A 115343-nucleotide genomic window follows, 5' to 3' on the forward strand; every position below is an offset into this window, starting at 1 on the left:
GCGGTATTCCACTCGCGCCGATGGATATGACCGTTGCCAATGTGATCGCCCACGAATTGATTGGTGAACCGTTTGCAAATGAGTTGGATCAGGCGGTGTTATTTTCCGCCGAACTCCTGTTAAACGAGCACGATTTTGAAGGCGCCAATATCAACCGCTATGTCAATTTGCACCGCGATAAAGGCTGGACTGAAGAACTGGAACGCTGGCCCTGTTTGGTAGAAGACCTTTCGATTCGAGTCGAGTTTGAAACTGATTCTGAAACGCGTCACTGATAATTACTTACTAGACTTAATCATTAAAAAAGGCGAATTGCGCTGCGCAATTCGCCTTTTTGTTGGCTACAAACCGCCGGTCACGTCACACCGGATCAACTTCGGCATTTAAGCTCATATCGTCAAACCGGGATTTATCCAGCATGTTTTCGCTCTTGGCGACTATGGTCGATACCGTGGCATCACCGGTGATATTCACCGCCGTGCGCACCATGTCCAACAGGCGATCCACACCGATAATCAGCGCAATGCCCTCCACCGGCAAACCGACCGATTGCAATACCATCGCCAACATGACCAAACCTACACTGGGCACACCGGCGGTGCCGATTGAGGCGAGGGTGGCGGTGAGAATCACCATTAAATAACCAGACGCAGGTATGTCGATGTTGTAAACCTGAGCGATAAAAATGGTGGCCACACCCTGCATAATTGCGGTGCCGTCCATATTAATGGTGGCGCCCAACGGCACCGAGAAGCTGGCGACTTTATTGTCCACCCCCAAGTCGTGCTCCACGGTGCGCATAGTGACGGGCAGGGTGGCATTGCTTGAAGCGGTACTAAAACCAAATACCGCTACTTTCCACATTTTGCGGAAAAAGATAATCGGGTTTAAGCCGGTCAGGATTTTTAATAGCGAGCCGTACACCACCAAGCCGTGTAGCAGCAATACAAACAGCACGGTGAAAAAGTACTTGGCCAGATCGGCAATGGCAGCAAAACCAATCGTGGCAAATAACTTGGCCAGCAGGCAAAACACGCCATAGGGCGCCAACTGCATCAACAACATCATCATTTTCAGCACCACTTCGTTGAGGTGCTCAAACAAGGTTTTCATGCTGCTGCCAACTTCACCGCCGGTGCGCGAGATGGCGATGCCAAGCAAAATCGAGAACACAATCACCTGCAACATGTTCCCTTCTGCCATGGCCTGCACTGGGTTGCTGGGGAAGATATTAATAAACGTTTCTTTGATGGATGGCGCTGGTGGTGCCGCGTAAGTGCTAGAGACAGCCATATCCACCCCGGCACCTGGCTGTATAAAAATCGCCACTCCCATCGCCAGTGAAATCGCAATTGCAGTCGTCAACAAATAGAGCGCCACAGTTTTAGTTGCCAGTGCACCCATACGGTTGTGGCCGCCGAGCGAAGCAGCGCCGCACACCAGCGATACAAACACCAGGGGCACTACCAACAATTTCAGCGAGGCTACAAACACTTGGCCAACAGCATCAAAAATGCCATTGATCACCACATTCTGAATCCACTGGCCATAGACGGTAGTCGCCGTCGTTTGCGTTTCATCCAGCCCCAGTAGCAGATTAAAAATCACCCCGAGCAGCAGGCCAAGCAACATGCCCAGCAAAATTTTATTAGTCAGTGACATGTAGCCTCGCAGAATTATTGTGACTTGTTAAATGAGGAGGACGGGGGAAGTTGGTGTTGGCGGCTATGGGTGCCGCCAACAGAGCCGTTTGGCGCAGCGATTATTCGTTGACCGCGTCTTTTAGCGCTTTACCCGGTTTAAAGGTTACGGTTTTGCTGGCGGCGATTTGAATCGTTGCGCCAGTTTGTGGATTGCGCCCTTCACGTGCAGCGCGCGCGCTCACATTAAAGGTGCCAAAACCCAGTAAGGCGACTGATTCGCCGCGGCTCAAGGCATTAGTGACCTGCTCAATAAAAGCAGAAACCACTAGGTCGGCCTTGTTTACACCCAAATCTGTATTGTTCGCCAGCGCGACAACTATATCGGTCTTATGCATGATGCTCTCCTTGGTAGTAACTATCGATAGGCTTAGGAGTTTACCCGCATTAATTTGTTTACGGCAGACTTGATCTGGCTTTTTCCGCCTCCCGCGCCATGCCCAAGCGAACACAAGCTGATAAACTGCGGAGCGTTTTTACCCCTTTACACCTCATGGCAGCATCAAAACAGGAGCCACATTTTGCCCAAGGCTGCGTGTTATTTACCCTCTTCATTGTTATGGCAGCCACTGCAACGCATTGCCCGGCACCAACATCCATCTGCAGCGATGCAAGATTGGCTGAGCGACAGCAGCTCCTTGACTGCGCGGCTCATCGCCAAGAGCCAAGGCCAATTCAAGGTGCAGGTGGTGCGCCAAATAATCGGGGTGCCACGGCTAAACGAGCGCCAGGTGCTGGGAATGCGGCGGCCCACCCTGGCGTTGATTCGCGAAGTTATTCTGCAAGGCAAGGGCGAACCCTGGGTATTTGCCCGCAGCCTCTTGCCACTGTCCAGCCTGACCGGATCACTGCGCCACCTGCGCAAACAGGGCAACCGCCCCTTGGGGGCGTTTTTGTTCAGTCAGCCACAGTTGCAGCGCAGCGCCATTGCAGTGGCGCGAATTAGCCGCGATCATGCTTATGTTCCCGCTGATCTGGTTGGCAAACAGCCACTCTGGGGGCGGCGCTCAGTATTTTATCTGCAGCAGAAACCCCTGCTGGTGAGCGAAGTATTTTTACCGGCCTTTGCCGACCAACTCGCGCTGCCACCGACTCGATAACCCTAATAAAACGGCGTTTGGCTATGACAACCCCAAAAGATGTAAAACCCGGCGATTCAGCGCCCGCAGCCAAACAGGCAGCGGCAAAAAACATGGCGGCACCCAAGACCAAATCAGCCGCGACAACCAAACCTGAACGCAGCAAACAGAAAGCAAAAACCATTGTTAATCCTGTGGCGAAAAATAGCTTAAAAAGCAGCTTTGTCGCCAAACTACGGCAAAAAGCCCCACTTTACTGGCGTTTGATGCGTATGGATCGCCCGATTGGCACCCTGCTGCTCCTGTGGCCCACGCTCTGGAGCTTATGGATTGCGGCCAAGGGCGTGCCCAGCCTCAAGAATCTGGTGATTTTTGTGCTGGGGGTGATAGTGATGCGCGCCGCTGGCTGTGTGATCAATGACTTTGCCGACCGCAAAATCGATGGCAGGGTGGAGCGCACCCAACATCGCCCACTCGCCACCGGCGCCCTCACCAGCCGCGAGGCCATCGGCCTGTTTATCACTCTATGTTTGATCGCCTTTGGGCTGGTGCTATTCACCGATCCCTTCACCATCAAATTGTCAGTTGGCGGCCTGATCCTCGCGTTTTGCTATCCCTTTATGAAACGCCACACCCATTTGCCGCAAGTGGTACTGGGCGCGGCATTCGCCTGGGGCATACCTATGGCTTACGCCGCCGAAGCGGGGGAACTCACCCAAGGTATTTGGCTGATCTATCTGGCAGTGGTGCTCTGGACAGTGGTCTACGATACGTTTTATGCGATGGTGGATAGGGATGACGATCTGAAAATCGGCGTCAAATCCACCGCGATATTGTTTGGTGAGCAGGATCGCGTCATCACCGGCGCACTCCAAGCCATGACAATTTACGCTTTGATACTGGTCGGCAATCGCTTTGAGTTGGGCAGTTTTTACTATCTGGGGCTGGCAGTTGCCGCCGGTTTATTTATCTATCAACAATGGCTGATTCGCTTTCGCGCCCGCGCCGCCTGTTTTAAGGCATTCCTCAATAACAACTGGGTCGGTGTCGCGGTATTTGTCGGGATCGTTATGGATTATCAATTTCACTAGCGGCTAATTTTTCACCCTGTCATAAATGTGTAACACTGAGCTTATTTAATACACTGCAACAATAGCTTCACAAACCTGTGAGGCAAACCGTGGTTTTTTCAGGCAGAACACTTATGACTGGTCGCAAAATTCTAATCGTTGACGATGAATCCGCAATCCGCGATATGCTGCGGGTAGCGCTGGAAATGGCTGAATACAACGTGTTGGAAGCGAGCAATGCACAGGATGCACACGGCATTATTATCGATGAAAAGCCCGACCTGATCCTGCTCGATTGGATGATGCCCGGCACCAGCGGCATCGAATTAGCGCGCCGTTTGAAGCGCGATGAAGTCACCGCCAACACCCCCATCATCATGCTCACCGCCAAAGGCGAAGAAGACAATAAGATTCAGGGGCTGGAAGTGGGCGCCGATGATTACATCACCAAACCTTTTTCACCGCGTGAATTGGTTGCTCGCTTGAAAGCCGTATTGCGCCGCGCCGATCCGCAAATCAACTCAGCACCCATTACGGTACAAGGTCTGTGCCTCGATCCCGCCAGCCACCGCGTTACCATCCACGATCAATCGGTTGATATGGGCCCGACTGAATATCGCCTGCTGGAGTTTTTCCTCACCCATCAGGAAAGAGCTTATACTCGCAGCCAATTGCTGGATCACGTTTGGGGCGGCAATGTGTATGTGGAAGAGCGCACCGTGGATGTTCATATCCGCCGCTTGCGCAAAGCCCTCACCGTTGATGGCCACGAAGATTTGATCCAAACAGTGCGCGGTACGGGCTATAGATTTTCTACTCGTATTGAAGCCTGATAATAATCAGCTGTAGCAGCCGGAAGCGATGCGTGCTGCAAGACCGTCTGAGACATGGATGTCGAAGATGAGCCTCCAGGGATGGATTTACGGCGTGTCTTGCAGTGCTCATCGGTTGCGGCTGCGGATTTAAACCGGAGAGGCTCCCCCCTTGTTAAAAGGTTTTAGCGCTGAGCTCCAGCGCATTCTCATTATTCTCGCCTTGTGCAGCCTGATTGGTTTTTTTAGCGGCCTGTACGCCGTTTGGATGCTAATTGGCTGCGCCGCTTACATTATCTGGATGCTCTGGCAAATGCGCCGCCTCAACCAGTGGCTGCTGTGCCAGGAAACGGAAGAAGCACCCGAAGCCACTGGCATCTGGGGTCAGGTGTTTGACAACATCTACCAGTTACAGCGCAGCCAACGAGTTGAAAAAGAAAATCTGCAGGCAGTGATTAAGCGTATTCAGGAAATCAGCTCGGCACTGAAAGACGGTTTGATCATTCTCGATGCCCGCGGCCACTTGGATTTTTGGAACCCCGCCGCGCACCGGATGCTGGCGCTTAACACCAAAGACCAAGGCCAATCGGTTATCAACTTTATCCGTCACCCCAAATTTGTCAGCTATTTTGAAGAGGGCAAATACGAAGAGCCACTGGAGCTACCCTCACCGCGCTTTCAATCCAAACAACTGCAATTTCAAATCACCCCGTTTGGCAAAAGCGAACGTTTGATCGTGGTGCGCGACATCACCCAGCTGCACAATTTGGAAAAAATGCGGCAGGACTTTGTCGCCAACGTCTCCCATGAACTGCGCACCCCACTGACCGTTATCAACGGTTATGTAGAAACACTGGCAGATAACAACAGCACCCCCAGCTGGGATAAGCCCTTACAGCAAATGCTGCAGCAGGCAAAACGCATGTCGCTGTTGATTAACGATCTGCTGGTGCTCTCCAAACTGGAAACCACAGAGGCAGGGCACAACCACAAACCGATCAATATTGAGCAGCTCCTAACCATTGTGAAAAGTGAAGCAGAGGTGTTGAGCAAAGAGAAACGTCAGCACCTGACGCTCATTTGTAACAATACGACCAAACCACTGCTGGTCTCCGGCAATGAAAAGGAACTGCACAGCGCGTTTTCCAATCTGGTCACCAATGCGATCAAATACACCCCCAATGACGGCAGGGTGAGCGTGCTGCTCTGGCAGGATCAAAAACACTTTTATGTATCCGTAAGCGATAACGGCCCCGGCATTGAAGCGCAACATATCCCGCGTTTGACCGAGCGTTTTTACCGCGTTGATGCCAGCCGCAACAGCGGCACCGGCGGCACAGGTCTGGGCTTGGCGATTGTAAAACACGTCTTGATGCGCCATGAAGCAGAGCTAAAAATCACCAGTGAAGTGGGCAAAGGCAGTATGTTTATCTGTGTATTTCCACTCAGTTAAGCAGCAACCAAGCAACGTTGTCTTTTCAAAAAGAACGATTAGCCCCAGCAAAATCGGGCAATAATCGGCTTCTGTATTGCTTTTCCATCTGAAAAATTCCGAAAATCAAACTTCCTTCGCAAAATACTACCCCTAAACCCTAAACTCGTACTCGCAATGTACAACGTTGTCATTTTAAACTCCACGGCAATGGAACCGATTGTCGCTCACATGAGATCGGCTTGATGTATGGAGAACAAACATCATTCCAGATCGGCGCACTGAACTGCTCAGTCCCGATCTTGTTAGTTAATAAACTAAAAAATCCCTTGGAGATGAAAAGTGAAAAAGACAATAAAAGCCTGCGGAATTTCCGCTGTAGTACTAGGTTCGCTCTTGCTTACCAGCCAGGCATTTTCCCACGGTTATGTATCTTCACCGAAAAGCCGCGCTTTTTTCTGTACCACCTCACAAGGCGGTGGCAGCTCAGCCGCGTGTATCGCTGCGTCTGCTGGCGGCAATGCCAGCCAATATGAACCACAATCAATTGGTATTGGTGGCGCGAACGACAATCACCAAGCGCTGATTCCCGATGGCAAACTGTGTAGCGCTAACATGGCCAGCAACAATGGTCTTAATTTGGCTCGCAACGACTGGAAGGCAACCACTGTTACTGCTGGCCCTCTGGCGTTCACCTGGACTAACACTGCACCACACAAAACGTCTTACTTCCGTTACTACATTACCAAAGAAGGTTTTAACCCAGGTGCAGCTCCACTGAAGTGGTCTGATCTGGAACAGATCGCCCAGACAGCACCTGAAGGCCAAGAAGCAGTGTCTACTCACATGGTTAACCTGCCACCCCGTACTGGTCGCCACATTGTTTACAGTATTTGGCAACGTGACCCGCTGAGAGATGCGCCAGAAGGCTTCTATCAATGTATTGACGTTGTTTACGGCAATCCATCAAGCAGCTCCTCTTCCGCTGCACCATCTTCTGTATCCTCATCGTCGGTGAAATCGAGCGTATCTTCAGTTTCGACTTCTTCAAGCGTTTCCGACAATACCTGTGCTGGTCTGCCAGCCTGGAATGCCAGCACTGTGTACCAAGCTCCGCAACAGGTAGAGCGCAACAACAGACGCTACTCTGCCAACTACTGGACTCAAGGCAATGATCCAGCACTGGTATCAGGTCAATACAGCCATTGGCTTGACTTGGGTGCTTGTACTTCTGGCGGCGCATCATCAACTCCATCAAGCGTAGCGCCTAGCTCATCCAGCAAATCAAGTGTTGCTGTGGTTAGCAGCTCAAGCGCACCCTCGTCTGTTGCAAGCGGTAACTGCACCTCACCTGCCTACGTAAATGGTGCAGCTTATGCTGCGGGCGCAGTAGTTAACAATGCAGGCAGTGAGTACCGTTGTACTGTGGCGGGTTGGTGTTCACAAGGTGGCGCATACGCACCTGGCACTGGCTGGGCTTGGACTAACGCCTGGTCTTTGGTTCGCGCGTGTAACTAATTCAACAGATTTGCGTCTGGCTCTACCTGCAAGTTAGCCAGATGTAAAAATGGTTGAAACATAAAAAACGGCAGTCCCCAGGGACTGCCGTTTTTTATTGGCCGCAACTTTTTATTTATCGGAGTTGGATTTCTATTTCGGTCGCCTTATCGACAATGACTTTTGCTTCATCAAATGACGGGGGGCCATAGCTACCTGCGAACAAATTCATCATTTGGCGATGACAATTGTCCATCGTACACATTCACAGTGACGGCATGACTTATGTCCTATTTAGCCTGTTGGAGTTAAACCGTACTATGATCGGATCGATGTAGCGCGGCAGTTCACTCCCAAAATGAACAAACACCATGAATAAAGATAATTATCTACTGACACTGGCTGGATTTATCACCTGGAGCGGAGTGGCCTATGTTGAGTTTGGGCGGCTCGCTGGCTCCTCATTTTTGTGGCCGAGCGTACTGGGCTACGGTGTCTTTTTACTCCTGTTTTTAATGGTTGGCAGCGGTTATGCCATTAATATTTCGTTGCGCAAAACCCGGATCATTTTATTGGTGCAACTGTGCATTGCGCTCTTATTAATGCTGGTCCACGTAGGGCAAATATCACCGGTATTATTAGTGGTCTGGGCGGCGCAATTACCGGATTATTTTTCGCGCCGCGCAGCAGTTCTACAAGTGCTCATTAGCAATCTGCTGTTCTATTACATTCAAATAGATTTCTGGCACTTTGACAACGCGATAATTACTGCGCTTATTTATCTTGGTTTTCAGCTATTCGCCCTATCCACTTCTTTTGCCCGCGTTAGCGAGCGACGTGCCCGTGAACAACTTGAACAGGTAAACCAGCAATTGCTCACCACGCGGATTATTTTGGCGCAATCGAGCAAACAAGATGAACGTTTGCGCATTGCGCGCGACTTGCACGACATACTCGGTCATCAACTCACCGCCCTGAATTTACAATTGGAGATTTTGCAGCACAAGGTTGCACCTGAGTTGCAAATATCCCTCGCCGACACTAAAAATCTCGCCAAACAATTACTCGACAATATTCGCGCTGTAGTGCGCAACCAGCGCACACCATTAACTGTCGATATACGCCAAGCGGTGCAAGCGCTTGCACTGCGTTTACCGCAACTACAATTGACGCTGGAAGGGGAGCTACAACTGGAATCCGCAGAGTGTGCAGAGCAACTGTTGCTTTGCATTCAAGAGGGAATTAGCAACGCGTTGCGCCATGGCCGCGCGACAAAAATACATATTTTGCTACAACAGCAACAACATAAAATATGCATTTTCGTCGACGATAACGGTCGCGGTTGCCCAAACACAATCAACCCCGGCAGCGGCCTGCTCGGCATCAATGAACGCTTACAACTATTTAACGGTAGCAGTCGTTTAACGCCACTGGCGCAAGGCGCGCGCCTGCAGATTTCACTGGAGCAACAGCATGCTTAAAATTGGCTTGGTAGATGATCAGGAATTAGTGCGCAAAGGTATCGCGGGTTTACTCGCACTCTCAGGCAAAACAGTGATTAGCTGGGAGGCGAATAATGGCGTAAACGCGCTCGCCGCACTGCTGAATAACCCAGTTGATGTGATACTCGCTGATATTCGCATGCCAGTGATGGATGGCATTGAACTGGTTAAAAAATTGCGCGCCGAAAACAACCTGACACCGGTATTAATGTTAACTACCTTCGGTGACAGTGAATTATTTGTGCAGAGCATAAAGGCCGGAGCCAATGGTTTTTTATTAAAAGATGTATCACTGGAAAAGTTAGTCAGCAGCCTTGAAACCCTCGCGCAAGGCGCTGGCTTTCTCGCAGAAGGCAATATGTTACAAGAATTATCAGGGCTGAAAAAAACAGAACAAAAAATCGACTTATCAGAACGCGAGCTGCAAATTTTACGGTTATTGGCAGGCGGTTTTTCCAATAAAGAAATTGCGCGCGCAATTTTTCTCGCCGAAGGCACAGTGCGCAATCATGTTTCCAATTTGCTATCTAAATTAGATTGCCGCGACCGCACCCAAGCCGTGTTAAAAGCTATCAATTTAGGCATAGTTTGAATAGTTCGCAGGCTTCATTTTTGGCTTGCCATCGATTTAACAAGAACAATAAATTCAATTTTCATTCCTGCTGGAATGAAAAAACGGCGCGTATTTTGCGCCGTTTTCCAATCTATATTACGAATCAAACGCTCAGTAGTGTGTTAGGCAACCCAGCCCAAGCCAGCGAAATATTGTTTGAACGTGCCTATCTTCATTGCAAAAACACCATCGGTATTTAATGGCATCTGCGCAGAGTAAACATTAGTACTGCTCCAGTTGCCAGGCAGTACATCCAATGTCGCCTCATGGGTTCCCCATGGATTACGCAACACTATGTAGTAGGTATTGTTGCTCCAAGCCCACCCCAGAATAGAGTAAGCATGATTACCTACCACACGGGCTGAACCATAATCCGTACCTGCAGGTGATTCACCGTGAGTCCAAGCCACCATCGGATTAAATGTGCGGCCGCCGAGAGAATTAGCGCGCACAGATTGAATCAATGCATCGGCAGAATGTTCGCTGTTGTTACGGTAGTTCTGCGCCCCGCGTACAATTTCAGCGCAAGCTAAAACTGCGTTGCCATAAGCCATAGGGCCATAGTCAGGAAAATCCGTTGTGTTGCCCGTCTTCCATTTAGCAAAGGCCTTTTCCAATATTGCCGGCCAGGTCTCGCCCACGTCACGGGAACGCGCATAGCGCCAACTGTTGCTACCCTGAACTACCGGCACTCGCTCACCCACCTCTACTGACTCACCGCTACCTGTACCATTTTTAAAAAAAGTTACGCGGTGAATAGGGCTTTCATCATCACCCCAGGCAGATGGTCGCACTACATTTGCAATAGCATAGGGGCGCGACCAAGCGACCGAACTCATCGCAGCAATAAAATAACAGTTAGCAATACTGCCTTGGATCGGATCATTAATTTCACCTAAGTCTTCAAAGAAATCCCCTTTATCAACCCATGCTGTATTAGCCGGTTGCCAAGGAGTATTGGCGGCGCCAACCACTGGTTGAATCAAGGAATCAGCCAAAACTTTAGTGCGGCTCTCTGTCAGCGCAGTCAAGTTAGTACGTCGGATCGCAGGTTGGGTAAGAAGATTGCTACTTAAAAATGTAGCTAGACGATTATTCGCTTCAGCAAGCGATAAAACCTTCATTTTGCCCTGTGCGTCTGTCACAACACCGGGTCTTAACAGTGGGCTATCTTTAGCAAATATTTTTGCTTCAGGAATTTGTAGAATCGATGACAACTCCGCCACCGGATTTGCAAACGTACTCCAGCGTATTTGTTTTCCTGCAACCTGTTCAGCAATAGCATAGGGATTGGTAACACCAATATTCAGTTCCATTTCTTACTCCTTAAGTGGATTTTTTTGCAGGCAATAGATGCACTGCTAATGTAAAAGCCAATTAAGATGAGCAATTCCTATCAAACACCATACAACATTGCTCATCCCTGACTTTCGTATCCAGTCTAGCTTGAGCTATCGCACAGACAGAATTACAAAATCACACTGCCTATGTGATTTATTCACCTCCTACAAGAACAAAATAATTTGTCTGCGCAGTAGGCTAGCAAACCTGCTTAGTTATCCAATTGAAATTGCAAGCGCGCCAGTTGCTGATACAAATCACTGTTCGCCAATAATTCTGTATGCGTGCCGCTCGCCACAATCTTGCCCTGCTGCAATACCAGAATGCGATCTGCATTGACCACCGTTGAGAGACGATGCGCAATCATAATGGTGGTGCGGTTTTTCATCAGTACTTCTAACGCCTGTTGCACCGCTTGTTCGCTATTCGAATCGAGCGCGCTGGTGGCTTCATCCAACAATAAAATTGGGCGATCAGCGAGAATTGCCCGCGCAATCGCAATACGCTGTTTTTGCCCGCCCGATAAACGCACCCCGCGTTCACCGAGATAGGCATCCAAGCCTTCCGGCAATTGCTCGATAAATTCCATGGCAAACGCCGCAGTGCAGGCAGCGATCACCTCAGCATCAGTTGCATTGGGGCGCGCATAGCGCACATTGTCGCGCACACTCGCGGCAAAAATGACCGGATCTTGCGGCACCAGTGCGATGCGCTCGCGCACCTGTCGAATATCGGCGTGGGTTAAATCGACACCATCCAATAGAATTTCACCCGCGAGCGGATCGTAAAACCGTTGCAGCAATTGAAACAGCGTAGTTTTACCCGCACCCGATGGACCTACCAACGCCACTTTTTCGCCGGGATTTACCCGTAGATCAAACCCATCAAACACCGGTGCATCCAACCGTGTGGGATAGGCAAACTTTACTGTGCGCATCTCCACTAAACCCTGTGCTGGTACCGGCAATAATTCCGGCTCCTCGCGCATAGGCAAGGCCGAGGGGGTCGCCAGTAGTTCAACTAATCGCTCAGTGGCACCGGCGGCGCGCTGCAATTCCCCGATGACTTCCGATATAGTTCCCATCGCACTAGCGACTATCACGGCGTAAAAAATAAATGCCGACAACTCACCGCCAGTGATATTGCCCGCTAACACATCGTGGCCGCCGACCCATAAAATCATCGCCACTGCGCTAAATACCAAGGTGATCACCGCTGCAACCAAGAGTGCACGCTGACGCACGCGCTTGATACCAGCACCAAAGGTCATCTCCACCCGCTGATTAAACTCGCTGGCCGCTGCTGGCTCGTGGCCGTATGCCTGCACGGTGCGAATTTCATGGATCACTTCATCGGTGTATGCACCCACATCGGCCACACTGTCCTGACTTGCGCGCGCCAGTTTGCGCAGGCGGCGGCCGAACACAATAATCGGCACCAAGACAAAAGGAATCGCCACCAATACCAGTGCCATCAACTTCACACTGGTGACCGCCAACATCACTAAACCGCCCAGCAATAACAAGGCATTGCGCAATGCCATAGAAACACTGGAGCCAATTACCGTTTCCAGTTGGGTGGTATCGTTAGTTAAACGGGAAAGCACATCGCCGGTGCGATTTTGCTCAAAGAATACCGGCGAGAGCGTTAGCAGATGAGAAAATACCCGGCGGCGCAAATCTGCGGTAATGCGCTCGCCCAGCCATGAGACAAGATAAAACCGGCTGTACGTTGCCACTGACGTCACCAGAATAACGCCCAGTAATCCCAACAGCGCATAGTTGAGCAGCTCCGGGCTACCGGCCACAAATCCTTTATCGATCACCTGTTTCAAACCTTGGCCGATTAATAAGACGCAGGCAGCGGCGACGACCAAAGCAACCAGCGCCAGTAGTATGCGCAAACGATAAGGGCGCAGCAGATCCAGCAAAATTTGGCGGCGCGATAGGGATTCGGCTATAGGAGAGGAGCGTGATAAAGACATAATAGTTCCGCAGGAGTCGATAAGCTCAGGGAACAATTGGGGAGCAGTGATCAAATGCAAGGCTGCGGTGGATGGTTGATGACCTTTGTCAGGCTTCAGCGGCAAAATCACCCAATTTCAAGCAATAAAAAAGGCGAAACCCGAAGATTTCGCCTTTTTAGCTGTAACATCAGCGACCTTGGTCGCTGATAAGCATCTAATAATTAGATAGCTTGAATGTTTTCAGCTTGTGGGCCTTTTTGGCCTTGAGTAACGGTGAAGCTAACTTTTTGGCCTTCAGCCAAAGTTTTGAAGCCTGAACCAGAGATAGCGCTGAAGTGAGCGAAAACGTCTGGACCAGATTCTTGCTCGATGAAACCGAAACCTTTAGCTTCGTTGAACCATTTAACAGTGCCAGTAGTAGTTTTAGACATAGTATTACCTATTAATACAAAAGTAAGTTTACCCCGAAGGGCGCTTGTGCTGGAAATGTGGGAATTACTTATGTAAACAGGACGAAATACTATGGAACTTCGAAATGTGGTGCATAAATATTAGACGTACTTTCAAGCTGAGGCTCAGTTTACACGCCTTTAGATCAATGTCAATCAATTGGGTTTGCTAAAGCGCCAGAGCCTGCAAGTATAATTACTCCCTCACCTTATCCCAGTGGAAATCATTCATGCGATTCATGCGCCAAAGCCGGTTAATCCTCAGTTTATTGTTATTACATCTCGCAGTGAATTGCGCTGCACAAACCGGCAGTTTTAATTTAGAAGACTGGCCGCAAACACAAGCTGCGCTCAAGCCCATGTATGTCAAAGCCATCATGGAACAAGCCGGCGTGCACAGTGTGAGCTTTACCCGAACGGCAGAATTTTATGCTGCGGAATTGGATAGGTTTGCCGAATTCGCCCGCGCAAACAGTTACCTTCCTTATTTAAAAACATCCGTCGCGCAAAATTTGGCAACAATTGCTGTGGTGAACTGCGATTGGAATAACGGTATTCCACATTGGGAGTTCGCTCAAAATTATTTGGGTGAAAAACAATTAGCTCTGTTACAACCTGTTTATGGTGATGCCATAAATAAACTCAAAAATAATTGCGCGGCAACAAGCACTGCTGCGCAATGATCGAATTTTTAGTGCAATTACTGATGCACTATCCCATCGTTTAATTATCAGCAGAGGCGTAGCATAAACGCTTCTCTGATATGCGATCTGGTTATGACCAAACAATCCCACCCTTTTTTAATTGTTCTGCTCGCTGCCGTAATTGCCACCACCCCGCTGGCAGTGGATATGTATTTGCCGGCGATGCCAGTTATCGCCCAAGATTTAAATACCCACATCAGTAGTGTGCAGCAATCGCTCAGCATTTTTCTCGCTGCCTACGGGGTAGGCATGTTGCTGTTTGGCCCACTGGCGGATTTACTCGGGCGCAGGCCTCTGGCGATTTTTGGCCTCACGGGTTTTACTCTCTGCAGTATCGCCCTCGCGCTGGTCGATAATGTGCAGCAGTTTTTATTTTTGCGCGCACTGCAAGCATTTTGTGGCGCCGCAGCAACAGTAGTTGTACCGGGATTAGTGCGGCATATGTATCAAGAGCATACCGCTAAAGGTATGTCTTATATGTCCATGATTATGATGCTGGCACCACTGCTTGCACCTGGCATCGGCAGCGCCATTTTATGGATAAGTGATTGGCGCAGTATTTTTTATATATTGGCACTCTATGGTGTACTGATCTTTTCCTTGGTGTGGAAGTGGTTGCCTGAAATCAGTAAACCCATTAACACTCGTAGCGGGATTGCCGGAAATTTTTTTAGCGGTTACAAAATCGTATTTTCCAATACACAGGCGCGCCCACTCATCATGAGCATGATGTTTGGTGCATTTTCCTTTTTTTGTTTTATCACCGCCGTCTCGTTTATCTATATCAATTATTTTGGTGTCAACGAACAAGCGTTCAGCATGTTGTTTGGTGCAAATGTGCTGTGTTTGATATTGGCCAACTTTGTAAATAGTCGCCTGGTGACTCGCCTCGGTTCAGTGCGAATGTTGCGTGCAGGTGTGGTGTTAGCGTTAGTGAGTGCACTTTTACTCTGTGTGTTTAACCTGTTTAAATTAAACCTCTGGTTTACCGTCTTTAGTATTGCGCCGCTTATGGCTGGCCTCACCTTGGTCTCAACCAATACCGACGCGCTGGTATTGATGCAATTCCCCCACAACTCAGGCACTGCAACCGCCGTAATGGGCACGCTGCGTTTTAGCACTGGTGCTTTGGCCGGGCCACTGCTCGCCTTTTTTTACACCGGCAGCGCCATGCCTTTTTCGCTGCTGATGCTAATGGGCGTGTTAGGTGTGACTGTTTGCCAACTTTGGTTCGCCTATAACAGCAAACAAGTTGCAACATAAAAATAGTGTAGAATAACGGCTTCTTTTTCTGTGAGAAAAAACATGACCGAGCAAAAAAATAATCCACTGCACGGCCTGACATTGGAAACCATAGTGACGCGGCTGGCCGAACACTATGGCTGGCAAGAGTTGGGCAGCTTGATCAGTATTCGCTGTTTTCAAGCCGACCCCAGTGTGAAATCCAGTTTGAAATTTTTACGCAAAACACCATGGGCGCGTGAAAAAGTCGAACAACTTTATTTGAGTACCCATTTCACTCGCTGAGCAGCGATCAGGCTACTGCTCCAAACAAATCACTACCGCTGCGTGATAGGCCTTCCAGTAAACGGGAATAACATAGGAGCGCATCTGTGCCGGTAAATGAATATGATTGGGTGCACCTTCAATCATCACTGGTACTGAAATCATAAATTCGTGCCCAAAACGGCTACGTGCATTGCCAGAAATGGTATTGGCAACCTCTCCCACCAAATCAAAAATATGTTCGTTGCTAGTATCCGACTCGCCAATACTCAACAATAAATGTTTGAGCAAAATACGCGGCGCGGTGAAATAGACACAGCCGCGATAAGGACCAGAGATTCCGATTATGCCAGTTACATCATAAGCCGCTGGTTTATTATTTTCGACTAAATAAGGTGTACCCACTTTTACATTCTTGTCATTGGTGTGATGAAAATAGCGCACCACGCCATCGATAAATACTTGCAAGGTTTCTTGTGACATTCGCCAGGTCCTAATCTTCAGTTAGCTCGGTAAGCGCTTCCAGCAGTTGATCATCCGTAAAGGGTTTGCATAAAAATCCACGCGCACCTTTTTTTAGTGCAGAGATGCCAGTGGCTTTATCCGATAGCGCAGAAATCACTAAAATGCGCAGCTTTGAATCCAACGCCATCAGTTGCTCAATGCAGGCAATGCCATCCATTTCCGGCATAGTTAAATCCATGGTGACCACTTGCGGGCGGGTCTGTTTAAATAATTCAAGCGCCTCTATTCCATTGGCAGCTGCCGCAACTACGCGAAACCTATCTGAATCATTACAGCGTTCAATTTTACGGCGGATAATATTCGAGTCATCCACAATCATCAGTGACAGCATATTATTTTCCTTTCAAATTCAGGCTGCTATTTCTTCGCCGCTGGTGGCGTGAGCGATTGGCAAGGTGATCACAAAGCGGCAATGGCGACCGGTACGACTGGAAACACTAATTTTGCCGCGCTGGGTTAACACATGGTTCATCACTGCCTCCATACCCACGCCGCGACCTGCATCTTTATTAATGTCTTTTGCGGTGCTAAAGCCCTCATGAAAAATTAATCCGAGCAATTGTTTATTTGTCCAGGTTTCAATTTCTGCTTCCGGCCATTTACCGGATTTAAACGCTTTAGTGCGAATGGCTTCGTAATCCAGGCCCTGGCCATCGTCCATTACCGTCAATTCCATTTCAGTGTCAGATATTTTTGCGAGCCGTAAATCAATACGGCCAGTGATAGGTTTTTCACTCAACTCTCTATCCCGTGGCGATTCAATGCCATGCACTACCGCATTGCGCAAGAGTTGAATACAAATTTCTTTTAATTGCTGTTGCGCAGCAGTTGCCAAATTAATTTCGCTTAAACCACTGGCAACTAACTTGACCTGCTTGCCATTGCGCAGTGCAATATTTTGTACAAAGTCATGCAGATGATCCCAACCATCACTGCGGCGACTACCGGCACTATAGTGATTAGTCGCGGGGCGCTGAATATGATTGCTCACCACCGCAAACTGCCCCAGCTTTTCGGTGAGATGCTCAATCTGCTGCGTGTAACTAATCAGGTTTTCCAATTGCACGGTAAGACCAAGGTAATCATTGCCGCTCAAGTCGCGCTTTTCGCACAAAAGCGCCAAAGTATCTTCCATTTTATGGGCTGCATTTTCAAAAAACTCCAACTTAAGTGATGCCGCCTCACCTTTGAAATTATGGATTTCCCGAAAAATGCTAGTAGCTTTGTCGCGCACGGCCTGAGTGGTTTTAGCCGGTTGGCGTAAAATATTGTTGACGCGATTAAAACAATTAAAACTATTGGCGATAAATTCTCTCAGTAACCCCGGATGGGTATGCAGCAGTCCGGTCAACATTTCCAGTTGCGATTCATTGTGCTTGCGGCTCTCATTGAGCGCACGCTCCAATTTGACCTGCGCAGTGATATCCAACACCGTCACTAATACATGGGAAATAATTTGTACATCGTCATCATTTTTTTGATAGGCGCGCGCAAAACTAAATTGCAAATGTTTGGTAAGAAACCCGCCATTGTCCTGCGCTATATTAACCTCAACCAAATTTAGCGGATTTAAATCGCCAATTAATTTTTCTTTTACATTGGCGTCAAATAACAATTCGATAAAACCACGGGCGGTTTCTGCATCTTTTGCACTGACAATATTTTCCAATAATACCTGCAAGGATTTACCCGCGAATCCCTGCTGACCGAGCACCTCAAGCAGCCGCGCAGAGTGCTGTTCGCCGATAATTAAATCCTTATCAATCAGAAACAGACCTTCGTTTACTGTTTCAAGAATTTCCGTGGTTTCACGCCGGGCTTTTTCAATCACCTTATCGCTATCGCGCAATTGCCGCACAAAGTGCAGCATAATAAAAAGGAAGTTGATAATTGCGAGGCTAATGCCAACCGTTTGAATAATGCGGAGACGGGTGGCCTTGGAAGCGGCGACTTGCTCCAAGCTGAGCGTTAGATCGTTCATGGAGGTAAGGATCGGCAAATTGTGTAACCTTGCCATAGCAACTGCAGTGGCAAGAGAGCCGTCAAACGCAGTATTTTGTTCTACATCATTAGAAAAGTTTTCTATCGCATTTTTATAGGGCTGCCACAGCGCTAGGGTGTTAAGCAGTGAATCGCGCCCCAAACGATTAGTGACAGGTTCCAGTGTTACTACTTCCTTCCCTGCACCGCGTACTACACCACCAGTGTTAAATGCAGCGAGTGTTTCATCAAATAAATGCTTACTGAGCTGCAACTCATCAAATGCGGTTTTGAACCCCTGCGGGTCATCGCGCGATGCATCTAATACAAAAAGGGTTTTTGCCATGCGTTGCGACAGCATACGCTGACGCCCGGCAAGGTTGACCCCAACCGCATCGTCGGCAATTTCAAACGATACGTAAAAATTAAACAGTAACACAGAGGCATCTAGCAATAGAAATAGGGCAATGGAAATAATAATGCCGCGATATTTTCCGTAATCAAACTGCCATCTGGATTCGGTATGGGTAGTTCCTGACATGCTAAGCACCTGACATCAATCAATAGTTGCAGTTATCTGTCACTGCCGGGCGATCCAAGTCTGCCCTTTAATAACTCCTCAACCACATTCGTTTTACGTATTGGTGTTGGTGCATTAGCGAAAGCTATGCCAAGTTAAAAAATTGGCGCGTATGTCAATTATTGGGGCGCATTACAAATGTTTTTTTGCAATAAAACCCGCTATGCACCGTTTTGTTTGCAGCACTCAAGTCTAAAAAGATGCATGAAATTTTTACTTCGCACCTGTTTGGTTCTTCGGCGTAAAGATTTTTATCCTTTTATGATTGCACTCATAGGTATAGACTGCCCGCAGCGGTCATTGCGACTGCATCGCAGCTTTGTATTGGCCGCATCTACCACCTCAATACCACCATAAGGATCGAACGATGAAACCAATTCATACCCTTGCCACTCTCTTAATTTCCGCCGGTTTGCTCACTGCTTGCGCAAAAGAAGAGCCAAAAACCACTACTGAACAAGTAAAAGAAGCGGTTACTGAAACTATGGAAGCCGCGGGCGATTCAATGAAGGAAGCGGCTGATGATATGGCCGATGCGGCCGCAGAAATGAAAGACGACGCCGCTGAAGCGATGGAAGAAACCGGTGAAGCGATCAGCGAAGGCGCAGCCGATGCCGCTGACGCAATGAAAGATGCAGCGGAAGAAACCAAAGAAGCCGCAAAAGAAATGGCTAACTAATTCAGCCTATTGGCTGACTAGAGAGTAATTGGAAGTGAGCGGGTCAAGCGATTGACCCGCCCATTTTTTATTCGCGTTCCTGCAATTGCATCGCCCACATTTGCGCATATTTTCCTTGCCGGGCTAATAATTCAACGTGTGTGCCTTGTTCAATAACCGCCCCCGCATCCAAGACGATAATCTGATCCGCATCCACCACAGTTGATAAACGGTGTGCAATCACCAGCGTGGTATGGCCACTGGCCACTTCCTGCATGGCCGCGAGAATCGCCGCTTCGGAATTGGAATCCAGCGCACTGGTGGCCTCGTCGAAAATTAGAATTGGCGAGCCTTTTAATAAAACTCGTGCAATGGCGATGCGCTGTTTTTCGCCGCCCGATACTTTTAAACCGCGCTCGCCAACCAGGGTTTTATCGCCCTGCGGCAGGCTATTAATAAATTGTTCAAGATGCGCCATCTTAATCGCGCGGTCGATTTGTTCATCGCTCGCCTGGGGATTACCGTAAGCAATGTTCTCGCGAATGCTGGTATTAAATAACACCGTATCCTGCGGCACTATGGCGATAGCGCGGCGTAAACTATCCAGCGTAACCCTGCGAATATCCTGCCCATCAATTTCAATGCTGCCGGACTGAATATCGTAAAAGCGGTAGAGCAAACGCGAGAGAGTGCTTTTACCCGCACCGGAGGAGCCGACAATCGCCACCTTGGTACCTGCCGGAATCTGCAAATTAAATTGTTTCAGAATAGGGCGCTCAGGGTGGTAACCAAAATCCACTTGCTGCAAATGGATTGCGCCTTTGTCGACTTGCAGCGGTTGTGCATCGGCGCTGTCACAAATTGCGGGGCTGCGCTTTAGTAGCGCGAGCATATTTTCCAGATCGGTTAGCGAGCGACGTATTTCGCGGTAGACAAAACCGAGAAAGTTGAGCGGAATAAATAATTGAATCATGTAAGCGTTGATCATCGCCAAATCGCCCAATGTCATTTCCTTATCAATCACACTTTGCGCCGCCATCCACATCATCGCGGTCATTGCCACGGCAATAATCAATGCTTGCCCTGAGTTGAGCGCAAGCAGAGACATACGGTTTTTTAATTTAGCCTGCTCCCAATTGGCGAGAAATTTATCGTAGGTTTCGGCTTCGTAGCTTTCGTTATTAAAATATTTTACGGTTTCATAATTGAGCAGCGAATCAATCGCACGGGTGCTGGTGGATGAGTCGGCCTGATTCGCCTCGCGTACAAATTTATTGCGCCACTCAGTGGTGTAAATAGTAAACACCACATAGATTGCCACCGCGACCAAAGTGATTACCGCGTACCAAATAGAAAACGCAGCGGCAAAAATAATCGCCACCATTAGAATTTCAAACAGGGTGGGAACAATATTGAACATTAAAAAACGCATCAAAAAACTGATGCCATTGGTGCCGCGCTCTATATCGCGGCTAATACCGCCGGTCGCGCGATCAAGGTGAAATGCCATCTCCAATGAATGCAAATGTTGGAATACTCGCAAACCAATTTTGCGCATCGCATGTTCGGTTACACGGCTAAACAATGCATCGCGTACTTCGCCAAAAAACACACTGCCAAAACGCAAGGCGCCATAGAACAAAATAAAAAAGGCAGGCAATGCCAATTCTGGTGCGATATTACGATCCACACCATCAATGATATGTTTGAGTGCCCAAGGCATCACTAGCGTCGCACCTTTAGCGGCAAGCAACGCCACCACCGCCAACATCACCCTGCCCTTAAAATCCCACAAATAAGGCAGCAAATAGGCCATGCTCTGGCGCAAATTTACCTTGGCCGTGTTAGTTCGTGTTTCATTGTTAGGGTGAACCGATAACCCCGATGAATGCATGCCGCGCATAGATGCTCGCTATAAACTCAATAGGTCGTTAAATAGATGCAGGCTAACACAAAGTTGACGCCTGATTTGCACTTGTGGATACTTTGCACAGCAGTGATCCATGCTTGAAATAGGAACCTGGATAAGGGCGATTAGCTCATGGAACCGGAAGATCAGGAATGAGACTGCGGTATCTACCCACAAAACTAAGGACAACAACATGTTTCGGCTCGCTTTAGCTCACCGCCAGGTGGCAACTCTTTTACTACTGGTTTTGACCTGTGCAGTCCAATCTCTCAGCGCTACTGAATCCGCTAAAAAACACACTCAACTACCACTGGAAGTTTTTTATAAGGGTGAATTGGTAGAAGACATCGAGCTCTCGCCCGATGGTACACATTTACTCGCACTTAAAAATGTTGGTGGCGATACAGTATTGATGGTATTGGAAATCGCAACCGGCAAGGTTTTTTACCCGACCAAAACCGATAACAAACAATTTAAATTCAATTGGGTAGCCTGGGCAAACAATGACCGCATCCTGATGAGCTTGCGCTTTGATAGCCGCTTGCGAAACGGCGTGAAATATATGCAAACACGCCTGCTTGCAACCGATGCTAAAAAACCGGGCAAAATGATTACGTTAGTAAAACCGGATGATGATGCAAATGGCTGGGTAAGCCAATTTCAGGACAATATCATCAGTTATTTACCCGATGATCCCGATCATATTTTATTGAGTGTGGATCGCGAAATGCCGCTACATCAAACGGTATATAAAGCGAATGTGTATACCGGAAAATTAAAAAAAATAAAAAAACATTCCAGTACAGTACGCTCATGGTATGCAGACCGCGCGGGCAATGTGCGCGTTGGCCAACACTATGACGATAAAAAACGCAAAGTCAGTTACAAAGTTTTAGACAGCGCCACTAATAAATGGGTAGTGGCTTGGGAATATATTGTATTTGATGAGCCAGAAATCAACATCGCTGGTTTTGGTCACAACCCCAATGAATTGTATATTTTTGCTGACCATGAAGGCCGCCAAGCGCTGTTTAAAACCGATTTGTCCAAACCGGGATACCCCAGAGAATTAGTATTAAGCAGCCCAGACTATGATGTCAGTGGCCGCTTGATTTACTCCAGCGCACTGAAAGAGGTAGTCGGGTTGTATTACAACGACGGCTCGTCCAAAAGTGTATTTTGGAATCAGGAATTTAAAGCGTTTCAAGCGGGATTGGATAAAGCCTTACCCGACACCCGCAACTACATCAGCAGCATGAGTAGCGATGGTCGCAAGTACATCTTATTCACCACCAATAACACCAATCCCGGCAATTATTTATTCGGCGATCGCGACGAAAAATCTATTTCTCATGTCGCAACTAGCTATCCGGATTTGACCGAAGATGTGTTAGTCGAAAAACAATCACGCACTTACAAAGCGCGCGATGGTTTGGAGCTGGAAGGATTTTTATCTCTCCCCAAAACATTCTCCAACAAGCCTACTGCCACTATTATCCTGCCCCATGGCGGCCCTATGAGTGAAGACGGAAAAAGTTTCGATCTGTTTTCCACCTTTATGGCTAATCGCGGCTATGTCGTTTTTCAACCCAACTTTCGTGGTTCATCAGGCTATGGCCATGATTTTATGATGCAAGCAGTAGGCGGTTATGGTTTGGAAATGCAGGATGATCTGGAAGATGCGGTGAAATATTTGGTTGACGAAAAAATCGCTGACCCCAAAAAAGTATGTATTGTCGGCGCCAGTTATGGTGGCTACGCTGCACTCATGGGCGCGACCAAGACACCGGATTTATTTCAATGTGCGATCAGTTTTGCCGGCATGTCGGATTTGATCAAGATGCGTGACAGTTTCCGCAATTTCACCAACAAAAATACCGCACGCAAACAATTCGGAGAGGATAAAACACAGCTTAAAGAGACCTCACCAGTGCGCATGGCTGAACGCGTGAAAATTCCTATCCTGTTAATTCACGGAAAAGACGACACCACTGTACCCGTTGTGCAAAGCCGCATCATGGCCGACGAATTAAAAGACCACGGCAAGGTGTACGAATATGTAGAACTGGAAAATGGTACCCACTACCTGGATTATTATCCTGATCGCAAACAAACTTTTGAGGCGATGGAAAACTTTCTGAAGAAATACTTACCCATTTAATCCGTAACATAATCCCTTTATAACAGCGCATCCTGAACCGATGCGCTGTTTTTTTATCCTGCAGGTTCAGGCAATCGTTTTTCCGGTAACAAGTTCAGGGTGTTATTATGCGGGGGAATATCCTTTAGACCCCGAACAGCTGAACCCCAATATCAATGAAAATACCCAATCGCTTAGCGGCTCTGGTCAATGATGGCCTGATTGACGAAGTCTATTACCCCCTCATGAGCGGCAAAGAAGCGCAGGTTTTTGTAGTGCGCGCCAATAATGAAGTCCGCTGTGCCAAAGTCTATAAAGAAGCCAAAAAACGCAGCTTTAAACAAGCTGTGCAATACCAAGAGGGGCGCACTGTGCGCAACTCGCGCCGCGCTCGCGCTATGGCAAAGGGCACTCGCTACGGCCAAAAAGAGGCGGAAGAGGCTTGGCTCAACGCCGAAGTAGAGGCGCTGTATCGCCTCGCCGAAGCCGGTGTGCGTGTACCTACACCCTATTGGTTTGTGGATGGTGTATTGGTGATGGAGCTGGTGGTCGATGAAGAGGGCGACCCGGCACCACGCTTGGATGACGTCGCCTTTGACCCGGAAACCGCACGCGCCTATCACGCCCAAATGATTACCGAAATTGTGCGCATGCTCTGTGCAGGTCTCGTGCATGGCGATTTATCTGAATTTAACGTATTGGTCGATCACTCCGGCCCGGTGGTCATCGATTTACCCCAAGCGGTCAATGCCGCCGGTAACAACAGCGCGAAAATGATGCTGACCCGCGATGTAAATAATATGCGCGATTATTTTGGCCAGTACGCACCCGATTTGTTAGTCACGCACTATGCCGATGAAATGTGGGATTTGTTTGAACACGGCAATTTGCACCCGAACAGCAAACTCACCGGCGAATTTGCGCAGAGCAATGTGGAGGCTGATCTGGCCACCATGATGCGCATTATTGAAGACGCTAAAGCAGAAGAGGAAGACCGCAAAGAACGCGAACGCATGGCGCGGGATGGAGAGTTTTAGAAGAAGGGAAACCAAAATATCAATGCAAAAATGACTACCTGTTGCGCGGATTTTTTTAGAACTCAGTTCAAGCGCAACATCAATGTCAGTGGATGAATCGGCGAAACACCAAATCCATAATATTCATAAAATGCTTTCGCTTGTTCATGCAATGCATGTACGACCAAGGCTCTAACACCGGCATTTTGCGCAACCGATCCCGCGCGATTAACCGCATCGCGCAATAAGCCAGCACCCAGTTTTATTCCCTGCGCGCGCAGGTCAACCGCCAAACGTGCGAGTACCAAAACGGGGATAGGATCAGGCATATTGCGTTTAACCGATCCCGTCGCCAATTGGTGTGCAACCGCACCGGCAGCTAATGCGTAATAACCACACACACGGTTATCCTGATCAGCAACAACAAACGTCCTGCTGGCGCCACTGGCTTGATTAACCAGAGCCCGGCGTTTGAGCCAGTCGTTCAGGCTCACCTCACCACAATCAAAATCACCAATAATGTGGGACTCCAACAAAGGTTGCGGCGCAGATAAACGCAAACTCATACCTTGCTCTCATCCCACGGAGCTTTCACCGCCATTAATCGTTCCAAACCTTGGTTCGCAGACAAAGGAGCATCCAGTAACGCCACAAAATGCTGGAATTTGCTAGCATCAAGGCTGAAAAACACCTGATCCAACAACACCGCTTGAGCGCGCTCACAGGCAGCCTCCAACATAAAGTCAGACCTATTTTTGCCCAGCAAACTGGCAGCCTGATCAATCAGATCACGCTGCTCAGGTAAAGCGCGTAAATTAATCGCAGCAGCACGCATAACAACCCCTCCTGTATGGACAATAGATATACAGTCTATTCTTTGTGTATCTATTGTCAATACAGTACTTTTCTCCAAGTCACGGCTGCCACCGGTGACCAGTGCAATTTTCTCCAATGTCAGGTACTCACACAGGCCTCGTTTATCCCGGTTAATTGATAGATCAAGTTGATAAGCAGTACCGACCGGCGCGTGAATCTGGTACAAGGAAGATTTATCCCTGCACCAATTGATTCACTATGTTCCAACACTCGGTGAAAAATCGGCCGATTTTGAATATATCCAAGACGATGAAGTGAATTTTTTTGTTACTAGAAAGAGAGGTAAGTATGAAGCTGGATTTTTTCGACGAAATATTTAAAGGTTTTGGTATGGCCGACACCAGTTGGGGCGGCAGTATAAAAATATTTTCGTTGGTCTTACTCACCTTTATCGTCAGTTTTGTTGTGGGGAAAATATTTAAACAACTGCAAAAACATTTTGATAAAACCAACAACCTGTGGGATGACACTATTCTGTGGGCGGCGCGCAAACCGATTAGCACCATGATCTGGATTGTCGGTTTATCGCTCTCTGCGGCCATGGCCGATCACGTCGCCGGCACTACATTTTACGCGTTTGCCGAACCGGTTGCGCGGCTCGGTTTAATTGCGATGATCGCCTGGTTTATTGTGCGTCTAATCAGTGGCGCAGAGCGCATCGTGGTATCGCCGGAAAAAATGGCCGACCCGATGGACCCAACCACTGTATCAGCAATGAGTAAATTGCTGCGCGGCTCGGTCATCATCACTGCGGTATTGGTGATTTTACAATCCATGGGCTACAGCATTTCCGGTGTGTTAGCCTTTGGTGGTATTGGCGGTATTGCGATTGGTTTTGCCGCAAAAGATTTGCTCGCGAATTTTTTTGGCGGCTTGATGATTTATATGGACCGCCCGTTTAGTGTTGGCGATTGGGTGCGTTCACCCGATCAGGACATTGAAGGCACAGTAGAAAAAATCGGCTGGCGCCTTACTACTATTCGCACCTTTGATAAACGCCCGCTCTATGTACCCAATGGTACCTTTGCCACTATTTCGTTAGAAAATCCATCGCGCATGAGCCATCGCCGTATTCACGAAGTGATTGGCATTCGCTATGACGATGCACACCTGATGAGCAAGATTGTTGCAGACGTTAAACAAATGTTAATTGATGACGATGAAATCGATACCAGCCAAACTACCATCGTCAATTTCAATCAGTTTAATGCGTCATCGTTAGATTTTTTTATTTACTGTTTTACCAAAACGATTAATTGGATTCACTACCACGAAGTGAAACAAAATGTATTGCTAAAGATCCACGAGATCATCAGCAAACACGGCGCCGAGATTGCCTTCCCAACCCAAACCCTGCATCACGCATCTATTTCGCCAGTAGAATTGCGCGCAGCAGAAGTGGCAGCGCCAGAAACAAAATAAAAAGATCAACTTAAATAAGACGCAATATGACAACTATCTGCCCCAAATGTCGCTATCAACGGCAAGCGATTGATCAGACTATCCATGCAGATATCTGCCCTAATTGCGGCATTGTGTACAGCAAGTTTATTGCAAAACAAACACAGGCAGATTTACCGCAAGCAACCGAACCCGACGCACAAATTAAAATTGAATCCACTCCAACGAGGCGCCAGCAATTAGTTGCCGCCTTTTTTTATGTGCCGGAGCGGGTCGATGAAGGTGCATTCTGGGCGCGAGTCGCCTGCCTTGTCGCCTTTGTAGTTTGGGGTGGTTATTTTATTACGGCGGGAGTCAATTGGGAAAAAATTGGCAGCTCATTCATGCACAACATCAATCTGCCTTTTCATGAATTTGGCCATATTTTCTTTATGCCGTTTGGCGATTTTATGATGATACTCGGCGGCAGTTTATTTCAGGTGTTATTACCCTTAGCGTTAATGTGCGTCTTTGTGTTTAAACAGCGCGACACCTTTGCTGGCAGCATTATGCTCTGGTGGTGTGGACAAAGTTTTATCGATGTTTCACCTTACATAGCCGATGCTGAATATCGCGCGCTGCCATTAATCGGTGGCGGCGGCGAAGAGTCACACGACTGGGGAAATTTATTGACCATGATGAATGCGCTGGATAGCACCCAAGCGATTGCCAATTGCAGTTTTGGCATTGGCGCGCTGCTGATTATCGCAGCGCTGTTATGGGGCGGATTGATTCTTAAAACACAACAGAAAAATTTACTGATGCGCATCGATTAATACAGGGCGCATTTTTATTCCCCGTATTCTGCTGCGCGAATCACCGCTAAAAAATCATCGCCAAAACGTTTTAATTTACTTTCACCCACACCGGTAATACTGCGCAACTGCTCGGTAGTGAGTGGGCGGAACTCCAACATTTCGCGCAATGTTGCATCGTGAAAAATAACGTAGGGCGGTACACCTTGTTCTTCTGCCAAACGTTTGCGGCAGCTGCGCAGTGCATTCCACAGACCCTGATCTTCCGCTTCAATATTCTGGCCGAGGTTGGCGCGGCGCGGTGAACTGGTCACCATTTTAATATCGCGGCGCAGGGCAATTTTTTCTTCGCCGCGTAAATAGGGTCGACAGCTTTCATTTAAGATCAAACCACCAAAACCATCGGCATTTACATCGAGCAAACCGCGCGCGACTAGCTGGCGAAACACCGCTTTCCATTCATCCGCACTTAGGTGTTTACCAATGCCGTAAGTAGTTAATTTGTGATGATCAAACGACAGAATTTTTTCATTGTTGCTGCCGCGCAACACATCGATCACATGGCCTGCACCAAAACGCTGGCCGGTGCGATAGACACAGGAGAGCGCCATTTGCACCGCTTCGGTTGCATCCCAGGTTTGCGGCGGCGTAATGCAGCAATCGCAATTGCCGCAGGGCTGCGCGAGCGTATCGCCGAAATAACGCAGTAAACTTTGGCGGCGACAACTGGTAATTTCACACAAGCCCAACATTGCATTTAAACGCTGTTGTTCATTGCGTTTGAATTCTTCACTGCCTTCGCTCTGCGCCATCATCTGCCGCAGCTTCACTACATCTTCCAAACCGTAGAGCAATAAAGTGGTAGCCGGTTCACCATCGCGCCCGGCGCGACCCGTTTCCTGATAATAGGCTTCAATACTTTTGGGCAGATCCAAATGCGCGACAAACCGCACATCGGGTTTATCTATACCCATGCCGAAGGCGATAGTCGCCACCATAATGATGTTGTCTTCGCGTAAAAATCGCTCCTGATTTTTTTGCCGCACATTGGCCGGCAAACCTGCGTGATAGGGCAGCGCAGTAAAATTTTCACTGCTTAGCCAGGCGGCAATTTGCTCGACTTTATTGCGCGACAAACAATAGATAATGCCCGAGTTGCCCGCTTGTTCCTCCCGCAAAAAACGCATCAGCTGAATTTTGGGATTATTTTTTTGCGCGATGCGATATTGAATATTCGGGCGATCAAATCCGTTGATAAATTGCTGCGCATTCTCCAATTGCAAGCGCGCGATAATTTCATCGCGAGTTCGCACATCCGCCGTTGCCGTTAATGCGATACGCGGCACCTGCGGGAATTCGCGGTGCAGCAATTCCAGTTTTAAATAATCCGAGCGGAAATCGTGCCCCCATTGGGATACGCAGTGCGCTTCATCAATCGCAAACAGGGAAATTTTTATCTGGTGAAATAATTCCAGCGTGCGCGGCTGAATCAAACGCTCAGGCGCGACATAAAGCATATCCAATTCGCCACGCTGCAAGGCCAACTCGGTGGCACGCATTTCCTGCGCACTGAGCGATGAATTTAAAAACCCGGCGCGCACACCTAATTCGCGCAGTGCACTGACCTGATCTTGCATCAGAGCAATCAGCGGTGAAATCACCACGCCCACACCCTCGCGCACCAGCGCAGGAATTTGGTAACACAGGGATTTACCACCGCCGGTCGGCATCAGCACCAGAACATCGTCACCGGCCACCAAGGCATCAATCACCGCCGCCTGCGGGCCGCGAAATTCGTGATAACCAAAAGTGGAATTTAAAATAGCAAGCGGAGTATTAATCACAGGGGGATTACAAACCTTTAAGCAAATGATGTGTAGATTCATCAAAAGCACAATTTTTAAGTAAATTGATGAATATAGCCATCATTTTATGCGAAAGATCCCCCTAATACGCAGGGCCTAGTTTTCTAAGGTCTTGTTGAGGAATTTGATAATGTCGCCCACCGGCCAGAGCGCGTCTCGTTCAAAGCAGCTGCCCGCCCAATTACAGCCGTTATCCAAATAGGCATGATTTTTATTGGGGTAGACCTTGTACTCCACCGGTTGTCTGGCCGCTTTTAGTAAATCAACATAACGTTGCGCCGCTGCGGGTGGCGTGGCGGTATCCAGACTGCCCACGTGTACAAATTGCGGGGGCAATTTGTATTCACTCGCCTTGGGTACAAAATAAATCGGCGATACCGCTCTGTAGTAATCGCCATTGTCTTTCACATTAATATGATTGCCGAACAAACCGCGCGCCTCGGCGTTGGCAAACTTCCAAAAGCTATTTTTATCTGTCTCAAAATTACCTAAAGCCGCACGTGTATAAAGATCAAACCCCGCGTAACTCAGCACTGCCGCCTGTACCTTTAAACCGTCCTCTTGTGCCACCTGCTCGGCGGTTTTGCCTGCCGGCAAATAACTCGGATTAAATCCTAAACTATCACCCGCAAAACCATCGCTCTCTAACTGGCGCCCGCGCAACAGAATCATCGCCGTAAGGTGCCCACCGGCACTATCACCCGTTATGGCGACACGCGCTGGATCGCCACCGTATTGCGCGATATGGTCTTTCACCCACAGCAGACCGCCGAATGCATCCTCCACAATTTGATTCATAGTGACGCTATTATTTTGATCAACCAGCAGCCGGTAATTCATGTTCGCCACCACCATATCGCCATCGCGCGCGATTTTGGTCGCAAAATCATTCATGATCGAATTGTTATTAATTAACCAGCCGCCGCCGTGGTAAACCACCAGTACTGGATAGGTTTTTTTACCGGTCTTCGGCACATAAATATCCAGTGTGAGCGGGAAATTGTCGGGCTTGGCAAACTGGATTGCCTTGTAGACTGTGACTTCTGCATCCGCATCATCAGCCTGCGCGGACAACGCGCATAAACCAAATAGCAGGGCGATGAATAAGTTGATGGGGCAACGCATAAAAACCTCTCTTTCGCTGTGGATTACTGTCACTGTGTTTTTTGTGGTGTAGACAAGCATAGAAGGAGCAGCTACAGGGGGAAAGTGATAATCGTCAACTTGATGTGCATTAGCAAACAGCATCTTCACTAGGCTCCATTTAAGTAATCTGCCATTTTCCTGGAAGGCTTATCCCCCCACCGAACACAGTTTTCTTTATATGCCCTTTATGCACAGCGAATCCGCCGCAATCCACCAGATTGCGGTGACTTTATTTAGCGCACCGGGCATGGAAAATAATCTCGATTTTGAACTAAAGCACCAAGCCATCATCACCCGCTTTGGCCGCTATCCGCATCGCAATGAAATTCTTGGCAGGAATTCCACGCCTGAGGAGATTGAGTTTTTGAAGGAACCGGGGTCGGGGTTTTAGACTGGCAAAAGCCTGACTGGTTTAACTTTTGTTGGATTTGTATAGGCAAACTATACAAATCAATATATTTGTAAACTTGCCATAGGTTTAAAAACAAGCTAATTTGTATAGCATGACTATACAAATTAGCAATAAATTAAACTCGCTCACACACCAGCTCCCAGAGGGCTTGCTAGTAGATGCTGCTTGGTTGGAAAAAGAGGGCTATTCACGTGCATTGCGTCATCAATACGTAGCAGCGAATTGGCTTGAGCAGCCTGCGCGCAGCGTATTTCGTCGTCCACGTGGTCAATTAAGTTGGGAACAGGTAGTCATCTCGCTCCAAATGCTTCTTAAATATCCCATTTCAGTTGGCGGTCGCACTGCACTTGAACTCGGTGGATACGCTCACTATTTGCAGCAAACCCAACAACACATCCATCTTTATTCAGATAACAAATGTCCCACATGGCTGCTCAAACTGCCTTTAGCAGAAACCTTCGTAATCCATAACCGCACTCACTTTCTGCCTCAATCAAAAATTGCATTAGAGTCACTCTCCATAGATGATTCAATATCTCTTGAAAAAGCGGTGATGCCTGCCGGTTTAATGGTGATGCCGTCCAGTCATTGGAATTTACCACTAATAATTTCTACACCCGAGCGGGCGTATCTGGAATTACTGGACGAATTACCGCAACATGAAAGTTTTCATATGGCCGATATGGTCATGGAGGGTTTAACAAATTTAAGCCCACTCCGGCTGCAATCATTATTGGAAGCAACCAACAGCATCAAAGTAAAACGCTTGTTTTTTGTCTTCGCTGAGCGACACAACCATGCATGGCTTAAACGTCTTGATATAAACAAAATCGATTTAGGCAAAGGCAAGCGCACGTTGGTAAAGGGCGGAAAATTTCACACCAAATATCAAATCACTATTCCCAAGGAATTTGCAGCGGAGTCTGTTAATGGCATTTACTGATATATATCGCAAACAAGTGGAATTGCTTGTGCGTACCATTCCTAATGTTGCAGAAGAAAAATGTTTTGCGTTGAAAGGTGGAACGGCAATTAATTTGTTTATCCGCAATATGCCGCGCCTTTCGGTGGATATTGACCTCACCTAATTACCCGTTAATAACCGGACACAAGCGCTGCAAGAAATAGATGCCGCCTTAAAACGTATCGCGCAACGCATTCGCGGCAGACAACCCGATGTTCACATCGCAGAATCCGCACCGGCAACCCAAAAAGAAATTACCAAGCTCGTTATTCGTACACGCGAGCGAGTCCAAATAAAAATTGAGGTCACTCCTGTACTACGCGGATGTGTCTATGAACCCGTTTTGATGCCCGTCTGTGCAACTGTGGAAGAGCAGTTCGGGTTTGCCGAAATTAATGTTCTTTCCTTTGCCGATTTATATGCAGGAAAAATAATGGCCGCGCTGGATCGCCAACACCCGCGCGATTTATTTGATGTGCATCATCTGTTGGAAAATGAGGGCATTAGCGATGAACTGCGCAACGCCATCATCGTCTATCTGATTAGCCATGATCACTCGCCACATTCACTGCTAAACCCGGTACTACAGGATATAACCCAGGACTTTGAGCAGAATTTTATGGGGATGACTGACGCCCCCATGGAGTTATCAACTTTGCTTAACGCACGAGAAAAACTGATTACCAACATCACCAGCCAAATGCCGGAACACCATAAACAATTCCTGCGCTCATTCTACAGTCGCAATCCTGAGTGGGATTTGCTGGGTATAGCAGGAGTGCAACACCTGCCAGCAGTTCGCTGGCGGGAGATGAGCTTGGATAGGTCGGGGGAAGGAACTAAGGAAGCGCTGCTTGAGAAGCTTGGACAGGTGATCGGGAGTTAGCCACCTGTAGTGACCATCTTCGTGAGGTCACGAAAATGGTCGACAATCGCTTACAAAACCCGAGGATGTAATGCGATGTATTTCACATCTGACCCGATTTGGTACAGAATCCGCATCAGGGAATAGCTATGGAATACAGCGATGAACAATAAATACAGCAGCACCAGCCACCGAGGGTTAGCGCGTGGCGAATAACTGGCAAGAAGACGAACTGTTGCTAACGCTGCACCTTTACTGCCGCACGCCGTTTGGCAAATTGCATCAGACCAATCCCGGACGTAACCAACCTATATCCAAATAGTTTCTTGATTTCAAATTAGAGGATTACATGCCATACCTTAATTTTATTGATGATGAAAACTTAATCGGTGCTGTTAAACATGTGCTCGATATAGCTCGAAAGGCAAAGAGTTCTGCGGCAACTAAATTTCATTCAAATGTGATTGATCCATTTGGTGCATTTTTTGAGGCTGGGGGGTTTAAGCTCTCGCACGAGGCATGGAGGAATAACGAAGAGGCGCGACAAGCGCAAAAAACTGTACAAAATCACGTAGGAGCATTCCATCAAAAGATACTTGGAAGTGTCAAAGGATGGGAAGATTTATCTGTAGGTGGAAATGTCGATTTGAGATGTGAAAATCGAAAAATAATTGCTGAAATTAAAAATAAATACTCCACCGTTACTGGCGCAAAACTTGTGAACGAATACCTGTCGTTAGAAAGATTAATTATGCCGAAAGCAAGTATTTATTGGGGTTACACTGCTTATTTCGTAAACATAATTCCAAACAAACCTACACGTGTGGATAAGGAATTTACGCCTTCAGATAAAGATAAAGGTACTAAATGCGCAGCCAATGAAAAAATTAGAGTTATCGATGGAGCCAGTTTCTATGACTTAGTCACAAATCAAAAAGACTCACTAAAAGCTCTTTACAATGTATTGCCACAAGTAATTGAGGATACGTACAAAACATATTATCCAGAAGAGAGCTTTACACTTGAAGGAAAGGAATTATTTAGCAAGTACTTTGCCATGGCTTATGGTGATAACCATGACTAAGGTTTGACAAAATATATGTATGCGTATACAGTTGTAACCATGTCCAATGTTACAAGGTGTACGCCATGGTTCCTGAATATTATTCGATCGCCCAAGTAGCAGATATCCTCTCACTTTCTAAAGAAACTCTTCGTCGCTGGGATGCCAACGGTACGTTGGTACCCCAGCGCCATCCAGATAACAACTACCGTGTTTACCACCGATCTCAGCTCGAAACCTTTGAGCAAGCTCAAGTTCTATTTAAAAGTACTTGGGCAAAAGAAATGAAAACTAAGCCTTTGCGCCCATATAAATTATTAGAGTTGTTTGCTGGTGCTGGTGGGTTAGCAATTGGAATGGAAAAGGCGGGTTTTGAATCAGTTTTGCTTAATGAAATTGATAAACACGCTTGCAACACACTCAAATTAAATCGCCCGCATTGGAATGTCGTTGAAGGCGATGTGTCAAAAGTTGATTTCACTGATTACAAAAATAAAATTGATATTTTATCTGGTGGATTCCCCTGTCAGGCGTTTTCTTACGCGGGTAAAAAGCTTGGGTTTAACGATACACGTGGGACACTCTTTTATGAATTTGCACGTGCAGTAAAGGAAACGAATCCAAAAGTAATTATTGCAGAAAATGTACGTGGTCTTCTTAAGCATGAGGATGGCGCAACGCTTCAAGCAATTACTGATGTAATAGATGACATTGGTTATGAACTTGTTGATCCGCGTGTTCTAAAAGCAGTGTTTTACCAGGTTCCGCAAAAACGTGAGCGATTATTTTTAATTGGTATTCGTAAAGACCTCGCGCCTTTAGTGGATTTTAGTTGGCCGTCACCCTATAACCGTATAATGACTATGCGTGACGCATTGAAAGCGGGAGAGCTTTATCCTACTGATGTTCCCGAGTCTGAAGGACAAAAATATCCCAAGAGAAAGGCAGAAATATTGGCAAAAGTGCCGCAAGGAGGATATTGGCGTGACCTTCCAGATAAATTGCAACGCGAATATATGAAAGCAAGCTATTTTTTAGGTGGCGGAAAAACAGGCATGGCGAGACGTTTGTCTTGGGAAGAGCCTAGCCTCACATTAACTTGTGCCCCGGCGCAAAAACAAACTGAAAGATGTCATCCAGAAGAAAATAGACCTCTTACTGTGCGCGAGTATGCGCGAATCCAAACATTTCCCGACAGCTGGGAATTTTCTGGGCCGCTCACAGCGCAATATAAACAAATAGGTAATGCGGTTCCCGTTAACCTTGCCTATGCAGTTGGCCGCTCATTAGTCGCGTTACTAAATGATATTGAAATGTTGAATGCAACATCAAAAAAATCATCCATAGTAAAACCAAAGTCAAAAATTCCTGTAAAACAATTAAAGATCGCAGTCTAAAACTTTTCTATATGTAACTTAAAGTCTATAGACCAATCCCATGCAGAATCCGATAATAATTAAATATCATTCAAGGATTCCGCAATGAAAAATTACCGCATCGAACGCAATATTCAAGCTTGTATCGCGATGGATTGGAAGGTATTAGTGATTTGGGGATGCGCATTAAAAGGCAAAATTCGCCCCAATCTTAATGAGGTAATTCACACCGCTGCGAATTGGATTATGTATGATTCGCAATCTGCAGAAATCCAAGGCAAGCTGTAACTTCCCAATCATCAAGTTCGGAGAACATTCATGAAACGCAGCAATTACAAATGGACTTTACCCAGCGAAATTACTGCTCGTTTGGGTAGCGAAAGCTGGGGGGCGCAGCGGGCGATTTTTGAGGCGGATCATTTGTTGTTGGTTTTGCATGCGCCGCCGAAGGCGGATAGCAATGAGCGGGAGCATGAGATTTTTTTACGCTTGCCGCAAGGCAAGTGGTTGCACAAGGGGATTGATCATGGCGACCATGCGCTGGCCAAGTTTATGGAAGACTATCGCTTGCTGTACAACGAACTTGAAGATCGGTTTGAAAAAGTGAGCAGTATTGATTCACTGTTTGCCATTATCGATAGATTGATTCCGCTTGCGCGTTCTTCAAACAATATGAAACAGGCACTGCAAACCGCGCGTGAAGCGCTTGGCAATGATGCGTTTATTATCGACATGCGCGACCGCAGTGTGGATATTGCGCGCGGCTTTGAATTGCTATTGGCCGATGCGCGTTTGTCGCTGGAATTTCGTCTGGCGCGCAGCGCTGAGGCACAGGCGCGCGCGGCTGAAGTTGGCAACCGCGCGCAACACAAACTCAATATTCTTGCCGCTATCGCATTTCCATTGATGAGTGTGTCTGCGGTATTTGGTATGAACTTGCCAAGTGGATTGGAAAACAAACCGCTATTTTTATTTTGGTTGGTATTTCTGGGTGGTTTGGGCTTGGGGTTGTTTGTCAAAGGTTGGGTTTCATCAGCCGCTGCGCCGGAGAAGAAACGGTAGCCCGCTTGAAGTGTAACGGAATGCGGGCTTATTAAAAGCCAATACCCTGCTTTACTTACCAAATAATGGACACTATAGTTACCACATTGGTTTAATTTGGTAACTATTATGTCCAAAGAAGGCGCAGACCGCTCACATACTGCCATTGTTTTTCCCCGCAACCAGAAGGTCTTGGCCCAGCTTGGGGAGAACATCAAGCTTGCGCGCAAGCGGCGCAACTACACCCAGGTACTGATTTCCGAGCGTACCGGGTTAAGCCGTTTAACTATTCGCAAAATCGAAAACGGGGATTCAACTGTTTCCCTCGGTCACTATGTGGCGGTGCTGGGTGTGCTCGGTTTGGTGGATGATTTGCTCAAAGTGGCGAGTGATGATGTGCTTGGGCGAAAATTGCAGGATATAAAACTCATTGGAAAATCAAAATGAATACGGAAGTTTATGTATTTGCCGATTGGGATGAATTTGCCGAGCCGACTTTAGTCGGCAGCTTGCGTTCGAGTGTAAATAAAAACAAAGAGCATTTCAGTTTTACTTATGATGAGGCTTGGCTGCGCTCCGCATTCGCGCAAAAAATTGATCCTGATTTGCATCTTTATGCGGGTGAACAACACAGCGCTGACTCCAATAATTTCAGAATTTTTTTAGATTCATGCCCAGATCGCTGGGGTCGGTTGCTGATGAAGCGGCGCGAAAATTATATCGCCCGACAAGAAGCCCGCCGCCCGCAGGTGCTCAATGAAATAGATTATCTGCTTGGCGTGCATGATCTCTATCGTCAGGGCGCTTTGCGTTTCAAGCTCGAATTAACCGGCGAATTTCTTGATAGCGACCAACGTTTGGCGGCGCCGCCCATGTCTTCCCTTAAAGAACTCGAATTTGCTGCGCAGCAAGTGGAGGACAGCAATAGTGAAGACCCTGATTATTTGAAATGGCTGTACATGTTGATGTCCCCCGGCTCATCCCTTGGCGGCGCGAGACCCAAGGCCTCGGTTGTTGATAGCGCAAAACATTTATGGATAGCAAAATTTCCCAGCCGTTATGATGACTACGACATAGGTGCCTGGGAATATCTCGCTCATCAACTCGCACTGAATGCTGGCATTCACATGGCTCCCTGTCGCATAGAAAAATTTAATAACCATCACCATACATTTTTAACAAAGCGTTTTGATCGCACAGAAAAGAGCCGTTTGCATTTCACCTCCGCCATGACCCAACTTGGTTATTACGATGGAGAATACAATGCAAGTTATTTGGAATTGGCCCAGTTCCTCACCGAGCAAGGCTCCAATACCAAACCAGATTTGGAGCAATTGTGGCGCCGCATTATTTTTAATATCGCCATTTCAAACACCGATGATCATTTGCGCAACCATGGGTTTATTTATCACCAAGGTGGCTGGATTCTCTCACCGGCATATGATGTAAACCCAACAACTCCCGCTAACGGATTACATTTAAATATCACCGACGACGACAATCGTCTGGATTATGAATTGGCAATGAGTGTTATCGATTTTTTTCAATTAAAGAAAAGTACCGCAGAAAAAATTAAAGCTGACGTATTAACGAGCGTGAGCCAATGGCGAGCAATAGCTACCACTATTGGCATCAGTCGCGGAGAGCAGCAACTTCTCGCTGCTGCGTTTAATGTTTAACGACACATGGACTCTGCCGAATAATTTGCTTACGGAAAAATGGATGATGGACAGCTAATACATTACCCTGAAATAGACGAGGATTTCGTTCTATTTAAGTTCGTACCAAACGCCACGCCCACTACCTTGTTGTTGCAAGTGATTGCGAGCAACCAAATTGCGAAAATGTTGTTTTAAGGTGTTGCGGTTGCTGCCGGTGAGTTTAATTGCATCGCCAATGGTGATGCGGCCATGCTCGCGTGCAAATTCGATTATTTGTAGCGATAGGTCGGGCAAAGTAGCGAGAACCAGTTTTTCTCTTTCGACTTTCTTTTCTAATCGCCGAACCTGCTCGGCCAGTGAGCGTAGAAAAAATTCCAGCCAAGGTTGCCAATTGGGGGCGTTGGTGCGGATTGTTCCCTGGGTTTTTCGCAAAGCTAAATAATATGCCTCCTTATTTATCTCAATGACACTTTCCAGTGAACTGTAGGGCACATAAACATAGCCTGATTTAATCAGCAGTAAGGTTGTCAGCACCCGGCTTAAGCGCCCATTGCCGTCTTGAAAGGGATGAATTTCAAGAAACACGACGGTAAAAATCGCGATGATAAGCAGCGGATGCAATAACGCTTTTTTAAACTCGGTATTCGTCCATTCCAACAACTCCGCCATTAGCCGTGGTGTATCAAAGGGGGATGCCGTTTCAAATACTATCCCTAGCTGCACGCCATTTTCATCAAAGGCCGCCACGCTGTTGGAATTGGTTTTGTACCTGCCTCTATTCCAGAGATCTTTCTCGCTGTGCCGCAGCAAAATTTGGTGCAATTGCTGGAGGTAATTTTCGCTAAATGGAATGTCCTGCCAGGAGCTGAATACCAGATCCATCAGCTCTGCATAACCGGCTACTTCCTGCTCATCCCGCGTTTCAAAGGATTGGATGGCGAGATTAGATAAGAGCTTTTCTACGTCTCTGTCTGAAAGCTTGCTGCCTTCTATACGTGTAGACGACCCGATACTCTCTATGGTGGCTACACGGCGCAAGGCCGCTAATCTATCCGGTGCAAGCGTACCCAAAGAGCGCCAAGCGCCTTTGAATTCGTCGATCCGGGCGATGATGCTCAGGATCTCGGGGGTAATTTGAAGTGTGTCAGCTGTAAACATGCACCCAATCCTACACCCAATAACACCCATTTTGTAGTGCTTTGTAGGAGATATAGCGTCTCGCTTGATCAAAATGGGTGCAAATGGGTGCGTTATTGGTTTTTATTATTCTGTGCGCGTTTGTCGCTGCGCCGGAGAAGAAACGGTAGGTTTACAGCATCGCCAACACATATTCCGCGTAGTAAAGCGGCAGCACTATATGGGTTTGCTCCTCCGGTGCGGAGCCCTGGGTGCCGGTAAGTTTCAGGGTTTTGTGGGGAGCGCATTTGGTAATGTAGGACTGCAAGGATTTTGCGCGGGTACGCACACCGCTTTTCACTTCCACTGGCACCACCAAACCTTCGTCTGTGGCGATAACAAATTCAATTTCAGCGCGCGCATCACCCCAGGAATAACTGGGTTCAATACCGATTGCGGCAAACTCTTGCTGCACAAAATTTTCGGCAATGTAACCTTTGTATTCATAGCCTTGCTGTTTTATTTCTTTGTAGCTGGTATTGAGCATATGGTTGAGCAAACCCACATCGAACAAAAATAGCTTCACTTTATTTTCTTTTTGATAGGCGGCTAGCGGTGTTTTGGCTATGCCTTCAATGGGATAATTTTTAAGTGCTAAACGACACTGATGCAACCAGCTAATTGCACTTTCAAATTCAGCGTAGCGGGATTTTCGCTCGGCAACATCTTTAAATTTAAAACGTTTAACAGACTCATCCACGACTGCCGATAGTTGTGAGGGAATATTGCTAAAGACCGCCGCAATTAATTGCGCATCGGCTCGCCCTGCATATTTTTCAAAATCCCGTTGATAGCCCGCTATTAAATCGGCATGAATTTTTTGTATATTGCTCACACGTTCAATAATGCTTTTATTGGCATTTTCAAACCAGCTGGTTACGGCTTCTGGCATACCACCGGTGAAGTAATAATCTGTTAGTTTATCGAACAGTTTGCTATGGGCTGCTGCTGAATTGGCTTGGGATTCATAAGCCCTAACCAGCATGGGTTCGTTTGCAGCCCATAAAAATTCCCTGAAGGTGAGCGGTCGCAAGTTGTGCTGCTCCACTTTGCCAACCGGAAATGAATTAAGTAATCCAATGTTGGAACCGCTCGCAGCGACAAACCAGGTCGGTGCTTTTTCTGCAAAATACTTGAGCGACGTGACTGCCTGCGGACACTCGCCGATTTCGTCCAGAATCAACAAATCTGATTCAGGGTAAAAGATTTGCCCGGTGAGTAATTCAATGTTGGCAATTATGTCTTGCGGGCTTAACGAGCTGGCAAAAGCGTCGGCCAGCTGTGGCGTTTCCAGAAAATCCACGCGCAAAACCCGGTCGAACTCACGCCCCAATAGCTCCTGTAATAGGTAGGTTTTACCGGTTTGTCGCGCACCGTCGATCAGCAAAGGCTTGCGGCTTGCCTGGGCTTTCCAGTCGAGCAACTTTTCAAGCAGCAGGCGTTTCATACAGCGGCTTCCTTGTAAGGTGGATACACAATGGCATTTTTACACTTATATGCGCATAAAAATGTATTTATTTACATTATTATGCGCATTAAAATGTAAAAAACAACACTTTTGTGCGCATAAAGGTGTTGGTGGCCCCTGAGAAAGCTTGCGGGATATGGGGTTGCGCCCTTTGATAAGCCGACTCAACCATCAAAAGCGCCCGTATTCCGTTAGACTCCATACAGGCCACGAATCACCTTTTACCTCGGAATAATGAATGTTTAAAAAATCACAAACCCCAAGCACTTTTGTGTTTGATATGGATGGCACCCTGCTCAATGAACACCACGAGCTGTCGCCGCTGACGATTCGCGCGTTAAACGAATTGCGTGAGAGGGGGAATCATCTGGTCGTCGCCACCGGGCGGCACTTTATGGATATTCGCGCTTATCTCGAACAATTGGGCGGCGGTATTCCCGCGATTACTTGCAACGGCGCGATGATTCACAACACAGCGGGTGAGTTAATCCAACGCGTCTGTTTGCCGCTCGCCGTGAATGAGAACTTGCTGCCGCTGGGCGAGCAGTGCGGTGTGCATTTGAATATGTACACAGATTCCGAGTGGTTGGTGAATGCGCCCTGTGAATCCATGCTGGATGCCCATGCGCAATCGCAATTTTTTTATCGCCAAATTGCATTGCAGGAAATGCTAACAACACCCGCGTTAAAGATTTTGTTTTACGGTGAAAACGCAAAATTACAACAGTTAAAGACGCAGATACTGGCAAGCCTGCGCGTGCCGATTCATCTAACCTTTTCCGATGAATATTATCTGGAAGCTATGCCAAACAATATTTCCAAAGGCGATGCATTAAAAACGCTGGCAGAAAATTTAGACATTCCACTCGCCAACAGCATGGCCTTTGGCGATGGCTTTAACGATGTGGAACTGTTCAACGCTGTGACTCACCCAGTGGTGATGGACAACGCCAGCGAAAAGCTCAAGCAGTTATTTCCCGGTGCCCTGCGCGCAACAGCCAATCACCAGGATGGGGTGGCCGGATTTTTGTACGAGCATGTGTTGTGATTGCACAAACCAAACCCGACGATTTTATCGCCCCACTCTGTAGCGACGAGATACGCATTTTATTTCAGGACGAGCATATTTTATTGATCGACAAACCCAGCGGCTTGCTGAGTTTATCGGGTAAAAATCCGCTCAATAAAGATTCGGTGCATTTTCGTTTGGTGCGGGATTTTCCCACGGCCACACTGGTGCATCGGCTCGATTTTGGCACCTCGGGAATTATGCTGGTGGCGCTGAGTAAACCGGTTAACGCAGAACTGACCAAACAATTTCAGACGGGAAGGATTAACAAAACCTACAGCGCAATTTTGCACGGCCATGTGGCGCACGACAGCGGAGAGATTGAACTACCTATAGCCAAAGACCCGCCGAATTTTCCACTGCAAAAAATTTGTTTTGTAGCGGGAAAAAAGTCACTGACGCAATACAGGGTGATCGAACACATTGCATCACCCCCAAGTACGCGAGTTTTATTCACACCCGCTTCTGGTCGCACCCATCAATTGCGCATTCACAGCCGCGAATTTGGCCACCCGATTTTGGGTTGTGATTTGTATAGCAATAGTGAGTCCCGAGCGATGGCAGCGCGCTTGTTATTACATGCTACGAGCATTGAATTTAGTCATCCGATAACGAATGAAAGAATCTGCGCAACAAGTGCCTGCCCATTTTGATTTTGCTAGCATAAAAAAACCCGACAAAAATATGCCGGGTTTTTTTATCACAGAAAAATGCGCTTATTTTTTATAAGAGCACTTGTTTGGGTTGCCCTGAGGATCTGAGCCGAAAGCGGCAACAGTACAGGCGATTGAACCACCGACCGCTACTTTCTTGGTAACCCAACTGCCTTTGCGACCGAAAGCTACCCAGCCATCGCCAGAGTCAACTGAACAGGTACCACCTAAATCAGCGCACTTGGAGAAGCCATCGGGATAGTCGCCAGTGCCGGTCAAGGTTGGACCGCTACTGATTGTCGCGGATGCTGCATTCGAGTTGGTCACTACACCTGAGGTGGTGTTTTTGATCCAGTAGTAATAGGTAGTACCGGCTACTGCGGTTGCATCGGTATACATACGCGCACTGGCCGCCAATGAAGCAATGCGTACACGCCCGCTCACATCCGAATCAGTATCGCGATAAACCTCTTGCGTACCGGTGGTCAGATTTGTCGGTGACCAGCTCAGCACAATTGTATTGCTGGCAGCAGTTGCCGATAACGCAATGTTTCCGGCCGCAGCAGCAGAACTTGATGATTTACTGGAAGACACAACAGCTGCTGAGCTGGATGATTTACTCGATGAAACGACCGAGCTGGATGAAACCGCAACAGAACTGGATGATTTGCTGGAAGAAGACACTGCGACTGAACTCGCTACCGAACTGCTCGCTGTACCACAGGCAGAAGCGGTTAACTGCGCATTGTTTTTACCTACACCTGCATAGCTAGCCAATTTGTTTTTTACACAGTCAGCAGACACGGGTGAATAGCTGTAGGGCAGGCTGATTGGGAAAGGAGCCGTGGTTGTCCAATTGGTCGCATCGATGGTGCCACCGCTAGACCAGGTGATGTTATAGGTAGCAAAATCGCCCGGAGTTTTGATGTTGTTGTTGCGCAAATCCCAGAAACCGCAATTGCTGCTGTCGTAACGGCAAGTTACCGGGTTAAGTGCATTTTCAAAATAGTTGTTTTCGATCAGCGCATATCCACCCTGACGCACATTGATACCGGAACCGGTAATGCCGTTATAGTGGTTGTTGTACATATGCGTCCAACCGCCGCGTTGCAGTGGCAAACGCGCATTTACATTTTTGTAGATGTTGTGATGGAAAGTAATGTTGCGCTGGAAATCAACAGAGGTATGACCATCCAGACCGACTTTTTTGCTGTCGTGGATATAGTTGTAAGAAACCGTCACATTTTTGGAATCTTTTTTGATATCCAGCGCACTTTCAAAAGTCAGGTCGCCATCGGGTGAACCATTACACTCATTGTTCACTGCAAACAATTCGTTGTGATCAATCCATACGTTGGAAGTGTTGTCCACACGCAACATATCCGCGTCGTTATTCGCACCGCCCAGCGCACCAATTTTCATGTTGCGAATGATCACATTTTCACTTTTGATCAGCGTAATACCAAAGTTTGCCGATGAACCATTGGCACCGATGATAGTAATACCCTTGGTGAACTCTTTGATTTGCACTTCGCGGTAGGCATCGTTCCAGTGCGCTTTAGGGCAGTTGCCCGATGAATCAACTGTATGATCTTTTACTATCTGGGCAATCAAAGAGTCTTCATTGCCGGTATAGGTGATGATGAGAGGATAAGCACCGCCAGTCACTTTGTTGCCGTTGGCATCGAGCCTGGCGTTGGCGATGATGGTGTTGATTTGCTCGTAGGTTGATGCAGTAAAGGACTTTGCACCGCTGACATTGCCGCCGTCGGTTGTTGCAAAACCACCTGTTGTAGCAGCAAATACTGAGCTGCTTGTACACATAGCCACTGCTGCAGCCAACATAGCAGGAGAAAAACGCACGGATTTCCGAGCGCCAGTTGAGTTTGTAGTAAACATAGCGACAATCCCATCAAAATTATTAAATTATTAGTGTGATGGATTGACCGGCCCCAGGTAGGAAACAAGGGGGGATAAAACATTGTCCGATAACGCACATTTATTTTTTATATTGCCAGAAGTGACCACCTCAGATTAGCGCTACATCATGCCCCAATCCAAACACCTTCAAGCTGGGCTGATACTGGAGTGAAACTCCCATCAGTTGGTAAATTCTCACATTTGTATGATCAAACACACAAGCGGCTAAGGCGTCATCGCCCAAGACTTTATTCAGGGAAATGAATAACTACCGCACATTTGTGTTCTTTTTGCCGAGTTTTTGAAGCGGCTATTTTCATAGGAGAAACCCAATATTACCTGAAAAAAATATCCAACTGCCCGTCGCGTTGTTGTGCCGCTGGGATACTCAGCGGCTTGCGGAATAAACTGCAATCCAACTGGGCAAAGCGCCCACTTTTATCCAGCCCGTAGCGTTTTAATGCCTTGGCAAAACGCTGGCGGATCATATCGGCCCAGAGGCCTTCACCGCGCATGCGGGTGGCGAAATTTGCATCGTAATCTTTGCCACCGCGCATATCGCGGATACGGTTCATCACCCGCTCGGCGCGCTCGGGGAAATGGGTCTGCAGCCACTGTTGAAATAGCGGATTCACCTCCCAGGGTAGACGCAATACTGTGTAACCCGCGGCGGTTGCACCGGCATCGGCGGCGACGCGCATCACATTTTCCAACTCCTGTTCCGTCACAAACGGAATCACTGGCGCCACACTTACCAGCACTGGAATACCCGCCTGCGCGAGTTTTTCAATCGTCTGTAAACGGCGGGTAGGCGATGCGGCGCGCGGCTCCAGCGTCCGCGCAATACTGTGATCGAGAGTGGTAATGGTGATCGCCACAGTGACCAAATTTTTCGCGGTCATGTCTCGTAACAAATCTATGTCCCGCTCGATTAAGGCCGACTTGGTAATCATGCCGAGCGGATGGTCGCACTCGTGTAGCACTGCCAAACACTGGCGGGTGATGTTCAAGTCGCGCTCGCAGGGTTGATAGGCATCGGTATTCATACCAAAGGCGATAGGGCTGGGCTGGTAGTTCTTATGAGCCAGCTCACGGCGCAATAATTCTGCTGCGTTGGTTTTCGCGTAAAGCCGGGTTTCAAAATCCAACCCGGGCGATAACCCCAAATAGGCGTGGGTGGGGCGGGCAAAACAGTAAATACAGCCGTGTTCGCAGCCGCGATAAGGGTTGAGCGACACGCTAAACGGCAAATCTGGCGATTGGTTGCGGCTGAGTATGGTCTTGGCTAACTCCGGCGTGACGTGAGTTTTGAGTGCCGGATTGATGTCGGTGTCATCGACAAAGGGAGTCCAACCATCGTCCACAGTTTCAATAAGCTGGGTTTCGTAGCGACCGGCGATATTACTGATCGCTCCGCGCCCTTTATGGGCTTGGGGTACGGCATTGATCCAAGGGGCGGGGTCGATAAAGTCATCATCAATGGTCATAGTCTCGCACCCTTAAATGCTGTATATAAAAACAGTATTTTGAGCTTGATCCAACAGATGCGCAACTGCTTTTTCGCTCGGGGCAAGTGCGCCAGATTAGGCATCTGGAAACACCAGTTTGTGCTGCGTGCGCACCACTTCAGGTTTACTGGGCACCATTTCAGGTTTGTTGCGCACCATTTCAGGTTTGTTGCGCACCACTTCAGGTTTGCTGCGCAAACTGGTGCGACCGGATTTGGCAATTGGCGGAATATAGTTTTGTGGCAGGCCGTAGTCGTCACACCCTAAACGTCTACTACAGACATAAAGCGTTTTTAATTGCCTCTAATAACGATAAAGGTATTCGCTATGTTTAAGCTCAATCGCTGTACCGGCGTGCTCTTTACGCTCGCCGCTCTGGTCGGTTTTACCGCCACCAGCCCCGCCACTGCCAAGCCTTATAAGGCCGCAGAAATCTACTCCAAACAAACCTATAAATATGGCCGCTATGAAATCCGTATGCGGGTCGCCAAAGGTAGCGGGGTGTTATCCACTTTCTTCACTTACAAAAATGGCTCCGAGCAACCGGGCACTTTTTGGGAGGAGATCGACATAGAGATTTTTGGTAAAAACAACGCCACTCAATGGCAGAGTAATGTGATTATCGGCACCAATCGCCCCACCACCAAAACCGAAGGTGTGCACACAACGCCATTTTCTATGGGCGATGGCTACCACACCTATGTGCTGGAATGGACCCCAAATTACATCGCTTGGTATGTGGATGGCACCCAGACGCGCCGGATTACCGGGGGGCAATTTGTCACCAGCCTGACCAGTGCGCAAGATCTGCGTTTTAACCTCTGGGCGGCGAATATCGCCGAATGGGTCGGCCCCTGGAATGACAACATCCTGCCGGTATACCAATTTGTGAACTACATTGAGTACAAGCCTTATGTCGCCGCAACCAATAGTTTCGGCACTGGCTGGCGCGATGATTTCAACAGTTTTGATACCAACCGCTGGAGCAAAGCCAATTGGACTTTTGGCGAAAACCTCGCCGACTTTGATCCGAATAATGTAGTGGTAAAAAACGGCACTCTGGTGCTGGCGCTTACCCGCGAAGGTCAAACCGGTTATAGCGGTACACCACCCGTCGATGGCGGTACCAGCGGTGGCAGCAGTAGCAGTGCGCCCGCCGCATCTATCACCATTCAGGCCGAAAGTTTTAACGAAGTAGGCGGCAACGTGACTGTCTCCGGCGGCACCGTGGGTTATATCGATGCCGGTGAGTGGTTCAAATATAACAACGTGAATATCCCGCAAACGGGCACTTACAAAGTGGAGTATCGCGTTGCCTCGGCGCTTACCACCGCGCAGTTCACCTTGGATCGCAACGGCGTAGGTCTAGGCACTATCAGCGTACCCAATACCGGCGGCTGGGGTAACTACCAAACGATCAGCCACAATATTTATCTGAACGCCGGGGTGCAGAGTTTGGCGATTTATGCCAACAGCGGCGGCTTTAATATTGATTGGCTTAAGCTGACTAAAATCTAATAGGGTTTCAGCCTTTGGGGGTTGCGGGCCCAATGCCTGCACCCCCGTTTTTATTTTTTGCTGTTGTTTTTTAACAATGTTTTTTGTAAATGAGGTAAATCTGATGCGTCGAATTTTAGGTATGTTGTTAGCGATCAGTATGGGATTGCTGAGCCATCTTGCTATTGCCAAGCCTTACAAAGGCGCAGAAATTTATTCCAGCGATAGCTACTTATACGGCCGCTTTGAAATGCGCATGCGCGTCGCCAAGGCCAGCGGAGTGTTATCCACTTTCTTCACTTACAAAAATGGTTCCGAAGTGGGCAATACGTTTTGGGAAGAAATCGATATAGAAGTATTCGGTAAAAATAATGCAACGCAATGGCAGAGCAATATTATTCTCGGCAGCTCGCGCCCCACTATTCACACGGAACAGGTTCATACCGCCAATACATCACTCGCCGACGCGTATCACACTTATGTATTGGAATGGACGCCGGATTATGTCGCCTGGTATTTGGACGGCGTAGAAGTGCGCCGCATTACTGGCACCAGCACAGTCACTAGCCTCACTAATCCACAAAGTTTGCGTTTTAATCTTTGGTCCCATGAGTCAGTGGCGTGGGTAGGTGCATGGGATGATGCTGTATTGCCGGTTTATCAATTTATAAATTACATCGAATACAAACCTTACAACGCCACCACCAAAACATTTGAAAGCGGTTGGCGCGATGATTTCAACAGTTTTGATAGCGCGCGCTGGGGCAAAGCCAATTGGACCTTTGACATGAACCGCGTGGATTTTGCACCGGAAAATGTAGTGGTAAAAAACGGCATTTTGGTGCTTGCGCTCACCAAAGAAAACGCCACCGGTTTTAGCGGTACACCTCCTACCGATGAACCCACCAGTAGCTCAAGCGCAAGTTCAATAACCGTTTCAAGTTCTGCAGCAAGTTCAGTTGCGGCGAGCAGTATTGCAGCGAGCGAAGCGGCAAGTTCTGCTGCAGTAGCGACTTCATCAAGCGCAACATCCAAAGTGACAAGCGGTGGGTCAGGTGGTGGCGGTGCAATGAATTTTGTGTGGTTAGTATTATTAGCGGGGCTTTCGTTTTTCCAGCGCCGCGACAAATAAACTTTGGCATAAATCCTCCTACTCCTTTCTTTAAAAAAAGGGGCTAGGGGGATTAAACCTGATTCTGTTTTCTAAACTCCGCCGCCGACATCCCCGTATAGCGCTTAAAAAAACGGTGGAACGACGACTTACTGTTAAAGCCAGACTCCAGCAAAATATCCAGAATTGTCATCTGTGCATACTGCGGGTCAAGCAGCATTTGTTTGGCGCGATTGACCCGATACTCATTCACAAATTCAAAAAAATTCGTATTAAATTCTTTGTTAATAATGCTCGATACTTCGCGATAGTGAATCCCCACCTGCCGCGCAAAATCTTCAATATTCAAATTTTGGGTTAAATACAACTGCTGCTTTTCCATAGTATTGCGGATACGCGCAATTACATCGGGCGATATTTCCGCCGCAACAGCGACTTCTTTTTCTTTTGGTTTGTCTTTGGTTTCCAGCAGTTGATGGGCATACAACAAGCTGTAAATAAAGAGCGCATTTACCAACAAAAAGGTAATGTAATTATCAAAAATACCGAAACTATCAGCGATAGAAAAACTGACCGTCTGCCCAAGTAGATGTACAACCAGAGACCACAACCAATTGAGTGCAAACCCAAGGGTTAACAACAACAGCCAATAAGGCCCCTGCAAACTCAAACTCGAATAAAATTGTTTTAATTGTTGTTTATAACGATAGATTTCTAACGCTGCCGCAAATGCATAAATTACCGGTACAAACTTCAAGTAGTGCCATAGATAATTGGTGAGCATTACTGAGTTTTCAGTATGGGTCGCAGATTGAAAGCGCAACCGGTCACTATCCAAATCGCCCCAGAGCACCCAACCAATAACGGCCAATAAATTTAGAATATGCAATCCGTCTTTTGCACGCAATGAAAAATTCGCCCGTGTAATCGCCACTACATACAAATACAGACACACACTTTTCGCCACAACTGCTATCACCAAACCCAGTGACAACGTCATTTTCGCCACATCACTGTGCAAGCCAATATAGTTATTCCATAACAACAAATTACCCAGCGCACTCGCTCCTACGCAAACGAAAAAGCCCGATAACAATTGCGAGGCAATCGCTTTTTGTTTGGACAGCACCCACTGAAAAATCACCAGCAGTACGCAAACAGCGAGGGTAAGCACAAGGATTAAATCGTGGATATTGAAGATGGGTGTTTTCATAGCAAAGCTGAAGCTTGATTATTATGGTATTGCAAAGTGTAGCAGGTGAAATTGCCAAAGCAGCAAATTCACCCACAGACAGCACAAGTGTTACAGATTAATGCCCCATCACCTGAGTAATCTCTTCCGGCTTATGGTGTACGCCAAAATCATCCACAATGGTGGTGGTGGCTTTGTTCATATTGATTACATCCACTTCCACGCCTTCTTTGCGGAATTTGAGTACGACTTTATCGAGTGCGGCGACCGAGGTGATATCCCAAAAATGTGCGTGAGTTAAATCGATAGTTACTTTTTGCAGTTTTTCTTTCATATCAAAACCGCGCACAAGCATATCGGCAGAGCGGAAAAATACTTCGCCGTAGACTTGATAAGTGCGCTGGGTTTTTTCTTCGTTAAGCTCCGAGGTGACTGCCATGTAGTGGCCAATTTTGTTGGCGAAAAACATAGCGGCCATAAGCACACCGATAAATACACCATAAGCCAAATTATGAGTGGCAACTACCACACTCACCGTGGTGAGCATAACGATATTAGATGAGAGCGGGTGGGTTTTTAGATTGCGAATGGAAGCCCAACTAAAGGTGCCAATAGATACCATAATCATTACCGCTACTAATGCCGCCATAGGAATTACGGAAATCCAATCGCTTAAAAACACCACCATGATTAATAGGAGCGCGCCGGCGAGAAATGTTGATAAACGCGTGCGGCCACCGGATTTTACGTTAATCACTGACTGTCCAATCATCGCACAGCCTGCCATACCGCCGAGCAAACCGGTGGCGACGTTGGCAACACCTTGGCCTTTACACTCGCGATTTTTATCGCTAGTGGTATCGGTCATATCATCCACAATTGTCGCCGTCATCATGGACTCCAATAGACCAACTGCTGCGAGCGGAATCGAGTAGGGCAGAATAATCATTAGCGTTTCAAGGTTGAGCGGTACTTCTGGCCACAAGAAAATTGGCAAGGTATCGGGTAGGTCACCCATATCGCCTACGGTGCGAATATCAATTTTGAAAATTAATGCAATCGCAGTGAGCACCAGAATGCAAACGAGTGGTGAGGGAATTATTTTTCCGATTTTAGGAATGTAGGGAAACAAATAGATAATGCCGAGCCCCGCAGCGGTCATGGCGTACACATGCCAAGTGACATCGGTAAGCTCGGGCAACTGCGCCATAAAAATTAAAATTGCCAGTGCATTTACAAAACCGGTAACGACTGAGCGGGAGACAAAACCCATCAAATCGCCCAAGCGCAAATAACCCGCGACGATTTGAATCGCGCCAGTTAATAGTGTCGCCGCCAACAAATACTGCAGCCCGTGTTCTTTTACTAAGGTCACCATCAGCAGTGCCATGGCACCGGTTGCGGCAGAGATCATCGCGGGGCGGCCACCGGCAAAGGCAATCACTACCGCCATAGAGAAGGAGGCATACAAGCCGATTTTAGGATCGACCCCTGCGATAATTGAAAAGGCAATCGCTTCCGGAATTAATGCGAGCGCCACTACCAAGCCCGATAAAAAATCGCCGCGAATGTTGGAAAACCATTGTTCTTTCAGGGTCGTTAACATAAAAAATACCTATTAAAAATCGCACACAATTTGCGGTTATAACAAATACCACTGCGCTGCCATATTAAACATGGCGGCGTAGATACAAATTCGTTAGCAAATTAAAAGAATAAAAAAACATCGCGCAGCAGAGCACGCCATGCGCTAAAACCAACGGAGGGATAAATCTAAGGCGGTGTTAACGCCGAGGGTAACCGAATCATAACTGTTAACGACTTCACATAAAAAAGTGCGCGCACCTTAGCAGCCGAGGCAAAATTTGGCAAGGTTAAAAAATGTGCAGATCGATATGAGAGACGCTGTCTTTTCTAGCGTTGTGTGAGGCGTCAATATGATTATGAGAACTACCAAATAGAATCCGAGTGAAAAGCTTTGTAAAGTACAGTATCAATAAGGAGAAGGCCTAATAGCAGTAGTGCTTTAGACCCATTTATGCTGATGCCCCACTCAGCACAAAGGACATAATTCCGCCGTTCCGTTTTCCCAGTTAACCCAAACGCAGTCAGCATTTCACTAGGATCACTTCCATGAAATGGTATGACTCACTCCACTGCTGCGTGTTGTTCAGGCATTGGTTACATAAATAAGATTGGTTTAACTGCTTGGTTTAATTATTTAACGAGTTGAGACAAGAGACGCACCCATCACTTTAGCCATTGACATGCACTGGCTATGGCGAAGCTTTGTCTAAATGCAGAGGATTTATGAAAACATTGATCGTTTACATCCATTTAATTGCCGCCTGTATCGCAATTGGAATTCTACTAATTCAGGATTTAGCGCTGGCAAAATCGCTCGGTAAACCCTTATCCAAAACCGCCATTCAAGAGCTTTCAAAGTCGGCAGATGTGATGTTTGTCGCACTGGTTGCACTCTGGGTTTCAGGCTTGACACTGGTTGTAATCGGTTATTTAGATGACCCTCAACAATATCTTTTTAATGAAAAACTCTGGGCGAAATACACCGTGGTATCAATTCTGACACTCAATGGATTGCTGCTGCACTTTTTCAGTTTCGCGCGCATTACCTCACCCAGCGGCCTGTTGACATTTTCTGCCCACGAACAAATTTTGGTAGTGGTTACCGGTGCTATTTCATCGGTCTCTTGGTTGTTTGCGTGCTACCTCGGTATTGCGCGCAACTGGAATCACAATGTCAGCTATGAATTTGTAATGACAGTGTACGGCGCATTTTTATTTATCGCCTTTCTTGTTGCTGGCAGTGTTTTGTATAACCTGCACCGCAAAGATTCATGCGAGTTCCCCCAGAATTTTTATTCTTAATTTAAAGAGCAATCGTCATGCTAACTCAATCATTTGCCACTACCTTGCTCAAAGGAATTGCACTCTGTAGTTCGATTGCATTGTTATACGCCTGCGGCGGTAGCCCTATCGAATCTAGCGATGCCTCACCTGCGCCGGGATCCAGTAGTGCACCTGCGGTTGACTCAAGCTCGGCCGTTTCAGTAGAAGCCAGTAGCAGCTCAGTGGCATCCAGTGTCGCACCTTCACCTTCTAGCTCAAGCCTTGGCCTGTCTAGCTCCTCTGCCAGCAGTGTACTTAACAGTAGCGCACATTTTTCCAGCGTATCTTCTTATAGCCGAGTGGTGTCGAGCAGCATTGGCCTATCCAGTTCATCTGCCAGCAGTACACTTAGTAGCAAATTATCAAGCAGTAGCAAGAGTTCATTGGCAGCGGTAAGCAGTTCATCCAAGAGTAGCGCCGCTGCAACCAGCACCTGGCAGCTGGACTCGGCCAATTCTTACCTCAACTTTGTCAGCGCAAAAAACACCCATACGCTTGAAGTGAGTCATTTCGCCAGCTTGTCCGGCGATATCACCCAAAACGTTGCCAAGCTGGTTATTGACCTGAATAGCGTGAACAGCGGCATCACCCTGCGCGATCAACGCCTGCGCGATTTACTCTTTCAAACCACGCAATTCCCCACCGCAACGGCCACCGTTAACTTGCCAAGCAATCTACTCAGCAGTTTGGCGATTGGTGCAGAAACCCAACAAAACATTAGCGCTGAACTGGATTTACACGGTGTAAAAACAACGCTGACTACCAAGCTTTCGGTGCATAAATTGAGTGCTACACGTGTTGCTGTGCAAACCATCGCCCCGGTGCTGGTCAACCCGGCTGATTACGCCCTGACCAATGGTATTGAAGCACTGCGAGCAGCGGTGGGCATTGCCTCTATCAGCGCTACGGCGCCGGTGGATTTCACCCTTATCTTCGACGCTCGTTAATCAGATGTGCAGAGAGAAAATAACATCATGAAAACATTTCTGAAAATCGCACTGCTAACGACAGGATTGCTGATGACCTGTGCATCGGCCTACAGCCAGACTTTAGGCAGCGCGAGCTGGCTAGTTGATACCAGTAAATCATCACTGCATTTTGTTGCGATCAAAAATACCAGCGTGGCGGAGAATTTCACTTTCAGCCAACTACAAGGCACAGTGGCGAGCAATGGTACCGCCACTTTGACAATTCCTTTAACCAGCGTGCTGACCGGCATCGACCTGCGCAATACCCGTATGCAAAACCTGCTGTTTGAAACCAGCATGCTGCCCAATTTACATTTCACTACCCAGCTGAATTTAACCGCCATTGATGCACTAGCAGTGGGCAGTGTGAGCACTCAAACTTTCAACGGCAATTTGACTCTGCACGGTGTTACCCAGGCGATCACGTTTGATGCGACTCTGCTCAAACTCAGCGCCACCAATGTCAGCCTCACACCGCGCAAACCGATTTTAATTAATAGCGCCGATTTCGACCTCAATGCCGGTATTGAAGCGCTGCGTTCCGTAGCCGGCGCGATCAATATTGCCGAGCGAGTGCCGGTTTATTTCAAAATGTCGCTGACCAAAAGTAATCCGACTAATGTACCTGCCATCGCCCTAACCGCCCCGCCGGTAGCACCACAAAGTCTTAAAGGCACCATCAGCCAGGTCACCGGATTGGCGAGCTTGACCTGGGCCGATGTGAATGCCAACGAGACTGGATTTATCGTGCGTCGCAAAGGCAGCGATGCGCGCTGGATCAGCTTGACTAAAACCGCACCCAATACAGTGACCTATGACGATAGCTTGGCAGCTAATCCCGGTGCCTATGAATACAAAGTTATCAGCCTGATCGATAGCATTCCCTCGGCACCGACCACCGCTGTCGCATTGACTTACACCAAAGCGAGCAGTGCATCCAGTACCAATTCAGTAATCAACAGTTCAGTTGCTAAAAGTTCCAGCAGTGCCAAAAGCTCTACCGCCGTACAGCCAGGCAATGCCGCCACCGGCGCAACCCTGTTTGCAGCCCAGTGTGCAGGGTGTCACGCTGGCGGGGCACTGTTTAGCAATATTCCCGCACGTGTCAGCAACAATACGCTGGTATCAAAAATTGACCTGACCATGCCGCAGGGTAACCCAGCTAACTGTGTCGGCCAGTGTGCAGCAGATGTAGCGGCTTATGTAGCAAATCAGTTTGGCGCCAAAAGTTCCAGTTCAGTGGCCAAAAGTTCTAGCAGTGCCGCCAGTTCTACCCCTGTGGCATCGGTAGACTGTTCCAACATGCAAACCTTGATGCAAAGTGCGGAGCTGAATTGCACCAACGCCTCCTGCCATGCTGCCAGCCCCAGTCAGGCCGCCAAGTTTGCGCTGACCGGTACACTGGAAGAAATTGCCCATCGTTTGGGCAATGTGAATTCGGTTAACAGTAAGTGCGGTGGCGAGAAAGTTATCGATCTGGATAACCCAAGCAACTCGCTGTTGCTGAAATTAATCGACCCTAATTCCGGTACACAATGCGCTCAAAAGATGCCATTTGGCACAACCACGGGTGTATCACCGGCGCACTTCCAGTGCTTCCAAAAATGGGTGGGCGACATAGCCGCGGCCGCCAATATTCCCGAGCCACCAGCGACCAAACCGTTTGAGCCGACACGGCCTTTTAACGCGCTCAATAAAGTGAAATTGCTGCTGCACGGCGGTGCAGTTACCGGCGCCGAATTGAATAAAGTGAGCCCCGCTGGCACCGGCCTTGATCAGACTGCGCTGAAAAAGCAGATTGTTGATTGGATGGCGACACCCGAATTTGAAGTGAAATTCAAATCGTTTTTGCAGCTCGCCTTGCAGCAAAAAAATGTCAATCCAGACACTCAATGGCGCAACCAGTTTGATGTGCTCAACAACGCCAAAGTGATGGATGGAGTGAAACTGATCTCCACCCTGGAAGAGAGTTTTGTGCGCACCGCCTATAAAATCTTCACCAGCAATAAAGATTTCCGCACCGTTGCCACTACCCGCGAGTGGGAGGTGACCACCGCCATCCTGACGGCGTTAAGTTATGCAGATTATGAGGCGCGTCTCCCTTTTGGAACCGATCTCAGATCCTTTGCTAATTTATGTGGTGACAACGACGGTGGCGGCGTGGATGAAACTGCTATTTGTAGCGGTATCGATGACTACAGTGACTGGCGTACCGTGCGTTTGGCGCAGGGCACCAGTCGCGCTGCGTTCTCCGATACGCAAGATATGGTGAGCGGTTTGAGAGCCATCCCTGCGGGTGGCAGCTATAGCTTATATGCACCGCGCGTAGGCTTTTTTACTACGCCCACCTTTTTCCAAAGCTGGGAAAGTAATACCGGTAACAGCTTCCGCGTAACGGCAAACCAAACCATGATTGCCGGCTTGGGTTTAACCTTTGAAGCGGGTGATATCACACCGTCTGGCGACCAGAGTGCAATCGATAACGCTCACGCCGGCCCCAACAACGCGGAATGTTATGCCTGCCACCGTATGATGGATCCGATGCGTCAGGTGTTTAAAAATTCGTATCACGTGTTCCGCAGCCGCGCGCTGACCACACCCACCAAGGTTACCGCCGCCTTTGCGTTTCACGGCAGCAGCGCCCCGCTGAATTCGCTCGACGATTTGGGCAAGGCCATCTTTAACCACCCTAACTTTGCCAATGCCTGGGTCGGCAAGATGTGTAACTGGGCCAACTCGGCGCCATGCGATAGCAACAGCGCGGAATATTTGCGCTTGGTTGAAGTGTTCAAGAACAGTGGCTACAAGCTCAAAACCCTTGCCGTTGAACTGTTTGCCTCGCCAATGATTACCGGTGTGAGTTATACCGATGCGTTTGCAGAGGCTGGCCCCTCGGTTGTTATCAATCGCACCAACCATTTCTGCGCCAGTATTAAAGCGCGCCTCGATCAAGTGCGCGCCTCCCAAGGGCTGCCACCATCAACTACCACCAATGTGTGCAATCTCTCGGGCACTGCACGTGCAAAAGCGGGTCTGTTGCCAGAGGATGAATTCTCACGCGGGAGTATAGATTTAATTCAATCGGTCAATATCGACCCATTCCTCACCATGGGCTACCGCCAACTGTGTGAAACGGCGGGCAACTCGCTAGTGTCATTCAATGCAGGAGCGACCGGCGCGAATTACCAGAAAATATTTAACGCCAGCAACCCCACCCGCAGTCTGGATGAAATGACCACCTACATTATGGGCATTCCACCTGAGTCGGCCGAATGGAGCACAACCCGCGCCGCGCTCAAGAAAATGTACGACATACAAATGCACCAAACCAATTGCACCACTGCAGGTCTCGATATCATTACAGCGAACCAAACCACCATTCAATGTGGCATGCAGGCCGCCAATGCTGCGGTTGCGCTCAAAGAAGTCTGGACTTTCGCCTGCTCGGCGCCCTCTGTTATGGCTATGGGGTTTTAACATGAAAACAACTAACAGCATCAGTAGACGCGACTTTCTGCGCGGCAGCAGCGCCGTTGCCCTGTGCCTGCGAGCAGCCGCAACTGGCCTGCCGGTGAGCTTCTTAATGAGCGGGGCTATGCCTGCTTACGCCGTAGGTACCGCAGGCAAATCCTTGATTCTGGCGATGTCGGATGATGGCGAATCCATCAACAGCTACGCCGGCGGCACTTACTCAAGCGATAGCAACGACCCGCGTTTTGCCATAGGTCGCCCGAGCGTCGCGCAATTGGGTACCGGCGTACTGGGGCAGGTCAATGGCAACAATGTCACCGCCAGCGACTTCAGCAGCTCCGCGCAAATTAAAATGGGCAGCACTCAGGTGACGGCGGCTAAGTTTTTCTCTTACCTGCCGCAAGATTTGCTCGACCACTTGGCGATGTTCCATTTGCGCACGGCAGCCAACGGGCACCCGGAAGGCACCCGCGTACACACAGTCAACAGCGTATTGGTGAGCAAAACCGGGCGCGGCACCGAAGAAATCCAATCGGCGTTAATGCAGGAAATCCTCTTGCAAGACCCGGCGATGCCCAGTGTGCTCAGCACTCCCATGGTGTTAAACAGTGGCGGGGGCTTGGGCACACTGACATCGGAGAATGTGGCAATCACCCGCTATTCGCCGCTCGATGTCAAAAACCTGTTTGTCGGCACACAGCCTGCCGCAACCGTGGACAACATGGCGAAGCTCTATGCCAGCACCATCGACACTATCTATAAAAATGTAAAAACCAATGGCACCGCCGCCCAGCTGCGCTATTTGGATGCCCACGCCTCATCGCGCACTCAGGCCACTACGCTGGGCAACCAGCTGGGCGGCTTGCTGACCGAGGTCACCGGTTCAAGTTTTGGCGATCAAATCAAAGCGGCCGTTGCCATGGCCAAGGTCAACCTCGCACCGGTGATTGTGGTGCGTCACGCTTACTCAGGCGACAATCACAACGATGATGATCTCAGTCAAGAAACGCGCCTCACCATCGCCCAGCTAAATAATCTGGTGACCTATTGGAACTTGGTGAAAGCAGAGGGGTTGCAAAACAGTATTAACTTCGCCACTTACGATATTTTTGGCCGCACCCTGGGGCGCAATACCAACGGCGGGCGCGATCACCACAATAGCTCCTGCGTAAATATGATGATCGGCGCCAATATCAAACCCGGAGTGATCGGCGGCTTAGAGGCCTGGAGCAATTCCGGCCATCGTTTGATGCGCGCGACCGGCATCAACTCCACCACGGGTTTATCGGCCAGCGCCGATATCGCCGGTAGCGAAACCCTCACCGCCTATGCCCGCACCCTGATGGCCTCGGTCGGTATTCCGGAATCCCGTATCAACTTCCGCATCCCCGCCGGTAAAACCGTGAAGGGCGCGCTGCTCAGCTAGTCATCCATGCGCCAGAGCCATTGCTCTGGCGCATTCCCTCCCTCTGTTAAGCCTCATCCACACACGCCACTTAATGAGCAGGCTTGCTCTTCTGCAAAAATGAACATACACTTTTTAATATATACGTTTTTTCATATGTAATTAAAAAGATGTAGCCCATGAATCCAGCCGAGTTAAGCAAAACCCTCGCCGACGAAACCCGCGCCCGCATTGCGCTGTTAGTGGCGCGCGAAAAAGAGCTGTGTGTGTGTGAACTCACCTGCGCGCTCGATGAAATCCAACCGAAAATTTCCCGCCATTTGGCACTGTTACGCGAAAGCGGTCTGCTTGCCGATCGCCGCCAGGGGCAGTGGGTGTATTACCGTTTGCATCCTGAGCTGCCAACCTGGGTATCCGAAATTTTACACACCATGCTCAATGCCAATAGCGATTGGCTGGCAGAGAATTGTCAACGCTTGTGCGCTATGGCCGATCGACCAGCCCGCTGCTGTTGATAAAAACTCCAATATTCACTGAGACATAAAGATGAAAAAAATCAAAATTGGTATTAATGGTTTTGGTCGCATTGGCCGTTTAGCACTGCGCGCCAGCTGGCACTGGCCGGAATTTGAATTTGTACAAATTAATGACCCAGCGGGTGATGCCGCGACTTTTGCCCATCTGCTGAAATTTGATTCAGTGCAAGGCCAGTGGACGCCGGAAACCAGCGCAGATGAACACTCCATTATTATTGATGGCAAAAAAATTGCCTTTAGCCGCAATAAAAGTATTGGCGAAACCGATTGGAGCAACTGCGATTTGGTGATTGAAGCCAGCGGTAAAATGCGCGAGGTAAAATTACTGCAAGCCTATTTGGATCAAGGCGTAAAACGTGTGGTGGTGAGTGCGCCGGTAAAAGAGCCGAGTGTATTAAATGTGGTGATGGGTGTTAATCAGCATTTATTTGATCCAGCGAGCCATCGCATTGTCACCGCCGCTTCTTGCACCACTAACTGCCTCGCGCCCGTAGTAAAAGTAATTCACGAACAGCTCGGCATTAAACACGGCGCTATTACCACCATCCACGATTTAACCAATACCCAATCAATACTGGATCAGCCGCATAAAGATCTGCGCCGCGCGCGCGCATCCCATTCCAATTTAATTCCCACCAGTACCGGTTCGGCCACGGCGATTGCCGAAATTTTTCCCGAATTGCGCGGCCGTTTAAATGGTCATGCGGTGCGTGTACCCCTGGCGACCGGTTCGCTGACTGACTGCGTGTTTGAAGTGGAGCGCGCCACCAGTGTGGATGAAGTCAACGCGCTGTTAAAAACAGCGAGCGAAACTTATTTGAAAGATATTCTCGGTTATGAAACGCGCCCGCTAGTATCGAGCGATTTTTGTGGCAATCCGCTGTCATCAATTGTCGATGCACTGTCCACTATGGTGGTAAACAATTCATTGGTAAAAATTTACGCTTGGTACGACAACGAGTGGGGCTATGCCAATCGCACGGTGGAGTTGGCGAGAATGGTGGGATAGGCCCAATAATTTGGGCGCAATGAATTGCACCCCTACGGATAATTTGATTGTTGTAGGGGCGTGATTTATCGCGCCCAAAATCGCGCCCAAAATCACACCCAAACATCACCCAATAAGTTATCCCGAAAATCATGAAAAAATCACCCGCCATCCGTCAATACGCAATTGTCACCGGCAATTATTGGGCGTTTACACTCACCGACGGTGCGCTACGCATGTTGGTGGTGTTGCACTTTCATCAGCTGGGTTACAGCCCACTGCAAATTGCCGCGCTGTTTTTGTTTTATGAAATTTTTGGCATTGTCACCAATTTGTTTGGCGGTTATTTGGGTGCGCGGATTGGTTTGAATCGCACCATGAATATCGGCTTGGCACTGCAAGTAGCTGCGCTGGCACTACTCGCGGTGCCCAACCACTGGCTCAGTGTGCCGCTGGTGATGGGCGCGCAGGCGCTGTCGGGCATCGCCAAAGATTTAAATAAAATGAGTGCCAAAAGTGCGATTAAATTATTGGTGCCGGGCGACCAGCAGGGCACTCTATTTAAATGGATCGCGCTGCTAACCGGCTCAAAAAACGCCTTAAAAGGCGTGGGATTTTTTCTCGGTGGTGCATTACTCGCGCTATTAAGTTTTAAGGGCGCAGTGTTGGCCATGGCCGCTGCGCTGGCATTGGTATGGCTTGCCAGTGTGATCACACTCAAACACGATTTAGGCAAGGCAAAAAACAAACCCAAATTTAAGGAATTATTTTCCAAAAGCCGCGCGATTAATATTTTATCTGCCGCGCGGCTATTTTTATTTGGCGCGCGGGATATTTGGTTTGTAATCGCACTGCCGGTTTTTTTAAGCAGCCAACTCGGCTGGAGTTTTTGGTGGGTGGGCGGTTTTCTCGCCAGCTGGGTGATAGGTTATGGTTTGGTGCAATCTATCGCGCCGCTAATTCTGCGCAGTAAAACTCAAGCTGCACCTACCGGTAGGGCAGCACTTTTGTGGGCCGTTATATTAACACTGGTCACAGCAAGTTTGGCCTTGGCGCTCAGCACCAATTTATCCGTCGCGCTGGTATTAATCACCGGTTTGATTTTGTTCGGCATCGCCTTTGCCATCAACTCCTCGCTGCACTCCTATTTAATAGTCAGTTACGCCAAAGGCGATGGTGTATCACTCGATGTGGGTTTTTATTATATGGCCAATGCCTGCGGGCGCTTGGTAGGAACCCTATTATCCGGTTATCTTTATCAGCAGGGTGGCTTGTCACTGTGCCTCTGGGGCAGTGTTATTTTTCTGCTGCTGGTGGCGATTATCTCTATTGGCTTGCCCGGCTCTAACACTCCAACGCACAGTCTCACAAACACACAACAGGCAGATTGAAAATGCTTATTTCTCTACTGATTAATTTTGTGGTGGTCGCAGTCTGTGTGTTGATTCATTTTGAAGCCATTAACCTATTAAGCAACACGCTCTTCAATGCTAAACGAACACCGCGCATTAGTATTTTATTCAGCCTGTTAGCCTGCTTTTTTGCGCATATTATTGAAGTAATAATTTTTGCATTCGCTTATTACGGTTATATGCAAGTTGGCGGTTTCGGTCAGTTAGTGCCCAGCAATTTGGATGCTCAGCATTTGACGAGCAGTTTTCACTCTAATTTTATTGATTGTATTTATTTCTCTCTCACTTGTTATACCTCACTCGGTTTTGGCGATTTAGTGCCCACCGGTTGGCTTCGCTTTTTGGCGGGCGTGGAGGCATTAACTGGTTTGCTGTTAATCGCCTGGACGGCGTCATTTATGTATTTGGAAATGCAAAAACATTGGCGAGTTAAATAACCCCCATAGGTATTCACTGTGAGCAAATGTGAAATAGATTGCAGCTCCGCCGCCGAAATATTGAATCGCGGCTGCTATTGCAAAACCCTGGAGCGCGACCAGTTGCTCGCGCATTTGCAAGCCCAATCCCTGCCAACAGAAATTTTACACAATCATCAGCAATTATTTTCCCACACCGCTGTATTTATCTCGCCCGCGCAGTGGCAGCAGTTGCAGCAATTGGTGGCAGCGGTAACGCGGGTTACTGAATTGCCAACCTATCGCACGCGAGTGTTAAATAATGCTCCCGCTATCGCCCAAAAGCCCAGTTTACATGCCGGTGTGTTTATGGGATTTGATTTTCATTTAAGCGATCTCGGCCCGCAAATTATTGAAATTAATACCAACGCCGGCGGTGGCTTTTTAAATGCGGTGTTGCTCAGCGCGCAAACTGCCTGCTGCAATGCAAGCGGAAGTTTTCCCGCACTGTTACAACCGCAAATAGAAAATGAATTTATCACCATGTTTTTGCGCGAATGGCAGTTGGCGCGTGGCGATCAACCACTGCGGACTATTGCAATAGTGGATGAAGATCCAACCAGACAATTTCTCTATCCGGAATTTTTATTGGCGCAATCACTCTTTGAACGAACAGGCATTAAAACGCTGATTGTCGATCCGCGCAAACTGGAATTAAATTCAGGAGAGTTATTTTATCAGGATCAAGTTATCGATTTGGTCTACAACCGTTTAACCGATTTTTCGCTGGCGCAACCCATCAACCAAACCTTACGCAGCGCTTATGAACTGGATGCGGTAGTGCTGACACCCAATCCATTCCATCACGCACTTTACGCCGACAAACGCAATCTGGTTGTATTAAGTGATGCACAGCAACTCAGCGACTTGGGTGCAAACACTGAGGATATTAAAACCCTGCTGGCGGGAATACCGCGCACACAATTAGTCACAGCTGAGCGCGCCGATGAATTATGGCAAGCGCGCAAACAATTATTTTTTAAACCCGCCACCGGCTACGGCAGCAAAGCCGCCTATCGCGGCGACAAAATTACCAAACGGGTGTGGGATGAAATCCTGCAGGGCGATTACATCGCGCAACAACAAGTACCACCCAGCGAACGCGGCATTTTAGTCGATGATGAAAAACAGCAATTAAAAATGGATATCCGCGCCTATGTCTACGCTGGAAAAATCCAGCTACTCGCCGCGCGTTTATACCAAGGCCAAACCACCAACTTCCGCACTCAAGGTGGTGGATTTGCGCCGGTGTTTGTGGCGGGGTAGTATTACCAAGAGACAATTGCTAATTATAATGGATCAATAAATGGCTATAAAATTCAAAGCAAACTTTAATCCTCAAGCCATTCTCGACGAAATAGAAAAGGCGAAAAGAATATCAGAAGATGGCCGCCTTTCTTTTGCAGTTACAGATGGTTATTTTAATTCGCAGGCAGCTTTGCTATCCATGCTTGAATTTCCAGATGGCGTTAAGTCAGAACTAGACATTCATCAACTTATTTCAAGCGCCATAAACAAAACGGCTATTGCAGGAAAAGTAACAAAAGATAGTTATTTAAAAAAGATAAATGAATTAGCAGTGACTCAAAAATCAAAAGCGGAATGTGTATTTTTTTTATTGTCATCAATATCAATAGATTACGATTCGTTGCCTTTCAAAAAAATAAACATTGATGATTGTGAAATAAATTTTGTTACTAATTTCAATAAAAAATTTACATCTATAAACTCTATAAAGGTAGAAAAATATGGATCAGGCGATGACTCGGGGTACTCGAAAGTCATTGTAAAAATGAAATCAAAAAACATAAAGAATGCTTTTTCTAAGGCTTTAAAGTCGCTTGATTTTTTGAGGTCAATTTTTTGTTTTTTTGCAAATAATCAATCTGAAATTATAGGAGATCCATACATACCAATTAATAAGGTAATGTTTGGTCCGCTTCACACTCTTCATCATACTGATGGCAGCCTGGCAACAAGAGAATTTTGGTTCGAGATGAACTATCTTAAAATAAATCTATATCAATCAAAAGCAGTAGATATTTACACAAAAAATGTAAAATATTTTATTAAAAAGGCAAATAAAGTTAAATACAAAGAATTGATAAAAAATTCAATGATAAGTTACGTCAGAGCTTTCGACTCTCAAGATCAAAGTGATGCATTATTTAAGGTTTGGGGGGCTTTGGAGAAAATAATTACGCCAAAATCAGGTAACGATTATGGAAAAATAGTCTCAAGATGTGCGTTTTTGTATACTGAGTATTGTTATCACAGGGAGCTTCTAGAACATTTGCGAGTCAGAAGAAATGAGTATGTGCATGTTGGAGAAAAGGCAGATGACTCCAAAAAATGTTGTTATCAAGTCCAGGAGTATTTCAGAACGTCTATACTTTTTCACATAAAAAATAAATTTTCCTTTGACTCTATCGATCAAGCTAACGAATTCTTAGATTTACCAGTAAACATTGATACTCTTAATAAAAAAAGAAGCTTGTATACGAAAGCTATTAAATTCAGAAATATTTGATTCATCGTCATCGGACATAAATTTTTATATAAATACTATTTCTTGTCAGGAACGGCGAAAGTTCAAGTTAATCTTAATTCCAGAATAGCCAACACATGTGCTATTGAATTCCCATCCCAATAAAACTGGTAATGCCCCGCTTGGATAGCCGGTGGCGTTAATGCTTTTGGGCGCAGTGCAGCGATGCATTCACCGCCCACATAACGCACTGAGTTATACAAAAACCCCATCACCAGTCGCTGCACGAGCCACTGGTGATAAGGAGAATTTTCAACTTGGGGGAAAACAGAGGCTGGCGATTAACTCGCCAGTTTGAAGAACGACATCAGCTGTTGCAGGTGGTGTGATTGATCATTGGTCTGCTCTGCCGTTGCTGCCAGCTCTTCGGCGGCGGCGGCGTTTTGTTGGGTGGCGCTGTTGATTTGGCTCATGGCGACATTGACTTCGGACAAGCCACCGGATTGCTCCACTGAGCTGGCTGAAATTTCCTGTACCAAGTCTGAGGTTTTGGTGATGGCGGGCACCATGTCATCCAATAATTGACCGGCGCGTTCAACCAACTGTACGTTGCTGTTGGTCAGCGCATCGATTTCCTGTGCGGCTACGCGGCTGCGCTCTGCGAGTTTGCGCACTTCGCTGGCCACTACCGCAAAACCGCGCCCATGTTCGCCCGCGCGCCCGGCTTCAATTGCTGCGTTGAGCGCGAGCAAATTAGTCTGGTAGGCAATGTCGTCGATAATAGCGACTTTTTCGGCCACCAAGCGCATGGCATCTACCGTTTTTGTCACTGTCTCGCCGCCTTCTTTGGCTTGCTGCGCCGCTTTTGCCGCTATGCCATCGGTGATTTTGGCGTTGTCAGAATTCTGCGCCACCGAGCCGGAAATTTGCTCTAGCGTGGCCGATATTTGCTCCACACTACTAGCTTGCTCGGTGGTGGATTGGCTCAGGCTTTGGGTGGTGGCAGATACCTGCGCAGAGGCACTGGAAAGAGCATCCGAGGTTTGCAATATATCGGTCACGGTTTGCGATAGGCGCTCCATCGATTCATTCATTGCATTCAATAGCTCACCAAATTCATCCTTGCGCATATCGTTGTTGCGAAAAGTAAGATTGCCCTCGGCCAATTGACGCACTGCATGCACCACCGTTTGTAGCGGCGCAGTAATGCTGCGAAACAAGGCAACCGACAATACCACCGCTAACAACACACCAATCAAAGCGGTGATCACCATCGCCAGCGAGGTACTGCGGAAATTTGCCACCGCCGACTCGTGTTTATCAGCGAGAATTTGCTCCAACCGGTCCTGCATTAAATCCAGTTCATTGCGCATAGCTTCAAAATCTTCCGCCGCTTTGCCGGTACTCAATTGCAATGCTGCCGCCTGATCACCCTGTTTAACCAAGGCAATAACCTGATCGGTAGATGCCTCCCAGGTATCGCGCAAACCGGTGTAGTTATGCATCAACTCACTCAGCTTGTCGTCGGACATAAGGCCGAAAAACTTATCGACCCTATCGCGTGCTTGCTGTTTGTTTTCTGCATGATCTGCCAGCAGTGACTCAAATTTTTCACTGGCAGAATCCGTTGCGATCAGCGTGCGCTCGGCCACCAATGCTTGTTGTAAATCCCGGTCTGACGAATAGAGCGTGCTGGTGCCAGGGATAAAGTTGCTCAGAATTAATTTGGTCGTCGAGTGTTCTGCCTGAAACGCCAGCGCCACAAAAACCAGCAGCGCCACAAACGTTAATGTCACCAGCGCAAAACCGCCACCCAGGCGTTTGGAAACCGAGATATTGACTAACATAAGGATGACTCCGTTCCTGCTAGAAATTGAAGATTAATAACCAATAACCACAATGATGTGAGCTTAACCCTAGCCCCAAAACATGGCAGATGCCAGTTTGCCCCGCCAGATTAAGGCTAGGCAGCGGCCAGCGAGTTGAGTATGCTCTGCTCATCTTTATCGGCGCCGAACCCCATGCTTACACGCTCCCATCAATTTGCTTTTATCGCACTCGCGTTCTGGTTGCTCAGCAACTGGGCGGGCGCTCATGGGCATTTGTGTTTTGATGGCCAGGAGCCGCCGGTGTCGGTGCAGATGAGTGTGATGAATGGGCACCTTGAGCACCATGCCGATGAGCTGCATCAGGATGTCGATGTGGATTTGGCGCAATCGATACTGGCGCAATCCAGTGCCAAGCTAAGCAAAATCGATTGGGCGCTGGGGCTGATCGCCGCTTTGTCGCTGGTGCTGCTAATCCTGCCTCGCGCTGCTTTTATCTGCGCTTATCGCGCCTTTTACCCTCCTATTTCCCTCCATTGGCGGCCTTTACTGCGCGCGCCGCCGCTTTCTGTCTGAGTTTTTAACCTACAACTCGTCCGTCACTCCCGCTCGCGGGAGTCCAGCTCTGATTGAAAGCCCAGCTTTCGTTTTTATGGATCCCCGCTACGCGAGGATGACGACTCCCTGTTCGGTTTTACGTGACTGGCTCACGACAGGATTGACCATGAACAAATTGTTATTTGCGCTGCCCTTGTTGGTGGGCGCTTTAGCCTGGCCCGTTGCGGCCGAGAGCATCAGCCTGCAACAGGCGCTCAGCGCCAGTTTGCAGCACAACCCCCTGCTAGGAGGATACCAATTTCGCCGCGCCGCGCTGGCCGGTGAACAGACTAGTGCCGCCCTGCGGCCGGAGCTGCGTCTGCATTCAGAGCTGGAAAATATCGCCGGTTCAGGTGATTTTTCCGGGGTCGATGGTGCTGAACTGACGCTTTCGTTTGCCTCCATTATCGAGCTAGGTGACCAGCGCGATGCCCGCATCCAGGCAGTCACTGCCCGCCAGCAACACTTGGCGACGGAACAGCGAGTGGCGGTGTTGGATTTGGTCGCCGCCGTGAATTATCGCTTTATCGCCCTGCTTGCCGCCCAGGAACAACTGCAGGTTCAAGAGCAGGCGCAGCAACTGGCGCACAGCCTGGTCGCCAGTTTGAACCGGCGGGTAGAGGCGGGGCGGGCGCCAAAAGAGGAGTTATTGCGCGCCCGCGCCGCCGAGGCCAGCGCCAACTTGCAGCTAGGCAAAACCCGCCAACAAGTGCAGCTGGAGATGCTAAAACTGAGTGCCTACTGGGCCGATAGCTCGCCGGATTTCACTCGTGCCAGCGGCGATTTATTATCGCTTACTAACCCCGCAGCCCTTGCCGATTGGCAAAAACGCCTGGCCAATAACCCCGACTTGCGACTGCTCGCCGACACTACCCGGCTGCAGGCGGCGGAGCTGCGCAAGGCCGAAGCCCAAGGCCAGATGACGCTGGGCTGGAATGCCGGTGTGCGCCAGCTACAGGCGAGCGATGAACAGGCGCTGGTACTGGGCGTGAATATTCCGCTCGCCAGTGGCAAACGCGCCAGCGGGGCGATCAGCAAGGCACGCGCCGAGCAGGATGCCGCCGCATTTGCGGAAGATAGCGCCAAAATCCAGCTAGAAGCCCGTTTAAACCAAGTCTATAGCGAACACACCCAAGCCCTCAGCGCCTTGCACAGCCTGCGCGATCAAATCCTGCCGTTGCTGCAAGAGGCCTATAGCGCCACTGCCGCTGCGTTCGAACAGGGTCGCTACAGCTCGCTCGAACTGGCCTTCGCCCAGCGCGAATTGCTGGACACACGCGCTGCGCTGATCGCCACCGCCCTGCGCGCCCATGAAACCCGTATTGAACTGGAGCGTTTGACCGCGTCCGCTCCGCTGGCATCAACCTCATTAGCTGAGACTGCACCATGAATCTATTTATTAAAACCCTGATCTTAACCGCCAGCCTGGGTTTGTCTGCCCAACTGCTAGCCTCCGGCGATCACGACCACCATGACGATCACGGCCACGACGAACACCATGAGCATGAGGAGCGCACCAGCATCACCCTGAGCGAGCAACTGGCCGCCGCCTCAGGCATTAGCACCGCTATTGCGAGGGCGGGTGAGCTGCAGGAGCGCATTAAACTCTACGGCGTAATCGTCGCCGACCCGCTGCGGGTCAGCCATATTCAGGCGCGCTACCCGGGGCTGATCCGCTCGGTAAAACCCACCATTGGCGCGCGCGTCAAAGCGGGCGATGTATTGGCAACCGTGGAATCCAACGAAAGCCTGCGCGAATACCCATTGCTGGCGCCGATTGATGGGGTGGTGGTGGAGCGCCATGCCAACCCGGGTGAGTTCAGCGCCGACAAAGTCTTGTTTACCCTGCTCGATGAGCGCGTATTAGAGCTGCATTTGCAGGCGTTCCCTGCCGATGCCAGCAAGATCACTAATGGTCAAACCATTACTTTCAGCGCCAACGGCACTCAAGCCAGCACCCGCAGCGAGTACATCACCCCCCGCCACGGCGACACGCCCACACTCGAAGTACACGCGCCGGTGGATAACAGCGCCGGCAACTGGGTGCCCAATCAGGCCGTAGAAGCTTGGGTTGATATAGCCCGAACTCCAGTGCCGCTGCTGGTCGATAACCGCGCGCTGCAGTCGTTTCGCGATTGGCAGGTAGTATTTATCCACATCGGCGATACCTATGAGATACGCCCACTCGAACTAGGTCGCAGCGACGGCCAATTTACCGAGGTGCTCAGCGGCCTGAACGCGGGTGATGCCTATGTGGTGGATAACGCTTTTTTGCTCAAGTCCGACCTGGAGAAATCCGGCGCGACGCACGATCACTAGGGAGCAAACAAGATGATTGAATCGATTTTACACACGGCCATCGCCCGCCGTTGGCTGGTGCTTGTCGCCGTGTTTGCGCTCATCGCGCTCGGCCTGTGGAATTACCAGCGGCTGCCGATTGATGCAGTGCCCGACATCACCAATGTGCAGGTGCAAATCAATACCGAAGCGCCCGGTTACTCGCCCTTAGAGGCGGAGCAGCGCATCACCTATCCGGTGGAAACTGCGCTCGCCGGAATGCCCAAACTCGCCTATACCCGCTCGCTGTCGCGCTATGGTTTATCGCAAGTGACCGTGGTGTTTGAAGAGGGCACGGATATTTATTTTGCGCGCAATCTTATTAACCAGCGTCTCGGTCAAATTAAATCGAGCCTGCCAGACAATATCGAGCCGACTATGGGGCCCATCGCCACCGGTCTCGGTGAAATTTTTATGTATACGGTGGAGGCGCAGGATCCTAAACAGTTTGATGCTATGGCACTGCGCGAATTGCAAGATTGGGTCATCCGCCCGCAGCTAATGCAAGTCAAAGGCGTGGTGGAAATCAATGCGATTGGCGGCTACACCCGGCAGTATCACATCACGCCCGACCCGGTGAAATTATTGCAGTGGCAGCTCAGTTTTGAGGATGTCATCCACGCACTTAACAGCAATAACGACAATCGCGGTGCCGGTTATTTAGAACGCGACGGACAACAATTGTTGGTGCGCACGCCGGGGCAACTCGCCAGCATTGCCGATATTGAAAATGTGGCCGTGACTAATGCCAAGGGGGTGATGGTGCGCATTGGCGATATCGCCCAGGTGGCCATTGGCAAAGAATTGCGCACCGGCGCCGCCACTCAAAATGGCCGCGAAACCGTGCTGGGTACGGCGATGATGTTGATGGGCGAAAACTCGCGCACAGTAGCGCGCGCGCTGGCAGAAAAACTGGAAGAGATTAATCGCTCACTACCCGAAGGGGTTCAAGCGGTTGCTGTCTATGACCGCACCCAATTGGTGGATAAAACCATCGCCACCGTACAAAAAAATCTGCTCGAAGGCGCGCTCCTGGTGATCGCGGTTTTATTTTTATTGCTCGGTAATCTGCGCGCTGCACTCATCACCGCCGCGGTTATTCCCATCGCCATGTTGATGACCATTACCGGCATGGTTGAAGCCGGTGTGTCGGCAAACTTAATGAGCCTCGGCGCATTGGATTTTGGTTTGATTGTCGATGGTGCGGTAATTATTGTCGAAAACTGTATTCGCCGTTTAAGCGAGGCGCAAAAAGGCGGACAGCTGGCATTAAAAGACCGATTGCAACTCGCCTATGAAGCCACCAGCGAAGTGATTCGCCCGAGTTTATTTGGGGTGGGTATTATCACTCTCGTGTACTTGCCAATTTTTACCCTCACCGGCGTGGAGGGAAAAATGTTTCACCCTATGGCCATTACCGTGGTGATCGCCTTAACCTCGGCATTAATTTTGTCACTCACCTTTGTGCCGGCTGCAATTGCACTCATCATGAACGGCAAAGTCGCCGAACATGAAAACCGTTTTATGCAAACAGCGAAAAAACTTTATCAACCTTTATTAATGCGTGCATTTCAATGGCGCAGTTTGGTATTGGGCGGTTCACTGGTGTTGGTGCTGTTCAGTGTTTGGCTCGCCACGCGTTTGGGTTCGGAATTTATTCCGCAATTGGATGAAGGCGATATAGCGCTGCACGCATTGCGCATTCCCGGCACAGGTTTGGAGCAGGCAGTGGCGATGCAAACTGTGCTTGAAGCGCGTATTAAACAATTTCCGGAAGTGGATAAAGTATTTGCCAAACTCGGCACCGCCGATGTTGCCACCGACCCCATGCCACCTTCTGTTGCCGACAACTTTGTCATTTTTAAACCGCGCAGCGAATGGCCCAACCCCAGCCGCGAGAAAGCCGATTTAGTAGAGGCGATTGAAACCGCCGTGCGCGCATTGCCCGGTAACAATTACGAATTCACTCAACCGATTCAAATGCGTTTTAACGAATTGATTTCCGGCGTGCGCTCGGATCTAGGCATAAAAGTGATTGGCGATGACTTGGAGCAATTGCAAACATCGGCCGCAGACATTTTGGCAGTAGTAGAAAAAATTCCCGGCGCCGCCGATGCGCGCATGGAGCAGGTTACAGGTTTGCCGGTATTAACCATCACCCCTAAACGCATGCAACTGGCTGCCTATGGTTTAACAGTGACTAGCCTGCAAGATTTTGTCGCCACTGCACTGGCCGGTGAAACCGCTGGTTTAATTTATGAAGGTGATCGCCGTTTTGATATTGTGGTGCGCCTGCCGGAAAACCTGCGCAATGATGTGCTCGCGCTGGAGCGCTTGCCGGTGCCCATTGCCAGCGAACCATTTTTTGTACCGCTCAATGAAATCGCCAGCATCGAACTTGCGCCCGCACCCAATCAAATCAGCCGCGAAAATGGTAAACGTTTAGTGGTGGTCACCGCCAATGTGCGCGGCCGCGATTTAGGTTCTTTTGTCAGCGAAGTGCAAGCAACCATCAACCGCGAAGTAAAATTACCTGCCGGTTATTGGTTAGATTACGGCGGCACTTTTGAGCAATTGGAATCGGCCAGCAAACGCTTAACCCTCGTAGTACCACTCACACTCTTAATGGTGATTGCATTACTGGTGATGGCGTTTGGCTCGCTTAAAGACGCGCTAATTATTTTCACCGGCGTACCACTCGCCTTAACCGGCGGCGTACTCGCGCTCTGGCTGCGCGACATGCCCATGTCCATGTCTGCCGGTGTAGGGTTTATTGCACTCTCTGGCATAGCCGTCTTAAATGGCTTGGTTATGCTCGCGTTTATTCGCCAGCTTTATTTGGAAAATGGTGATTTAATGGAAGCCATAATTCAAGGTGCCTTAACCCGTTTGCGTCCGGTTTTAATGACTGCACTCGTAGCCAGTTTAGGTTTTGTACCTATGGCCTTTAATGTAGGAATTGGTGCAGAAGTGCAACGGCCATTAGCGACTGTGGTAATTGGCGGGATTATTTCATCCACCTTATTAACACTGTTGGTATTGCCGGTGTTGTATGGAATGGTGCATGGTAAGAAAAAAACAAGTTAAGGTTTAATATGGAAAAAGTTGGAGCGCGCCGCTTATGGAGTTGCGCACTCCAACAGAATTTATTTCACGCGGAGCAAACTATGGGCGCCCATTGCTGTAACCACGATCACCAATCACCACCTCAACCCGATCCAAAATACCGCCGTATTTTATGGATAGCGTTAATCATTAATGCGCTGATGTTTGTGGTTGAAATTATTTTTAGTCAGCGCGCTGATTCTGTGTCGCTGCTGGCGGACTCTATCGACTTCCTTGGCGATGCGGCCAATTATGGGCTTAGCATTTGGGTGCTGGCGATGAGTGTGCAGACCCGTGCAAAAGCATCGCTTGTTAAAGCGGCGTCCATGGGAATTTTTGGAATTGCAGTATTAGGTCACGCGATTTGGAATGCGGTTGCTGGTGTGGTGCCGGATGCACAGACTATGACGCTAATTGGATTTCTTGCGCTAGTGGCCAATGTGAGTGTAGCCATTTTGCTCTACGCCTATCGCAATGGCGACAGCAATATGCGCAGCGTCTGGTTGTGTACCCGCAATGATGCGCTGGGCAATATCGCGGTAATTATTGCGGCCATTGGTGTATTTGGCACTGGAACCGCCTGGCCGGATTTAATTGTCGCCAGCATTATGGCATCCCTGGCACTAACCGCAGCTTGGCAAGTGGTAAAACAGGCACGGCAGGAATTGCATCAACAAACATAAACAGATTAATTATTTTTTGCTGTCAACAAGCGGATAAACATTTGTGCTTGCCGCTTGCGCTTTCATAAAACTAACAAAATCTTCCGGCGAAATAGGTTTACTAAAATAATAACCTTGAGATTGATCACAAGCATGATCGCGTAAAAACGCTTCTTGTTCTTGTGTTTCTACGCCTTCGGCGATCACCGTCAAACTCAAGGTTCTGCCCATAGCGATAATCGCTTCGGTAATGGCTCGGTCTTCGCGATTTTGTGGAATATCGCGGATAAACGAACTGTCTACTTTTAACGTATCTATAGGAAAGCGTTTTATTTGCGCGAGCGATGAATAACCCACACCAAAATCATCAATGGCCAAGCGCACACCCAGGGCTTTAATGGCGGTGAGAATGCGAATGGCGCGCTCGGCATCCTGCATTACCATACCTTCAGTAATTTCCATTTCCAGCAACTGCGGTTGCATGCCCGATTCTGTTAAGGCGTCGGCAACATCGTTAATTAAATTTTCATCAAAAAATTGCCGCACCGATAAATTTACTGCCATACACAGTGGCGGCAAGCCTTGTTGCAACCAAGCTACATTTTGCGCACAGGCAGTTTTTAATACCCAGCGGCCAATTAATACAATTAAGCCAGTTTCTTCTGCGAGGGGGATAAATTGTGCAGGCGAAATAATTCCCAGTTCAGGGTGTTGCCAGCGCACCAAGGCTTCAACACCGGCAATTTCCCCAGTTTGTAAATTGCGTTTTGCCTGATAGTGCAAAAAAAATTCATTGCGCTCTAGTGCCATGCGCAAATTATTTTCCAGCACTAACCGCTCGAGTGAGCGAGCTTCAATATGGGGCGAATAGAATTGGTAATTATTTTTACCTTCTTCTTTCGCGCGGTACATGGCGATGTCAGCATTTTTCATCAAGGCCTGCTCACCAATTCCATCATCCGGGTATACGCTAATACCAATACTGGCGGTGACGCGACACTCCTGTCCATTGATGTCGATAGGGTTGAGCGATGCCGCCAAAATTTTCTTTGCTACTGTGGCTATTTGCTCTGTGTTTTCCATCTCGGGCAACAAAATCACAAACTCATCGCCACCCAAACGCCCCACAACATCGCTGGCACGCAAACATTGTTTCAGGCGTGTGGCCATTTGGCGCAACAGACAATCGCCGGCCTCATGACCCAATGTGTCATTAATATTTTTAAATCTATCCAAATCGATAAAAAAAACGGCGAGCTTGCGCTGATAGCGATGAGACGATTCAATTGCCAAATTCAAAATTTGGCTAAACATAAAACGATTGGGCAGTGAGGTTAAACTGTCATGTGTGGCGAGATAATGAATATGCTCCTCAGAGCGTTTGCGCTCGGTAATATCGCGACCAATGCCACGATAGCCGCGAAATTTGCCGTTTTCATCAAACGCGGGCAAGCCCGTTAAACTAATAAAATAGGTATTGCCGTTATCAGCGACGCGACGCAATTCCAAATCGCGAAAGGGGCTGCGCTCAGCCACTAGATCGTCGTATTCAATCCAGGATTCTAATAAAAGTTCAGTGCCGGGCAGCGCCTTTAAACCCTTGCCCAATACTTCATCGCGTTGATAACTGGATTTGTTATTGGGGTCTTCAAATTCAATAAATTGTAAATCCGCATCTTGCTCCCAATACCAGTCGGACGACAATTCAATCAAACTGCGAAAGCGCGCTTCACTTTCACGCAAGGCGCGCTCGGCGCGGCGACGTAAGGTAATATCGCGACCAATACCCACCAGCGCAACAGTTTCATCTTTGTCATTGCGCACGGGGAGTTTAGTCGTTAGAAACCAGCGCATATTGCCAGTCTCTTTATTCACCGCCAGCTCCTCCCGGTTTACCAAGCCTTCACCGGTGCGCACTATGGTTTGTTCATCTTCAAAAAAATTCTGCGCCATCTCTTGCGGGAAAAAATCAAAATCATCCTTGCCAATTAAATTCTCTGGCCTAGTGCCCATGCCTCGGGCAACGGCTTCGTTCGCCAACAAAAATTTGCTATTAATATCTTTGACAAAAATATTGTCAGGCACAGCATCAACCAAGGTGCGCATCAAATTGCGCTCCTGCTCAAGAGTCGCACTTATGGCTTGCAGTTCGGCAGTGCGCTGCGCCACCCGCAGTTCCAATTCCGTATTTTCATCGCGCACATCGATTTCGGTTTGTTTGGTTTGGGTGATATCGCGGCTAATACCCATAATGCCAATGATCTTGCCGTTGTTATCTCGCAGCGGCACCTTAGTGGTAGAGTACCAGTGCGATTCCCCCGTCTTCGCGTCTCTGAGCAGCTCTTCTCGCCCTACTAGGGGCTGGCCAGTACGGATTACCCATTGATCATCGTCAACATAGGCTTGCGCGGCAGCCGGGGGATTAAGATCAAAATCGGTTTTCCCCAATATATTCTCTATAGACTCCGCACCGGTCATATTTACCAAAGCCAAATTGGCATAAATAAAACGGCCGTTTTCATCCTTGGCATAAATAAGGTCGAGCATGTGGTCGCCGAGGGTGCGAAGTAAATAACGTTCCATAGAGAGGTCTTATGTTTTTAGTGGTTCTGTTAATTACACAATTTGCATTAGGCTTGAGTATAGGCAGTGATTAGCGCAGATGAGAAAAATAACATTAATAAACATTTGCACCTGCCAGCTTATTGACAGACTAAGGCAGCAGTAGCTGCGCCAATGCGTTTGGGGCGGATTTTTGGCAGAGGTCGAGAAAGCAATTAACTGATTGGTGCTAGATAACAGGTACAAGCCATGTGACGCGGAAGAAGTTAACCGGCAGGATTCCTCTGTAGTTGCATGAAGAATCCTGCTGTGTGCAGCGCCTTGGTATATCTATTCCTTCATTTATTTACTCAATTGCTTGCAGATGAAATTGCACGGCCTTTTTCTGCGTGACCGGTTTAATAAACTTGATTTTTTTATGGGGAATAAAAGGCATGGTGTAATTAAATTTAGCCTCTGTGTCATTGGGGATAATTAATTCATAGTCACCTTCGGCAACCACCGCATTAACCTCCAGTTTAACACTAGTCTCGGTTTGATCTTTGACTTTATAGGTGATGGGCAAAAAGCCCTGATAACCAAGTTTGTTGTTGATAGGGGCAATAGCCAGATCAAAGTAGTAAGGTGGTGTGAGAAAGTTAAGTCCGTTCAGAGTCAGCGTGAAAGGCTTGCCACTTTCAATAATAGTAGGAGTAACACTGGTAATTTCCGGCAAAATTTTACTGTAGAGAATATTTACCGTGACTGGATCAAATTTTTTGCTGGGGTCACTAATTTGAATACGGTTGGTTTTGGTACTGTTGTTGGCCATTGCGGCAATATAGTTTTTATCGAAACTAACATTGATAATACTTTCACCAATCCCGCTTTTTGTTTTTGCATCAACAATAGTTCCGGCATCTAATGAAACGGCTTGCCAGCTAAAACCTTGATTGTTTTCTGTGGCGTGCAGCGCAATGGGCAAATTGCCAAAATCAGCGGTTTGAGCCGCGAAAAATAGTTGGCCATTAAACTGCTGGTCAGCAATAAACCCTTTGGTAATGTTAAGCGTTATTTTGGCGGTATCTGACTTGTTGTCGCAAGTAGTGGCTTTGACAGCAGCAGTGTAGCTTCCGGCCGTCAGGCCAGCTGAGTTGGCTGTAACACTTAATGAATTGCTGCCCGCGTAATCTACCCTCAGCCAATTAGCCCCTGTCGTATAATTAAGTTCTATGGTTGGCAGCTGAAGCGATTTTCCGCACACCGAATAGGGAAAAAAGTAGGCAAGTGCCTGGCTGGCAATACGCTCTGAATTGACTGGGATATTTAAAATAATATCGCGCTTTAAAAAAGCGAATTCATCACTTTTAATATTTTCAGGGCTTACTATCTGTACGATATGAAAGCCAAATACACCTGCTTTTGATGAGCTATCAAGGGTATTTAAAATATTGTTTATCCGATGGTAGCCGGTTGTTGTTTGGGCTGGCGCAATGAAATCAAATCCGGTTTTACTGAGGTTGGTAATAGAAAGCCGCGCCACTGTTTCTGCATCAAAACTAACCTGTGTAATTGAATCAGGCACATCCATGCGCATGTGGATCACTTCCGATGGTTTATTCGCTTGTGTGTAAAGTGTGACAACCTCACTGCCAATTTCATTGGTAAATTCCTTAACACTGCTTGATGCTGTTACCACTGGCTCAAGGCGTATTCCAGCCGACTTCACATAAAAGGTGTAGGGAATTTTATAAGGGGATTTAGCCAGATGTTTAGTGCAGCTTGAGTTACTGCAAATATTTACTGTAATGTTTCCTTGGTAGATGCCATTCCATAGGTTGCGTTTTTGGTGAATGAATAGGCTGCCATAATCTGCACCTAGCGACATAGTCACATTTTCTATGCCATCGCCAGAATAACTGGCGCTCACATAAACCACGCTGACCCCAGGGTCGCCAGTCGCTTGTGCATCAAGAATGATGGTGTCTTCCGGTTTGGGTAGATTTTCAATAATTTCCGTTTTTGAAAATGTCACTGCAAAGTTATTATTCTTAGTGCCTGAGCCGCCACCGCCACCGCCACCGCCACCGCCACCGCCACAAGCTGAAAGCAGTGTGACGCACATCGCAAATATCAATGTAATACGTAAATAGTTAAGCATGGCTACTCCTTAGTAAAAATTAAAAGTGCGGCATCTTAATCTTCTTATTTATGGCGTGGAAGTGTGCCTGTAAAAAAACCGGCACCATCCTGATGCCGGTTTTTAATTATGCATAACAATGAGTGATAAAAATTATTCAGGTAGCCACATACGTGCGGTACGTGATGGCAACGCAAATGTGTAACTGCTGCTGTTGATGTACACCAGGTTTCCATTGGTTAATACATCGCGATAGTTGCGGTACCACTTAAAGCGATTGTTGGTATTCACACTAAAGTTTTGTTGGCTGCCACACTTGTTAATGCCCACCACGCCTTCTTCACCGCGACGGAATAAAATTGCACAACTGTTGTGTGCCAACACTTCCATACCTTGGCCTTGTACTTTGTTGTGGAATTTTATCATGGCGGTAATGTGTGCTGCTTTGTAAGCATTAACCCAACGATTGCTATCAGTGCCTGTAGTATCGCTAAAAATCAAGGGTTTACCACCATCGCGCCCCATGATGTAGGCATAGGCTAATTTCTCATCGGTGGCATCCATTATCCAGCTGCGAAAACCTCCATTGAGTGGAATATCGTGATTGACGGTAAAGGTCACTGCGCGGAATTTATCAATCGCCTGACCAACTGCTTGTGGGTCAACCAATGAACTCATACTGCCGCCGACACTGAACGCATTGCGGATACTTTGAAACAACGGAAAGTCATAGGCTTTGTGGTCGGTATCGCGCAAGTAAGGCGTAAGAAAGCGATCGTTGTCTGTATTGCCTGCACCACCACCAGTAATAATTTCGCCAAACACATACATGTTAGTTTTAATAGTGGACGTAAAAATTTGATTGATGTGATAGGCGGTCATATGTTTGGCGGCATCGACGCGGAAACCTTTAACACCCATGGTTTTTAACGCGCTTAAATAATTGCGCTGCTGTGTTACCACCCAGGAATTAGGATTCAAATCTGGCAAACCTGTATCGCCACTGCCACCACACAAGCGCCAATTTTGCACCTGCCAAACATCGTTGTAATCGCTAATACAATTGGCCGGATTAAAATCGGAGCCGCCAAATAAGCCCTGGGTTAAATCGCCAAATAATTTCTGATTGTTCCAGTAAGTTGTGTTGGAAGCATAAGTGCTCAAGGCCGCAGCACCGGGAAAATCGGTCGCGCCATTGCGCTCATTGGCCATGTGATTCAATACAATATCGGCATACACTTCTACGCCCTGCGCGTTTAACGCATTGACCATAGTTTGAAAACTTTGTTTATTGCCGCGCGCATGGTCGATAACACGAATATCCTGCGGTTGGTAACGCTGCCACCACTGGGAATTGGCGGCGTTGGATTTTAACGGCGGTGCAACCAATACCGCTTTGTAACCGAGATTTTTTATCTCCGTTGCTTTGGCCGAAACATCGCTATAGTTCCAATCAAACGCGTGTAAAATAGCGTCGGCACTGGCCTGTTGCACACTGACAATACTGGCAAAGGCCAACGTAAGTGTGAGTGTTGTTTTGGAAAAAAATTGTGATAATGCATTGGTTTTCATTCAGGATTCCCTCGCAAAAGCTCGCCGCTGCAATCGGAGTATTTTGCAGCACAAACCTCGGCTGATAGTGGTAAATTATGCTTATTGTGTTTTGGCAGGCAGCAAGGTGCCCTCGAGCCTCAGCCCGAAAAAATAGCGTTGGAAACGGATACATTTATCCCGACATGTCGGACTGCGCGGCGTGGATCGCACACCTGGCCAGTTGACAAAAATGGTTGTGAACCTAGCTCTATCCAGAGTTATTGTTATTTCATTAACAGAGTGCAGTAAAAGCATCACTGATGTGGCGCAATTCCAGCTAGCTATAGTTAAATCCATTTGCTGCAATTTAACCAGCCTGCTGCATACGTATTCAATAATCACATTTATAACTGGCTGTGATACTAAAAAAACATTATCGCCATTAACTACTTTCATTTTGCGATGCCCCCATGACAAACGATTTTCAACAAGCCGCACTCAACGAATTTCAAAAATCTGCCAGCCAACTTGCAAAAGGTAAAGACGCAAACGCCGCATTAACAAAATCCTATGAGCGCTACGATAATTTAATCGCTAAAACGATCGAGGCATCTTCCATCAAACCAGCGTGCAAAGCAGGCTGCGCATTTTGTTGTCATTACAAAGTAGAAGTGCGCGCCCATGAAATGTTGTTAATCAAGGATTACCTCAGCAAAACGTTTAGCGCCGAAAAAATTGCAGCTGTACTTGCAGAAGCCGAAACGAACGCAGCGATTATCCGCACTCTCACTCCCGAGCAACATCTCACCACCAACATAAAATGCCCAATGCTGCAAGATAATCAATGCAGCATTTATCCCGTGCGCCCATTCCGCTGCCGCAATTTCCACTCAACCGATGCCAATGCCTGCGAACAATCCCACGGCGACCCAAGCAATATGGAAATCGCCACCGGCATGATTGAAGATGTCGCGATGTTTGCCGATGCCCACACACAAGGTTTTGAAGCAGCAGCAGAACAGACAGGAAAAGATGCGCGGGTTTATGACTTTACGACCGCGCTGCTAGAAGTATTTGCTGATGCAAATGTGCTTAAACGTTATCAGCGCGGTAAAAAAACGCTTCAACAAGCGATAGAAATTAGCACCTAGTCAGCAGTGTAATAGGGTGTAATTTATGCTCGTGTTAAATGCGGTTATTTTGCACTATGGCACAATTCAGGTTGTGCGAGCCGCTGAAGGTCGTAGAAGTGCCCGAAGCGGAAGTTGGTTTATCCTTGGATACCAATCTCGTTAAATATAACCCGCTTGAATATCAGTTTTTAATAGCGTTATAAAAATATTCGATCTGAAGAGGTATTAAAGTTTGCACAATCTTTCTAGCAGTCCTCATCGCTGTGCTTTATGCAATGTCCCATTGAGCGAAACTAATGATACTGAGGAACATATTATTCCAAATTCAATTGGTGGCAGAAGGACTGTGCGAGGATTTATCTGTAATCCTTGTAATAACAATCGTGGTGATCATTGGGATAATGCTGTGGCAAAGCAGTTTACGAGTATCGCATTGATAACTGGGATAAAACGACAACACGGAGATGTCCCTCCGATCAAATTTGAAGATAAAGATGGAAAAACAATCGCTTTGAGTGCTGATGGTCAAATGAAACTTACAGGAAAAGCCGTCGTTACTGAGTCCGTTGGCTCCTCCGGCATTACTACTAACATACGTGCGGGGACAGACAAGGAAGCTGATAAAATTGCTGAAGGATTTTCAAAAAAATATAATAAGCAAGGCATCAATAACATTGAATATTCTAAGAAATATATAGCTGAAGAAATTTCAGAAGATGTTGAATTCGAATTTTCATTTGGTGATAAAGGTTCAGGAAAATCATATGTAAAAACCGCAATGGCGTTGGCATCAAAGAATGGAATTAGTATTGATGAGTGTGAATGCGCTAAAGATTTTTTAGTAAATGATGGTTATCCATGCTTTGGATACTATTATGCAAAAGAAGTGTTAATCAATCGGCCAGAATTTTTACATATTGTCACATTGGAAGGAAACCCAAAAGAAAAACTTTTGCTTTCTTACATAGAGTATTTCAGTTTTTTTCGTATTGTTGTTTGTTTATCTAGAAATTACCTAGGGAAAGCATTCAAGGATTCATATGCGCTTGACCCAAGAGCTGGCGGTCAGTTAGACATAGATTTTAATGTACCACTTAGCGCATGCGAAATAGAATCACTATACAATTGTGACTACTACAACCCAGAAGTGCTTGGAGCTAGCCTAAAAAATGTGTTGAGCCTCAGCCCACGTAAGATGCAGAGTTGATAAACACTCGTTTGTGATCTTAGTGTCCGTTCTTGGCCGATAATTAAGCGGTAAAAATTGAGTTATCTAACCCTCAAGTTATTTGGTTGCCGTCCAAACGCAAGCAAACCTTCGAATGCTATTACCTTATGACAGAATCTAAATCTTATGCTCTATCACTTGAGACTTTGCCTGCGCTTGATTTTTCACACCATTTGGAAGATCTGATTGAATTGCGCGGGTTTCTTGAAATGCGAGGAATCAGCACCAAGAATACTAGAATAGAGCGATACATTTCTTACCTGAAAAAAATAATTGAACAAAACTCGTTTAATGCGGAGAGTATTTTCAAGAATTCTATGGGTGCTCCATTTAATAGTAATTTAGATTGGATGCTCTATGTGTTGCGCGAGATCCATGAATTGATGTGGATATTGAAAGGTCTCAAAGTGCATATCCCTCCAGGCATTAATGAGAAGCTGAATATCATTGTGAGTGGCAGAGATTTTGCTGCACTGGATTCCGATACAAGTTCTAGAAACACTCAGTTCGAATTAAGAATAGCGAGCTATTTCTGTCAGGCAGGCTGCGATGTAGATCTTTCGACTGATACCGATGTAATCGCGCTATCGGATAACCAAGCTTTTTACGTGGAGTGTAAAAGAGTTAGTGGTTATAACCAGCTGTCAAAAAGATTAGCCGAAGCAAAAAAACAGTTGCGATTAAGGATGCCTAAGAAGAATGGTAAACGCGATATATACGGATGTATTGCCGCCGATATTACAAAATTGGCTTTTTCGCACAATGGATTGACTCTAGGCGCAACCAATGAGCACTCTAGAGATGTTATCCAAGAAAAGCTCTTAGAAATTGTGGGTCGGTTTCAAGAGCGTCAGCTTTTTGAAGACTGTCGTAATGTCTCCAGCTATTGGTTTCAGATACATATCCCCTCGTTAATTCTTCAGCCACCCACTACAGCCACCAGATTCTCGTCATATCATGTATTTGATGAGAATATGAACCGTAAACAACGTAGAGCTGCAAAGGAATTTATCAATATTTTTGAATCAGTATCGAAGGGAGATCCGAGAGAAACTCCATCAAAGCGGCTAACTCCAAGGAATACATTCACTTTTCCCAAAGGAACGCTCTTCAGCTTTGCAGATGAACTTCCTGCCATTCTTGCGGGTGATGCCACTAGTCGAGAAGAAATAGTCGAGGATATCGCAAGTATTACAATTAATGACCAAGTACATAAATTCTCAACATATGACATTTGGACGATTCCCGCTCACATTAAGGAGGAATTACAAAACCTAATGAAAAAGGATCTTGTTCGGGCACAGGTTGAGTTAGTGGCGAAAATGTATGCCCAGCGATTCCCTTACGAGCAATAATTCCAAGAAAAGAATACACAAAAGCAGCACGAAATAATTTAAATTTGATTGGTTCTTGTCTAATTGATCAATGTCCGCAATTGGCCGAAACCGGAAACCCACCCAAAGTGAAATTCTATTTTACTTTGGGTAGGTTTCCCTTCAAAAAAATAGTTTCCTAACTCTTCTTTCTGCGCGTACTCCACAACAAACAACACCCAAGTGCACTAAACCATAGGGTAATCATTAATACAAATAGGCTCATTCCTTTCACATTTAAAGGCCACTTACCGGTAGCCAATACGAGCAAGCTGGCACCGCCGAATAATAAACCTGCTACTCCCACCCAGCGAAAGAAACTTTTATCTCGAACCAGATTGCTGCTCCAACAGATCAGCGAGCATAACCATGCAAAGGCTCCGGCATTCGCTAGCACTTGATTCGATTGCATTAATAGGCGTGATTGAAATTCGAAAATTGCCAACTGCTCAGCGGTGCTGGTCTCTGCACCTAGCAGCATAGCGGGTGCGAGAAAACCACTAATCAATGCCGCTCCAGCTATTGCTAATCCGCCCACTGTAAATAAACCACTTCCAAGCCAAACGATGGGGGTATTTTTTGCGGCACCATAGAGCGTAAATAACCAAACGTAGATGAGTACCACCAGAATTAATAAGCCGTGCACATGCATAGTGAGCCCGGCAATTTGAGCCATTTGTTCAATTTGTGCGTGAGGTTGTGAAGCGTTGATAGTTGGGTGATGAGCCATGCCCGCATTCGCCAGTATGGACAGGACAATTAAGCTCCAACCAATAAGGCGGTAATAGGAATTTATTTTTTGTTCATTTTCATTTAACACAATGCCTCCAAAGAAAATCATTTAAATGGAGTGCCAGCCTAACAAGCGCTTATAGATAGTTGGCGGACAATGCTATTAGAATGTCCGGCATCTAAAACAAAACTTTGGGTAAATGGTGTGACAGAAGAATTTGAAGGAGACAAGCGCACCGAGCGTACACGGTTAGCGTTACGCAACGCGTTTTTTGAATTGGTGTTATCGCAGCCTTACAGTAGGATAAAAATTGCCGACATCATCGCCAAAGCTGATGTGGGGCGCTCGACGTTTTATGAACATTATAAAAATAAAGACGATCTGCTCTATGCGAGTTTGCATTGGCCTATGACTGTTTTGGCCTCTGCTATGTTACCGCCGAGTAAAGTGTTGGATGTACAGGGGATACTGGAGCATTTTTGGCAGAACAGAAGTTTTGCTCGCCCTATATTGACGGGAAGTACACGTAAGCATGTTAATCGCTGCCTTAGCCAGATACTTGTCGAGCAATTACACAACATGTCTTCGCCTTCACAAAATCGCTATGTCCCTGTATCCGCTATTGCTCAGGCGCTAGCCGCAACGCAACTCTCTTTATTAAGCGACTGGCTAACCGGTGTCTATGCCACAACACCAGATAAGCTTGCGCAACAGTTAATGCTTACCAGCAGAGCGATTGCTATTCCTACTGTGTGATCATAAATAAAGAATCATCGCATGACTGCCAACTTGCAAGGCATACAAGCCGCTGACATTTTCCGCGACGCTTATCATTTTTACGCAACCAACGACGACCTGTTACCCCAAGCCAATAATGTTACTCGCCATCGGCGTCATCGTCGTCCTCACTCCAGTTTGCGTAACCGCCATGATGGCCAAAACCACCATGAACATACATGTCAACCAATTCCATATTGTATTTTCCCATTTGATGATGCCAGGTCAGTTTTCCTTTTCGATCCGACGTACTTTTACCTATTGCACGATCCCCTAATCCAAAATGGCGCGGTCTGGACATACTACCTAACAATGATGGGTCTATATTCTCTTTTGTTGCTTGAGCACCAATTTCAACGGATGTCTGAACTGGGTTGCTACCTTTGTCGGTACTGTGTGGATAAATATTATTTGAAAATGAATCAATCACATTGCCATTAATATTAAACCGGAACCATTTTGTGCCCTGCGTGGGCGTAGCAATTTTTTTACTGGCAGTCTCAGTGGATGTAGCATCATTTTTATTCTCTTTTACATCTGTTTTTGCCTGTACTACGCCAGCAGACAAGCTCGCTGCAATATTTAACGGCGTTACCTGATGGTTATTCATTTTGGCTTGCAACGCATGCAAACCTTTATTTTGTGGGCTTTGCGCCAAAAGAGCTTGCACAGATTTTAGTTGCGTAGTCACCGAACGCGAATCCGCAAACGGCAGATTGGTCCCGGTATGAAGTTGTGTTGGCTGTTGCATCGCCTGATCTGCTTGCTTGGTTCTTTCAGCCTTTGAAGGTATCTGGGTTTGCATATTAGTTAAATCCTTTGGGGAATTTGATACCAGAAGATTAGATAGTAAATCCCATTTATTGCACTATCACAGCTTGGGATGGACGACGCCCGTGCCCGTCCGTTTGAGATTATCGCTTGGGTGGTTTTACTTGATCATATGCATTGAGTCTGTATAAATTCTCTGTAGCTGTTTATGATTAATCTCCTCTAGGCAGGATAAACAGTTACACAGATTTACTTGCAGTCTCGGAATTACACATTAGATCAGCTTAATCCACCAAGTACCACCGCCATCATTTTCTACTCCCTCCCGAAATGTATTTTCGTGGGATCGCCACAGTGGATATGTTTCTTCAACATTGTCCATATTTCTGCTATTACCTTGGTTAAACGCAGGATTTTGAGGAAATACCCAATCGTCGTCATTACCAAGCCCACCATTTTGACGACCAAGCTTATGGCCTGCATCCCAATAACGTCCAGATTTATAGGATCTATCTGCCTCTGGGTTCTCAACTTCATAGGCATATTTGTTGCCAGTCACAGTGTGTGTTGATATTTTTGTCGACTTTGCCGAGGCGTAATCAAATCGAACTGCATCGGGCTTAAAAGTCGATGGATTATTGACATAATCGCGAGTCCCCTGTGATGTACCCGTTCCCGTATCTAGATCAGAATCTAATACAGTGAAAAGATCACCACCCAAGTGACTGGTTTTTGTAGGCAAACGCTGAACAACATTGCCTGCACTATCAACCAAAGGGTTTTCCATTTTTCCTTTTTTAAAAGAATCTACTAAGTGCTGCCTGGCTTGATCTTCCGGTAGTTGAGTTAGATGCACTTCCCTGACATTTTCTTCCGATGGCTTTTTTTGAGATACATGTGATGAATGCATCATCCCTTGCTGTTTTAATTGCACAGCAGTCGATGCACGTTGATCCGAAAATGTGGGTGTCGTTATTGAGCGTGCAGGACTTTGAGCTGGTTCTTGTTGTGATTGTTTGCTGATGTAGCTCATTTCCCTCTCCTGACACTATGCTAGTGCCCTATCAATGGCGTCTTCGACGTCCTCAATTTCGCGAGCGGTGAGCGGTCGCATAACCAGAGCTTCATCTTGAAGCAAGGCTCCTAATCGATAGCCAATATATATCATTCTTTCCGGATGCTGTTTGCGCACGCCTGTTAATTTATCTCGCACACGTTGCTCTTCACTACTGCGAATAACTTCAACTCTTGCTGCATTACCTAAAGTATCAGGTGCATTCACACGGGTTTCAAATTCTTCAGAGACAATTTCATTTGCCTCCTGCTCGTTTTCCACTATTTCTGATTCCACCAACTCCCTTTTCACTTCAGTATCCATAGCTTTATTCATATCTTCGATGCGAGTTCCAGCGCCTGCTGGGTCTAGTTGACCGCGATCGACCTTTTTTCCACGCTCATTTATTAAAAATTCGGCTATTGCGGGTGCATCCATATTCGCGTCTACATCAAAGTTGGACGCAAGGAAGCGAGTGTTTTGTTTTGGCGGTCCTTTATAGCCTTTCATGAGGGAGCCACCGTAGAAAATTTCCCAGTTTTCATTGTCAATTCGTTGCTCCCAGTTCCGTTGGTTTCCTGGCGTGTTTGGTGATGCATCACCCTTATGGTTTTTTGCGACTGCTTTTAGAGTGTTTCGCCACCATCGCCACAACCTGGTGATGGCTCTATCAACGGCGCCTTTGGTTTGCAACCATCGCTCCCGCCATAACTCGGTGCCTGTCTCTTTTAAGGATTCTCCCTCTTCCAGATATCCCCTATCTTCAATAATTTTTTTACCATGAGTAGCAAGAAGTAGCAGATCTCTTGCCAAATCATCCATATCGCCCAAATAGTTTTGCTGGAGATTGTCTTGGGTTTCATTGCTTGTCACATTGCGCATTGCTGATTTGTAGGTCTTGGCATGACCCTTCGCTTCCGATTGCAGATCAACCATCATTTGGCGCAACACAGCAGTGTCTACCTCCGGATCTGGGCCTCTATCCTCCAGTACCATAATCACATCGTGTAGCATATGCATTGCAAGACGATATTCTTGATGCTGGGGCACATCATCCGGTCGCATCTGATCTTCTTGTAATTCCCTTATGCCGTTATTTTCTTCTCCTATCTGATCGGGATCGATTTCTTCGTTAGCGGAAAATTTACCAAAGTCCTTGGTTCCAAAACGAAAGCCTTGTGCACCAATGCCGCCCTCGATTTCTTCACCTTCGTCATCGTCAACCAGCTGCGCAGTCGGGGAATTTATTGTTGAAGTTTTATTAGTTTGAATATCAATACTTTTTAACTGCAGTGCTTTTGCGCCCATCACATCCGCTTCATGTTCCAGCCCCGCATCATCATTCACCGGCACACCGGCTTTCATTTGCATAGTGGGTTGTACACGCCCCTGCTTCTGCTGCACAACATGCCAGGCTTCGTGCGGTAGATGTTGTTCTTGACCGGGAGCGACGTGGATGTCAGTTCCCTGTGCATAAGCGTGGGCATTTAGTTGTGCGGGTTGAGCTGAGTTGTAATGGACTTTTACATCATCCATGGAATAGCCGGATAAATTTTCGATACCGGATTTTAAATTGTCGGGCAGACCAGTGTTGTTGGGTTTTGCAGCAGCAGATTCTTGCAATTGTGTTGGAGTTTCGCTTTCAAATTTTCCTTGCAGTGGCTCATCCTCGGCGCTTATTTGTTGAATCACGTTCGGGGAGTGTGCTGCTTGCATTATCTGTTGCTGTTTGAGTTGCACTGCGGTTGAGGCGCGCTGATCAGACAACATAGAAATAGGTGATGTGAGAGCCTTTTTTTGCGTCGGATCTATATTTTTCCTGAGTTGCTTGCTTGTATAGGTCATAACTTGGTCCTTAATTCTGTTCAACGTTTATAACCGGCCTGAAATATTACTTTATATATTTGCCAAATGATTAATCACAATATCGTCCACTCCTGCTTTCTTGGTTACACCAACAGCACATTCTCTGGCAGCAGCCTCTAAAGTGCGAGTAACCGGTTTGCCCGCACCATTACCGGCTATAGTTTTGTCGTACTGTGTCGTAGTAATCGTTGGCCTGATTTCCTTATATCCTAGAACAGGTGTTGTTTCGACAAAATCATGCGCGTCATTATTAACTGCTGCAATAACTTCAGCACTATCAGAAATAAAAGTTGTTTTTGGTTTTTCTTTGCTCGTTGCCCACGCCTCTTGATTTGCTAACGGCACCAAGTGTTTAGCAAGCTCTACAGTTGGCACCTTTGGCGTCGTTCTTACAGACATTAATTGATTTACATTTAAAGCAGGTAAATTCGTCTTCAATGCGACAAGACCACTCTCCACTGGCAAGCTACTCTGTTGGATCGCCTTAGCCCCCATCACATCCGCTTCATTTTCCAAACCCGCATCATCATTTACCGGCACACCCGCTTTCATTTGCATAGTCGGTTGTACACGCCCTTGTTTCTGCTGCACAACATGCCAGGCCTCGTGGGGTAGATGTTGCTCTTGACCAGGAGCGACATGGATATCAGTTCCTTGTGCGTAGGCATGGGCATTTAATTGTGCGGGCTTGGCAGAGTTGTAATGGACTTTTACATCGTCCATGGAATAGCCGGATAAATTTTCAATGCCGGATTTCAAGTTATCCGGCATACCGGTGTTATTGGGTTTTTGTTCACGTTGCGCGGTTGCGTCGGAAGAAAATTTTCCTTGTAGTGGTTCTTCCTCTTCAGCGGCGCGTTGAAGAGGTTCAAACTTTCCCTGAATGGGTTCCTCTTCTTCCATTAATTGTGCGGTCGCAAATTTACCTTGCAGTGGCTCCTCTTCTTCGACTCGCTGCGCCACGAACTTACCTTGCAGCGGCTCTTCTTCCTCCATTAATTGTGCTGTCTCGAATTTCCCTTGTAATAACTCTTCATCTTCAGCGCGCTGCAGAGGTGCGCTTTGCGAGGAGGTCATCATCTGCTGCTGCTTGAGTTGTGCAGCGGTGGAGGCGCGTTGGTCGTTAAATAATTGTACGCTGGGTTTGGCAGCGGCTTCTTGCGCGGATCTGTCTTCGCTGGCAGCTTGGCGGGTAGTGAAGGCCATGGTGTTCTCCCGGGGTTTCCCTGGTAATAGATCAATGATTTAAACATCAACGTTGGTGCGTACCGCTAATTCCTTCTACTGCCTAGTGGCGAAACGCCCAGACAGTGCACATAAACAGAGCGCCGGAAATGGCCGGCCAATAAAACAGTTTAGGCAATAAATTGTCATGGAACTGAATAAATGACAACTGCACCTTTAAGGATAATAAAACCGCATTTGCCGTGATTAATAGAATAATTACATAGGTTATTAAATAGAAATATTCTAAATAGACCACTGAGTTGGCGGCTAACTCATTGCGCATCTGCACATGGGAGATAAGCGCAACAAAAAACAGTGCCGAGCAAGATGCAACTACTCCAGCAGCGTTAAAGCCCAGAAAGTCTTTTTTCTCATCATCGGTAGACATGGTGACGACAATGGCAAAAAGCATCAATACCACCACAAATAGTGGGAATAGGTGCGCAAGAAAGGGATTGATAAAGTTGCGCATAATTTCAATATTGAAATACAGCTCCGGCACGACCCCGCCAGGTGTTTTGCTGGCAATACCGAGACGGGTGTTGTATTGGTTTTCACGCATCTCAAAATAGGAGCGAAACAAGGACCAACCGGATAAAACAAAATCTCTTTCTATGCCTGGCAATGAACGGGTATTCAGGCTGTTGTAAGATTTTAGATCTGGCACTAGCACTATGTTATCGCCAATTTTTTCATGCCAGAGCCTGATCCATACTGATTGCCGGTCTAGCGGAAAAAGATCGGGGGAAAAATTTTCGCGCAAAGTTGTTTCAAAATACCAGCCTTTTAAGGTCTCGCCATTTTTTTCCTGCTCATAAGCTAATTTGATATTTGTTGTAATTGCTTCGGGAAAAACCGTACCAATCTCGTAGTTAGAATCTTGCCCTTCCTGGTAGCGGTGCCAAATATAACCGGTGATATTGACATTGCTGGCGCTGAGAAACTCTATGGACTGAATAAATAATCCGACCGGCACATAAATAGGCGCATCGTCATATGCATTGAGTGAGCGCAATGCATTTTCGCGTTCAAATTTTTCGATAATTGCTTTATTAGCCAATACTACCGATTGACTTTTTGGTGGATTGATAGCGCCATATTCAAGAACCCAAATACTAATAACGCCGGAGAAAAAAATTACCGTATATATTCCGGTATCAATCCACAATTGCAATCTACTGGTTCTTTTACGCCGTAACCGCATACAGCTATAAAATAAAATTCCTATGATAACTAATAGGGTAACCCAATCGACTCGATCATTTTTAGTGAGCTTATGCAAAATGCCAGTATCTCTATTGCCATTACTCGCAGTAGATTCTTCTACCATTTCTGCGATAGTCGTTTTAGAAATTACACTAGTCAACTGCCATTGAGTTGCGGAAATAGTTACGCTGTGTTGCCATGCATCTTCCCCCGTTAACAGATTAACTGTGTTATTCGCTGCGGTGTTAACTGAGGTAATTTGAGAAAGTTGTTGCGTGGTCTGAGCGATACCACTCAAGCTATGATACAACTCACTACCTTGCGCGGTGATAAGATTTAAATAGTTATTATCTTTGATGTCATATTTTTCGATTTGATCATGTAACCATTCAAAATTAATATCGACAAAAACCAAACCAATTTTTTGTTGCTGTGCATTATAGACCGGTGCTGTATAACGAATAATATGCTGATCCAGTGCCGCTTCATAAAAAGGTGTCAGCCATTGGCGCTCATGAGTTTTAGCAATGTGGTACCAAGCTTCAGGGTTATGCAGTAAATCCTGCGGTTGTTTATTACTGACAAAGTAATCGTAATAGCTATCTAGCCGTTCAATTCTGGCGCCTTTGGAGTGCTGCCGAATAAAGGGGGCATAAAGGCGAAAATGAGTCGCGGATGCTTCTGCATCAAACGCTACACCCAGCGCGACAAATTCTGTGTGCTGTAAATAGGTAGCACGAAGATTCTCTTCAATATTACATGGGCTACAAACCGCTGTGCTTAGCAGCGCAGCGAGCTCATCGGCAACAACCGCAATCGCCTGAATTTTATTAGATAAATCCGCTGCCAAAAATTGTGTTTGTTGCTCAGCCCATAATTTTGATTGCTGTTGATTATGCTGATACTTATTAAAGACATAGATAGCTTGAACAACAGCAAACAATATAAGCGCTGCGGTAATGAAGCTTAAGCCAAGTAACAATAGTCGCGGTTTATTATTTAACATTGGCAGCTTCACCTTGCTTTTGCATTACATTTTTATTATGTAATTGTGTCAACCACACTTTATCCATCATTTGATGATCGCCTGCATTACCGGGTAATTGACTCTCCAATTGCACCAAGCTCGCGCGTAAAGTCTGACTATTTACTGCATTTTTAATATTGCGTATTGCCCCTAACAACAATTCTGTTTCTAAATAGCCTTCGTGATACACCTCATTCGGTATTGATCCATAATCATAAACCCTCGCGCTTCCACCATTGGGGTTAGGCACCACTTGCGAGAGAGTGAGATTAAAATCACTCGTTGCCAATTTTTCTGTTAACGCGGTTGCACTGGTAAAAGACAAACTATAAAACCGGGTGGCAGGCGATAAGCGCTGTGCAAAACGAATAAATTCAGCGGTTGGCTCAACCGCGCCCACCAAAATAACAACTTTTGGTTTTACGCTTGCCCTAATAAATTCTTGCAGTGCCGCATTGGTTTTTAAGCTGTTGCGCTCGTAGCGCATTTGCAACACATTTTCCTGGCAGTCATTGCATACTTTGGCTAAGGCTTTTTGCAATGAGGCTAAACCAGCATTGCCAAAAGAATCATTTTGCAAAAATAAACCGATGGATTTAATTGAGATACCTTGTTTAACAATATCCGCAACTATCGCATCCATTTCCTGATCATAACTAGGGCGATAATTAAAGACATAAGCAGCGGGAGGGCTCAGCCGTAATATGTTTGCGCCAGTGTACGCACCGTAAAATACCACTTGTTTTTCGTTGGCAATTTTCCAGGTTTTATCGGCCGTGGGAGTGCCGACATTACCCACAATAGCGATCACCTTATACCTATCAATAAGCTCACGGGTATTTTGTGCTGCAGCTTCAGGATCGTAACTATCATCTAATACAATCAGTTCAAATTGAATACCTTGGCGGCGCCAAAACGCATCGCAATTCGCCTCTGCAATTCGCTGCTGCACTCCTTGTGACATTGACACACCCAGATATTGAATAGGGCCGCTCAATGCCGTACTCATACCTAATTTAATCGTTCTGCTGGCTGCTGGAAATTGTTCGCTACACGCAACGTCTGCACTGGTGTTAATCGCCCAGAGACTAGTATTAAACATTATCGCCAACCACAAATAGCGCTCCGCATAACCCCGCATTATGTTCGGCATTTTTAGTTTAGTTGCTGTCATTATTTTTATCGCCATTAAAATCGCTATCATCAATCAGTTGCTCGTTTTGGCTAACCTGTGTTTGCCGCTGGGGCAGAGCAGAAGATTTTTGATGCTGCAATAAATTGCGGTTCGGCTTATCTTCCTTAAGCGCCTTTATCGCATTAATTCCAGCTCTAATCGCAAGCGCCACTAACACCACACCTAACACGCTGGATAAATTCATAATATTAAATAGCGGATCTACCACAATTAAATAAACCCAAATAATAATTGGAGGTAAAAGCGCGCAGATCACAGTTAACGGATGCGAGACCCACTGAATATAGACGGGGAGTTTTTTGCAGCGATGAGGGTAGATGTAAAACACAACCAATATATAGATCAGGGCCAATATTAATCCGATATTCATTAGCGCAATAATCGACCAGCGGTAACCACACAGAGTTTCATTCCACAGCGACTCGGAATAACCGGGCGAAAAATGTGTGCCTATATAACTATTCACCGCTTTATAGTCTTTGCCGTCACTGGCGCCAGTGTATTCCAACATTGGCCAAAATCCGCCGCCGCCAAAACTTTCATGGATATATTCCAAGCGTTTTTGGCGTTCATCGATTTGCTCTGCACCATTGCTCAGTGATTTATTCTCCATTGCGGAATAATCGATAAACATTAACGGCGCGACTATATCGCGGTTAATACTATTAGTTATCGCATAGATTTCATCGAGTGCGGTGTAATAGGGGTCTTCCAGAATTAACACTACCATGCTGCCCACTATTTCCTGCACTTCCGGTATAGAAAGGTTTTCACTCGCGTAATTATTAATGCCAGTCAGCAAATCAATATGATTACTGCCAAATACAAAGTCCGATTCCAGAAATTCATTTTGCCTAACCATTATATTGATGTAGGTTTTATTTTTTATGCTATGAAAACGGTCGCGGGTTTTATCTTGTGTGGCCAACTCTGCTTTTAATTCTTTATAGAAAACATCAAACCTGTCCTTCGCCATTTGCGAGCGAGGATAGTTTTTAAAATAAAAAGTTACACCATCGCCATTGCTAGGCTGTGCAGCTAAACCCAGGGTTAACCAAGGGCGCAAGCGTGCTTCGGCATCGGTAAGCGGCAGGGCTAAGAGTGCCTTTAATTGAATTTTCAAATTATCAAAGAATATCTTCAAATTCTTTTCATCAGATAATTCCGGCGATAGGGAAAATTCTTTTTCGATAATCCAATCTACTTTGCTGCCATAACGGCGCGCCTCATGAATGAATGCCTTGGCATTGTCACTATTATCACTTAACAAATTGGGCGCGCCCGGTCGATTATTAATTTGATTAAGCTGGCCAGTGTCAGTCGCGGTTAGCCCAAAATAGGCCACCCGATTAAAAGTGCTGAAATCAAATACCTGCGCTTCATCGGTGGTTTTCCAATAAGGAAAAATACCATAGGCCATAGTCTGTATTTCTTTGGGAACACAACCGCAATTTTTATGGGAGCCATCCCAGAGAATAGGTTTACCGCTATAGGGCGGCATAGGTTCACTGTAAAATTGTTCTAATATTGGCAATAACTCTTTATTAAAGTAGTTACCCAAATGCTGCACGTGATCTTCGTTGCAGTATTTGACCGGACCCTGAGCACTGGCCTCAAAATAAACCTTTAGTTCATTAAACAGAATGGTTTTTTCGGCCGGCTCTAAATTGCCCAGTTGGGTATCCACTGTGTTGGATTTATCCAACTTACAAATGCCCGATGCTTTAAATATTTTATTTTTAATTGCCAATTGCAATAGCTCAGCACTGGGATATTCAACATCTTTCAGTGTTTGCATTAATTTGATCACCACACTGGCAAGCGGTTTTTTACCGGTGCGCATTGAATTTGCCGCTGCCTCAGTGAGCATAAAATAGGATTTCTGACTGGCAATTTGGATTTGAATCAAAAGTTTTTCGCTATTGGGCGCTATATCTTTTACTGCCACAGTGTCCGCTGCCACTGAACTGGCTGCAGCACTCGTGTTATTTTCGCCGGAGGTTGGATTTGCGCTTTGCGTTGGATAGGCCTTTTTAATTGCGGCACTAATAACCTTGGCAAACTCGGATTGATCGGCAAATGCTTTATCGCGCAGGGTCGATAGCTCGCCGAACAGCGCATCGCTAATACCCTGTTGCGCCAATGTATTTAACGCTTGTTCATCAATAAGATAAACAGTATGTTGGCTGACACCGGCGCTGATTTTCTCAGTAATTTTCTGACTTTCTTCGGCGGGCAATTTAGTTAGTAGCGAAGCTATTTTTGTGGTTGCCGATAATTTGTCGGGAAATTGTTGCCCTTTAATTGCATCCAACACGGCCTCTGCGGTACTTATTTTTGTTACCGCACCGGCCATAGCTTCAAAGTCATCTTCACGCAATACATAGAGTTGAAACGGCTCAATCGGTTGCGCTGGTGTTATGTCAGGCTCAGCAACTGCTGGCGGCTGTAGATAACAACGCACCAGTGCTTGCAGTTGTTTATCGCTGCCTTGCGCCAATGTTTGTTTGACATCCAACTCACATGCAGTGAAATGGGTCGCCGCCCAAACCGCAAAGGGTTTACTAATCAGCGTATCTACATAGGTGCGATACTGTTGCGAAAAACTTGCGATAGCAGTTGCCCGTGTTGGCAAATGTGCTACTGCATCACCTGTACTATCCAGTGCAAAGCTATGACAAAAGCGCTGCATCCACGACCAGGTAATTGGCCCTAAAATACCATCGTTTAACGGCTTACCAGTGCGGCTTGCATCTTTTTTCCAATCTGGTTCCAGATGGTATAGCTGGTACATATCAGCCTGTACTTGGGCAATGATCGGCTTGGGATATTTTTTATATTCCAACTCATATCCGAGGCATTTATCTTTATTAAGTATTGCACCTGCAGGTGCTGCTTGCGCCGCCGGCATTATTAAATTCAATGCGATTGCGCAGAATAGAGCCAGCAGCAATAGCGATGATTTTTTGGTTAAGGCAATAATCATATCAGTTAGAGCGTACGCCCCTCCTTGAGAAGTTCTTTATTGATGCCTTGTACTAAATCAGCTTGTTCAAGGGTATTGCGCTGCATACGTGTTGCACGAATTGCCGCATAGCGCACCACATTAGTTAAGGAGCCGCCAGAGAGCTCATATTTTTCTGCCAGTGCTGCCAGATCTACATCGCTGGATAACAAGGATGTATCGGGCAAAAGATTTTTCCACAGACGCAAGCGCTCGGTTTCATCGGGCAGCGGAAAATAAATGATCGATTGAAAGCGGCGTGCAAAAGCTTCATCGATATTCGCTTTGATATTACTGGCCAGAATGACCACGCCGGGAAAGTCTTCTACCCGTTGGAGTAAATAGGAAATTTCCTGATTGGCATGGCGATCATTGGAGCTGCTGGTTTGGGTGCGTTTGCCAAACAAGGCATCGGCCTCATCGAAAAATAGAATCCAATTTTTATTTTCGGCTTGATCAAATACACCGGCGAGATTTTTTTCTGTTTCACCTATGTATTTGGAAACCACCATAGATAAATCAATGCGGTAAACATCCACACCCACACTGGCACCCAATAAGGTAGCAGTGAGAGTTTTACCTGTTCCCGGTGGCCCAAAAAATAAACTGCGATAACCTGCTTTAATGGATTTTTCCAAACCCCAGCGATTGACTAACTCTTTACCTTGACGCAACCAGGTATGCAGATGATCAATTTCATCTATTACATCCGCTGATAAAACCAAATCATCCCACGTAAGTTTGCTGGTGATTAATTTTGCCGGGAACTCGATGCTGTAATCCGGTTTATGTACATGACCATGGGTGCAGCGATGTAAAAATTCGGCGGTGACTGAAATAGTTGCATTTAAAAAAGGCTCACCACTGGCTTGATGCTCTAGTTTAATCAACCGCTGTTTTAAAAAATAATGCTGCTCGTCAAATAACTGCAACGCATCAAAACGGCGATTTAACTCCTGCCCGGCCAAAATAAACACGGCAGTTTCTGCGGTAGGTAAAAAGCCGCTGTGCGCTTTGCCACGCCAGCCACCAAATTCGGTATAGGTGCGACCGGTCACCTGGCTCTGGGTAAAAAAGATATCCAACGCCTGTGGCCGCAAATGCGGGATCAAACATAAAATAAATATCAACCGCTCATCAAAGCCCATTTTGTAATCGCGCACGATCTGCGCATAGGGGGATTTATCATCACTCAGATCTGGCGGATTCAAACTGCGCACATCGGCAGTCGCCTGTTGTGTTTCAGGCGAACCAAAATAATGGGTAAAGCGCAAATTCAACACAGCATCGAACCAGGCAAGTTCCTGTTCAAGTGTTTTGGCATTGGCTTGGCTAATCTGCATAGCTTATTTATCTCAATCAATAATCAGGAGTGATTGCGCCAGGAAACGCGCAGCGGTTTATCCATCCATCCATGTTTAATCAGGCTGATACTCCAGGGTAATCGGTCGAGCAGTAAATCAAAGGTCTGCTCTTTTACTTTCAGCCGCCAACAATCTTCTTCCAAAACCAACCAACCCTGTCGCTGGAAAAAGGTTTCGCGCAATCCGGCGATAGACGTCGAGCCCAATACTTTCCAATGCTGGATCATACTGGTAAGCATTTGTTCAATTAGCGTCTGCTCCTGCTCGGTAATTTCAATGCCCGCACTAACTGGAATGCTGGTGCTTATACCGCACAAAATTTTATTGAGGATTAAATCGTATTCCGGTGTGCAGGCTTCACCGGTCACCATAAATTGCACTAAATGCACCGCGCGATCCGCTGCACCTGGGTGAATAAATTTTCCATCCTGAATTAGATTCAACATAGAAAATAAACGCGGTAAAAAAGCGCCCGCTAATACCTGACCGGCATTATTAATATGCAGGCCGGATTCCCATTGCGGCGTACTCTCATCGCTTTGGGTTGCGGGATTGGTATTGATTTCTTGCAAGCGCATCGCCGGCTTTTGTTGTGCCACAGGTTTTAATAACGCAATACGACGTTGTGTCAAATTCACTAGCCGCTGCAGATCATTAATCCCTGCAGCAGTCGCCAGATGTTCACATAAGTCAATGGATAGGGTCTGCGCCAATTCACTACTCGCCGTTACTATCTGATTGTCATTAACTGTTAATAGATAGCGAATAATAAATTCCCATCTGGCCTGTTTAATTGCCGGGTTATTCAGATCATTGACCAACAGCGCCATGGCTTCTAGTACCACTTTCACCACGGCATCCAGCGCGGCATAGCGCGCAGGTTGTAAGCGCAGCATTATTTGATGCAGCAAATGTGAAGGCACTAACTGAATTAACAGTTGCGCATTATTTGCCAGAGTTAACAATTCACTCCATTCAGCAACCAGGGTTGGATTGGGATGATTGAGCAGCAAATTAACATGCTGTTGTAGCATCAATAATTGTTCTTGCGTTAAAGGCTGGTTAGCCGCGAACAATTGCGCCAGAGAGAGTGCAGGTTTGCGCACAGAAGTATCAGCTCCTGTTGATAGCGAATAATCTATCGCTTGTTCTAGGTAAAGGCTTTTTGAGCCAGGAGATTCCGAGTTGAAATACTCAGGATGATCAGCATGAGTGGCAATTGTTACTTCTTGCGTTAGATTATTAACGCTACTGTTTGCACTGGTGTATTGCTGATCCGCATTTGTTGCTGAGAACGCTTCAAGGTCAATCGGCTGCTGTTGCAAGACTGCTTGAATAATCTGGCGATAATAGATAATTGGATTAAGCGCAGAACGCGCCTGAGATTTAATAGCCGCGATCAACTCTGTGTTGCTAGCAACATCAGTTATATCAGCGACATCAGTTACATTAGCAACCGCATTATGCTTAATCAGCTCACAGGCCAATTCTTGCCATTGTGTTGCGTCTAGTTGCAATTGCTGTAAATGCGACAGCGGCCATGTATCGATAGTTAATGTTTTTACTATAGATGCAATAGGATCTGTTGCCGCTGTCGTATAAGTTGAAGCAATGCCGTTTTGATCTTGTGAATGAACACTAGAGTTTTGCGGAATTTTTTCAACTACCTGAGCCTGTTGTGGCAAGTCACGTCCACCCGTTTGTGTAATTGCATTTACCGGATTTTCTGTTGATTCGTTCCCAAAGGCTTCAAGATCTATAGACTGGTGTTGCAAAATCGCTTGAATAATCCGACGATAACAGAGTGTTGGATTTAATAGCCATCGTGTTTGTATTTCAATCGCCGCAATCAAGTCCGCATGTGCATCAGTCACTGAGCTGCGCTTAAGCAATTCAAACGTTAATTCCTGCCACTGTATGGTATTGAGTTGTAACTGTTGCAAGCGCGATAGAGGCTGCGTATCTCTCAGCAGTTCTTGTGTAATCGCTTCAATATCATGTTTAACTACCGATGTAACAGCTTCCGGAATTTCAGCATTAACCTGTGGGCTGTTGTTATTGCGTTGCACAGTTTGTGCAATCAACTCTAGATCTATTAGTTTATCGGCTATCAGTGTTTTTAATACGGTTAGGTAAAAAGTAGCGGGGGCATAGCTGGATTCTGCTTGCGCATCTATAGCCGCAACAAATTCAGCGCAGTTTTCGGCGGTGGCACTGTGGCCAAGGCGAATATAACTGCTAATCAAACGCTGCAATAAAACCACATCAGCAGCCAGTGACGACCAAGCCAGCGCGCCACTTTTTAAACGCAGGCACAAATCAAATAACTGATGATCGCTAACACTGACCAAACTATTGGCAGTGAAACGAGTAGTATCGGAATTTAAACGAACAGAGTCTGCAATGAGACCAGAAGCATCTGCAGTAAAATGATATGTATCGGCAGCAAAATCAGAAGTATCAGGCGCAACACTTGCACTCGCTAATGTCGCGTTCGATACAGGGTAACTTGATTGTTGTTCTTGATTTTTTAGTAGTAGTTGGTTTTTTTGTAGTTCTTCATTTTTCTGTAGTATTTGTTGGTTTTGTTGCAACTCTGCTGTGGGATTAATGCCATCTGGTCCAGCGTTAATGCTTTCGGTCTTTTCACTAGATATATCATCACTACTGCTCGCTTCGTCCTGTTGCTGGCCAAATACCAGCGTCTGCAATAATTGTTGCAGACGCTGCTCGTCCAAATTATGCAGTTCAGCATAACGCTGCGCCACCGCATTTATAAATACTTTACTCTGGCCCTGATAATGCGAATTGATTGAAGAGCCGTTAAATAAGAGACCCAGCGTTATTTCCCATAGTTGCCGAGCAACTAATTCAGCGGATTGCTGGACAACTTTATTTTCGTTTTGGCTATTGTCTTCACTGCGGGCAGTTAAAGATGTGAATGATTTTAACTGTGCAACAATGTGATAATTTAATTGTGTAGCGCATTGTTGTAAGCGATAAAAAATATCGGTTAAGGCTGGCGCCAACAAAGCAATGATCCCCGCCTGCAAATCAACGGGTAGGCGCAACATTAATTGTTGCCGAATTTCGGGTTGCGGTAGGTAATGCTGTAATGCTGTTATGAATAATTGATCATTCGCCAGTAACTGTGGCCAGAGTTGCTGTAATTGACTGACATCCGCGCGAATCAGTGCAGCTGCAACTAATTGCTGTAATTGCCCAGTAGATTGTTGTTCATGGTCAATGGGTAATTCACCGCTGGCTGATGGCTGCGCAGTCTTATTTAATGCAGATTGGCTAGCACTTGCTGGATACACAGGATTATCTATCTGATTTGCAGCAAAATTTTGGGCATCGCCTGAAAAACTCGTGTCAGCTACTGAGTTTGCAATAACTGCTTGTAGATCCTCCAGCGCCTTGGCGGCAGCACCAGAGGGACGTTTAATGGCGACTAAATCTTGTCGTAATTGATTTTCGCTGAATGCAAATTTGCTCGCCAGTTTATGCAGAATCTGATTAATCCAAAATTGTGTTGTTGCCTGCGGCTGTGCTAACGCCAACTCCAATAAGGCTTCCCATACCGTCTGTTGTACTGCGTCGGAACCCAGCGAGTCATAATTAATAAGTTGATCACCAGCCATTAAACGCTCAGTTGTTGAGCCTTTAATTTCTGTAGGCTCAATCGTTGAACCAGCAATTATCGATTGGTCTTTTGCGTGGGATGAATAAATTCGGTAGTTGCTCCCTAATAATTGCAATAGATCAAACAGGGCGATGGCATTTTGCACTTGTTGCGGTGCAAGTTGACGCAATAATTCCATGCGCTGCAGAAGCGTAAATTGGGTTAACAAACGCTGAATCAACAGATCGCGCTGCGGCAGCTCACGCAGTAAGTCGGCAATATTATGTTGCGCAATTACCGCATCCAACAATTGCGCATGAAGCCCAGGCGATTGAGTCTGTTTATTTTTGCTAGCCGAAGTCTGCTGTTGCACAACAGGGCGATGCGCCGACAATTGTCCGGTAGCTAAATAGCTAAATAATTGCTTCAGGGCCAGCTCGGCATTTGGCGTGTCGCGCTGTGCAGTTGATATTTGCAGATGCGTATTTTCTGGCGCTACGGCTAATAATTGCGACGCTAATAACTGCGCAAACTGTTTTAATAATTGCTCGCGAATTGCTTGTTGATAATGGCGGCTAGTCAGACTACCGCAATCAAACTCCAGGGTTTCAAAGCGTAAAATTTGCGTTCCCGGCGAGTAGTGCGAAAACACTCTGTCCAACGCGGGTAACAAATCCTCAGTTAACCATTCATTGAGCTGCGCAGTTTCATGACGAGCGAGTCTGGTCGTGTTGAACGACAGATCGACAATCAACTCATCAATGCGATGCTCGGTTTGCATGGCTTAGATCCAATAGGCCGCAGAGGGCGTGTGTTGCTCAAGCCAAGCGCGCACACGCTGCGCCGCTCGGTCAAGCGTTTTTGTAATCGTGCCATTCACTTCAGCTGCCAAATGTTGTTGCTCGTACTGATGCAACGCGTCTAACCAGGGTTGATAGCTGCGTTCGAATGCTTCCATCTCTCGTAAACTCAGCCAATAGACTTGAGGAAATAAATGCGCGGGCAAATGATTGGCAATGGTTTTTTCGGCAAATTGGCGAAACGCGGGATTGGCAAACCTTGCGGTCCATTTGGGGAAAATAAAACTTAAGCGGCAGTGATAGAAATCATCGCTCAGCGACGTTTGGCTTTCATCTTTAGCGTCTGTTGTGTTTGCCTCTGTGCGCGGCCGCAACAAAATATGTTCGAGCAAATAGAATCCTTCTGAACCGGCATTTATATCGGTGATGATTTTTTTGAATTTATGCACATAGGCTATGGCCTGCTCCCGCTCCATCGATTTTTTTAGCGCTGTCCAGCGGTCTTGAGCCTGGGAATAAAAATACACATCAACTAGGTCACCTTGGCTCTGCGGGCGCAGACGATAGGCATCAATACTGGTACCTTCACAAATCATCGCCGGGCTAAGCGTGAGCGCTTTACTTGGAGTGTAATTCCACTGCAACAATTTTTGCTGCTGTTTTGTTTTGAGTTTGGGTACGGGTTGCTGCGCAGCACTTTCACTGTCGCCCGCATTCAAACGCTGGCCCATGGTTTTATCATCCACCAAATTGATTTGATTGGCGGCAAAACACTGCGACAAAGGAGTGATGCTATCCAGTTGTTGAATACCGAGCAGAATATTGATTTTTTTATGCAGGCTACTCAGGTTACTGGATTGCCAATGTGCTTCGCTGGTATTAAACGCACCCGAGCGGCTATTGCTGATTTCAACCAAGTGCAATAGATAACGAATTTTATTATCTATTGCCCAATAATCCGGCTGTTCTTCATGATAATAATTAAAATGCAGCAGCGCTTCTTGTGAAAATTCTTCGCCATAGAGTGCGAGCAGTGTATCCAGCGCGCGACTTTTGCGATCCCATGCCTGATCATGCTTCGCCTGCACAGCTTGAATTGCCGCCAAATCAATCCGATCATTTGCGTACAGCTCGACAAAATTGGGGATATGGTGATTATCTAAATATTGCGCAAAATAGCTGTGATTCGGTTGTTCATTTAAACTAAACAACTGCTGCAAATTCTGGATATGGGCAAGCATATTGGCCAGCAGCTGTTCACAGGGATAGAGATAGGATTTAAGTTGCTGCGCCTGTATTTTGCGTTCAGCCAATTCACTGTGGGGCACACCCGCCGCATTAATGCCGTAAACATTAGGGAAATGGTGTTGCACAGAATAATAGGCAATTTCGCTATGCGCTCGCCCTTGCGGTAGCGGATAGAAATTTGTTGCATTGGTTTTATTGGTGCGAAATGCACGGTATTCAAATTCCAATTTTTGCAACGCGCGCCGCGCCTCTTCCATAAGCACTTCAATGGTTTCGCCACGGGCTTTTACAACACCGGCCGGATCGGTTGTTTTACCTGGATTAAAATCGATTTTTAGCCACTGCTGTTGTTCGAGATCTTCCGGAAATTTAAGAAAAAATGATTGCTGGTCAATCGCCTGAGTATCTAGGGCTTTACCGGTGCTATCGACCAGCTCTAAACGATAGACTTTTTTCACGCCCTCGATTTTTGCCACCAAACCATTAAGTTCTTCTAATGATTTGGTACTGTTGTGCGCATTGAGTTCATCGCTGTAGATATAGCCGTGGCGAGTTAGCGGACCGGTGAAAATATCCGCCAGATCCATTTCCTGTTGCACTAGCGTTTCATAGCGCTCGATGCGAATGTTGGAGGAGATTTTGCGAGCGACCTGAAAAAATACATCGGCATAAATGGCCGCCGTATTGCGTTTACCCGTTGTCTCAATCACACCTTTTAAAAAACAGGCTTCACTCTGTTCGATGTTGACACTGGCGAGATCTTCCCCCAGATTGCGATTTTGCAGAAAAACACGCTGTACTTTTTGCACTATGTGTTTTTTTTGTGCGTCGCTATAGGCAGGGCCGGTCAGTGGCTCTAATAATTTAATCGCGATTTGATAAAGACACGCGCCATAACTAACCTGCGCATCCAACGTGGTAATAGTAACTGCATCTATCTCGGGCACTTCATCCAATAAACGCTTGCAATAATCTTCTGCAGTAACTGGCCGAGTGGGGAAAATATCCTGCGGTTTATACAAAGCGTATTGATTAAAATCGATCAGGCCGCGCTCATTGGCAAGATAATCTGCTACCGGTACATTGGCTTGATAGGCCAACTCCGTTAACCCAAAGCACAACTGCTCCAAAATAGTCACACCCGGATCATGCAGGTTGTAATCCGTCCAGATATTGCCGGCAAGTTCTTGCGCGCGGGCAATACCCTCGCTGCGCAAACTGGCAAAGTCTAGCCCATCTGGATCTTGTTGCAGACGCGCGATGACTTCCGACGAACTCATTGGTCAGCTTCCTGCGTTGTTATATTATCTGTGCGCGAATGAATCGCACCTATCTGCTGGGTTTGCAATTGTTGATGCAGATAATTAACCAGTGTGCATACGCGGTTGTAAGGCAGCTCACCCAGCGCTTTGATGCAAACACTAAAATCTGCGGCGCTGATAACAAACAGTGCAGGGGCGCTGCGGGCAGCGTCGGTTTGATAAAATTGCTGCGCCTGATGATTTAATTGGCCGATAATTTCAAACACCTGTTTAAACGGCTGCTCAACCAGCGCCTCCAAAATCAGGCTGCTCTGTTCCAACGTCAGATAAAAATGCAGTTCACGCGCAGCAGCTTCAGTCATTTTTTTTGCTCATCTCATTGATTGCGTTAATTGGTTAAAAACACGATCAAGACCATTTATTTATTGGGCGCTTGATTACTTTCTAACATCAGCGGATCAAACCACAGGCGCGTCAGATGATATTTAATCCAGATACTTTTTCCGTAGGAACATTGCGTGCGCATTTGCAATTTAAAATGAAATTGGCCCTGCTCCGGCACGGGCTGCCAGCGCAATTCAATGCGATTACATTTGTTGCCAAAATGGGCGTCCTGCGCGTTGATACTGCCCTTGCCATTAAAAGTATTTAACGCGGTTGCATGCAGCAGCGCGTATTTGCCATCGGCATCCTGCCCACCCACGCCAGCGACAATCTCAAACGCTTCACAACCGGTTAAGGCGCTGGTGATGTCGTACCAGTTGCCATCGGCTGCTACCGCCATCTCACCGTTTTTACCCATGCGCCCGGTAGAGGCAATAGTGCCTTCAACATCGAGTGTGGTCTGCGGATTTTCTTTGTTAATACCCACCGCCACGCGTAAGTTGCCCTGACTGTCATCGCTGTGACTATAAAGGCTTAATACACGCGGGCAGTTGGGTGTACCAAAGTGCAATTTATTTTCACTGGTGCTCAATTCAAGAAACCACTGCGGGCTTTCCACCGCGATATTTTTATAAAAGCTGAGCAACCTGCCAGAACCCATCAATTGGGAAATTTTTAAACCATCGCGACTGGTTTTATCAAAACCCTCTTCGAGGATATTGACCATCGAATCAATTAAATTGGAAAAATCTTGCTCCGAAGGCATTTTTCCTTTTTTGAATTTATTTTTTAGCGCGTTTCTATCTAATTTTTCCATCGTGCTTGCCTATTCGTGCTTGCCTGTTAGGGAATGATGAAAGTACTACCCACTTCCAGTTCATCCACACCCGTGCGCTGGGCGTGTATCTGGCGATGTTGATCCAGTGTGTCTAAATAGTGATGCTGCAGGGGTACAGCGGTACTCCAGGCATAGTTGGGCTTCAGTGTTTGGCGATATTTTTCTGGGCCTTCCACACTGCCGGTATCGTCGAGAATAAATAACCCATCACCTTGGGGTGCAATGCGCAGTAGCGAAAAATCAGTAACGTGTTCTATGTATTCCAAATTGTGAATAAAGGATTTCACTTCCTGCTCGCTCACACTCCAGCCAAAATGCACACTGTTGCCCTGCGCAGTCCAGGGCGATAAATAATCACAGAGCGCCTGATTTAATAGATTTTGGTGGCGACCGCTATGCAGACCTTTTTTAAATTGCACCGCACAGCGCACCTGAATTTCTTCATAGACTGGATTTTCTACCGAAATCTTCACCAGTGACGGCGTTAATGGTGCAATAAATTCTTTAATGGATAACATTAAGTGTCCATCGAAATAGGGCTTGTAACCCTGGCCATCAGTTAAATCGCGATGGGCGATGGGAATTATCAGCAAATGCCCCGGGCAGACAGGAGCGTGGGGATCAGTGCACAAATTGGCAAAACACTTCACTTTATAAACTTGCGGAAACTTTTCTAGAATAAGCATTTCGTAATCGAGCGGCGTGAGCGCGCGATTTTTATGACGCAAGCGTTCGCTGATACGAGTGCGCAGATGGGCGATATTTTCGGCAGGCACACCACCAAACGAGTGAGTAATTTGGCTGATGCCGGTGATTCCGGGAATCGTGCTCCGTGTGCGTTTAATCGTATCGGGCGGCAACTGCATAGGATGCTCCGCTGCGGGATGGGCACCCGAGCGCCAGCTCACTTTTACTGCTTGGGCATAGACAGAAAATAAGTCGCTAAAATGGGTGAGCGCTTGATTGGCGCTGACTTTCAACCAATACAAATCGCCGGGCATAATGCTGTTGCCGGTGGTTATTTTTTCCGGCATGGTGAGCGTAACAATACCGGAGGTCATAAAACCTTCGGTAGAGTCGCTCAGAATATAGCGCGGATTCAGCGGCCGCCATTGGTTGTCACTCAAGTAAGACCAGTTCACCAAGGCGGCAGGGGTGAGCGAACCGGTGCGGCCTTCGCGGCGCGCTTGCGCGAGTATTTCATTGCTCAAAGGCAATGAATTATTTTGTAAATGAAAATATAAACTTAACTGTTGAATTTCACTTGCTGCTATGCCGATAAAAAGCGACCCATCATCAGAATATTGCGGCAATAAATACAAACGTGGATGACGTAGCGGCGATATAGCTTCCCAGCCCAAAGGGTGCAGATGAAAAAATTGATCTTTATAACAGGGGTCATCTTCGCGACCGGTATCCGCAAGCGTCAAAATCGATACCGCCGAATAATTCAACCTAATCGCACTGATTTCTGGTGTATAGGGCGGATTGGGAATGGGCCGTGCAAAACGCGGATGTTTAATTCGGGTATTGTGCGTTAACACTTCGGCAAGCAAATTGGGATATTCGCGGTGACCAAATGCCCCCGCTGGCCCCTGCAAAGTAAATTTAAATAAACCGGAGCGAGTTTGCGGCGAATAGCTAAAAGGGCGCTTGGCCTGATGTTGATCTTGCGCTTTGTAAAACGGAATTGCGCTCGCGGCCGATAGGGTTTGCGGCGCAGTTAAATGAGCTGTGCCATTTTTTAGCGGAAAATTAAACAGGGGTTGTTCACTGTTATTATCTACCCCATTGGGCTGCCAGCGACCATCGGCCAAAACACTCACACCGGCAACAAACAGTTGATTTTTTTTCGGCTGCAGATAATCGCGATACCAGCTATCGAACCCGCCTGCAACAACGGGCAAACTGCTCCATTCCACATCCACACTTAAAGATGTGAGTTGTTTGGTGCGTGTCTCTTCATGGCCAACAATAAAATAGGAACCCACATCCGGCATGGGGCCAAACGGTGCAAACGGCGCGAGTGGTGAAAGCTGACCGATATTATTGTGCAACAACAAATCGTGACAGCCTTTTACATCCACCTGGATACGCACCTCTTTCAACACCAATTGTTTCAGAATGTCGTAGGGATACTGCAGATAATTTTCTTTTAAGCTAAAGCGCAATACCGGCAGTGCGGTGGTTAAGGGGTCGCCATGTACGTCTGTTTTATAAGCGCTAATAGCCGGGCTATTTTCCGGCAATAAAAAACTCAAGCGCACAGTATTGGGGTTAATACTGACATCGGTCGCGCTGTAAGCAGGTTTGTATTCGGCAATATCTAACCAACTGTCTGCCGTGGTCAGGCTGAGTTGAAACATTTTGCTGAAGTAAGCAAAAAACTTTGCTTTGTCATCGGCAATATTGTCTTTGATATTGGGCAAGTAGCGCAGGATATTATTAAGCTTGCTCCAAGGCTGCCGAGTGATATCTTCAAATACCAGTTCCACCGTGATATGGCGTTGGCCTTCGCGCAATAACAACACATTACTCGCCACTGCAAAACCGAGACGCGCACTCTGTGCTGCGTCGCTGGCACGGCCATCGCTATTGGTGAGATTGCGCGCGGCGCCAAAAAAGGGATGAGCGCTGAATCTATCCCGGGTTTTTTTATCGGCTTTTGGTGCGGCATTAATTGCGTTTAACCAGCAGCCATCGGCCAGTGATACGCTGGCGCGCGCGGATATTTTTTTGCTTTTTTCTGCAGTCTTGTGCGGTGCTGTTTGTGTGCGCAAATCAAGATTAATACGCGGGAAAAACAAACTGTACAGCTGTTCTACCTGAGCGTCATTGATAATCACCTCATCGTCAGAGGCGTAAACAATATCGCGGCTGGCGCTATCTATACCGGCAAAAAATTCGGTGCCCTTGGGCAGGCGAATATCGCGCTCTTTAGCGCCGGGCTGAAATACCAGATAGACGCTATCGGGTTGAATCGGGCGCGGCCTGGCTTGCAATACCTGAGTAAAATAGAAATCGATAAAATCCAGGGTAAAGCGATTTAAACGCAGCTGCAATTTTTGATAAAGCGTTGCGAACGCAACACGCAGTGCCAGCGCCGGGTCGTGATTTTTACTCTGCATGGATCCCGGTAATAGTTCACGGGCACTGGCCTGAATCATATCGGCCGCCTTAAGCAGCGAGGAATAGAGCGAGCGAATATTTAATTCACTATGCTGATGTATGTTGTGTTGTTCGCGTATTCGATCCTGTTGATCACCCGCCGTGATCAAACTCATAAAATGTGCAGAAAAATACTGGGATTGTTTAACACGCTCCGGCATCACTCCGTGCACGCGATACAATTCTTTAGCCAGACCGAGAATCACACTCTCAATCAAGCCGTAGAGATTTTCGCCGGCGCTGCTCTGCGGGTGTTTTAACAGGCACAGCCAATGATCCAATAGACGCGCTAAACCCAATACCGAAGCAGGATTTTGCGCTTCGCTCAGCGCCCATTCCTCACTGCCAATTTCCTGTTGCAAACGCGCGTTAAACCGTCGCTCCAGATCATCGATATTCAACGCGAGTATCTGAGCCATGACGACAATTTCATCGCGCGCAAATAAGAGTTGCTCAATGTCTTCCGGCGAAAAATTGACACCGGGCAATTTCACCAGACGCGCATAGTCTTGCAACTGCGTGAGCAACTGCGCGAAGCTCATCTCATCAACATTAAAATAATTTTGCTCAAGCGCAGGTAAATAGCGACGCTGCCGACTCATGCCATCGCGGACATGCAGCTGTAGTGGCAAGCCTGTTGGCGCCGTATGCGTGTCGCTCATTGGCGAACTCGCAGGTGGCGCTCACTCGCGCGCATGGGTAATAGCAAGTTAAGCTGAGACATTACTGCCTTCATTAAAATAAAACGGATATACCAGGTTGTAGCGATTGTTAGTCGCTCGCACCCGGTAGTGAACATGAATTTCCACTTTGCCTTCGCGATAGTCGTCACCGCTCACATCAATGCGCTCGACAATGACTCGCGGTTCAAAAAATAAAATCGCTTGTTCTACCGTATCGCGCATTACCGCAAAACTACTTTCATCGAGTGTATCGAATACGTGCGCCTTTAAACCGCAGCCATAAATAGGCTGCATCACGCGTTCACCCGGTGTGGTTGATAACAGAATCAATAAGCTTTCGTGAATATCCTGTTCTGCACTGACCATTGCCAATCCTTTGCTGGTGAACTGCGGAGGAAAACTCCAACCGGTTCCTAAAAACGATTTATTACTCATAGCCAACATCTGTGTGTGTTAATCGAACTAGCCGCCAATCATTACCGTGGGCAGACCCAAAACTATATTGCCGCCATGGGCGGTGGTATCGCCCATGCGCGCTGCGGGTTTACCGCCAATCATCACTGTTGCGGAACCTTTTACAATTGAGTCGGGTGGGCCGACACACACGCACATATCACCCACTACTGCGGCGGGCAAACTGCCAATTAATACGGTGGGCACACAGGGGCCACTAATGGGCCCGCCCACATGGGGCACTATGCCTGTCACCATAGGGCAGGCATGCATATCGGTAATTCGTGCTGCAGGTGGCATGGTTTAATTTCCTTTTTGGGCAATAACGATTTTGCTAGCCTTTAATGCAAATAAAAAACTAATTAATCATCACCATCGCGCCTTTGATGGTGGTGGTACCCGATGCGGAAACTTCCGCCGTTGCACTGCCTTTGGCAGTGAAGCCAACGTTGGCAGTGCTGGTGATATTTAATCCGGTTTGTTTGATATCCATTTGCGCCGTAGCTTCGATATTTTGCGTTGCCTGCAGCACAATTTTGCCTTGTGCTTTTAGCGTAATATCTTTGGGGCTGTCGAGTGTAATACCCGCCGAATCGAGAGTTACCTTATTGTTATTTTGATCTTGCAACAGAATGGATTTGCCATCGTCACTGATAACAATTTTGTTCGCGCCAGGGGTGATAAGCGTGATGATTTTTTTCTCTTCATCAAACTCCAGTTTCATTTTGGTACGGGTAACAATTGCTTTGGTATTATTTTCTGCTGCCAAACTATAGGGCGGAACATTTTTGCTGCTGTAGAGGCTGCCGAGAATGACGGGGTAGGATGGGTCATTGTTAAAAAAGCCCAACACCACTTCATCGCCAATTTCCGGAATAAAAAACGCACCAAAACTATTTGAACTATAAAAATTGGCAAGCCGTGCCCAGAAGCCATCGGTGGCAGCGCTCATTTCCGGAATGGAAACCTGCACGCGGTGCTGACCGTCTGGATCGGCATCCAATTTTTTTACTATGCCGATATGCAAACCACTGACTCCGGAGGTTAAACCTGCCGCTGGCCGCGCCATAGTTTCATGGGTTTCGGTAAACCAGTTGGGCGACATACCAAATTCAACTCGCGTAATCCAGTTACCATCGCGCACGGAATGATTGACGCCGCTGACAAAAATATTGCCATTAAAACGCTCGCCCACTCCAGCCAATTCGATCAGCGTGCCCGGCTTGGCCAAGCCGCTACCTTGAAAACTCACATGGCCGCGAATGCGCGCCAACCCAGATTTGAGCTGCTGGGCTTTGGCCCAAGTGGATAAAAATGCCGACTCCAACGGCACTGTGCTTTGCAGACGATAATCACTCAGCCCCAACACACTTGCCAGAGTGGCGGAGTTTATATTGCCTTGTTGATTCAGTTCTTCTGCGGCAGCTTCACCCTGCTGCAGAGCTAGGGTGGCGAGATCCCAAGCATTGCCGGTTACTTTTTGAAATTGATGGCGCGCATCCAAATCTGCACTGAAATCGATAATATCTATCCCGTAGGTTAGTGATAACACTGCTGCACCGCTCACCTCGGGCGCTTTGACACTCACTTTGCCTGCATCGAGTGTCACTAACATGCCATTGGCTTCGGCGCGCGCGAGCATAAAATCCCAATCGCTGCAATAAAACTGCACCAACTCTTTGTGTTGTGTTGTTGTCACACTGACATCGGCGCTAAGCCCCGCATAGTTGCCGATTAACTGCGCGATAATATCGCTGTCTTTTTTATCAATATAATTCGCGTTTTTGCGCCCGGCGGTCATTGCCAGGGCTTTGTCTTTGCATTCGATAATTAAATGTGACGCGTTATTGCCGCTGATTCTGATCGAGTGCTTGATAATCACACCGCTGAAAACATCTACCACCGTCTGGTCGTAACCTAATTGGATTTTGATTTCACTACCTGGTTTAAAAGTCTCGGTATCGCTGACTGGAAACTCACCATTAGGCATATCGCCATCGTTAACAATCAGGGTTGCGGTATTGATCCGATTTGCAGCAAGTTGAATTTCAATCGATACCACTTCAATAGTAGTTGCAATCGCAGTGCCATCGCACAGCACAATGCAACTGACAACACCATCACTATTGAGTAAAGGAGAATTGGCCATGTATTACACCAGTGGAGGAAAACGCAGCAATTGGCCAGGCTGCAATTGACGGAAGTTCTGCAGCTGGTTAAGGCGTGCAATCGCGAGATAATAAGAGCTATCTTTATAAATTTGATAGCAGAGCAGGGGCAGTGTATCGCCCGCTTTGACTTCCACTAAATGGGTTAAATCCGGTGATTCCAGACTCGCCCCGCGAAACGTTTCTTCGATACTTTTATAGGCAGTAAACGATAAATCTATTTTTGCGCGTAAAGGTTCACCGCTGGGTTTAAACAGGGTGTAATTTACTTTTAAGGCTTCCATTCGCGCTTTAAATAACAATGGCCCCCAGGAAACTTCTACCACTGGCGGTTCATGTTCGGAGCCATCGTAGTCATAGGCTACTTTACGCAGCAGTGCGACTTGCTCACGCACACTTTGAGTAGTGCCTTCTACTACCCCTGTGCCATCCAACACCAATTCTTTAAATTCATATTTGTCGGGTTTGGATTTACTGTATTTTTTTTCGCTGCCCGGTCCCTGTGCCTCATTTTCGGCATAGACAATAGCAGAGCTGTGGGTATAACCCGCAGGGTTTATTAAGGCTTCGAATGGTGTATCACCATTAACTGTGGCAACGCCGTCGTTGACATCACATGGCGAAATTTTTAATTTTATTTTTGTACCTGTAGCCACCGACATGATTAGCGCTGCCCTTTATCCTGAAGCATTTCCAATATCAACCGGCGACATTCACTCATCACTTCCTGCTTGATGCTGGCACTGGCGATTTCTCGCTCGGCAACTGGCGCAGACTCTTCTTCATCCACCACATTGGATTTAATTAACAATTGTTTAATTTCTATGGCCATGATGGATTAATCGCCGCTGTATCGTTGACAGGTGTTACACAATTCGTTTCGAGTAGGTGTAACTGAATACAATTTTTTCAATGGCAACTTCATTTTTAGTTGCGTTAAAGGCTTCTACTTCCCACTTGATGGGGAATGCATTGGCGAAAGTCCAACCGCGAATCGGTTCAGCGTTTTCATTCAACAGATACACATTGATGGTGCGCGGTACAATCGCATTAATGAAATCGCCTTCCATAATCTCCCTGCACCAGACCACTAGCGGTGAAGCGCTAGAGGCAATGCCACGCTTCAACTCCAGATTGCTCTGTTTGATCGCGGTAGGCAATTTATGCACAAAGCGATTTTCGCCACCTTCCGACACGTCTTCCGTCGACATTTCACTGCTGATGCCCGACACATCCTGAAAGGAAGAATCAACACCATCACTGCTGCCTTCAAAAACTACTTTGAAATAAAACGCAGAAGGCGGGTATAAACCGCCTTCTGTGCTGACTCGGGAAGCTGCTGCGGACATTTAGCTATGTGCACCCTTAACCATTTGCAATGGTCAAACCTTCGTGAACAATTTCAATGCTCTCGATCGCGACTTCATTGCCTTCTGCTTTTAAATCAGTAGACGAAATTTTAGTCGGCCAGGCATTTGCCAAAGTCCACACCATAGTGGGTGCGCTGCTCTCATCGAGCAAACTAATGGTGATAGGAACACGCTTGATGGTGTTCAATTTAATTTGATTGAGCCAATCCCAAAATTTGTTATCGCCCTTGAACACGCCTTTTTTCATGGTCACATTGCCAAACTTTTTCATGCCCGGCATTTTGATCACAGAAAATTGCTTGCTGTCACCTGAGCGATATTTAATTTCTTCCGATTGAATATCCAATCCGCTGACTTCCTGAAAGGACATTACATTGGAATCCCACTTCACTTCAAAGTGAAACTTGGGCAGGGGCCAAATATTGGCTGATTGTGTTGAGCCGTCTTCTGCCATAGTAATCTCTACCTTAATTTATCTATGGATTGAAAAATGTGCAAAGTCCTTGCAGTGAATTCACTGGGCATTTATCCGCAAATAAAATCAGCAAATGAAATGCAACAACCTCGCGTCAAATGTATTCGCTTAACAACGTTTGTAAAAATCCGAGGCGAGCGCCTTAGGATTTTTGCATTTGTTGCTGGAAGGTAATCTCAATGAATTCTGCTGGGCGACTCAATGCAACCAATACCGTCACACGCAAAATACCTTCGAGAATATCTTCGGCAGTCATGGTTTCGCCCAAGCCTACGTGCACACTAAATGCATCTTCCGGGCTTGAACCAGCAAGGCCGCCACGCTTCCATACACCGGTGAGGAAATTGCCAATCATACTTTTGATGGTGACCCAGGTATTGGCAACGTTTGGCTCAAACACATAAGCCTTGCTCGCCAATTTTACCGACTCTTCCAACATGATCATGGTGCGGCGCACATTCACGTAGCGCCAATCCAGACTGTTGCCATCGAGTGTGCGTGCGCCCCATACCAGCGTACCTTCACCGATAAAGGTGCGAATTGCATTGACGGATTTACCGGCGGTATTCACGTTGAGGTCTTCTTGCTCTTCATGATTAATATTCACCGTGGGTGATGCAACTGCGCTCAAGCTAACGTTTGCTGGCGCTTTCCACACACCGCGGGTGTTATCCACCATGGTGTAGATACCGGCCATAGCGGCGCTTGGCGGCAGTAAATTTAATTTGTGTTGAATACCGGCGAGCACTTTGTTGTACAGCGGGCAAACTGCGCTGAGAGTTTTATGCAATTCATTGTTTTCCGCACTGCTTTTATTCGGGGTATCCGACAGTTTGGCAATTTCAGCAATGATGCTTTCCTGCTTTTTCAGCGATGGAATCGTTTCGCGCACCTCTTTGGTCAACAAACTTTCCAGCGCAGGCAAGCTGTCAGCGTGAATATTGCGGAATGACAACTCAGACACAGGCACAATCGAACTATTGACCCATGGGTAATAGACGGCACTAAAGGCGGGGAAGTTAGTGGCCATTTTATTGCGGAAATTATCGATACATTCGTTATCGCGGTTATCCATAAAACCGCCGTAGATATCGAGAATCGCGAAGCGGTTTTTCATTTCATAACCGCAGTGTGCCACCATAGATTGCTGCAGTTTGTAACAATCGGCTTGCTCTAATGACACAGCATCGGGAATCACCAACATGGTTGGCTCTTGCTCTTTTTTCAGCAATTGAATACCGGTAGCTAGATCACCCTCTTCAATACCATTGCTGTAATTACCCACGGAGACAACGTAACAAGCACCGCCACCGTTTTGGAAAAACAACATCATGCTGCGATACAGCAGATAATAAGAGCCTTCAAGTGACAGGAAAAACTTGTCATCTTTACCAAGTGAAAAATCTTCATCGGCGCTGCTAAACGGATCGGGATTTTTATCCACACCGGAGATAGCAGCAACTGCCTGACGGGCGTTATTAATTTCGGTAGCGATTGTTTTTTCATCGTCCGAGGCGCCAGGTGCGGCGGCAAACACCGCAGGAGTTGGTGCAGCACTGCCCTTGCGCGCAAGGCTAAATGTGGCTGGCGGCGGGCCGCCGAAGTAGCTGATAAATTCAGCCATTGAGGTAATGCGCCAGGGTTTGTTGAGCAGGCTTTTGCCTTTGTTATCGGCAAACTCTGTGTAGCCGACAAACGCCGGAACAGCGGTAGCTACTTCAACAACTGAGTTGGGAAATGCGTCTTTCTCGAGGATGTAGACGCCGGGAGTTTTATACGCGCCAGCCATATTCGTTCCTTTAAGTGCTATTGATTTACATAAATTTCTGCAACAAGGATTTGCTGCCCCCTGAGATCCATGCTCCTGCTGATCAAGTTAACTCCTGCGTTGGGTAAACGCTTGATCAGAATTTTGCCTGCGTTGCTTTTATCTTTCAGTTGAAACCGCTGTTTTGGCGCACTGTTCATTGCAATGGGAGTTTGCGAAATAAACGCTTTGC

93 protein-coding genes and 2 pseudogenes (1 of these 95 running past the window's edge) are annotated in these 115343 nt (G+C 47.2%); 48 read left to right on the plus strand and 47 right to left on the minus strand.

Features of this window, described 5'->3' with window-relative positions; translation table 11 throughout:
* Positions 1-275, plus strand: a pseudogene (locus AWU77_RS00305) (hypothetical protein); the annotation flags it as partial.
* Positions 276-360: 85 nt separating this feature from the next.
* Here the strand turns inward: AWU77_RS00305 and AWU77_RS00310 are convergent.
* Complete coding sequence (locus tag AWU77_RS00310; protein ID WP_062057515.1) at positions 361-1662, minus strand: dicarboxylate/amino acid:cation symporter; 1302 nt, start codon at positions 1660-1662, stop codon at positions 361-363.
* A 100-nt stretch (positions 1663-1762) separates the two neighbouring features.
* The gene (locus AWU77_RS00315) at positions 1763-2038 is read right to left on the minus strand and encodes an HU family DNA-binding protein (RefSeq protein WP_062057518.1); all 276 of its coding nucleotides are present in this window, start codon (positions 2036-2038) and stop codon (positions 1763-1765) included.
* 183 nt (positions 2039-2221) lie between these two features.
* Between AWU77_RS00315 and AWU77_RS00320 the strand changes: the two genes are divergently transcribed.
* The 7 genes from AWU77_RS00320 (at position 2222) to AWU77_RS00350 (ending at position 9684) form a co-directional block, all read left to right on the plus strand.
* On the plus strand, positions 2222-2800 hold the full coding sequence (locus tag AWU77_RS00320) for a chorismate lyase (protein ID WP_062057521.1): 579 nt from the start codon (positions 2222-2224) through the stop codon (positions 2798-2800).
* A 23-nt stretch (positions 2801-2823) separates the two neighbouring features.
* Positions 2824-3870: a 4-hydroxybenzoate octaprenyltransferase gene (gene ubiA / locus AWU77_RS00325; protein ID WP_084617875.1), complete on the plus strand. Its 1047-nt coding sequence runs from the start codon at positions 2824-2826 to the stop codon at positions 3868-3870.
* 113 nt (positions 3871-3983) lie between these two features.
* Complete coding sequence (gene phoB / locus AWU77_RS00330; RefSeq protein ID WP_062057524.1) at positions 3984-4682, plus strand: phosphate regulon transcriptional regulator PhoB; 699 nt, start codon at positions 3984-3986, stop codon at positions 4680-4682.
* Between the two features lie 151 nt (positions 4683-4833).
* Positions 4834-6114, plus strand: a complete 1281-nt coding sequence (phoR, locus tag AWU77_RS00335) for a phosphate regulon sensor histidine kinase PhoR (protein WP_062057527.1) — start codon at positions 4834-4836, stop codon at positions 6112-6114.
* 321 nt (positions 6115-6435) lie between these two features.
* Complete coding sequence (locus AWU77_RS00340) at positions 6436-7611, plus strand: lytic polysaccharide monooxygenase (RefSeq protein ID WP_062057530.1); 1176 nt, start codon at positions 6436-6438, stop codon at positions 7609-7611.
* Between the two features lie 350 nt (positions 7612-7961).
* Positions 7962-9071 carry a sensor histidine kinase gene (locus tag AWU77_RS00345; RefSeq protein ID WP_062057533.1) on the plus strand — a complete coding sequence of 370 codons (1110 nt, stop codon included), beginning with the start codon at positions 7962-7964 and terminating at the stop codon, positions 9069-9071.
* On the plus strand, positions 9064-9684 hold the full coding sequence (locus tag AWU77_RS00350; protein WP_062057536.1) for a response regulator transcription factor: 621 nt from the start codon (positions 9064-9066) through the stop codon (positions 9682-9684). The genes AWU77_RS00345 and AWU77_RS00350 overlap by 8 nt, the downstream gene beginning before the upstream one ends.
* Before the next feature lie 143 nt (positions 9685-9827).
* Here the strand turns inward: AWU77_RS00350 and AWU77_RS00355 are convergent, their stop codons facing one another.
* The 3 genes from AWU77_RS00355 to AWU77_RS00365 all read right to left on the minus strand — a co-directional run bounded on the left by AWU77_RS00355 (position 9828) and on the right by AWU77_RS00365 (position 13443).
* Positions 9828-11021, minus strand: coding sequence for a C2 family cysteine protease (locus AWU77_RS00355; RefSeq protein WP_062057539.1), 1194 nt, complete (start codon positions 11019-11021; stop codon positions 9828-9830).
* A 236-nt stretch (positions 11022-11257) separates the two neighbouring features.
* Positions 11258-13030 carry an ABC transporter transmembrane domain-containing protein gene (locus tag AWU77_RS00360; protein WP_084617908.1) on the minus strand — a complete coding sequence of 591 codons (1773 nt, stop codon included), beginning with the start codon at positions 13028-13030 and terminating at the stop codon, positions 11258-11260.
* 203 nt (positions 13031-13233) lie between these two features.
* Complete coding sequence (locus tag AWU77_RS00365; protein WP_062057542.1) at positions 13234-13443, minus strand: cold-shock protein; 210 nt, start codon at positions 13441-13443, stop codon at positions 13234-13236.
* Between the two features lie 248 nt (positions 13444-13691).
* Here AWU77_RS00365 and AWU77_RS00370 point away from each other — a divergent pair, with 248 nt between their 5' ends.
* The 3 genes from AWU77_RS00370 (at position 13692) to AWU77_RS00380 (ending at position 15692) form a co-directional block, all read left to right on the plus strand.
* Entirely contained in the window at positions 13692-14144 is a 453-nt protein-coding gene (locus AWU77_RS00370; RefSeq protein ID WP_062057545.1) for a hypothetical protein, read from the plus strand.
* 93 nt (positions 14145-14237) lie between these two features.
* A complete protein-coding gene (locus AWU77_RS00375; RefSeq protein WP_062057548.1) occupies positions 14238-15428 on the plus strand; it encodes a Bcr/CflA family multidrug efflux MFS transporter in 1191 nt (396 codons plus the stop codon).
* A gap of 42 nt (positions 15429-15470) precedes the next feature.
* Positions 15471-15692, plus strand: a complete 222-nt coding sequence (locus tag AWU77_RS00380; protein ID WP_062057552.1) for a VF530 family DNA-binding protein — start codon at positions 15471-15473, stop codon at positions 15690-15692.
* 12 nt (positions 15693-15704) lie between these two features.
* On the opposite strand, the gene AWU77_RS00385 is transcribed toward AWU77_RS00380, so the two are convergent.
* Genes AWU77_RS00385 through AWU77_RS00395 form a run of 3 tightly spaced genes read right to left on the minus strand, consistent with a single transcriptional unit; the run spans position 15705 to position 18717 of the window.
* The gene (locus tag AWU77_RS00385) at positions 15705-16154 is read right to left on the minus strand and encodes a chemotaxis protein CheX (RefSeq protein ID WP_062057556.1); all 450 of its coding nucleotides are present in this window, start codon (positions 16152-16154) and stop codon (positions 15705-15707) included.
* 10 nt (positions 16155-16164) lie between these two features.
* Positions 16165-16527 carry a response regulator gene (locus AWU77_RS00390; protein WP_062057559.1) on the minus strand — a complete coding sequence of 121 codons (363 nt, stop codon included), beginning with the start codon at positions 16525-16527 and terminating at the stop codon, positions 16165-16167.
* A gap of 18 nt (positions 16528-16545) precedes the next feature.
* Positions 16546-18717 carry an ATP-binding protein gene (locus tag AWU77_RS00395; protein WP_062057562.1) on the minus strand — a complete coding sequence of 724 codons (2172 nt, stop codon included), beginning with the start codon at positions 18715-18717 and terminating at the stop codon, positions 16546-16548.
* Positions 18718-19123: 406 nt separating this feature from the next.
* On the opposite strand from AWU77_RS00395, the gene AWU77_RS00400 reads away from it, so the two are divergent.
* On the plus strand, positions 19124-19435 hold the full coding sequence (locus AWU77_RS00400; RefSeq protein ID WP_062057565.1) for a hypothetical protein: 312 nt from the start codon (positions 19124-19126) through the stop codon (positions 19433-19435).
* 67 nt (positions 19436-19502) lie between these two features.
* Here AWU77_RS00400 and AWU77_RS00405 read toward each other — a convergent pair whose 3' ends face one another.
* Entirely contained in the window at positions 19503-21317 is a 1815-nt protein-coding gene (locus AWU77_RS00405) for an ABC transporter ATP-binding protein/permease (RefSeq protein ID WP_084617876.1), read from the minus strand.
* Between the two features lie 199 nt (positions 21318-21516).
* Between AWU77_RS00405 and AWU77_RS00410 the strand changes: the two genes are divergently transcribed.
* Both AWU77_RS00410 and AWU77_RS00415 read left to right on the plus strand, forming a co-directional pair.
* Positions 21517-23484: a S9 family peptidase gene (locus AWU77_RS00410; RefSeq protein ID WP_062057569.1), complete on the plus strand. Its 1968-nt coding sequence runs from the start codon at positions 21517-21519 to the stop codon at positions 23482-23484.
* 155 nt (positions 23485-23639) lie between these two features.
* Positions 23640-24500 carry a PA4780 family RIO1-like protein kinase gene (locus tag AWU77_RS00415; protein ID WP_062057572.1) on the plus strand — a complete coding sequence of 287 codons (861 nt, stop codon included), beginning with the start codon at positions 23640-23642 and terminating at the stop codon, positions 24498-24500.
* Positions 24501-24562: 62 nt separating this feature from the next.
* Here AWU77_RS00415 and AWU77_RS00420 read toward each other — a convergent pair whose 3' ends face one another.
* On the minus strand, positions 24563-25045 hold the full coding sequence (locus AWU77_RS00420) for a GNAT family N-acetyltransferase (RefSeq protein WP_062057575.1): 483 nt from the start codon (positions 25043-25045) through the stop codon (positions 24563-24565).
* Positions 25042-25314 (minus strand): DUF1778 domain-containing protein, encoded by a 273-nt coding sequence (locus AWU77_RS00425; RefSeq protein ID WP_062057578.1) that lies wholly within the window; start codon positions 25312-25314, stop codon positions 25042-25044. The genes AWU77_RS00420 and AWU77_RS00425 overlap by 4 nt, the downstream gene beginning before the upstream one ends.
* Before the next feature lie 371 nt (positions 25315-25685).
* Between AWU77_RS00425 and AWU77_RS00430 the strand changes: the two genes are divergently transcribed.
* Together AWU77_RS00430 and AWU77_RS00435 are read left to right on the plus strand one after the other, a co-directional pair.
* Complete coding sequence (locus AWU77_RS00430; RefSeq protein ID WP_062058441.1) at positions 25686-26777, plus strand: mechanosensitive ion channel family protein; 1092 nt, start codon at positions 25686-25688, stop codon at positions 26775-26777.
* A gap of 26 nt (positions 26778-26803) precedes the next feature.
* Positions 26804-27571: a hypothetical protein gene (locus tag AWU77_RS00435; RefSeq protein WP_062057580.1), complete on the plus strand. Its 768-nt coding sequence runs from the start codon at positions 26804-26806 to the stop codon at positions 27569-27571.
* A gap of 14 nt (positions 27572-27585) precedes the next feature.
* Here the strand turns inward: AWU77_RS00435 and recQ are convergent, their stop codons facing one another.
* Together recQ and AWU77_RS00445 are read right to left on the minus strand one after the other, a co-directional pair.
* The gene (gene recQ, locus AWU77_RS00440) at positions 27586-29394 is read right to left on the minus strand and encodes a DNA helicase RecQ (RefSeq protein ID WP_152625209.1); all 1809 of its coding nucleotides are present in this window, start codon (positions 29392-29394) and stop codon (positions 27586-27588) included.
* 117 nt (positions 29395-29511) lie between these two features.
* Complete coding sequence (locus tag AWU77_RS00445; RefSeq protein WP_062058444.1) at positions 29512-30540, minus strand: alpha/beta hydrolase; 1029 nt, start codon at positions 30538-30540, stop codon at positions 29512-29514.
* A gap of 148 nt (positions 30541-30688) precedes the next feature.
* On the opposite strand from AWU77_RS00445, the gene AWU77_RS00450 reads away from it, so the two are divergent.
* The 9 genes and pseudogenes from AWU77_RS00450 to AWU77_RS00490 all read left to right on the plus strand — a co-directional run bounded on the left by AWU77_RS00450 (position 30689) and on the right by AWU77_RS00490 (position 37961).
* Positions 30689-30952, plus strand: coding sequence for a DUF924 family protein (locus AWU77_RS00450; RefSeq protein ID WP_307124539.1), 264 nt, complete (start codon positions 30689-30691; stop codon positions 30950-30952).
* Positions 30953-31064: 112 nt separating this feature from the next.
* A complete protein-coding gene (locus AWU77_RS00455) occupies positions 31065-31916 on the plus strand; it encodes a type IV toxin-antitoxin system AbiEi family antitoxin (RefSeq protein ID WP_062057587.1) in 852 nt (283 codons plus the stop codon).
* A pseudogene (locus tag AWU77_RS00460) lies at positions 31903-32823 on the plus strand (nucleotidyl transferase AbiEii/AbiGii toxin family protein). The gene AWU77_RS00455 and the pseudogene AWU77_RS00460 overlap by 14 nt, the downstream one beginning before the upstream one ends.
* Positions 32824-33151: 328 nt before the next feature.
* The gene (locus tag AWU77_RS00465; RefSeq protein ID WP_062057589.1) at positions 33152-33886 is read left to right on the plus strand and encodes an Eco47II family restriction endonuclease; all 735 of its coding nucleotides are present in this window, start codon (positions 33152-33154) and stop codon (positions 33884-33886) included.
* A gap of 65 nt (positions 33887-33951) precedes the next feature.
* Positions 33952-35262, plus strand: coding sequence for a DNA (cytosine-5-)-methyltransferase (gene dcm, locus AWU77_RS00470; RefSeq protein ID WP_062057592.1), 1311 nt, complete (start codon positions 33952-33954; stop codon positions 35260-35262).
* Positions 35263-35346: 84 nt separating this feature from the next.
* A complete protein-coding gene (locus AWU77_RS00475) occupies positions 35347-35529 on the plus strand; it encodes a hypothetical protein (protein WP_062057595.1) in 183 nt (60 codons plus the stop codon).
* 30 nt (positions 35530-35559) lie between these two features.
* A complete protein-coding gene (locus AWU77_RS00480; RefSeq protein ID WP_062057598.1) occupies positions 35560-36303 on the plus strand; it encodes a CorA family divalent cation transporter in 744 nt (247 codons plus the stop codon).
* 108 nt (positions 36304-36411) lie between these two features.
* Positions 36412-36729: a helix-turn-helix domain-containing protein gene (locus tag AWU77_RS00485; protein ID WP_062057601.1), complete on the plus strand. Its 318-nt coding sequence runs from the start codon at positions 36412-36414 to the stop codon at positions 36727-36729.
* A complete protein-coding gene (locus tag AWU77_RS00490) occupies positions 36726-37961 on the plus strand; it encodes a type II toxin-antitoxin system HipA family toxin (RefSeq protein WP_062057603.1) in 1236 nt (411 codons plus the stop codon). Before AWU77_RS00485 ends, AWU77_RS00490 begins: the two co-directional genes overlap by 4 nt.
* A gap of 90 nt (positions 37962-38051) precedes the next feature.
* Here AWU77_RS00490 and AWU77_RS00495 read toward each other — a convergent pair whose 3' ends face one another.
* Both AWU77_RS00495 and AWU77_RS00500 read right to left on the minus strand, forming a co-directional pair.
* Positions 38052-39101: a Fic family protein gene (locus AWU77_RS00495; protein WP_062057605.1), complete on the minus strand. Its 1050-nt coding sequence runs from the start codon at positions 39099-39101 to the stop codon at positions 38052-38054.
* Between the two features lie 151 nt (positions 39102-39252).
* The gene (locus AWU77_RS00500) at positions 39253-40566 is read right to left on the minus strand and encodes an ATP-binding protein (protein ID WP_062057607.1); all 1314 of its coding nucleotides are present in this window, start codon (positions 40564-40566) and stop codon (positions 39253-39255) included.
* A gap of 259 nt (positions 40567-40825) precedes the next feature.
* Here AWU77_RS00500 and AWU77_RS00505 point away from each other — a divergent pair, with 259 nt between their 5' ends.
* A complete protein-coding gene (locus tag AWU77_RS00505; RefSeq protein WP_062057609.1) occupies positions 40826-41635 on the plus strand; it encodes a Cof-type HAD-IIB family hydrolase in 810 nt (269 codons plus the stop codon).
* A complete protein-coding gene (locus tag AWU77_RS00510; RefSeq protein WP_238582277.1) occupies positions 41632-42309 on the plus strand; it encodes a pseudouridine synthase in 678 nt (225 codons plus the stop codon). The genes AWU77_RS00505 and AWU77_RS00510 overlap by 4 nt, the downstream gene beginning before the upstream one ends.
* A gap of 63 nt (positions 42310-42372) precedes the next feature.
* Here AWU77_RS00510 and AWU77_RS00515 read toward each other — a convergent pair whose 3' ends face one another.
* From AWU77_RS00515 to AWU77_RS20825, 3 genes are all read right to left on the minus strand, one after another.
* Positions 42373-44208, minus strand: a complete 1836-nt coding sequence (locus AWU77_RS00515; RefSeq protein ID WP_062057613.1) for a pectate lyase — start codon at positions 44206-44208, stop codon at positions 42373-42375.
* 356 nt (positions 44209-44564) lie between these two features.
* Positions 44565-45716 carry a PA0069 family radical SAM protein gene (locus tag AWU77_RS00520; protein WP_062057617.1) on the minus strand — a complete coding sequence of 384 codons (1152 nt, stop codon included), beginning with the start codon at positions 45714-45716 and terminating at the stop codon, positions 44565-44567.
* A 96-nt stretch (positions 45717-45812) separates the two neighbouring features.
* Complete coding sequence (locus AWU77_RS20825; RefSeq protein ID WP_255353632.1) at positions 45813-45935, minus strand: hypothetical protein; 123 nt, start codon at positions 45933-45935, stop codon at positions 45813-45815.
* Between the two features lie 129 nt (positions 45936-46064).
* Here AWU77_RS20825 and AWU77_RS00525 point away from each other — a divergent pair, with 129 nt between their 5' ends.
* Positions 46065-47255, plus strand: a complete 1191-nt coding sequence (locus AWU77_RS00525) for a family 16 glycosylhydrolase (RefSeq protein WP_062057620.1) — start codon at positions 46065-46067, stop codon at positions 47253-47255.
* A 103-nt stretch (positions 47256-47358) separates the two neighbouring features.
* Positions 47359-48366, plus strand: a complete 1008-nt coding sequence (locus AWU77_RS00530; protein ID WP_062058450.1) for a glycoside hydrolase family 16 protein — start codon at positions 47359-47361, stop codon at positions 48364-48366.
* 52 nt (positions 48367-48418) lie between these two features.
* Here the strand turns inward: AWU77_RS00530 and AWU77_RS00535 are convergent, their stop codons facing one another.
* On the minus strand, positions 48419-49558 hold the full coding sequence (locus tag AWU77_RS00535) for an AraC family transcriptional regulator (protein ID WP_062057623.1): 1140 nt from the start codon (positions 49556-49558) through the stop codon (positions 48419-48421).
* 97 nt (positions 49559-49655) lie between these two features.
* Positions 49656-51143 carry a SulP family inorganic anion transporter gene (locus AWU77_RS00540; RefSeq protein ID WP_062057626.1) on the minus strand — a complete coding sequence of 496 codons (1488 nt, stop codon included), beginning with the start codon at positions 51141-51143 and terminating at the stop codon, positions 49656-49658.
* Between the two features lie 704 nt (positions 51144-51847).
* Between AWU77_RS00540 and AWU77_RS00545 the strand changes: the two genes are divergently transcribed.
* The 10 genes from AWU77_RS00545 to AWU77_RS00590 all read left to right on the plus strand — a co-directional run bounded on the left by AWU77_RS00545 (position 51848) and on the right by AWU77_RS00590 (position 64212).
* Complete coding sequence (locus AWU77_RS00545) at positions 51848-52426, plus strand: hypothetical protein (protein ID WP_062057629.1); 579 nt, start codon at positions 51848-51850, stop codon at positions 52424-52426.
* A 17-nt stretch (positions 52427-52443) separates the two neighbouring features.
* On the plus strand, positions 52444-53394 hold the full coding sequence (locus tag AWU77_RS19955; protein WP_084617879.1) for a YceI family protein: 951 nt from the start codon (positions 52444-52446) through the stop codon (positions 53392-53394).
* A 27-nt stretch (positions 53395-53421) separates the two neighbouring features.
* On the plus strand, positions 53422-56892 hold the full coding sequence (locus AWU77_RS00555; protein WP_084617880.1) for a YceI family protein: 3471 nt from the start codon (positions 53422-53424) through the stop codon (positions 56890-56892).
* Between the two features lies 1 nt (position 56893).
* Positions 56894-58312, plus strand: coding sequence for a DUF1501 domain-containing protein (locus AWU77_RS00560; protein WP_062057635.1), 1419 nt, complete (start codon positions 56894-56896; stop codon positions 58310-58312).
* Between the two features lie 158 nt (positions 58313-58470).
* Complete coding sequence (locus AWU77_RS00565) at positions 58471-58806, plus strand: metalloregulator ArsR/SmtB family transcription factor (RefSeq protein ID WP_062057636.1); 336 nt, start codon at positions 58471-58473, stop codon at positions 58804-58806.
* A 31-nt stretch (positions 58807-58837) separates the two neighbouring features.
* Complete coding sequence (locus tag AWU77_RS00570) at positions 58838-59836, plus strand: ArsJ-associated glyceraldehyde-3-phosphate dehydrogenase (RefSeq protein ID WP_062057639.1); 999 nt, start codon at positions 58838-58840, stop codon at positions 59834-59836.
* 131 nt (positions 59837-59967) lie between these two features.
* Positions 59968-61206, plus strand: coding sequence for an organoarsenical effux MFS transporter ArsJ (gene arsJ, locus AWU77_RS00575; RefSeq protein ID WP_062057642.1), 1239 nt, complete (start codon positions 59968-59970; stop codon positions 61204-61206).
* Between the two features lie 2 nt (positions 61207-61208).
* On the plus strand, positions 61209-61664 hold the full coding sequence (locus tag AWU77_RS00580) for a potassium channel family protein (protein ID WP_062057645.1): 456 nt from the start codon (positions 61209-61211) through the stop codon (positions 61662-61664).
* An 18-nt stretch (positions 61665-61682) separates the two neighbouring features.
* Positions 61683-62948 carry a hypothetical protein gene (locus tag AWU77_RS00585; RefSeq protein WP_062057648.1) on the plus strand — a complete coding sequence of 422 codons (1266 nt, stop codon included), beginning with the start codon at positions 61683-61685 and terminating at the stop codon, positions 62946-62948.
* Between the two features lie 40 nt (positions 62949-62988).
* Positions 62989-64212 carry a hypothetical protein gene (locus tag AWU77_RS00590; protein WP_062057651.1) on the plus strand — a complete coding sequence of 408 codons (1224 nt, stop codon included), beginning with the start codon at positions 62989-62991 and terminating at the stop codon, positions 64210-64212.
* Positions 64213-64511: 299 nt separating this feature from the next.
* Here the strand turns inward: AWU77_RS00590 and AWU77_RS00595 are convergent, their stop codons facing one another.
* Entirely contained in the window at positions 64512-66017 is a 1506-nt protein-coding gene (locus AWU77_RS00595) for a methyl-accepting chemotaxis protein (protein ID WP_062057654.1), read from the minus strand.
* A 174-nt stretch (positions 66018-66191) separates the two neighbouring features.
* Here AWU77_RS00595 and AWU77_RS00600 point away from each other — a divergent pair, with 174 nt between their 5' ends.
* The 5 genes from AWU77_RS00600 to AWU77_RS00620 all read left to right on the plus strand — a co-directional run bounded on the left by AWU77_RS00600 (position 66192) and on the right by AWU77_RS00620 (position 72718).
* Complete coding sequence (locus tag AWU77_RS00600) at positions 66192-66572, plus strand: hypothetical protein (protein ID WP_062057657.1); 381 nt, start codon at positions 66192-66194, stop codon at positions 66570-66572.
* A 148-nt stretch (positions 66573-66720) separates the two neighbouring features.
* Positions 66721-67983, plus strand: coding sequence for a TolC family protein (locus tag AWU77_RS00605; protein ID WP_062057660.1), 1263 nt, complete (start codon positions 66721-66723; stop codon positions 67981-67983).
* Positions 67980-68912, plus strand: coding sequence for an efflux RND transporter periplasmic adaptor subunit (locus AWU77_RS00610; protein WP_062057663.1), 933 nt, complete (start codon positions 67980-67982; stop codon positions 68910-68912). The genes AWU77_RS00605 and AWU77_RS00610 overlap by 4 nt, the downstream gene beginning before the upstream one ends.
* Positions 68913-68924: 12 nt before the next feature.
* A complete protein-coding gene (locus tag AWU77_RS00615; protein WP_062057666.1) occupies positions 68925-72017 on the plus strand; it encodes an efflux RND transporter permease subunit in 3093 nt (1030 codons plus the stop codon).
* Between the two features lie 8 nt (positions 72018-72025).
* Positions 72026-72718 (plus strand): cation transporter, encoded by a 693-nt coding sequence (locus AWU77_RS00620; protein WP_238582278.1) that lies wholly within the window; start codon positions 72026-72028, stop codon positions 72716-72718.
* A gap of 9 nt (positions 72719-72727) precedes the next feature.
* Here the strand turns inward: AWU77_RS00620 and AWU77_RS19965 are convergent, their stop codons facing one another.
* The 3 genes from AWU77_RS19965 to AWU77_RS00635 all read right to left on the minus strand — a co-directional run bounded on the left by AWU77_RS19965 (position 72728) and on the right by AWU77_RS00635 (position 78950).
* Complete coding sequence (locus tag AWU77_RS19965; protein ID WP_084617881.1) at positions 72728-75280, minus strand: EAL domain-containing protein; 2553 nt, start codon at positions 75278-75280, stop codon at positions 72728-72730.
* 325 nt (positions 75281-75605) lie between these two features.
* On the minus strand, positions 75606-77399 hold the full coding sequence (locus tag AWU77_RS00630; protein WP_062057669.1) for a hypothetical protein: 1794 nt from the start codon (positions 77397-77399) through the stop codon (positions 75606-75608).
* A 132-nt stretch (positions 77400-77531) separates the two neighbouring features.
* Positions 77532-78950: an alpha-amylase family protein gene (locus tag AWU77_RS00635; protein WP_062057672.1), complete on the minus strand. Its 1419-nt coding sequence runs from the start codon at positions 78948-78950 to the stop codon at positions 77532-77534.
* Between the two features lie 431 nt (positions 78951-79381).
* Between AWU77_RS00635 and AWU77_RS00640 the strand changes: the two genes are divergently transcribed.
* The 3 genes from AWU77_RS00640 to AWU77_RS00650 all read left to right on the plus strand — a co-directional run bounded on the left by AWU77_RS00640 (position 79382) and on the right by AWU77_RS00650 (position 82627).
* On the plus strand, positions 79382-80062 hold the full coding sequence (locus tag AWU77_RS00640; protein WP_062057675.1) for a YkgJ family cysteine cluster protein: 681 nt from the start codon (positions 79382-79384) through the stop codon (positions 80060-80062).
* A 214-nt stretch (positions 80063-80276) separates the two neighbouring features.
* Positions 80277-81251, plus strand: a complete 975-nt coding sequence (locus AWU77_RS00645; RefSeq protein ID WP_084617882.1) for an HNH endonuclease — start codon at positions 80277-80279, stop codon at positions 81249-81251.
* A 128-nt stretch (positions 81252-81379) separates the two neighbouring features.
* The gene (locus AWU77_RS00650; RefSeq protein WP_062057680.1) at positions 81380-82627 is read left to right on the plus strand and encodes a hypothetical protein; all 1248 of its coding nucleotides are present in this window, start codon (positions 81380-81382) and stop codon (positions 82625-82627) included.
* Positions 82628-82784: 157 nt separating this feature from the next.
* Here AWU77_RS00650 and AWU77_RS00655 read toward each other — a convergent pair whose 3' ends face one another.
* Positions 82785-83465, minus strand: a complete 681-nt coding sequence (locus AWU77_RS00655) for a hypothetical protein (protein ID WP_152625211.1) — start codon at positions 83463-83465, stop codon at positions 82785-82787.
* A 117-nt stretch (positions 83466-83582) separates the two neighbouring features.
* On the opposite strand from AWU77_RS00655, the gene AWU77_RS00660 reads away from it, so the two are divergent.
* Entirely contained in the window at positions 83583-84134 is a 552-nt protein-coding gene (locus AWU77_RS00660) for a TetR/AcrR family transcriptional regulator (RefSeq protein WP_193747462.1), read from the plus strand.
* A gap of 121 nt (positions 84135-84255) precedes the next feature.
* Here AWU77_RS00660 and AWU77_RS00665 read toward each other — a convergent pair whose 3' ends face one another.
* The 22 genes from AWU77_RS00665 to AWU77_RS00765 all read right to left on the minus strand — a co-directional run.
* Entirely contained in the window at positions 84256-84960 is a 705-nt protein-coding gene (locus AWU77_RS00665) for an HNH endonuclease (RefSeq protein ID WP_062057689.1), read from the minus strand.
* Between the two features lie 240 nt (positions 84961-85200).
* Positions 85201-85959, minus strand: a complete 759-nt coding sequence (locus tag AWU77_RS00670; protein WP_062057692.1) for a hypothetical protein — start codon at positions 85957-85959, stop codon at positions 85201-85203.
* Between the two features lie 15 nt (positions 85960-85974).
* Positions 85975-87825, minus strand: coding sequence for a DUF4157 domain-containing protein (locus AWU77_RS20545; RefSeq protein ID WP_238582279.1), 1851 nt, complete (start codon positions 87823-87825; stop codon positions 85975-85977).
* Positions 87826-87876: 51 nt separating this feature from the next.
* Positions 87877-89052, minus strand: a complete 1176-nt coding sequence (locus AWU77_RS20550; protein ID WP_084617883.1) for a DUF4157 domain-containing protein — start codon at positions 89050-89052, stop codon at positions 87877-87879.
* A gap of 82 nt (positions 89053-89134) precedes the next feature.
* Positions 89135-91285: a PDC sensor domain-containing protein gene (locus AWU77_RS00685; protein ID WP_062057695.1), complete on the minus strand. Its 2151-nt coding sequence runs from the start codon at positions 91283-91285 to the stop codon at positions 89135-89137.
* The gene (locus AWU77_RS00690; protein WP_193747463.1) at positions 91275-92408 is read right to left on the minus strand and encodes an ABC transporter substrate-binding protein; all 1134 of its coding nucleotides are present in this window, start codon (positions 92406-92408) and stop codon (positions 91275-91277) included. The genes AWU77_RS00685 and AWU77_RS00690 overlap by 11 nt, the downstream gene beginning before the upstream one ends.
* A gap of 58 nt (positions 92409-92466) precedes the next feature.
* Complete coding sequence (locus AWU77_RS00695) at positions 92467-95487, minus strand: hypothetical protein (protein ID WP_062057701.1); 3021 nt, start codon at positions 95485-95487, stop codon at positions 92467-92469.
* Positions 95488-95492: 5 nt separating this feature from the next.
* Complete coding sequence (locus tag AWU77_RS00700) at positions 95493-96848, minus strand: ATP-binding protein (RefSeq protein ID WP_062057705.1); 1356 nt, start codon at positions 96846-96848, stop codon at positions 95493-95495.
* A gap of 23 nt (positions 96849-96871) precedes the next feature.
* Complete coding sequence (locus AWU77_RS00705) at positions 96872-101275, minus strand: contractile injection system tape measure protein (RefSeq protein WP_062057708.1); 4404 nt, start codon at positions 101273-101275, stop codon at positions 96872-96874.
* Between the two features lie 3 nt (positions 101276-101278).
* A complete protein-coding gene (locus AWU77_RS00710; RefSeq protein WP_062057711.1) occupies positions 101279-103822 on the minus strand; it encodes a hypothetical protein in 2544 nt (847 codons plus the stop codon).
* Positions 103819-104166 (minus strand): hypothetical protein, encoded by a 348-nt coding sequence (locus tag AWU77_RS00715; protein ID WP_062057714.1) that lies wholly within the window; start codon positions 104164-104166, stop codon positions 103819-103821. The genes AWU77_RS00710 and AWU77_RS00715 overlap by 4 nt, the downstream gene beginning before the upstream one ends.
* Positions 104167-104222: 56 nt before the next feature.
* Positions 104223-105005, minus strand: coding sequence for a hypothetical protein (locus tag AWU77_RS00720; RefSeq protein ID WP_062057717.1), 783 nt, complete (start codon positions 105003-105005; stop codon positions 104223-104225).
* 26 nt (positions 105006-105031) lie between these two features.
* Positions 105032-108856, minus strand: coding sequence for a baseplate J/gp47 family protein (locus AWU77_RS00725; protein ID WP_062057720.1), 3825 nt, complete (start codon positions 108854-108856; stop codon positions 105032-105034).
* Between the two features lie 48 nt (positions 108857-108904).
* On the minus strand, positions 108905-109312 hold the full coding sequence (locus AWU77_RS00730; RefSeq protein ID WP_062058458.1) for a GPW/gp25 family protein: 408 nt from the start codon (positions 109310-109312) through the stop codon (positions 108905-108907).
* Between the two features lie 27 nt (positions 109313-109339).
* Entirely contained in the window at positions 109340-109630 is a 291-nt protein-coding gene (locus AWU77_RS00735) for a PAAR domain-containing protein (RefSeq protein WP_062057723.1), read from the minus strand.
* A gap of 58 nt (positions 109631-109688) precedes the next feature.
* Positions 109689-111479, minus strand: coding sequence for a type VI secretion system tip protein VgrG (gene vgrG, locus AWU77_RS00740; protein WP_062057726.1), 1791 nt, complete (start codon positions 111477-111479; stop codon positions 109689-109691).
* 3 nt (positions 111480-111482) lie between these two features.
* Positions 111483-112160, minus strand: coding sequence for a hypothetical protein (locus AWU77_RS00745; RefSeq protein ID WP_062057729.1), 678 nt, complete (start codon positions 112158-112160; stop codon positions 111483-111485).
* A 2-nt stretch (positions 112161-112162) separates the two neighbouring features.
* Positions 112163-112330, minus strand: a complete 168-nt coding sequence (locus tag AWU77_RS20400; protein ID WP_193747464.1) for a DUF5908 family protein — start codon at positions 112328-112330, stop codon at positions 112163-112165.
* 34 nt (positions 112331-112364) lie between these two features.
* On the minus strand, positions 112365-112847 hold the full coding sequence (locus AWU77_RS00750) for a phage tail protein (protein WP_062057732.1): 483 nt from the start codon (positions 112845-112847) through the stop codon (positions 112365-112367).
* 16 nt (positions 112848-112863) lie between these two features.
* Positions 112864-113322 (minus strand): phage tail protein, encoded by a 459-nt coding sequence (locus AWU77_RS00755; protein ID WP_062057735.1) that lies wholly within the window; start codon positions 113320-113322, stop codon positions 112864-112866.
* Positions 113323-113485: 163 nt separating this feature from the next.
* Positions 113486-115132, minus strand: coding sequence for a phage tail sheath C-terminal domain-containing protein (locus AWU77_RS00760; protein ID WP_062057738.1), 1647 nt, complete (start codon positions 115130-115132; stop codon positions 113486-113488).
* 17 nt (positions 115133-115149) lie between these two features.
* Positions 115150-115343: the final stretch of a hypothetical protein gene (locus AWU77_RS00765; RefSeq protein WP_062057741.1), read on the minus strand. It continues 616 nt past the right edge of the window; 194 of the gene's 810 nt are visible here — the last part of the coding sequence; the start codon falls outside the window, past its right edge — the gene reads right to left on this strand; the stop codon is at positions 115150-115152.

Origin of the sequence: Cellvibrio sp. OA-2007, from assembly GCF_000953825.1 — a bacterium.
Lineage (GTDB): Bacteria > Pseudomonadota > Gammaproteobacteria > Pseudomonadales > Cellvibrionaceae > Cellvibrio.

Coding starts and splice junctions, on each gene's coding strand:
- AWU77_RS19965 (WP_084617881.1), bottom strand. CDS start 75,280: ATGGAACGTTATTTACTTCGCACCCTCGGCGACCACATGCTCGACCTT.
- dcm (WP_062057592.1), top strand. CDS start 33,952: ATGGTTCCTGAATATTATTCGATCGCCCAAGTAGCAGATATCCTCTCA.
- AWU77_RS00745 (WP_062057729.1), bottom strand. CDS start 112,160: ATGTCGGTGGCTACAGGTACAAAAATAAAATTAAAAATTTCGCCATGT.
- AWU77_RS00445 (WP_062058444.1), bottom strand. CDS start 30,540: ATGCGTTGCCCCATCAACTTATTCATCGCCCTGCTATTTGGTTTATGC.
- AWU77_RS00535 (WP_062057623.1), bottom strand. CDS start 49,558: ATGAAAACACCCATCTTCAATATCCACGATTTAATCCTTGTGCTTACC.
- AWU77_RS00710 (WP_062057711.1), bottom strand. CDS start 103,822: ATGAGTTCGTCGGAAGTCATCGCGCGTCTGCAACAAGATCCAGATGGG.
- AWU77_RS00315 (WP_062057518.1), bottom strand. CDS start 2,038: ATGCATAAGACCGATATAGTTGTCGCGCTGGCGAACAATACAGATTTG.
- AWU77_RS00715 (WP_062057714.1), bottom strand. CDS start 104,166: ATGACTGAAGCTGCTGCGCGTGAACTGCATTTTTATCTGACGTTGGAA.
- AWU77_RS00670 (WP_062057692.1), bottom strand. CDS start 85,959: ATGAGCTACATCAGCAAACAATCACAACAAGAACCAGCTCAAAGTCCT.
- arsJ (WP_062057642.1), top strand. CDS start 59,968: ATGAAAAAATCACCCGCCATCCGTCAATACGCAATTGTCACCGGCAAT.
- AWU77_RS00620 (WP_238582278.1), top strand. CDS start 72,026: ATGGAAAAAGTTGGAGCGCGCCGCTTATGGAGTTGCGCACTCCAACAG.
- AWU77_RS00590 (WP_062057651.1), top strand. CDS start 62,989: ATGGCTATAAAATTCAAAGCAAACTTTAATCCTCAAGCCATTCTCGAC.
- AWU77_RS00695 (WP_062057701.1), bottom strand. CDS start 95,487: ATGATTATTGCCTTAACCAAAAAATCATCGCTATTGCTGCTGGCTCTA.
- AWU77_RS20545 (WP_238582279.1), bottom strand. CDS start 87,825: ATGACCTATACAAGCAAGCAACTCAGGAAAAATATAGATCCGACGCAA.
- AWU77_RS00395 (WP_062057562.1), bottom strand. CDS start 18,717: ATGTCAGGAACTACCCATACCGAATCCAGATGGCAGTTTGATTACGGA.
- AWU77_RS00665 (WP_062057689.1), bottom strand. CDS start 84,960: ATGCAAACCCAGATACCTTCAAAGGCTGAAAGAACCAAGCAAGCAGAT.
- ubiA (WP_084617875.1), top strand. CDS start 2,824: ATGACAACCCCAAAAGATGTAAAACCCGGCGATTCAGCGCCCGCAGCC.
- AWU77_RS00630 (WP_062057669.1), bottom strand. CDS start 77,399: ATGCTTAACTATTTACGTATTACATTGATATTTGCGATGTGCGTCACA.
- AWU77_RS00485 (WP_062057601.1), top strand. CDS start 36,412: ATGTCCAAAGAAGGCGCAGACCGCTCACATACTGCCATTGTTTTTCCC.
- AWU77_RS00465 (WP_062057589.1), top strand. CDS start 33,152: ATGCCATACCTTAATTTTATTGATGATGAAAACTTAATCGGTGCTGTT.
- AWU77_RS00480 (WP_062057598.1), top strand. CDS start 35,560: ATGAAACGCAGCAATTACAAATGGACTTTACCCAGCGAAATTACTGCT.
- AWU77_RS00690 (WP_193747463.1), bottom strand. CDS start 92,408: ATGTTTAATACTAGTCTCTGGGCGATTAACACCAGTGCAGACGTTGCG.
- AWU77_RS00475 (WP_062057595.1), top strand. CDS start 35,347: ATGAAAAATTACCGCATCGAACGCAATATTCAAGCTTGTATCGCGATG.
- AWU77_RS00520 (WP_062057617.1), bottom strand. CDS start 45,716: ATGACCATTGATGATGACTTTATCGACCCCGCCCCTTGGATCAATGCC.
- AWU77_RS00595 (WP_062057654.1), bottom strand. CDS start 66,017: ATGTTAGTCAATATCTCGGTTTCCAAACGCCTGGGTGGCGGTTTTGCG.
- AWU77_RS19955 (WP_084617879.1), top strand. CDS start 52,444: ATGCTAACTCAATCATTTGCCACTACCTTGCTCAAAGGAATTGCACTC.
- AWU77_RS00400 (WP_062057565.1), top strand. CDS start 19,124: ATGAAACCAATTCATACCCTTGCCACTCTCTTAATTTCCGCCGGTTTG.
- AWU77_RS00540 (WP_062057626.1), bottom strand. CDS start 51,143: ATGTTAACGACCCTGAAAGAACAATGGTTTTCCAACATTCGCGGCGAT.
- AWU77_RS00410 (WP_062057569.1), top strand. CDS start 21,517: ATGTTTCGGCTCGCTTTAGCTCACCGCCAGGTGGCAACTCTTTTACTA.
- AWU77_RS00430 (WP_062058441.1), top strand. CDS start 25,686: ATGGCCGACACCAGTTGGGGCGGCAGTATAAAAATATTTTCGTTGGTC.
- AWU77_RS00570 (WP_062057639.1), top strand. CDS start 58,838: ATGAAAAAAATCAAAATTGGTATTAATGGTTTTGGTCGCATTGGCCGT.
- AWU77_RS00730 (WP_062058458.1), bottom strand. CDS start 109,312: ATGAGTAATAAATCGTTTTTAGGAACCGGTTGGAGTTTTCCTCCGCAG.
- AWU77_RS00725 (WP_062057720.1), bottom strand. CDS start 108,856: ATGAGCGACACGCATACGGCGCCAACAGGCTTGCCACTACAGCTGCAT.
- AWU77_RS00360 (WP_084617908.1), bottom strand. CDS start 13,030: ATGTCTTTATCACGCTCCTCTCCTATAGCCGAATCCCTATCGCGCCGC.
- AWU77_RS00455 (WP_062057587.1), top strand. CDS start 31,065: ATGACTATACAAATTAGCAATAAATTAAACTCGCTCACACACCAGCTC.
- AWU77_RS00515 (WP_062057613.1), bottom strand. CDS start 44,208: ATGTTTACTACAAACTCAACTGGCGCTCGGAAATCCGTGCGTTTTTCT.
- AWU77_RS00425 (WP_062057578.1), bottom strand. CDS start 25,314: ATGCGTGCTGCTGCGATTAATTTACGCGCTTTACCTGAGCAGCGTGAT.
- AWU77_RS00705 (WP_062057708.1), bottom strand. CDS start 101,275: ATGCAAACCGAGCATCGCATTGATGAGTTGATTGTCGATCTGTCGTTC.
- phoB (WP_062057524.1), top strand. CDS start 3,984: ATGACTGGTCGCAAAATTCTAATCGTTGACGATGAATCCGCAATCCGC.
- AWU77_RS00365 (WP_062057542.1), bottom strand. CDS start 13,443: ATGTCTAAAACTACTACTGGCACTGTTAAATGGTTCAACGAAGCTAAA.
- AWU77_RS00700 (WP_062057705.1), bottom strand. CDS start 96,848: ATGCAGATTAGCCAAGCCAATGCCAAAACACTTGAACAGGAACTTGCC.
- AWU77_RS00375 (WP_062057548.1), top strand. CDS start 14,238: ATGACCAAACAATCCCACCCTTTTTTAATTGTTCTGCTCGCTGCCGTA.
- AWU77_RS00405 (WP_084617876.1), bottom strand. CDS start 21,317: ATGCGCGGCATGCATTCATCGGGGTTATCGGTTCACCCTAACAATGAA.
- AWU77_RS00435 (WP_062057580.1), top strand. CDS start 26,804: ATGACAACTATCTGCCCCAAATGTCGCTATCAACGGCAAGCGATTGAT.
- AWU77_RS00505 (WP_062057609.1), top strand. CDS start 40,826: ATGTTTAAAAAATCACAAACCCCAAGCACTTTTGTGTTTGATATGGAT.
- AWU77_RS00560 (WP_062057635.1), top strand. CDS start 56,894: ATGAAAACAACTAACAGCATCAGTAGACGCGACTTTCTGCGCGGCAGC.
- AWU77_RS00380 (WP_062057552.1), top strand. CDS start 15,471: ATGACCGAGCAAAAAAATAATCCACTGCACGGCCTGACATTGGAAACC.
- AWU77_RS00640 (WP_062057675.1), top strand. CDS start 79,382: ATGACAAACGATTTTCAACAAGCCGCACTCAACGAATTTCAAAAATCT.
- AWU77_RS00600 (WP_062057657.1), top strand. CDS start 66,192: ATGCTTACACGCTCCCATCAATTTGCTTTTATCGCACTCGCGTTCTGG.
- AWU77_RS00605 (WP_062057660.1), top strand. CDS start 66,721: ATGAACAAATTGTTATTTGCGCTGCCCTTGTTGGTGGGCGCTTTAGCC.
- AWU77_RS00735 (WP_062057723.1), bottom strand. CDS start 109,630: ATGCCACCTGCAGCACGAATTACCGATATGCATGCCTGCCCTATGGTG.
- AWU77_RS00500 (WP_062057607.1), bottom strand. CDS start 40,566: ATGAAACGCCTGCTGCTTGAAAAGTTGCTCGACTGGAAAGCCCAGGCA.
- AWU77_RS00650 (WP_062057680.1), top strand. CDS start 81,380: ATGACAGAATCTAAATCTTATGCTCTATCACTTGAGACTTTGCCTGCG.
- AWU77_RS00750 (WP_062057732.1), bottom strand. CDS start 112,847: ATGTCCGCAGCAGCTTCCCGAGTCAGCACAGAAGGCGGTTTATACCCG.
- AWU77_RS00755 (WP_062057735.1), bottom strand. CDS start 113,322: ATGGCAGAAGACGGCTCAACACAATCAGCCAATATTTGGCCCCTGCCC.
- AWU77_RS20400 (WP_193747464.1), bottom strand. CDS start 112,330: ATGGCCATAGAAATTAAACAATTGTTAATTAAATCCAATGTGGTGGAT.
- AWU77_RS00635 (WP_062057672.1), bottom strand. CDS start 78,950: ATGAAAACCAATGCATTATCACAATTTTTTTCCAAAACAACACTCACA.
- AWU77_RS00525 (WP_062057620.1), top strand. CDS start 46,065: ATGTTTAAGCTCAATCGCTGTACCGGCGTGCTCTTTACGCTCGCCGCT.
- AWU77_RS00545 (WP_062057629.1), top strand. CDS start 51,848: ATGAAAACATTGATCGTTTACATCCATTTAATTGCCGCCTGTATCGCA.
- AWU77_RS00420 (WP_062057575.1), bottom strand. CDS start 25,045: ATGAGTTTGCGTTTATCTGCGCCGCAACCTTTGTTGGAGTCCCACATT.
- AWU77_RS00580 (WP_062057645.1), top strand. CDS start 61,209: ATGCTTATTTCTCTACTGATTAATTTTGTGGTGGTCGCAGTCTGTGTG.
- AWU77_RS00685 (WP_062057695.1), bottom strand. CDS start 91,285: ATGTTAAATAATAAACCGCGACTATTGTTACTTGGCTTAAGCTTCATT.
- AWU77_RS00310 (WP_062057515.1), bottom strand. CDS start 1,662: ATGTCACTGACTAATAAAATTTTGCTGGGCATGTTGCTTGGCCTGCTG.
- AWU77_RS00490 (WP_062057603.1), top strand. CDS start 36,726: ATGAATACGGAAGTTTATGTATTTGCCGATTGGGATGAATTTGCCGAG.
- AWU77_RS00495 (WP_062057605.1), bottom strand. CDS start 39,101: ATGTTTACAGCTGACACACTTCAAATTACCCCCGAGATCCTGAGCATC.
- AWU77_RS00760 (WP_062057738.1), bottom strand. CDS start 115,132: ATGGCTGGCGCGTATAAAACTCCCGGCGTCTACATCCTCGAGAAAGAC.
- AWU77_RS00355 (WP_062057539.1), bottom strand. CDS start 11,021: ATGGAACTGAATATTGGTGTTACCAATCCCTATGCTATTGCTGAACAG.
- AWU77_RS00720 (WP_062057717.1), bottom strand. CDS start 105,005: ATGGAAAAATTAGATAGAAACGCGCTAAAAAATAAATTCAAAAAAGGA.
- AWU77_RS00530 (WP_062058450.1), top strand. CDS start 47,359: ATGCGTCGAATTTTAGGTATGTTGTTAGCGATCAGTATGGGATTGCTG.
- AWU77_RS00615 (WP_062057666.1), top strand. CDS start 68,925: ATGATTGAATCGATTTTACACACGGCCATCGCCCGCCGTTGGCTGGTG.
- AWU77_RS00555 (WP_084617880.1), top strand. CDS start 53,422: ATGAAAACATTTCTGAAAATCGCACTGCTAACGACAGGATTGCTGATG.
- AWU77_RS00370 (WP_062057545.1), top strand. CDS start 13,692: ATGCGATTCATGCGCCAAAGCCGGTTAATCCTCAGTTTATTGTTATTA.
- AWU77_RS00345 (WP_062057533.1), top strand. CDS start 7,962: ATGAATAAAGATAATTATCTACTGACACTGGCTGGATTTATCACCTGG.
- AWU77_RS00610 (WP_062057663.1), top strand. CDS start 67,980: ATGAATCTATTTATTAAAACCCTGATCTTAACCGCCAGCCTGGGTTTG.
- AWU77_RS00385 (WP_062057556.1), bottom strand. CDS start 16,154: ATGTCACAAGAAACCTTGCAAGTATTTATCGATGGCGTGGTGCGCTAT.
- AWU77_RS00390 (WP_062057559.1), bottom strand. CDS start 16,527: ATGCTGTCACTGATGATTGTGGATGACTCGAATATTATCCGCCGTAAA.
- AWU77_RS00350 (WP_062057536.1), top strand. CDS start 9,064: ATGCTTAAAATTGGCTTGGTAGATGATCAGGAATTAGTGCGCAAAGGT.
- AWU77_RS20550 (WP_084617883.1), bottom strand. CDS start 89,052: ATGGCCTTCACTACCCGCCAAGCTGCCAGCGAAGACAGATCCGCGCAA.
- AWU77_RS00565 (WP_062057636.1), top strand. CDS start 58,471: ATGAATCCAGCCGAGTTAAGCAAAACCCTCGCCGACGAAACCCGCGCC.
- AWU77_RS00415 (WP_062057572.1), top strand. CDS start 23,640: ATGAAAATACCCAATCGCTTAGCGGCTCTGGTCAATGATGGCCTGATT.
- vgrG (WP_062057726.1), bottom strand. CDS start 111,479: ATGGCCAATTCTCCTTTACTCAATAGTGATGGTGTTGTCAGTTGCATT.